Below are 115,343 nucleotides of genomic sequence, written 5' to 3' on the forward strand. Positions count from 1 at the left end.
TGTGTCGACATCAACGCCATGACCCTCATCAAGCGGGCGGGCTCCAGCGAGAAGGTGGAGGCGCTCGCCAACTGGCGCGAAAGCCCCTTGTTCGACGAGCGGGAGCGGGCCGTGCTCGACTACACCGAGGCGATGACGGGCCTCGATGGGGTCAGCGATGAGCAGGCCGCCCGCCTCAAGCCCTGGTTCGATGACGACGCCATGGTGGAGCTCACCGGCCTCATCGCCTTCCAGAACATGTCGGCCAAGTTCAACGCCGCCCTCGATATCGCCCCGCAGGGCTTCTGCCAGCTGCCGGTGCAGCCAGTGCGTCCGGCCCAACCGGATAACAAGGACGCCTGATGAGCGGCTCCCGCCTGCTGCTGGTGCTGGTGATGGGTTGCCTCATCGGCGCCTTTTTCGCCTTTGACCTTGGTCACTACCTGAGCCTGCCCCAGCTGCAGGCCCGTCAGGCCGAGCTGGCCGCCCTGGTCGACCGCCATTTCGTCAGCGCAGCCCTGCTGTTCGTCGCCGTCTACGTGGTGAGCACCGCTCTCTCTCTGCCCGGTGCCAGCCTGCTCACCCTGGCAGGCAGCGCCGTATTCGGCGTCGTCTGGGGACTGCTGCTGATCTCGTTTGCCAGCAGCATTGGCGCAACGCTGGCCTTTCTCAGCGCCCGCTTTCTGCTGCGCGACTGGGTCGAGCGGCGCTTTGGCGACAAGCTGGCCAGCTTGCAGGCCGGCATGAAAAAGGAAGGGGCGCTTTATCTGCTGAGCCTGCGCCTCATCCCCATCTTCCCCTTCTTTCTGGTCAACCTGCTGATGGGGCTCACCCCTATCAAAGTCAGCACCTACTACTGGGTGAGCCAGCTTGGCATGCTGCCCGGCACCTTCGTCTACGTGCTGGCGGGCAGCGAGCTCGCCAACCTCACCAGCACCGGCAATATCCTCTCCCCCGGCCTGATGGTGGCGCTGACCCTGCTCGGGCTGATGCCGATGTTGCTCAAGGGTCTGCAGCGGCGCCTCGCCCAGCATCGACTGCACGCCCCCTACCGCAAACCGACCCGCTATGACTACAACCTGCTGGTGATTGGCGCCGGGGCCGGCGGCCTCGTGACCAGCTATATCGCCGCGGCGGTGAAGGCCAAAGTGGCGCTCATCGAGAAGCACAAGATGGGGGGCGATTGCCTCAACAGCGGCTGCGTCCCCTCCAAGGCGCTGATCCGCAGCGCCCGCTTTGCCGCCGAACAGCGCCGGGCCAGTGAACTGGGCTTTGCCCCAAGCCAAGCCAGCGCCGATTTCGCCGCCGTGATGGAGCGGGTCGCCCGCGTCATCAAGGAGGTCGAACCCCACGACTCCATCGAGCGCTATCAGGGACTGGGGGTGGAGTGTATCGAAGGGGAGGCTCGGCTGGTCTCTCCTTGGGAGGTGGAGGTTAACGGCCAGCGCCTTGCCAGCCGTCATATCGTTATCGCCACCGGCGCCCGGCCGCTGGCGCCCAAGCTGCCGGGCCTTGAGCAGGTGCCTTGGCTCACCTCCGACACCCTCTGGCAACTGCGCACTGCGCCGCGCCAGTTGCTGGTGCTGGGCGGCGGCCCCATCGGCTGCGAGCTGGCCCAGAGTTTTGCCCTGCTAGGGGTGCCCGTGACCTTGGTAGAGATCTCGGATCAGCTGCTGCCCCGCGAAGAGCGGGAGGTGGCCGAGCTGCTGGCGGAACAGCTGGCCCATGACGGCGTGCGGGTGCTCACCGGCTGGCACGCCGAGCGAGCCGACTATCTGCCTGCGGCTGAGGGAGATCTCCCCATCCGGCTGCAACTGCGTCGGGGCGACGAGACACAGGTGGTGGAAGGGGAGCAACTGCTGCTGGCACTGGGTCGGGTCGCCAACGTCAGCGGCTTCGGGCTCGAAGCGCTGGGGGTGGAGCTGACGCCGCGCGGCACGGTGGCGGTTGATGGCTTTCTTGCCACCAACTACCCCAGCATTCTGGCGGCGGGGGACGTAGCTGGCCCTTACCAGCTCACCCATGCCGCTGCCCATCAGGGCTGGTATGCCGCGGTCAATGCCCTGTTCAGCCCGTTCAAGCGCTTTCGGGCCGACTATCGGGTCATGCCGGCCGCCATCTACACCACGCCAGAAATCGCCCGGGTCGGCCTCAACCAGAAAGAGGCCAGGGCGCAGGGCATCCCCTTCGAGCTGACCCGGTTCGAGCTGGCCGAGCTGGACAGAGCCATCGCCGACGGCGAGCGTCAGGGCTTTATCGAGGTGCTCACCGTACCCGGCAAGGATCAGATCCTGGGTGCCACCATAGTGGGCACTCACGCCGGCGAGCGGATCGCCGAGTTCGTACTCGCCATGCGCCACCGCCTCGGCCTTGGCAAGATCCTCGCCACCATTCACGCCTACCCCACCCTGATGGAGGGGAACAAGTATCTGGCGGGCGAGTGGCGACGGGCCCGTCAGCCCGCCACCCTGCTGGCGCTGCTGACCCGTTATCACCGCTGGCGCCGCGGCGCCAGACCCAACTCCAGGTAACCCGGATGCGACACTCATTGCCCTCGTTCAAACAGCTGTTGTGCGCCCTGCCCCTGCTGGCAGGCACTCTTCTCGTCACTCAGGCCAACGCCGCCGGCAACCCGCAGTGGCAACAGACCCTTGATGAGGCCAAAGGGCAGACCGTCTACTTCAATGCCTGGGGCGGCAGCCCGGAGATCAATGCCTATCTGGTGTGGGCCGGGCAGGAGCTGGCGCGCGACTATCAGGTCAAGCTGGTACAGGTTAAGGTGGATGACATCGCCCAGAGCGTCAGCCAGCTGCTGGCCAACAAGCAGGCGGGCAAGCACAGTGGCGGCCCCATCGATCTGCTCTGGGTCAACGGCGAGAACTTCAAGGCGCTCAAGGAGCAGGGGCTGCTCGGCGGCCCCTTTACCCGTGAGCTGCCCAACATGGCGCTGGTCGACGGCAGCCTGCCGGTGAGTGAGGACTTCACCTTGCCGGTGGAAGGGCTGGAAGCCCCCTGGGGCATCGGCCAGCTCAATCTGATGGTCGACACCGAAGAGGTCACCAGCCCCCCCACCTCGGCTGCCGCCCTGCTTGCGTGGGCCAAGGCCCACCCCGGCCGCTTCACCTATCCCAAGCCGCCCCAGTTTCACGGCTCCAGCTTTCTCAAGCAGATCTTGCTGGAGCTGACGCCGGATCCCGCCCCTCTCTATCGGGAGGCGACCGATGCCGAGTTCATCAGGATCACAGCCCCGCTCTGGGCCTGGCTCGATGAGCTGCACCCGGCACTCTGGCGCAAGGGCAAGCTGTTTCCGGCCAGCGCCGCAGAAACCCGCCAGCTGCTCGATGATGGCGAGCTGGCGATGGCCATCAGCTTCAACCCGCAGGAGGCGCAGAGCGCAGCCCAGATTGGCGCCCTGCCCCCCAGCGTCGAGGCGGTCGCCATGGCAAAGGGGGCGCTCACCAACAGCCATTTTCTCGCCATTCCCTTCAACGCCAACGCCCGCGCGGGGGCCAAGGTGGTCGCCAACTTCCTGCTAAGCCCTGCCGCTCAAGCGCGCAAGGCTGATCCCGCGTATTGGGGTGATCCCAGCGTACTGCGCAGCGATGCCCTGCCGGACTCCGCCAAGGGACAACCGGCACTGCGCTTCAAGGCCGTGGCAGAGCCCCACCCCAGCTGGCAGCTCAGGCTCGAAGCCGCCTGGGCCGAGCGCTACGGCCACTGATGAGCCGGTTTGGCTACGCTCCCCTCGGTTGGCGCCCCCTGTTCACCGCCGGGTGTGCTCTGGTTTTTGGCCTTCCGCTGCTGGCGGGGGGCTGGCTGCTGCTGGCTGAGGGGCTGACCCAAGCCCATCTGCAATTGCTGCTGGCCCAACCGGGCCTGTGGCACTCGGCGCTGCTGAGTCTGTGGATTGGCGCCGCCTCGACCCTGACCAGCCTGCTGCTGACCGCCCTGCTGCTGGCCCACAGTGACAGCCGGGCCTTCTGCTGGCTGCGTCGGTTACTCTCGCCCTTGCTGGCGCTGCCCCATGTCGCCTTTGCCATCGGCTTTGCCTTTCTGCTCGCCCCCTCCGGCTGGTTGCTGCGCCTGCTCTCGCCGACCCTCACTGGATTTGAACTGCCCCCCGACTGGCAGACCCTGCGCGATCCCGCCGGGCTCGGGCTCATTCTCGCCTTGACCCTCAAGGAGACCCCCTTCCTGCTGCTGATGGCGCTCGGTGCGCAAGACCCCGCCAGGGTGACGCGCCAGCAGTGGCTGGGGGCGAGCCTCGGCTTCAGCGCCCCCCAGATCTGGTGGCGCCTGCTGCTGCCGGCGCTCTGGCCCGCCCTGCGCCTGCCCCTCTATGCAGTCGCCGCCTACGGGGTGGCGGTAGTGGATCTGGCCCAGTTGCTCGGGCCCGATGCCCCCGCTCCGCTGGCTGTGCGCCTGTGGCTCTGGTATCAGGACCCGGATCTGGTCTGGCGCGGCGCCACCGCCAGCGGCGCCCTGCTGCTGCTCGCCATCACGGCGTTGCTGCTGGCCCTGCTGCGGCTGCTGGAGCTGGCCCATCGAACCCTTGGCAAACCCGGCTGGCTCGATGGCAGACGAGCAAACCCAAGCGCTCTTGGCCGCCCCCTTGCCACGCTTAGCGTGGTGACCCTCAGCGCCATCAATCTGGCGGTATTGGGGGCGCTGCTGATCTGGTCGCTGGCCCGGCGCTGGCCCTTTCCCGCCCTCTGGCCGAGCCAGTGGAGCGGTCACTACTGGCTGGATCTGCTGCCAACCCTGCTGCCACTGCTGGTAACCAGCGCACTGCTGGCGCTGGTGAGCGGCTTGTTGGCACTGGTGATGGCGGTGTGCAGTCTGGAGGCGCAAGCCGGGCGCCGTCCCTGGCCGCTCTGGCTCATCTGCCTGCCGCTGCTGCTGCCGCAGGCCAGCCTGCTGTTCGGCATCCGTCTCGGGGTGGACTGGTTCAGTCTCGGATGGGGGGGCGATGGCATCGGCTGGGGCTGGGTGCTCTGGAGCCAGCTGCTGTTTGTCTCTCCCTATGTTTATTTGTGCCTGCACGGCCCCTATCGCCAGTTCGACCCGCGGATCACCCAGAGTGCCCTGCTGCTGGGGGCAACACCATGGCGAGCCTGGTGGCAGGTCAAAGCGCCGCTGCTGGCCCGTCCGCTACTGTTTGCCTTTGCGGTAGGGGCTGCGGTGAGCCTGGCCCAATACCTGCCGACCCTGCTGTTTGGCGCAGGCCGGGTCGCCACCATCACCACCGAGGCGGTGGCTATTGGCAGCGGCCTCAACCGGCGACTGGCGGGTCTCTACGGCCTGCTGCAACTGCTGCTGCCGCTCGTTATCTATCTGCTGGCGCTCTGGCTGCCGGCCCGACTCAACCCGGCGCTCAAAGGGAACGGCTCACGATGAACTCTCATGATGGAAATAGCCATATGCTGAGCACCACGCCTCTTCGCCTCTATCTGGAGGAAAACCTGCTGTTTTCGCTGCCCGCCCTGCAGGTGGCGCCGGGTGAGGTGCTGACCCTGATGGGCCCCAGCGGCTGTGGCAAGAGCTCGCTCTTGGCGGCGCTGGCGGGGGTACTGCCAGCAAGCGGCCCGATCCGGCTGGAGGGGGACGTGATCCTTGGCGAGCGCCGGCTCACCCAGCTGCCGCTCCAGACGCGGCGCATCGGCATGCTGTTTCAGGATGATCTGCTGTTCGACCATCTGACGGTGGCCGAGAACCTGATGTTCGGCATGCCGGCCAGCGTGAAAGGGCACAGGGCGAGGCGAGAAAAGGCGGTGGCTACGCTGGCGCAGGTGGATCTGACAAGTCAGGCAGACAAGCTGCCGGGAGCGCTCTCCGGCGGCCAGAAGGCTCGCGTCAGCCTGTTGCGGGCCCTGCTGGCCGAGCCCGAGGCCCTGCTGCTGGACGAGCCCTTCTCCCGCCTCGACAAGCCGCTGCGGGCCGCCTTTCGCGAACTGGTGTTCGCGCAGATCAAGGCGCTGGCCATCCCCGCCATTCTGGTGACCCACGACGAAGAGGACGCGCCGGGCACCATACTTCAGCTCACCGAATCCCGTTTTTGACCGAGGAGTTCACCTTGTTTGACCGCCACCTGATCCCCGTTATCCGCAGCCCCCTCAACCGGCTCGCCAAACCGCTCTGCCGCGCCGGGGTCAGCGCCAACCAGATCAGCCTCACCGGCTTTGCCATCGGTATGCTGGCGCTGCCGCTGCTGGCCTTTGGCTGCTATCAGTGGGCGCTGGCGGCCATCCTGTTCAACCGGCTGCTGGACGGGCTCGACGGCGCCGTGGCACGGGAAACCGGCATCACCGACTGCGGCGGCTTTCTCGACATCACGCTGGATTTCATCTTCTACGCCGCCGTGGTGCTGGGCTTTGCCCTCGCCGCCCCCGCCAATGCGCTGCCCGCCGCCACCCTGCTGTTTGCCTTCATGGGCACAGGGTCGAGCTTTCTGGCGTTTGCCATCATGGCGGGCAAGCGGGGCATCGACAATCCGGTCTACCACCACAAGTCTCTCTACTATCTGGGCGGTCTCACCGAGGGGAGCGAGACCATCGCCCTGTTCGTGCTGATGTGCCTGTGGCCAGCCGCCTTCGCCCCGCTCGCCTACGGCTTTGCCCTGCTCTGCGTCATCACCACCCTGACCCGGCTCTGGAGCGGCTACCACACGCTACGTCCCCCCCGGCGCTAACCAGTGCAGCCCTCACCGGAGGGTGAATCCATCACGCGATGAATTGGCGATGGGTGCGGCGCACGGAACACTTGCGCCCGGATGACAATGTTTTACCATGGCGGCACTTTTATCAGTCTCCTTGAGAACCCTATGCGTCGCCTTGCCTCTCTTCTCACTCTGTCGTTGTTTCCTCTGCTCGGTGGCTGCAGCAGCACGCCGGCTGCCAAGCCAGTGGTCGTCCCCCAACCCAAGAGCGCCTTCATCAACCAGACGCCGTCGCGCAGCCCCGTTTACAGCCAGGGGGTGAGCAAAGGGGACTTCGCCAATCGCACCAACGTGGACAGATTCGTCCAGAAGATGGTCGAGAAGCACGGTTTTGACAGCGCCCAGCTCCATCAGGTGCTGGCGCAGGCAGAGCGCTACGACTGGATCATCCGTCTGATGGATGCCCAGGCGCCAACCACCAGCAAACCGACCGGCCCGACCGGCGCCTGGAACCGCTACCGCGCCAAGTTCATCACCCCGGACAACGTACAGAACGGCGTCAACTTCTGGCGCGAATACGCGAACGAGCTCAATCGGGCGGAGCAGATCTACGGAGTGCCGCCCGAGATCATCGTCGGCATTATCGGGGTCGAGACCCGCTGGGGCCGGGTGATGGGCAAGACCCGCATTCTGGATGCGCTGGCCACCCTGGCGTTTGATTACCCGCGCCGCGCCGAGTTCTTCACCAGCGAACTGGAAGCCTTCCTGGTGATGACCCGCGACGAGGGGATGGACCCCACCGAACCCAAGGGCTCCTACGCCGGCGCCATGGGCTACGGCCAGTTCATGCCCTCCAGTTTCCAGCGCTACGCGGTGGATTTTGACGGCAACGGCCACACCAACCTGTGGGATCCGGTGGATGCCATCGGCAGCGTAGCCAACTACTTCAAGGCCCACGGCTGGGAGAAGGGGCAACCGGTGGCGGTGCGTGGTCAGGGCCAGCTGCCCGGCTATGAGCACGGCTTCCAGACCCGCTACCCGGTGGCCTCCCTGCGTCGCGCCGGGCTGACCCCCACCAGCAGCCTTGGCAACCACAGCGAGGCGAGCCTGCTGCGCCTCGATGTCGGCACCGGCTACCAATACTGGTACGGTCTGCCCAACTTCTACGCCATCACCCGCTACAACCACAGCACCCACTACGCCATGGCGGTGTGGCAGCTGGGGCTGGCGGTGAAGGCGGCGCGCTGACAGACCGTGATCAGCAGATAAAAAAAGGAGCCTTAACGGCTCCTTTTTTATACCAATTACTTTATTTATTCACGGCAGATTGACCCGAAATCAGACCCCGGCCTTGGCCAGTGCCGCGGAGACGATCTGCTGGGCCTCCTGCTGGATGAGGTCGAGGTGCGCGTCGCCCTTGAAACTCTCCATGTAGATCTTGTAAATGGACTCGGTGCCAGAGGGGCGCGCCGCGAACCAGCCGTTCTCGGTCACCACCTTGAGGCCGCCGATGGCGGCATCGTTGCCCGGCGCCTTGGTCAGCTTGGCGATGATGGGCTCACCGGCCAGAGTGGAGGCTTCCACCAGCGCCGGATCCAGCTTGGAGAGCACCGCTTTCTGGGCACTATTGGCCGGGGCGTCGATGCGGCGGTAGCTGGAACGGCCAAATTTGGCTTCCAGTGCGTCGTAATGAGCCTGCGGATCCTTGCCGGTGACCGCCAGAATTTCTGCCGCCAGCAGCGCCAGAATGAAGCCATCCTTGTCGGTGGTCCAGACGGTGCCATCTTTACGCAGGAAGGAGGCGCCTGCGCTCTCCTCGCCACCAAAGCCGAACTCGCCGCTGTAGAGGCCATCCACGAACCACTTGAAGCCGACCGGCACCTCTTTGAGGGTGCGGCCAATCTCGCCGGCCACCCGGTCGATCATGGAGGAAGAGACCAGCGTCTTGCCGACGGCTGCATCGGCAGACCAGCCGGTACGATGGGTAAAGAGGTACTGGATTGCCACCGCCAGATAGTGGTTCGGGTTCATCAGGCCGGACTTGGTGACAATGCCGTGACGGTCGTAGTCAGGGTCGTTGCCAAGGGCGATGTCGAACTTGTCCTTGAGGGCGATCAGGCTCGCCATGGCGAACGGGCTGGAGCAATCCATCCGGATCTTGCCGTCTTTATCCAGGGTCATGAAGGAGAAGGTCGGGTCGACCTTGTAGTTCACCACCTCGATGTTCAGACCATAGGTCTTGGCGATGACGTCCCAGTAGGCGACGCCGGAGCCACCCAGCGGATCGACACCGATCTTGATGCCAGCGTTCTTGATGGCATCCATGTCCAGCACGTTCTTCAGATCATCCACATAGGGGGTGACATAGTCGTGCTCGACCACGAACGGGCTCTTGAGCGCCTCGGCGAACGGCATCCGTTTCACGCCGGCTAGACCCGCTTCCAGAATCGCGTTGGCACGGTCCTCGACCCACTTGGTGATCTCCCCTTCGGCGGGGCCACCATGGGGCGGGTTGTACTTGAAGCCACCATCTTCCGGCGGGTTGTGAGACGGGGTGATCACCACGCCGTCAGCACGGGCAGCCGGTTTACCTGCATTGTGGCGCAGGATGGCGTGAGAGATGACCGGGGTCGGGGTAAAGCCGAGGCCAGCCTGAATGCGGGTTTCAACGCCGTTGGCGGCCAGCACTTCGACGGCGCTGGCAAAGGCGGATTCGGACAGGGCGTGAGTATCCATACCGACAAACAGCGGGCCAGTGATACCGGCCTGCTGGCGATACTCCACCAGGGCCTGGGTCACCGCCAGAATATGGGATTCGGTAAAGGCACTGTGCAGAGCGCTGCCACGGTGGCCGGAGGTACCAAAGGCCACCCGCTGCTCGGGGCGGCTCATGTCCGGCTTGTTGAGGTAGTAGGCGCTGACCAGACGGGGGATGTTGGTCAGGTCGCTTAAACGGGCCGGTTGACCGGCGTGGGAATGCTGAGCCATGGCGTTTTCCTTGCGTAATGGCGGCCTTGCCGGGCAAGGCCTGAGTCTTGAAGAATCGTTAAATTGCGCCACACACCTGCGCGATCACCTCTTCGCCATAGCCCATGCTGGCCATCAGCTGGGCCACCATGTTCTGCTTGCGGCTGGTGTTGGTGTTGGTGATCACCCAGAACGGGGTCTCCGGTACCGGCTTGGGCTTGGTGGTGCTGCCACTGGCACGTAGAGCCTCGGGATCCTGCGAGAAATAGACGCGCTTGCGCCCCTTGATTTCGGTGGCCTGGGTAAAGCCTTCCGGGTTATCCCGGTAGAGGGTACTCAGCACCAGCATAAAGCGGTTGATGGACTTCTCTTCTTTTTGCAGCTCACCGGAATCGAGCAGGGCTTGCAGCCCTTGTTGGGTGGCTACCGTACTGGGCTGCGCGACGGCAACGGGCTCGGCAACCGGCACACCTTGGTGAGCAGGCTGTTCCAGCAGACGGCGCAGGATATCGGAGGCACTTTCACCAATGTGCCGGGTCTGGCTGGCGATATAGAAGTAGAGATCGTCATCAAGCTCGATGGTTTTCATAGGGATGCGCTGGACTCGTCGAAATTCGGATGCGGCGATTATACATAGGCAAACCCGACAGCCCAAGCAAGGGGCTGGCAGATGTACATGAATCTCATCGAGAATACGGCATAATAGCGGGCCAAGTGTGTGATCAGCCGCACTGATAGCCGATCCGGACGGGATTTTTTAGAAAAAAAACCACATTTATTCCCCATCCGTTGGACGAAATCCTTTTCTTTCCAGTGCGTTAAATAAAACAGCGATACGCACCCACGACCGACAAGGTGTCATTTTGCAACAAAACAGCATATTGAACTTCAAGGAGCAGGGTCAGGGCCCGGCCGTTATTCTGATCCACGGCCTGTTTGGCAGCCTCGACAACCTCGGCCTGCTGGCCCGTGCCCTCTACGAGCACTATCGGGTCATCAGCGTCGATCTGCGCAACCACGGTGCCTCCTTTCACTCGGACGAGATGAGCTACCCGGCGCAAGCGGCCGACATTCTCGCGCTGATGGATCACCTTGAGCTTGATCAGGCGGCGATAGTAGGCCACTCGATGGGGGGCAAGGTAGGGATGCAGGTCGCCAAGCTGGCGCCCGCGCGGGTCAGCCGGCTGGTGGTAGCCGACATGGCGCCGGTCGCCTATCCCCACTCCCGCCACCAGAATGTGTTCGCCGGGCTCAACGCCACACTGCGCACGCCGCCGCAAAGCCGCAGTGAAGCGGAAGCCATGCTGGCACAGCACATCGAGATCGCCGGGGTGCGCCAGTTCCTGCTCAAATCCTTCGCCAGAGGCGAGCATGGCTGGGGTTGGCGCTTCAATGTGCCCGCCCTTGAGCAAAACTACGCCAACATCATGGGCTGGCCAGAGGATGAGCATCGCTTCGAGGGGCCTGTGCTCTTTATCAAAGGGGGGGATTCTGACTATATGCAGCCCCAATACAGCGAGACGGCACTGGCCCAATTCCCGGCGGCAAAGGTGCGTGTCATCGCGGGTACCGGCCACTGGCTGCATGCGGAAAAACCGGCTCTGTTCAACAAATTGGTTGTGGATTTCCTGTCGACAGGCGGTTAACAGTTTCAAATCCTTTGTGATATAGTGCGCCGGTCATAAGGAGTGTGCGCAATCCATGCTAAGTGAACATATCGACCTGATCGAAAGTTTGGGCCTCAAGTTATTCTTTGTGGCCATTTTCATATTGATTGGCCTGGCCATTCAGGACGTGCTCAAGCGCGGCAACGTGCCCCGTTTCGGTCGTTTTATCGTCTGGTTGGTACTGTTTCTGGGTTGTGCGGGTTTTGTCGCCAAGGGGCTGATCGAACTGGGCTGGGAAGGCTCAGGACTCGGCTAACTTACTTTCATCTGTGATGTATGGCCAAACAGCAAACTGATCGAACAACACTGGATCTGTTCGCAAATGAGAAGCGCCCCGGCAGGCCAAAGACCAATCCACTCCCCCGCGAGACCCAGCTCAAGATCAACAAGCGTAACCAGCTTAAGCGCGATCGGGAAAATGGGCTGAAGCGGGTAGAGTTAAAGGTGGAGGCCGAGTTGCTGGAGCGCCTGAACCAACTTGCGTTACAACAGAACATCAGCCGAGCCGAGCTGATCCAATCTATCCTGAAACAACAGATTGAGTCCGCCTTTGCGGTGGACATTGCAGTCTGAGCGTTGAGCATTAACACCAAATACGGGTAACTAAACACTATGGCAAGTGTAGGTCTGTTTTTTGGCAGCGATACCGGTAACACCGAAGCTGTCGCCAAGATGATCCAGAAAGAGCTGGGCAAAAACCTGATTGAAGTCCGTGACATCGCCAAGAGCAGCAAGGCCGACATCGAGAGCTTTGATCTGCTGATGTTCGGCATCCCGACTTGGTACTACGGCGAAGCCCAGGCCGACTGGGACGACTTCTTCCCCGATCTGGGCGAAATCGACTTCACCAACAAGCTGGTCGCCATCTTCGGTTGCGGTGATCAGGAAGACTATTCCGAGTACTTCCTCGACGCTATGGGCACCCTGCGTGACATCGTCGAAGCCAAAGGCGCCATCATCATCGGTCACTGGCCGACTGCAGGCTACGAGTTTGAAGCCTCAAAGGCACTGGTCGATGACAAGCACTTTGTCGGTCTGGGTATCGATGAAGATCGCCAGCCGGAGCTGACTGCCGAGCGCGTCAAGGGCTGGTGCAAGCAGCTGCACGAAGAGATGTGCCTGGGCGAGCTGGAGTAATCCACCTCACCCTCATACCTCTGACAACAAGGGCCCCGACGGGGCCCTTGTTGTATCTGCTTGTTGCGATGCCTGCCTTTATTCTTCCCTGTTATTCACCTCTGTGCTCCGGTTTGGCCCGCACATAGAGGGTGCGCTTGACCTGCGCCACCAGCTCGCCGCTCTTGTCTTGTACCGTCACCTCGAATTCGGGGAAGTGCTTGTTGCCACCTTCGGTCGCCGCCACGATTTCGGCCAGCTTGCCCTCGGTCAGGTTAAACTCGGCCACCAGCTTGCCCTTGCCCGGCTTGATGTAGTTGATGCTGCCCGCCTTGTCCCAGACGTAGTAGCGATTCTTGAAGTAGCCCATCAGCATCAGCGGATAAATGGGGTCAGTCATGGCAAACATGCTGCCACCAAACTGGGTGCGGTTGGCGTTCTTGTTCCACCAGCGGGATTTGAGGGTCACCCGACAGTAGCGAAAGTCATCGCTCAGGGTCTCTATCTTGATACCAGCGCCCCAGAACGGGGGCCAAGCGTTGAGTGCGCGGCGCACCCAGGCCGCATTGTCAAAAAGCCAATCCATGGATCTCATCCGACCAGAATATGAAAGTTACATCTTATCAACATCTGCCATGCCAGCAAGTCGGACGACACGATTGATTATTTCAATCCAACCGGCCATTTATGGCTAAACCCCTTGAATTGCTGGGTTTATTTTTAGGGAGGCTACGACCTATAATGACAGGCCAAGCGAGTTCAAGGTTGCCATTCCTGCGGCAGTCCATCAGAATAACCCCACCTTCGAGAATGCGAATAAGTAGAATATGGCAGACAACAACCAAGCGTTAAAAAAGGCCGGGCTCAAGATCACCTTGCCCCGGGTCAAAATCCTGGAAATCCTGCAACAGCCGGACTGCCAGCACACCAGCGCCGAAGATCTCTATAAACGACTGATCGACCTGGGTGAAGAGATTGGTCTCGCTACCGTCTATCGCGTTCTCAACCAGTTTGATGATGCCGGTATCGTTACCCGTCACCACTTCGAAGGTGGCAAGTCGGTATTCGAGCTGGCCACTCAGGAGCACCACGACCACCTGGTTTGCCTCGACTGCGGCAAGGTGATCGAGTTCTCCGACGAAGTGATCGAACAACGTCAGCGCGAGATCGCCAAAAAATTCAATATCCGTCTCACCAACCACAGCCTCTACCTCTACGGTCACTGTGCTACCGGTGAGTGCAAGCACGACGAATAAGTCGGCCGCGACTTGCAGATAACGGACAATAAAAAAGCCAGCTGATGCTGGCTTTTTTATTGTCCGGCGCAGGCCGCTGGCAGCACACAGGGCAGGGTCTCCCCTGCCCCATCGGCTTAGCCTTCTACCTTGCCCCAGGAGTCGCGCAGGGCAACGGTGCGGTTAAACACCAGATGCTCCGGGCTGGAGAGCTTGTTGTCGGCGCAGAAGTAACCTTCACGCTCGAACTGGTAAGCCTGCTCCGGCTTGGCGTTTTTGAGCGACGCCTCGACACGGGCACCCTCGATGATCACCAGGGATTCCGGGTTCAGGGCGGCTTCGAAGTCATCCTCGGCGCCCGGGTTCGGCACCTTGAACAGACGATCGTAGAGACGCACTTCGGCTGGCAGGGAGTGAGTGGCGCTGACCCAGTGGATCACCCCTTTCACCTTGCGGCCATCGGCCGGATCCTTGCCCAGAGTCTCGGGGTCGTAGGAGCAGTAGATGCAGGTGACCTTGCCATCGGCATCTTTCTCGATGCGCTCGGCCTTGATCACATAGGCATTGCGCAGACGCACTTCCTTGCCCAGCACCAGACGCTTGAACTGCTTGTTCGCCTCTTCTTTGAAGTCCGCTTCATCGATGAAGATCTCGCGGGTGAAGTTCAACTCGCGGGTACCCATCTCGGCATTGCTCGGGTGAGCCGGGGCAGTCAGCACTTCGTCGGCAGCCAGATTCTCGATGACCACTTTCACCGGATGCAGCACGGCCATGGCGCGCGGCGCATGCTCGTTGAGGTCTTCACGGATGCAGGCTTCCAGCATACTCATCTCGACGATGTTGTCCTGCTTGGTGACGCCGATGCGCTTGCAGAACTCGCGGATGGAGGCCGGGGTGTAACCACGACGACGCAGACCGGAGACGGTCAGCATGCGCGGGTCGTCCCAACCATCGACGTGCTTCTCGGTCACCAGCAGGTTCAGCTTGCGCTTGGACATGACAGTGTATTCGAGGTTCAGACGAGAGAACTCGTACTGACGGGGGTGGCAGTCGATGGTGATGTTGTCCAGCACCCAGTCGTACAGACGACGGTTGTCCTGGAACTCCAGGGTGCAGATGGAGTGGGTGATCCCTTCCAGCGCGTCCGAGATGCAGTGGGTGAAGTCATACATCGGGTAGATGCACCACTTGTCACCGGTCTGGTGGTGGTGGGCAAACTTGATACGGTAAATAACCGGATCACGCATCACCATGAAGGGAGATGCCATGTCGATCTTGGCGCGCAGGCAGGCGGTGCCTTCGGCGAACTCGCCGTTCTTCATCTTGGCAAACAGCGCCAGGTTTTCTTCCACACTGCGATCGCGGAACGGGCTGTTCTTGCCAGCTTCAGTCAGGGTGCCACGGTACTCGCGCATCTGCTCGGGCGTCAGCTCGTCCACATAGGCCAGACCCTTTTCAATCAGCTCGATGGCGTAGCCGTGCAGCTTGTCGAAATAGTCGGAGGAGTAGCAGATCTCGCCGTTCCACTGGAAGCCGAGCCACTGTACGTCCTGCTTGATGGACTCTACGTACTCGATATCTTCCTTCACCGGGTTGGTGTCATCGAAACGCAGGTTACACTGGCCCTGATAGTCGCGGGCGATGCCGAAGTTCAGGCAGATGGACTTGGCGTGGCCGATATGGAGATAACCGTTCGGCTCGGGCGGAAAACGGGTATGCACGCTGCTGTGCTTACCGCTGGCCAGATCTTCATCAATGATCTGACGAATAAAGTTAGTTGGGCTGTTCGCCTGACTCATGGCTCACCTCAAAAAAGCGTCACTGGCGGAAGTTGTGCCGGCTGGCACCCTCATCCCCCCGCCGTCAAGCCGGGTATGATCCCTTATTACGGGCGCTGTCTCAACCTGAATTTGGCACTTCCGGGCCATTTCCCGGCCATTGCACCGCTAAAAACGGCGTGGCTTGGCACATTGCACACCAAATGCATAAAAAAGCCCCGCACTGGGCGGGGCTGAAAGTGATGAAAAACACAAAACAGACAATTACACACAACAAAGGCTCACACGCACAGTCAACCTTTCCCAAATCCGATGCGCCATCGCCCTTGGGAAAGGCGGGTCTTGCGACCCACCTCATGTTAACGGTTGACTGCTATCAGTTCAGTTCGGTGACGCGGCTGGTGCGCTTGCCATCGAAGCTGGTGGTACGCAGGTAGACCTTGCCATTCACGCTCGGCTTGGCCGCGGCGTCATAGGCACTCCAGTTGGTGCCGTCCAGGCTGTACTGGATGGGCAGACCCGGCAGATCCACGTTCGCTTCCAGCACACCGTTCACTACCTTGGCACCCGGTACTGAGAGGCGGTATTCAACACCGGCCTGATCCAGTTTCGGCAGCACGCGCTGACCCAGTACGTTGGCAAACTGGTTCCACTCTTTGTTGAGGGTGGCCTTGTTAACGAACTTGGTCTCGCCGGAGAACTCGCGACCCTTCACATAGTTCAGCTCGAAGCCACCTTTGTGCCAGGCACGCTCGGCCACGGAGAAGATACGCGGGTAGACCATGTACTCGTACTGAGCATCGGTACGCACGGTTTCACTCCACTGCTGACCGGAGATCCCCTTGAACTTGACCGGATCCTGGTCACCCTTGGCCACGAAGGCGTTGCCGTCGCGGTCAACCGAGGTCTCGGCGTTCTGCGGCAGGTTTTCCGGGGCGAAGGCAAACACCTTGCGGGTGTCGTTGAAACGGGTTGCCCAGTAGTAGCCACGCTCGGCCGGGTGTACTTCGTTCGGGAAGTCGAAGTAGAGGTAATCCGGGTTGGACAGCACTACTTGGTAACCCTTGTGCGCCCACTTCATCGCTTCGTTGAAGCCACCCCAGTAGAGGGTTTCCCAGAAGTTGACACGGGTGTTGTCGGTGGCGAAATCCTTGGCACCGCTGGCGTACTTCAGACCATCTTCCCACGCCTGCAGGGTAGAGAAACCGCGGTCTTTGACCATCTGGCCCACTTCCTTGGCGAAGTAAACCGGCAGCTCGCCCACTTCCTTGATCTTGCCTTCGTCGATCATCTTCTGGCACATTGGAGACTTGCCAAACGGCTTGTCCTGCTTGCTGGAGTCGACGTTGCCTTTCCAGGCGACCAGCTCTTCTTTCTTGGTGACGGCCGGATCCTGATAGCCACCGCCCTGCATGATGTTCTTCGCCTCATCACCACCGTAGTGCCATGCGGTCAGCGGCTGACCAGCGGCCTGGTGCATCTGGGCAACTTCATCCATTACCTTGGCCACGAAGGTGGCAGCACCCGGCTGGCAAGGGTTGATGAAGGACATCTTGTCGTAGAACTGGACCGAGGTGACGTTGGAGGTGTCAGCCGGATCAGTCAGACGGAACTGGTTGGCTTCCGCTTCTTTGCCTTCCGCCATCAGACGCTTGTAGCGCGCTTCCATGGAGACCACGGCAGCACGAGCGTGGGCCGGCATGTTGATCTCGGGGATCACGGTCACACCGCGGGCCTTGGCATAACGCACCAGGTCCACGTAGTCAGACTTGCTGTAGAAACCGGAACCCTGGTTGTCGCTGGTCGGGCCGGAACCCAGTTGCGGCATCAGGCACTTGGTTTCGGACTCGTCGTGGCAACGCTGGCTACCGACCTGGGTCAGCTCCGGCAGACCCGGGATCTCCAGACGCCAGCCTTCATCGTTGGTCAGGCCAAGGTGCAGCACGTTGAGCTTCATGGCAGACATCTGGTCAACCAGCTTCTTCATGGTATCCAGACTGCGGAAGTGGCGGGCCACGTCGGTCTGCATGCCACGGTATTCAAAGCGCGGCGCATCCTCGACGGTCATCGGGCTCACCAGCTTGTCATCAACACCCAGCAGGGAGATCAGGGATTGTGCACCCCAGAATGCCCCGTCGATGTCGCGACCCTGGATCACTGTGCCCTTCTGACCGATGGTCATGTCATAGCCTTCAGCCTGCTTGAGCTTGCTGCCGAGCTTGATGGTCACCGGGTAGCCGGTGTCGGAGAGGGTAACACCCAGCTTGGTCAGTTGAGCCTTCAGGGCCTCGGCGCGATCGCTCGGCAAGTCCAGGGCATTGAGTTTGATGGTAGAGAAGTCAACCTGCGGGCCAGCTTTGACTACCTGCTTCATCGGGGTCGGCAGGATCTGGTTGTCAATCTTGACAGCCGGCAGCAGGGTGCTGGTCTGGTTGGCCGCGAAACGGGTCTCGCTGTTCATCAGGATGTTCTTGTCATCCTTGGTGCGCTTCCAGCCATCAGCCGGCATCGGCTTCTCGTAGGTGCTGGCATCATTGATGTTGCTCATGCTGGCCAGTACTTTCGGCTCGGCACCTTCGCTGGCGACATACCAGTTCGGCATGATGTCAGATTCGAACAGTACCCAGTATTCCACCACCAACGGCACTTCGACCGTGGCATCCTTGGCAAAGCCCTGGAACTTCTCGGTTGGCGTCAAACGATAGAGATCGCCGGTCAGGTGAGTGATGGTGAACTGGTCGTTATCCACACGCTGGATACGACGGATGGAGGAGACGTAGATGCTCCAGTCTTTGGAGGTCACGTCCGCACCGGTATTGGTCAGGTGCAGCTTGGCAACGCCACAGCTCGCCCACTCGGAACCCAGCGCCTGGCAATCGAGGCCGGCACCGGCACCGTCGTTGGTGACCACTTCATACTTGACCACCAGGTTGTTGGCGAGGGAGTCGACCACGGCCTGCTTGGCGGCATCGGCTGCCTGGACCTGGCTGACAAAAACGGTAGACATGGCAATGGCTAACAGAGAATGTTTCAAGTTCATAACTGCTGCTCTCATTTGAAGTAAAGGTTGGATTTTCTTGGCTTTTTTATATGGGGCCCCTGAGCGGGGCCCTTAGTTATGTCAACAATGGACTTAGACTTGAGGTGAGCGAGTCGCTCGATTAACGCAGGGCTTTCATCTCACCGGCGATGATTTCGGCCAATGGGCCCAGAATCACCTGCAGGTTCTGCTCACCGAGTTTGACCACACCGGCCGCACCCAGGGCTTTTAGCTTGCGCTCATCGACGATGCTGCGGTCTTTCAGAGTCAGACGCAGACGGGTGATGCAGGCATCGATGGTGACCAGGTTCTCTTGACCACCCAGCACTTCCAGGTATTGCTTGGCCAGCTCGGTACGGTTGGTAGATTGAGCGGCAGCCGGAGCAGTATCTTCTTCATCTTCACGACCCGGGGTTTTCAGGTTCAGCTTGGCAATCACTACGCGGAACACGGTGTAGTAGAGGCCGAAGAAGACCAGACCCTGAGGGATCAGCATGTACCAGTTGGTCGCCAGCGGGTTACGGCTGGAGAGCACCATATCCACCAGACCGGCACTGAAACCGAAACCGGCCATCCACTGCATGGAGGCAGCGATGAACACGGAGATACCGGTCAGTACGGCGTGGATGACATACAGTACCGGCGCCACGAACATGAAGGAGAACTCGAGCGGCTCGGTTACACCGGTGAAGAAGGAGGCAAAGGCAGCTGCGATCATGATGGAAGCAACTTTCTCTTTGTTCTCTTTCTTGGCGGAGTGGTAGATGGCCAGAGCGGCACCCGGCAGACCGAACATCATGATGGGGAAAAAGCCAGCCTGGTACATACCGACCACGCCTTTCACCTGATCCAGGCTCTTGCCAGCGGCCAGAGCAGCATCGATGGTAGCCTGACCACCCAGGAAGTTCGGGATGTCGTTGATACCGGCCACGTTGAACCAGAACACGGAGTTCAGGGCGTGGTGCAGACCGATCGGGATCAGCAGACGGTTGAAGAAGGCGTAGATACCGGCACCGGTAGAGCCCAGGCTCACGATGGACTCACCGAAGGAGACCAGACCACCGTAGATTGCCGGCCATACGGCCATCAGGATGAAAGATACGACGATCATCACCACGGAGGTTACGATCGGTACCAGACGACGACCGGAGAAGAAGGAGAGTGCCTTGTGCAGCTCGACGCTGCTGAAGCGGTTGTACAGCTCAGCGGCGATAACACCACACAGGATACCCACGAACTGGTTGCTGATCTTGGCAAACGCGGCAGGAACCTGCTCCACCGGGATGCTCTTGATCTGGGCCACAGCGCCTGGGCTCAGCAGGGTGGTAACGACCAGGAAGCCGACCAGACCTGCCAGCGCAGCAGAACCGTCTTTATCCTTGGACATACCGTAAGCGACACCGACTGCGAACAGTACGGACATGTTATCGATAATGGCTGCGCCCGCTTTAATCAGGAAGGCAGCCAGCGCACTGTCACCACCCCAACCATTCGGGTCAATCCAGTAGCCAACCCCCATCAGGATCGCTGCGGCAGGCAATACCGCTACCGGCACCATCAGGGCACGGCCGATCTTTTGCAAATAACCGAGAATGTTCACGGTTCCTCTCCTTAGTTAATGTTTTTCTAGAAATTAAGTGCTTATCACGTTTGACGCATAAGCCATCAAGGCTTGATTGGCAGTCTAGGGCTTTTATTTCGCTGCGCAAATTAATAAACCGATAATCGTGATCGTTATCACCCAAACAAGATAAAGGTGGTGGATAGATGTGGCTTAGTTCGCAATCTTTATTTACGCTATAAAACAACTTGAATCCGTCTTAGCCAATTGCCACCGCCAAACCGGTCGCAACCCGACACAGAGGTATCCCATATGCGCCTGATCCCGTTGAAATCTGCCAGCCAAGTAGGCCTGTGGTCTGCTCGTTACATCGTTGACCGCATCAACGCGTTCAAGCCGACCAGCGATCGCCCTTTTGTACTGGGCCTGCCCACCGGTGGCACCCCGCTCAACACCTACAAGCGCCTGATCGAGTTGCACAAAGCCGGTGAAGTGAGCTTCCAGAACGTGGTCACCTTCAACATGGACGAGTATGTCGGCCTGCCGGAAGACCACCCGGAGAGCTACCACAGCTTCATGCACAACAACTTCTTCAGCCACATCGACATTCGTCCCGAGAACATCAACATCCTCAACGGCAATGCCGAGGATCTGGTGGCCGAGTGCAAGCGCTACGAAGACAAAATCAAGTCCTACGGCAAGATCCACCTGTTCATGGGTGGCGTGGGTAACGACGGCCACATCGCATTCAACGAGCCGGCCTCTTCCCTCTCCTCCCGCACCCGGGTCAAGACCCTGACCGAAGACACCCGTATTGCCAACTCCCGCTTCTTCGGTGGCGACATGGAGCAGGTGCCCAAACTGGCCCTGACCGTGGGTGTCGGCACCCTGATGGATGCGGAAGAGATCATGATCCTGGTCACCGGTCACGGCAAGGCACTGGCCCTGCAGGCCGCCGTGGAAGGCAGCGTCAACCACATGTGGACCATCTCCACCCTGCAACTGCATCCGAAGGGAATGATGGTGTGCGACGAGCCCTCCACCATGGAGCTCAAGGTCAAGACCGTTCGCTACTTCCAGCAGCTGGAAGCCGCCAACATCGGCCGTCTGTAAGGAGTCGTCATGTACGCATTGACCAACTGCACCCTCTACACCGGCAGCTGCGTGCTGACCGGCTACGGGGTGCTTATCGAGGGCGACAAGATTGTCGCCATCTCTCACCTGGCCGAATTGCCTGCGGGCATCGAGCAGATTGATCTCAAAGGCGCCAACCTGACCGCCGGTTTTATCGACGTGCAGCTCAACGGCTGTGGCGGTGTGATGTTCAACACAGACATCACGGTCGAGACCCTGGCAACCATGCAGGCGGCCAACCTCAAATCCGGTACCACCAGCTTCCTGCCGACCCTGATCACCAGTCCGGATGCGGATATGAAGCAGGCCGTTGCGGTGACCCGTGACTACATGGCGGCACACCCCAACGAGGTGCTGGGCGTCCATCTGGAAGGGCCTTATACCAACCTCAAGCGCAAGGGGATCCACCCTGCCGCGCAAATTCGCCAGCCAGCGGACGAGATGATCGACTTCTTCTGCGCCAACGCAGATGCCATCACCAAAATCACCCTGGCACCGGAGCGCAACGAGCCGGCCCATATCCGCCGTCTGGTGGAAGCGGGCATTCTGGTCTCGGCCGGTCACACTGCCGCCAGTTACGATCAGGCGATGGCCGGGTTCGATAACGGTATTCGCTTTGCGACCCACCTCTACAACGCCATGACCCCGACCCTCAACGGTCGCGAGCCGGGCGTCGTGGGGGCCATTTACGATCGCAAGGATGTCTATGCGGGCATCATCGTCGATGGACACCATGTGCACTGGGCCAACGTGCGTCTGGCTCACAAGGCGCTGGGGGAGCGACTGGTGCTGGTCACCGATGCCACCGCGGCAGCCGGAGCGCCGGAAGGCTTTGAGAAATTTGATTTTTGTGGCACCACCGTCTTTTTACGCGATGGTCAGTGTGTCGATGAGAATGGTACACTCGGCGGTTCCTCCCTCACCATGATTGAGGGGGTGGAAAATCTGGTCAAGCAGGTCGGATTACCGCTCGATGAAGCACTGAGAATGGCCAGCCTCTACCCCGCTCGCGCCATTGGATGGGACTCACGTCTCGGTAGTATCCAGGTCGGTAAAGTAGCCAACCTCACTGTCTTCGATCAGGACTTCACGGTCCGTGGGACCGTGGTTAACGGACACTACACACAACAGTGACATCATGACTGGCGGACAAATAGCAAACGTAGATCTTATCAAGCAGGTCAACAGTGCAGCCGTGTATCGGCTCATCGACCTGCAAGGCCCCATCTCCCGGGTCAAGATTGCCGAGTTGAGTCAGCTGGCCCCGGCCAGCGTGACCAAAATAACCCGGCAACTGATCGAGCATGGCCTGATCAAGGAGACCTCTCCGCAAGCCTCAACCGGCGGGCGGCGTGCCATCTCCCTGACCACCATCAAACATCGCTTTCAGTTTGTCTCTGCCAAGCTGGGCCGCGGCTACCTGCAACTGAGTCTCTATGACCTAGATGGCAAGGAGCTCGACCAGCACGTCATTCAGGTGACCGAGATCGACCAGCAACCCGTGGTCGACATGCTGCTGCGGGAGATTGGCGCCTTTATCGATGCCAACCGCGAACGCTGTCGCAATCTCATCAGCATCGCGCTGACCATGCCGGGTCTGGTCAACCCGGAATCCGGTATGGTCATCTACACCCCCAAGTACCAGATCCGCAATCTGGGACTGGCGAAGCTGCTTGAGAACCACTTCAACCTCCCCTGCTACGTGGGCAACGACACCCGCTCGCTGGCACTGGCCGAACACTTCTTCGGCGAGTCCCGCGACTGCATGGACTCCATTCTGGTGAGCGTCCACCAAGGGACGGGCTCCGGGATCATCACCAAGGGTCAGGTGTTCCTCGGTCAGAACCGCAACGTCGGCGAGATCGGCCATATTCAGGTCGAGCCGCTCGGCAAGCGCTGCCACTGTGGCAACTTCGGCTGCCTCGAAACCATCGCCTCCAACGAAGCGATCATCGACAAGGTGAAGGAGCTCATCAGCCGCGGCCACCAGAGCGCGCTGCAGGAGAAGCACATCACCATTCAGGAGGTGTGCAAGGCGGCGCTGGCGGGGGACGAACTGGCCCGCAGCGTGATCGAGAACGTGGGTGAGCATCTGGGACGAGCCGTGGCCATCACGGTCAACCTGTTCAACCCGCAGAAGGTGCTGATCGCCGGCGAAATCACCGCCGCCGAAGAGATCCTCTTCCCGGCCATCCGTCGCTGTGTCGAGCATCAATCCCTGCCGAGCTTCCACCGTGGCCTGCCCATCGTGAAAGCCCGCTTCCAGAACCAGCCGACCTATGGCGGCTTTGCACTGGTCAAGCGCGCCCTGCTGGAGGGAGATCTGCTGCAGATCATCATGGAGCAGAAGTAAGACACTGATCTTGCGAGATAACAAAACGGCAGCCAGTGGCTGCCGTTTTCTATTGTGTGCTTGCTGGCGGTTTAACCTGCCCGACATGGCTTGAACAGATCCAGCTTGTTGTCGTAAACACGGGTCTGCACATCCATGATCCCCAGCATGGAGTGGAACAGGTTATCGTGGGAGAAGCGCTGACTGCTCGCCTCCGCTGCCAGGCAACCCATATCCAGCTGGCGGTCAGCCTGTAACTGAGGCGAGAACCAGGTCAGCAGCGGCACCCGGGTCTGATCATCCGGCGCAAACTTGTAGGGCGTGCCGTGCAGATAGAGCCCCATGGCCCCGAGGGATTCGCCGTGATCGGAGAGATAGACCAGTCCCACATCGTACTGGCTCTCCAACGACTTGAGCTTGTCTATCAGCAGCCCCACCACCTTGTCGGTGTAGCGGATGGTGTTGTCATAGGTATTGACCAGCTCTTCGTTACTGCAGTTTTCAATGTCGCTGCGCGGGCAGTCCGGCATAAAGACGCGCTCGCTGGCAGGGTAACGACGGAAATAGGTCGGGCCATGGCTGCCCATCAGGTGAAAAGCCACCAGCTTGTTGCCCTTCATGCCTGCAATCTGCTGATCCAGTCCCTCCAGCAGCACCTCGTCATAGCAAGACTCCCCCTGACAGAGCGCAGGATAGGATTTGGGGAGGATCTCGATGGTCGGCACATTGCGGCACACCCCTTTGCAACCGCCATCGTTCTCTTTCCACAACACCGAGACTCCGGCATGTTGCAGCACATCGAGCAGGCCGTCACGGGAGCTGGCGAGCTGGTCATCGTAGCCACGGCGCGTGAGGTTGGAGAACATGCAGGGCACCGAGACCGCAGTAGCCGTACCGCAGGAGCGCACATTCCTGAACGACACCACTCCCTGCTCTTTGGCCGTAAAGCTGTTGGTCGCCTTGCCATACCCGTTAAGGGAGTAGTTCTGGCTGCGCGCCGTCTCCCCCACCACCAGGAACATCAAAGTCGGCTTGCTTCCCCGGGCCACCACCCTGGCATCGGTCCCCAAGTGTTGGTAGGGGATCGGCGTAGCAAACAGCACATCCCGCCCATATTTGTAGAGGCCGTGCACATAGTTGGCAGGCACAATCTCTTTGGCCAGCGACTTGTTGTTGCGCCCGACCGAGGCGTAATCCTGATAGTAAAGTGACGCGACGCCCCCGATAAACAGCAGAGAGATAGCCAGTGCACCAGCCCGCAACGCCAACCCCTGATACCAGCGAGCCGGATAGCGGATCCGCAGTGACCAGAGCACCAGAACAGGCAGCAGCCCGGTCAGCAGAAACCAGAGCGCAACCGAGCCATTCAGATAGGCCCCCGCCTCACCACTGTTGGTCTCCACTATGTTCTGGATCATGCCTGCATCAAAGATGACGCCGTATTTGAGCATGGCGTAGCTGACGATGGAGCCAGTCAGAATGAGCACGGTAAAAAAGGGCTTGAGCACAAACCGGAACGTGAAGGGAATAAACACGGCATTGAGCGCCGCGATCAGCACCAGCGGGATCGAGATGGCAAATCCGGCTTTGACATGGGTCAGGGCACTTAGCACCGTATAGAAATGCAAAAAGATTGGCCAGTTCAGTACCAGAGCGAAAAAGAGCACCAGCAACAGATTGGTCTGCAGTACACCGAGAGTTACACGCATAAACAACTCCTACATACCGGCCTGCAGCGCAGCGGGCCGGCCAAGCCAACAAAAACGACGGGGCCAGCGTAGGAAGTAAAACTTAAGCGCGAATTAAGAGGAGAAGCACGGCGCTCGTGCGCCCCATCACAGCACGGGGCGCTCCGTGGCCCCGAAATGGATTTTTAGTTGTCTATCCATCGGATTTTGCTAGCTTGTTGAGTAGGCATTCACGAAATGCAGGTTAACCGATGGCACTGATCCAAGCCTCGATAGAGCAATTGAGAGTAGGCCACTATATCCATCTCCCCACGGGATGGACCAACCACCCGTTTATGTTCAATACCTTCAAGATCAAGGATCAGCAGCAACTCGACATTCTCCGCCATCTTGATCTCACCCTGCTGATGGTCGACCCCGACAAGAGCGATCTGCCCATCGAGCCGCTGCTGCGCGGCGATATCCCGGATGCCGGGCCTGACCTTGACGAGCTGGAAGAGCTGATTGCCTCGGGCCCGCCCCCCTTTGACGAAAAGGCCTTTCGCCGCTCCATGCGCGCCGCCGACAAAGCCTTTGGCCAATCCATGAGCGAGCTGCGCGATGCACTCGGGGCACTCAACCTCAAACCGGATGAAGGGCTGGCCAATACAGCCCAGATTGTCCGCAATGCCGCCTTCACCCTCAGTCAGCATGAAGGGCCTCTCGGGCTCCACCTTATTCGCAGCCCCCACACCGATATCCTGCTGCAACACAGCCTCAATGTGGCTTTTATTGCCATGCTGATGGCCCGCGAACTCGGCATGAACCCCATCGAGATTGAGGAGACGGGACTTGCGGGACTTATCCACGATATCGGCGAACTGAAAATCCCGAGCCAGATCACCCAAAAACGGGGGGATCTCAACAAGGCCGAGCAGAACTTCCTCAATATGCATCCCCAGTACGGGCTGGAGATGCTGACCCAGCTCAACGCCTTTGAACCGAAAATCCGTCAGGTCGCCCATCTGCACCACGAGCGGCTCGACGGCAGCGGTTATCCGCTCGGGATCAAGGGCGGGGAGATCCCGCCGCTGGCGCGATTGATCGGACTGGTCGACTTCTACGACGAGCTGCTCCATCCCCGCAACAGCGGCAACCCGGCGGCGCCGAGTCAGGCCATCAGCCAGCTCTACAAGTTATCCCAGAAAAAGTTCGACCAGAATCTGGTCAAGTTGCTGGTCAAGGTGCTGGGGGTCTATCCGCCGGGTTCACTGGTGAAACTCTCCGACGAGAGCATCGCGCTGGTGCTCTCTACCGAACCCACCATGCCCCTCAAGCCGAAGATCCTGCCCTATATCAAGGCCCAGCGGCCGGAAGCCGTCGCCATGATCGATCTGCGGGAAGATGAACGCACCATCACTGCTTTTATCAAACAGGAAGAGCTGGATGAGGGACAACGGCAGTTCTTCAACCTGACCCGCCGCTTCTGCTACTACTTTGCATTCTGAGTTATCCCCAGAAGCTGGGGATAACTCATTGGACAAACCGGAATAATTGCTCAAACCCCCATCAGAAGGTTGCCAACTGACCATGTATAAAAAACGCCCAGCCAAGGGGCCGGGCGGAGCATGCCACCTCCGTGTGGCGTATCCAGTGGATACATTCATGCTCCATCCATCAATATCAACCCGCTGCCGCTTACACAAATATCAATTTAACATGCTGATTTAATATGGTTTTATCAACTTGTTCTGGCAAACTGGCGGCCCGTTGCGCCCAGCTGGGCCAACAGAACAAGATCCTGATCACACTTATTCACGGGCTGAACATTTTTTCAGCTGGCTTATGAGGAGCGTTTTTTATGCAGTTGGTCCTCTCCTTGCTACAACAGATGAGCGTCAGCCTGGTGATAGCCTATCTCTTCTCGAAAAGCCCGCTGCTGCGCCCGCTTGCCAACTATTCCGTGAGACTACCTCACAAGATACTGATATACATCATCTTTTCTAGCTTTTGTATCCTCGGCACCTATGTGGGCCTCGATATCGATGATGCCATCGCCAACACCCGGGCGGTCGGCGCCGTCTTGGGGGGATTATTGGGGGGGCCGCTGGTAGGCTTTCTGGTGGGGCTGACCGGCGGCCTGCACCGCTATACGCTGGGGGGATTTACCGATCTCGCCTGCGCCATCTCCACCACCTGCGAGGGGTTGCTCGGGGGCATAGTGCACTGGCGACTGATGCGCTCGGGGCGAACGGATGCCCTGTTTGAACCACGCATCGCCTTCTTTACCACTCTCTATGCCGAGATCATGCAGATGGTCATCATCCTGCTGGTGGCGACCCCGTTCGACAAATCCCTGCTGCTGGTGCGCACCATCGCCACCCCGATGATTCTGGCCAACTCCTGCGGCGCGGCGCTCTTTATCAGCATGATCCGCGACCAGCAGCGGATGTATGAGAAGTTCTCCCGGGTCTTCTCCGCCAAGGCGCTCAATATCGCCAACCGCACAGTGGGGATCATGAGTCAGGGCTTTACGCCGGAGGCGAGCAACAAGATTGCCCGCATCATTAAGGAGGAGACAGGCGTAGGGGCAGTCGCCATCACGGACACCGAGCAGATCCTCGCCTTTATCGGCACCGGCGAAGATCACCATCTGCCGGGTACCCCCATTGCGTCAGCCATCACCATGCAGGCCATCGCCCAGAACAAGGTGCTGTTTGCCGATGGCAACAGTCAACCCTATCGCTGCAGCCTCTCCTCCGCATGCCAGCTGGGTTCGGTGCTGGTGATCCCGCTGCAGGGGGATAAAGGAGTGATCGGCACCATCAAGCTCTACGAGCCGAAGAAGCGGCTGTTTCTCAAGATCAACCACACCCTGGGGGAAGGGATTGCCAACCTGCTGTCACAGCAGTTGCTGGCCGGTCGGCTGGAGCAGCATCAGCGGCTGCTGGTGCAGTCCGAGTTGAAACTTATCCAGGCCCAGATCAACCCCCACTTTCTGTTCAACACCCTCAACACCATCAGTGCCATCACCCGGCGCGATCCGGACAAGGCGCGGGATCTGCTGCTGCATCTTTCGCTGTTCTTTCGCAAGAACCTCAAGCGCCAGAGCGGCCTTGCGACCCTGCAGGAGGAGCAGGAGCACTGCCAATCCTATCTGGAGATCGAGCTGGCCCGCTTTGGCGATCGGCTGACGGTGATAAACGAGATCCCGCCCCATCTGGCCACACTGCGACTGCCCAGCTTCACCCTGCAACCGTTGATCGAGAATGCCATCAAGCACGGCATCTCGACCCTGCTGGAGCAAGGGCGCATTCGCCTTTATACCGATGAGCATCCCACCAGCGTCACCATCCATGTGGAAGATAATGCAGGCACCTGGCAAGCGCACCCCGCTGGCGACGGCCTGGGCATGACCATTGTCGATCGGCGACTGAAAAGCGCCTTTGGCGAGCGCTATGGCGTGACTATTGCCTGCGAGCCTGAGCAGTGGACCCGGGTCTCGTTCACCATCCCCAAGGAGCAACCATGATCCGCACCCTGATAGTCGATGACGAACACTACGCCCGCGAAGAGCTGAGGCAGCAGCTGGCCTGCGATCCTGCCATCGAGATCGTGGGGGAAGCGGCCAACGCCATCGAGGCGCTGCCGCTTATTCAGCGCCTCAAGCCTGATGTGGTGTTCCTCGATATCCAGATGCCCAAGCTGAGCGGCATGGAGCTGGTCGCCATGCTCGACCCCCTGCCCCGCATCGTCTTTGTCACCGCTTTTGACGAATATGCCATCCAGGCATTTGAAGAGAATGCCTTCGACTACCTGCTCAAACCGGTGGAGCCCGCCCGGCTCGCCAAGACCCTCGCTCGCCTCAAGCAGGATATCTCCCCGCAGCCCATCGAGCGGCTGGCCCCCACCATCGAACATATTCCGGGCTATCTGCACAATCGGGTCAGGCTGCTGCCCATCGCGCAGGTGGAGTATGCCTTCTCCGATCTGGGCGGGGTCCATGTGGCCTGTCAGGGCGAGCTGTTCCACACCCAGCTCACCCTCAAATCGCTGGAAGAAAAGAGCCCGCTGCTGCGCTGCCACCGCCAGTATCTGGTCTCCCCCAACGCCATCTTCGAGATCCGGCTGCTGGATAACCAGCTGGCAGAGATTGTCACCCCGAGCGGCGCCCGGGTGCCGGTCAGTCGTCGCTATCTCAAGGAGCTTAAAGATCAGCTGGGGCTGGACTGAGCCGCGGAGTGTGCGCCTGATCACAGCCGCCGACCGCTCGGCGCGCCAAAGCGCCGTTCGGGGAGTTTCACCTGCCAGTCAGGCGCAACCGTTTTAGACTCGCTCTGCACACTAAAAAATAACAATGCAGGAGCGTAGCAATGATCTGGTTCTTCCTCTGTGTCGGCTTACTTGTGGCCGGCTACTTCATATACGGCAAATTCATCGAACGGATATTCAGCCCGAAACCCGAGCTAAAAACCCCCGCCATCACCATGGCTGACGGGGTGGACTATGTCCCGATGTCGGACAAGAAAGTCTATCTGGTTCAACTGCTCAACATCGCAGGCGTTGGCCCCATCTTCGGCCCCATTCTGGGTGCCCTCTATGGCCCGGTCGCCATGCTGTGGATCGTCTTTGGCTGCATCTTCGCCGGTGCGGTACATGACTACTTCTCCGGCATGCTGTCGGTACGCGCCAAGGGGGCCTCGGTGCCAACCGTGGTCGGTGAGCATCTAGGCACCGCCGCCAAGCACTTCATGAACCTGTTTGCTGTGGTACTGCTGATGCTGGTGGGCGTGGTATTCGTGCTGAGCCCGGCAGGGCTGCTCGCCAACCTCACCTCCACCGATCTGGTCTACTGGATCGTGGCAATTTTTGCCTACTACATCCTCGCGACCATAGTCCCCATCGACAAGATCATCGGCCGCTTCTACCCCATCTTCGGGGCCCTGCTGGTCTTCATGTCGGTCGGCCTCATCGTTGGCCTGATCGCCTCCGGCAAAGGCTTCTACAACACCGGGATGGACTTCTCCAACCTGCACCCGACCGAACTGCCGCTCTGGCCGCTGCTCTTCATCACCATCGCCTGTGGCGCGGTATCGGGCTTCCACGCCACCCAGTCACCGCTGATGGCGCGCTGCATGCAGAACGAAAAATCCGGCCGCTTCATCTTCTACGGTGCAATGATCGGTGAAGGGATCATCGCCCTTATCTGGTGCACCCTGGGTCTCTCCTTCTACGACAGCACCGAAGCGCTCAACGCCACCATGGCCAACGGCGGCCCGGCAGCCGTGGTACACGAAGTCTCCACCAGCCTGCTCGGCACAGTCGGCGGCATTCTGGCCATCCTCGGCGTGGTGATCCTGCCCATCACCTCCGGTGACACCGCGTTTCGCAGTGCTCGCCTGATCGTGGCGGACTTCCTGAAGATGACCCAGAAACCGCTGGCCAAGCGTCTGCTGATCGCCATCCCCATGTTTATCCTTGGTTTCATCATCTCCAAGGCTGAGTTCGGGGTGATCTGGCGCTACTTCGGCTGGGCCAACCAGACCACCGCCGTCATCATGCTGTGGGCTGCTGCCGCCTACCTCATTAAAGAGGGCAAGCTGCACTGGATCTGCACCATTCCCGCCATGTTCATGACTGCTGTCGTGATTACCTATCTGGCCAACGCCCCCATCGGGTTCGGGCTGGAGATGGGGACCTCCACCATCATCGGCTTGACTGCAACGGCTGCCATTACCGTGGCCTTCCTGATGAAGTTCCGCCAGCCGCTGGTCAGCAGTACCAGCGAAGGGTAAAAACAGCAAAAAATGCAGCGAAAGCAGCACAAAAAAGGCGCCTGATGGCGCCTTTTTTAATGACAAAAAGACTAATAATGCAACTGTTGAACGGCTTCAGCTTCAATACAGCGAATAGCTTTAAGATTCCGGGCGAACTGACGATAAATGTGTGATTCTTAATTGCTTTAGTGCTTGTTGGAACCAATGATTAAGCTGTGCGTCATGCCAGTGGAGGTTATAAATGGCCCTTGATTATTTTGCACTTGGTCTGCTCGTCTTTGTCGGGCTGGTCATTTTTTATGGAGTCATCGTTATCCACGATATTCCTTACGAGATTGCCAAACATCGGAATCACCCTCATCAAGATGCCATTCACGTGGCAGGCTGGGTCAGCCTGTTTACCCTGCATGTGCTGTGGCCCTTCCTCTGGATCTGGGCAACCATCTATCGCCCCGATCGCGGCTGGGGCTTTAGCCAGCGGCTGCAAAAAGATGAAGAAGAGCTGGCGGCCCTCAAGCAGGAGTTGGCGGATCTGAAGAGCCGTATCAACACTATCGAACAGAGTGAGCAACAGGGATAAACCATGGACCTGCTACTGATCCTGACCTACACGGCGCTGTGTGTCGCCATATTCAAAATCTTCCGCATCCCGCTCAACAAGTGGACCGTCCCCACCGCAGCACTGGGTGGCGTGCTGCTCATCGGCACCCTGATCATGCTGATGAACTACAACCACCCCTACTCCGAGATGGCGCGCAACTACTACGTCTCCACCCCCATAGTGCCGCTGGTCAAGGGCCGGGTCGTCGAGGTGCCGGTACAAGCCAACCAGCCGGTGAAAAAAGGCGACGTGCTGTTTCGCCTCGATGACGAGCCGTTTCGCCTGAAAGTGGATAGCCTCACCGCACGGGTCGAATCCAACCGCGAGCACCTCAAGTCCATCGAGGCAAGACTGCGCTCCGCCAGGCTGGATCGGGATCGCGCCAGCGACCTGATGCGCCGTGGCGTGGGCAAGCAGCGTGACCTCGACGTCACCCAGGCCAACGTGGACGATATCGTGGCCCAGATTGACCAGCAGAAAGCCACCCTGAACGATCTGCAAGCCCAGCTGATGGAAGCCAAGTACCAGCAGTCACAAACCGTGGTCTATGCCCCGAGCGATGGTCATGTGGTGCAATTGGCCCTGCGCCCCGGCATGATCGCCACCCCCTTCATGTATCGTCCGGTGATGACCTTCATCCACAAGGATGACACCGCCTACGTCGGCTGGTTCTGGCAGAACAGCATGCAGCGACTGGCGGTGGGCGATGAGGCCGAAGTGGTGATCGATGGCGTACCCGGCAAGATCTTCAAAGGCAAGGTAACCGCCGTGGTTCCGGCCATTGCCGCCGGTAACGTGCAGGCCAACGCCGGTCTGCTGGATCAGACCACGGCGGTGCGCCCGGGTCGTCTGCCGGTGGTTATCTCCATCACCGACCCCGAGTGGGCCAAGTATCAGGTAATAGCAGGCTCCAGCGGGCAGGCTGCCATCTATACCCACTACTTCCACCATGTATCTGTGATGCGCAAAGTACTGCTGCGCATGGCAAGCTGGATGAACTACATCTTCCCGTTCCATTGATCAGCACCCAAGCACCCTGCGGGCCGGCATCATGCCGGCCCGCTGTTTTTGTGACGGCAAGCACCCTATAATGGCGCCATCCTGCACCACCCCACATCGACACACCCAAGCCTGCATGTTCGTTCTCAGACCCTATCAGACCGACGCCGTCAACGCCGTGATCAGCCACTTTCGCAAACACCCTGATCCCGCCGTGGTGGTGCTGCCCACCGGGGCCGGCAAGAGTCTGGTGATTGCCGAGCTGGCCCGCAAGGCGCGCGGTCGGGTGCTGGTGCTGGCCCACGTCAAGGAGCTGGTGGAGCAGAACCACGCCAAGTACGAGGCGTGGGGGCTCAAGGCCGACATATTCGCTGCCGGCCTGGATCGCAAGGAGGCAAGCGCCCAGGTGGTGTTCGGCTCGGTGCAGTCGGTCGCCCGCAATCTGGCGGCCTTCGACGGGGCGTTCTCGCTGCTTATCATCGATGAGTGCCATCGGGTCTCGCTCGATGATGACAGCCAGTACCATCAGGTGATCGACCACCTCAAGGCCGCCAATCCGGCCCTCAAGATCCTCGGTCTCACCGCCACCCCTTATCGACTCGGGCTGGGCTGGATCTACCGGCGCCACTACCACGGCATGGTCAAGAGCCACGGCGAGCGGCTGTTTGGCGACTGCGTGTTCGAGCTGCCCTTGCGTTTTATGGTGAAAAACGGCTACCTGACGCCGCCGCGCATGGTGGATGCCCCCATCGTCCACTACGACTTCAGCAAGCTGGTGGCACGGGAGAACGGCCTCTTTAGCGCGGCAGATCTCAACGGCGAGCTCAAGCGCCAGCAGCGGGTCACTCCCCATATCCTGAGTCAGGTGCTGGAGTATGCCGCCGACCGGCAGGGGGTGATGATCTTCGCCGCCACCGTCGAGCATGCACGGGAAATTCACGGCCTGCTTGGCGCCCGAGGCCAGCAGGCAGCTCTTATCACCGGCGAGACGCCGGGGCCGGAGCGCGATGCCCTTATCAGCGCCTTCAAGGCGCGGGAGCTCAAGTTTCTGGTCAACGTGGCGGTGCTCACCACCGGCTTCGATGCCCCCCATGTCGATCTTATCGTGATGCTGCGCCCCACCGAGTCGGTCTCCCTCTATCAGCAGATCGTGGGGCGGGGCCTGCGCCTCTCGCCGGGCAAGAAGGATTGTCTGGTGCTCGACTATGCGGGCAACAACTTCAACCTGTTCGCCCCCGAAGTGGGGGAGCCTCGCCCCCACGCCGGTACCGAGCCGGTACAGGTGCCCTGCCCCGCCTGCGGTTTTGCCAACACCTTCTGGGGCAAGACCGACGAGGATGGCAAGGTGATCGAGCACTACGGCCGCCGCTGTCAGGGGCTGTTTGAAGATGACGAGGGCAACCGTGAAGAGTGTGACTACCGCTTTCGCGCCAAGATCTGCCCTGGCTGCGGTGCGGAGAATGACATCGCCGCCCGCCGCTGCCAGAGCTGCGATCAGCTGCTGGTGGACCCTGACGACAAGCTTAAAGAGGCGCTCAATCTCAAGGATTGCATGGTGATCCGCTGTGCGGGGCTAACCCTCACAGCAGGGCGCGGCAAACAAGGAGAGCGGCTGGAGGTGACCTACCACGATGAGGATGGGCTGACCCTCAGTGAATACTTCGGATTTCACTCCCCGGGCGCACGGCGCTTGTTTCAACAGCACTTTGTGCGTCATCATTGGCCCGCCCCGGGGCTGGAGCCCGAATTTGCCACCCTGGCGAGCGTGCTGGCTGCGCAAAGCCAGTTCCGTCATCCGGATTTTGTCATCGCCCGCAAATCGGGTCGCTTCTGGCAGATAAAAGAGAAAATTTTTGATTATGAGGGCCGCTATCGTACCGCCAACTCGATGGCATGATGGCGACCGGCATACATGGCATGAATTGCGTTATCCCGTCGATCCCGCATCGGCGGGTTGAATTATCAGGGTCGGCACCACTGCCGGGCCCTTCGTCACGTTAGAGGATGTTATGCAGCGGCTGTTGATTGGTTTTTGTGCTCTCTTTTCTTCTCTGGCGGCTCATGCCGCCCCGCTGACGCCCCCTCAGGGTGGCCAGTACGCCATCATGGTGCAGGGCAATAACGGCGTCGAGTTCGCCCGCCACGCCGATCAGATGATCGCCCCCGCCTCCACCATGAAGGTGCTCACCGCGCTGGCGGCCCGCCTCGAGCTGGGTGCCGATTTCCGCTTCGCCACCGATATTCAGGCCCAGCCCGGTGCCAAACAGGGTGACACCATCAACGGCGATATCTGGATCAACTTCGTCGGCGACCCCACCCTCTCCCGCATGGATCTGCTGGCCCTGTTCAAACAGCTCGGCGTCACCAGCATCAAGGGGAATGTCTACGTCAACACCGGCGCCTACAACGGCTACGAGCGCGGCAACGGCTGGTCGTGGGGGGATCAGACCCTCTGCTTCGCCGCTCCTGTCTCCTCGGTCATCATCGACAAGAACTGCGCCTACGGCACCATCACTGCCACCCAGATTGGCAAACCGGCGGTCGGCAACGTGGCCACCGGCGTCCCCATCGGCATCGGTGCCGACAACGTGGAGGTGATGAGCTATGGCGACATGGCGCGCCAGTTCTGCGCACTGGAAGTGGACATGGCCAAGGGCAACTTCTACGAGCTCAAGGGCTGCATTACTCCGAACAAGGAGCCGCAGGGGCTGCGTTTCGCCATCCACGACGTGGAAGCCTGGGGCTGGGACAACATCCGCTGGGCGATGAACCGGGCCGGTATCGAGCATGATGGCCTGCTGCGGGTCACCCACAAGGCCCCTGAAGGGGCAGAGACCCTCGGCACCCACTACTCGGTCTCCCTGCCGGTGATGCTCGCCAAGATGCTGAAGAAATCGGACAACCTCTATGCCGATACCTTCCTCAAAACCGTGGGCCGTCACTACTACAACAAGCCGGGCAGCTATCGCAGCGGCACCATGGCGGTGCGCGCCATTCTGACCAAGAACGGTATCGATCTGGGCAATGCCACTCTGGCTGACGGCTCCGGTCTCTCCGCTCACAATCTCATCAGCGCCCGTCAGATGATGTCGGTGCTGAACTTCATCCAGAAAAATGATGCCGAACTTGGCCTGATCAAGCTGCTACCAAGCTCGCAGGTGGATGGCACCCTGGCGTGGCGCCGCAGCGTCACCGCCCCCATGATGAAGAACAAGGTCCATGCCAAGACAGGGACCATCACCGGCACCTCCAATCTGGTGGGCTTCATCGACACGGCAGGCGGCCAGCGCAAGGCGTTCGTGATGTTCCAGCGTGGCCTGTCCCAAGATCCGGCCACCCATGAGCGCTATCGTGCCAGCAAGGCGCCGTGGCCCTGGACCGTATTCGAGAAGGGGGTGCTGGAGAGCATCTATCAGCAGCAGCCGATCCAGATCGCCGATGAGAGCTGAGCCAATAGGCCCACTCGAATCACGGTATCGATAATTTCGGCTTCAAGTCGCCACGAGGCAGGGCTATGCTGTTGCCTGCCTCATATCAACGGCCATACATAAACGGCTTAAAAAACGGAGAGAAAATATGTTTGCAGTGATTTTTGGTCGCCCGGGTTGCCCCTACTGTGTCCGTGCCGTACAGATCGCCGAGCAGTTGACCGAACAGCGCGATGACTTCAAATTCCGCTACGTGGATATCCATGCCGAAGGCATCACCAAAGAAGATCTGGCCAAGAGCGCCGGCAAGCCGGTCAATACCGTGCCGCAGATCTTCCTGGACGAGCAGCACATCGGTGGCTGCACCGATTTCGAAGCCTACGCCAAAGCGAATCTGGGTCTCTACCAGTAATGCCTGCGGGTCATCCCGAGCGGGTTGACCGCCAGAGCGTATAAAAAAATCCGGCGCCATCAGGCGCCGGATTTTTTTATGGGCAACACGCACACATCATCCCCGATCAGGGAGTCACAGACTGGGCGGCAAAGCGCGCAATGATGGGGTTGTGATCCGAACTGTCGGTCGCCGGTGAACTCACCTCAACCAAATCCAGATTGCGGTAGTAGAGGTGATCCAGCGGGCGACCAAAGGCGGTGCGGCGCAAGTCAGGCACCGGCACGGCCTCTTGCAGACCCAGCTCGTCCACCAATTTGCTTAACCAGAACTGGCGCTTGTCACTCCAGGTGTTGAAATCACCGGCCAGGATCACCGGCCCCTGATGGCGGCGCACCAAGGCAGTCAAATCGTTAAGCTGCTCGCGAAAGGTAGCCATCCCCAGCTCGAAATTGACCGCATGGATATTGATCACCATGACGCCGTCAGGATCGCCCTGCAGCGGATAGAGGCTCACCAGCCCGGATTTGGGGATGCGCAGCAAGGGCTCGGGAGAGCGCACGCCACAGACGAACGCCTGCGGAGTCTTGGCCACCGTCATCACCCCGAACGACACGCCGCCCTGGGTGAAGGCTTGCAGCTGTTGCCACTGGAAATCACCGGCGCGCAGCCAGTCGAGCATCTCGGGACGAGTGGCCGACTCTTGCAGCAGCACCAGATCCTGCCCCTTGGCATAACTGTCCATCCCTTCACGCCAGTTCTTACGCTGGCCCTTGTAGAGATTCCACACCGTCACCCCGAATTCACGGGGCAGCGCCGTGGTCGCCAACGCTACCAGCGGCGGACGCTGGCAGTCGAGTCCCGGCACAATCCCTTGAGCTGTGACCAGATGGTTCTGATCCGGCACCTCAAAACAGCCTACCAACCCCAGGGTCAGCAGGGAGGTGCCAAGAATGCGATAACTATTTTTCATTGGCTAACAACCGCCCGCCTTTGCTTTTTGTTGCGACCATCACAAACGTCATCCACGCCGACTAAGCTGATAGTCCCTGTTCCACCCAACCAGAAGGACCTTGTCTCATGGCGAAAGAACTTCGGTACAACGTGACGTTTTATGATCAACAAGGAAATTGTCATCAAGTGGAGCTGGCCACCGTCTATCAGATAAGACGGGACCCTCAATGCGATCTCTGCCTGTTTGACACCCTGCAATATGTGGGCTCGGAAGAGATGCTGGAACGCATGATACGGCAAAAAACCGGGCTTGAGCAGGAAATATCCATCATCAATGCCCGGCTGATTTAATCAGGCACTCACCGGAACCGGGCGGGATTTGCCCTGCTCGTCGATGGCGACATAGGTGAAGATCCCCTCGGTCACACAGTAGCGCTGGGCGTCATTTTCCCGCAGTACCGGCTTGACCCACACCTCCAGCTTGAGCTTCATGGAGCTGCGGCCGATCTTCATGCAGCGGCCGTAGCAGCAGACCACATCACCCACCTTGACCGGACTGTGAAAGGTCATGCCTTCGACGGATACGGTACAAATACGTCCTTTTGCCAGCTCCTTGGCCATAATGCCCCCACCTATATCCATCTGGGACATGATCCAGCCACCAAAGATGTCGCCATTGGGGTTGGTATCGGCTGGCATTGCCAGGGTTCTCAGCAACAACTCCCCATCGGGGTGACGTTTTGTATCTACCATCATTACCGCCTCTCTCTCATGGATGGCGGCATGATAGGGGGCGATCACCCCCTTGGCAAACCTCAATTGCCCGAGGCGGCGAGCTCGGCAAACCAGTGGGCCGGATCGGGCCAGCGATAGTTGAATCCCATCTGCTGGCAAATCAGCTGGCCGTCGATGGGCTGAAATTCACCGGCAGGCTCGATAAAGACCGGCGCAGGCAGCCCCTGCTGACGCGCTGCAAAGGGGTAGAACTGCTCGCGGCGAGGATGCACCGGCGCGCTCAGGTTGAAGACATCCCCGTCCTTGCCCCGCTCCAGCAGCAACATACACGCTGCCACCACATCATCCAGATGGACCAGATTGACCGACTGGGCGCCGCCATCCAGCGTCTTGCCCGCAAGGAAACGGCCGGGATGGCGATCCGGGCCATAAAGGCCGGAGGGGCGCACTATCATCACCGTTTCGAAACCGGCCGCCAGCACCGCCTGCTCCGCCGCCAGCATCCGCTCGCCACGGGCATGGCGGGGTTGGGGTTCTTCCCCCTCCTGCTGCCCCGCCCCCCATACCGAGGTGGCGCTGACAAACAGCACCCGCCGGGTGCCACTCGCTTTGGCAAGCGCGCAGGCTTTTGCCACCGCCTGCGGATAGTCATCGGTCTTGCTGGGCGGTACGCAGATAACCAGCGATTCGCAGGGGATAGGCCACGCATCCGACATATGGGCAGAAATCGTCAGCGGATGGGCGTTGATCCCCGCCCCCTGCAAACGGGCCGCTTTTTCGGCGCTGCTGACCGTCACCGCCACCTGCTTGCCAGCCGCCAGCAGGGCTCGCGCCAGCGGCAGCCCCAGCCAACCCGCCCCCAGAATGCCGATCGTCCCGGCGATATGTTGTTCTGTCATGGTCCCTTCTCCTGCTTGACGCTATTTGCCCCGCAGCTTACCTGCCTTGGTAGGAAAAGGAAGCCTGATGCTGTAGATGGGAGGATTATGCCAAAGTGGCGGTATATTGTGTCGTGCTTTGGAGGCATTCCTTGTCTAACGTTCCTTCTTATCTACACATTTTTCTAATACCGACCACCCAATATATTTTTCACCCAAAAAACATTATTTCTACATAGTCCGTTCTATTTTGGGTGAACAAAAAAGCCTGCGTATTTTCGTCTATATCTCAAATCTAAAAACTTTTGAGTGTTTAACACTCTGACTTTTAACTTGGAGAACTCGTCAAACATACTAGCTTGCTTACTCTTATCAACGTTGTAATACCAATATACTTGGCTTTGAAGTGCCCCCGCGACAACAAAAGCATTAGATACTTCTTTCAATATGCTCTCATGGTTTTTTTCGAATTCCGGAACTAGGCTTACCCCCCAAAAGCTCAACTCTGATTTTGTCCTTGCCAACTTATTAGCCTTTGCCATCAGTTTATGACGAGCTTCGTTACTACCAGCTAGCAATGAATCACTCTGCTCACGATTAATTGGTATGCAGCCAGCTTGTGGGACACATTGTTCAAAAGGGGACATTAGTTCATAAAGCGACTCTGATATGTCCACCAAACAGGATATATAATCCTTTGAAGTCTGATAGGCATCTTCTCTTTTCTTTGAGTCTAGCCATCTTGAATAAGTCCTATATACGATAATTGTCGCCACAACGGTGGCGAACGTAGTAATAACATCAGTCCATTTTACTTCCTTTATTAAAAATTGATAATCAGGAGCATCTATGATTACTCCTAATAAAAACACCATCGTGTAACTTAAAAATCTCAAACTGCCTCCAAAATAAAGCAAAGCGGACTATTCAATATACGAAAACTGTTCATATATCACATAATATGTCATATATCCTGTCCAGCTTATCCTAACATATCAACACATCACTTTGGTTTTCATGATATCACCACGGCTACGCCTGTAGTTGCTATCAGATAGTGAGTAGTGACATCCAATTGTCGCCTGGTATAAAAAGCGGGCCAGTGGCCCGCTTGGTTATATTTCACTCACTTCACCATCACACCGGCGGATGGAAATGGCTGGCCTCGCGGGTGGCCATCTCCTCGTAGGTGGCCCACTTCTGCCACGCCACTTTTTGCGCCACCTGCATCAGCCGCTCGGCCTCCTCCGGATGGCTCTGGGCCAATACCCGATAACGGGTCTCCTCCTGCCGGTATTCAGAGAGGGGAATGGAGGGACGCAGGCTGTCGAGGCTGAAGGGGTTCTGCCCCGCACTACGCAGTACCGGGTTGTAGCGCATCAGCGGCCAGTGACCGGAAGCCACAGCGCGTTTTTGCTGGGTCAGGCCAAACTCCATATCGATGCCGTGGGCGATACAGTGGCTGTAGGCGATGATCAGCGACGGGCCCGGATAGGCTTCGGCTTCACGCAAGGCCTGCAGCGCCTGCTGCGGGTTGGCCCCGAAGGCGATGCGGGCAACATAGACGTTGCCGTAGGAGATGGCCTGCAACGCCACATCCTTCTTGGCCAGCGTCTTGCCCCCTGCCGCGAACTTGACGACGGCACCGAGCGGGGTCGATTTCGACATCTGGCCGCCGGTGTTGGAGTAGACCTCGGTATCCATCACCAACACGTTCACATCGCGCCCAGAGGCGAGCACATGGTCGAGCCCCGATGAGCCGATGTCATAAGCCCAGCCATCCCCGCCGATGATCCAGACCGAACGGCGTACCAGCTGATCGATGAGTGACAGCAGCTCGCGGGCCTTGCCGGATTTCACCTCTTCCAGCCGCTCCCGCACTTGCGCCACCCGGGTGCGCTGGGCGCGGATCTCCGACTCCAGCCGCTGCGGGGCGCTAATCAAGGTATCGACCAGCTCGGCGCCCAGCTCCCCCTTCATCGCTTCGAGGGCCGCCACCGCCTGACCGTGATGCTGATCGGCGGTGAGACGGAAGCCAAAGCCAAACTCGGCGTTGTCCTCAAACAGGGAGTTCGACCAGGCCGGCCCCTTCCCTTCGCCGTTCTTGGCCCACGGCGTAGTCGGCAGGTTGCCGCCGTAGATGGAGGAGCAACCGGTGGCGTTGGCCACCAACATGCGGTCGCCAAACAGCTGGGTCAGCAGCTTGAGATAGGGGGTCTCGCCACAGCCGGCGCAGGCACCGGAGAACTCGAACAGGGGTTCGAGGAACTGGGCACCGCGCACCGTGGAGAAGTCCACCCGCTCGCGGGCAGGCCAGGGCAGACTCTCGAACCAGCGCAGCGCCTGCTTCTGGCCCGCCAGATGGGGCGCCTTATCCATCATGGTGATGGCGCGCTCGCCCTCGTGTTCCTCATCAGCCCCGGCCCGCACCGGACAAGCTTGCACGCACTGACCGCAGCCGGTGCAATCTTCCGGATAGAGCTGCAAGGTGTAGCGGCTATCGGGGAAGCCCTTGGCGGTGACGGGCACCGACTGCGCTGCCTCGGGGGCGGTTGCGAGCCAGTCCTGATGGTAGAACTTGGCCCGCAGCGCCGCGTGGGGGCAGACAAAGACACAGTTGCCGCACTGGATGCAGATATCGGAGTGCCAGATCGGGATCTCGCGGGCGATATCCCGCTTCTCGAAGCGGCTGGTGGCGGTGGGGTAAGTGCCATCCACCGGCAGCATGGAGACAGGGATCAGATCGCCGCGCCCTGCCAGCATCTCGCCGGTCACCCGCTGGACAAACTCGCTGCCACCCGGCGCCAATGGCAGCGGATAGTCGCTGATCTGCTCCTCACCGGCCGGGATGGTCACCTGATGGAGGTGGGCCAGGGTGTCGTCCACCGCCGCGAAGTTGCGCGCCACCACCTCGGGCCCCTTACGGGCATAGCTCTTCTCGATGCTCTCCTTGATCAGCGCAATCGCCTCATCCCGCGGCAAGATGCCAGCCAACGCGAAGAAGCAGGTCTGCATGATGGTGTTAATGCGATTACCCATGCCGTTGCGCTCGGCCACCCGATCGCCGTCGATGCAGTAGAGGCGGATATCGAGGGCTCGGATGCGGGCGCGCAGCCGCTCGGGCAGCTCGGCCCAGACCCGCTCAGGCTCATAGGGAGCATTTAGCAGCAGGGTCGCCCCTTCGGCGGCATGCTCCAGCAGATCGACCGACTCGACAAAGCCCCACTGGTGGCAACCGATAAAGCTCGCCTGCTCGATAAGCCAGGGGGCGTCGATGGGCTCGGGGCCAAAGCGCAGGTGGGAGACGGTGCGCGAGCCCGACTTCTTGGAGTCGTAGACAAAGTAGCCCTGCGCGTGGACCCCCTCCAGCTCGCCGATGATCTTGATGCTGTTCTTGTTGGCGCCAACCGTGCCGTCGGCACCGAGGCCAAAGAAGAGCGCCCGCACCCGGCTGGCGGGCTCCAGATCGCCGATGGGGTGCCATGCCAGACTGAGGCCCGACACATCATCGACAATCCCCACGGTGAAACGCGGGCGCGGTGCATCGGATGCCAGCTCCTCGAATACCGCCGCACACATGGCGGGGGTGAACTCTTTGGAAGAGAGGCCGTAGCGACCGCCACTGAGCCAGGGCAGCCGCTTGAAAAGGCCGCGCTGCAAGCCATCGATAAGGGCGCTCTGCACATCCAGCAGCAGCGGCTCGCCGCCCGCCCCCGGCTCCTTGGTGCGATCCAGCACCGCCATGCGCCGCACGCTCGCGGGCAGCGCGTCGAGCAGCGCCTGTACCGGGAAGGGACGATAGAGGCGAATGACCAGCACCCCGGTCTTGCGATCCTGTTGGTTGAGCCAATCCACTGTGGTGCGGGCGGTAGCCGCCCCCGAGCCCATCAGCACGATGACGTCGGTGGCATCGGGCGCGCCGTGGTACTCAACCAACCGGTAGTGGCGGCCGGTCAGCTCGCCGAGATTGTCCATGCACTGCTGCACCCGCGCCGGTACCGCCTCGTAGAAGGGGTTGACGCTCTCGCGGGACTGGAAATAGGTATCCGGGTTCTGGGCTGTGCCACGCATCACCGGATGATCCGGGTTGAGGGCCCGCGCACGGTGGGCCCGTACCCAGTCGTTGTCGATCAGCGCCCGGATCTCATCCCGATGCAGGGCAGTGATCTTGTTCACCTCGTGGGAGGTGCGAAAGCCGTCGAAGAAGTGGATGAAGGGCACCCGGCACTGCAGGGTGACGCTATGAGCGACCAAGGCCAGGTCCTGCGCCTCCTGCACCGAGCCGGAGGCAAGCATGGCAAAGCCGGTGCTGCGCGCCGCCATCACGTCCTGATGGTCGCCAAAAATCGACAGTCCCTGCGCCGCCAGCGAGCGGGCCGCCACATGGAACACCGCCGAGGTCAGCTCACCGGCAATCTTGTACATGTTGGGCAGCATCAGCATCAGCCCCTGACTGGCGGTGAAGGTGGTGGCGAGCGCCCCCGCCTGCAGGGCGCCGTGTACCGTGCCGGCCGCCCCCCCTTCACTCTGCATCTCCACCACTGTGGGGATGTTGCCCCACAGGTTGGTCTGCCCCTCCGCCGCCCAGGCATCGGCCAGTTCGGCCATGGTCGAGCTCGGGGTAATGGGGTAGATGGCACACACTTCGCTCAGCTGGTACGCCACCCGGGCCGCGGCTTCATTGCCGTCGACCATGATCAGTTCATGTTTCATTGGGACTCCTCCGGTTGGCGCAGCTCGATGGCGTGACAAGGGCACTGGTCATGGCAGGCACCGCAGCCGGTGCAGCGCTCGGCATCCACCTGATACCCCTTGCCCGGCCCCAGCTTGGCGATGGCCTGCTCGGGACAACTGCCGTAGCAGCCGTCGCACTCGAAGCAGTTGCCGCAGGAGTAGCAGCGCGCCGCCTCGTAGCGGGCGGCCACCTCATCCAGCCCGCCGATGATCTCGCCAAAGTCGTCCCGTGCCCACGCCGGTTTGACCGGCTGACTGCTGGCCGGGGCGTGGGTCTGGAACCAGAGCTGCAACTGCTCCGGCCCCACCAGCGGGTAGGAGAGCGGTTTGTGGTAGTGGCGACCGCGCAGCCAGGCATCCATATGGCGTGCCGCCTTCTTGCCGTGGCCGGTGGCGATGGTGACGGTGCGCTCGGAGGGCACCATGTCGCCGCCCGCAAACAGACCCGGCACATCCGTCATCAGGTTACCCGCCACCTGCACCACTCCCTCCTTGTTGACCCGCACGCCGGGAATACTCTCCAGCACCGAGAGATCGACCTCCTGACCGAGCGCCAGAATAAGGGAGTCCGCTTCGAGGGTTTCAAACTTGCCGGTGGGTACCGGTTTGCCCTCGGCATCCAGCGCCATAACCTCCACCTCGATAGTGGTGTTGTCGAGCTGGCGAATGCTGCGCAACCAGTTGATCTTGATCCCCTCCTCCTCGGCCTCGTCGGCTTCAAAGGCGTGGGCCGGCATATGGTTGCGGTCGCGGCGATAGATGATCATCGCCTCTTCAACGCCCAAACGACGGGCGGTACGGGCCGCGTCCATGGCGGTGTTGCCACCCCCATAAATCGCTACCCGCCGCCCCAGTTTGGGTGGCGGCAAGCCCTGCTCTTCGGCAAGACTGGCCTGCTCGAGGAAACTCACCGCATCGAGGATCTTGCCCGCTTCCCGGGCCGGAATATCGACCCGCTTGGCCAGATGGGCGCCGATGGCCATAAAAACGGCGTCAAAGCCCCCCTCGTCGCGCTCGCGCAGCACATCCTCCACCTTGTGGTTAAGAGTGAGCGTCACCCCGGCCGCCACGATGCGGGCCACCTCCCGATCCAGCACGTCGCGGGGCAGACGGTAGGCGGGAATGCCAAAGCGCAGCATGCCGCCCGCCAGTGGCCCCGCTTCGCGGATCTCCACCTGATGGCCGAGCCGGTTGAGGTGCCAGGCGCAGGAGAGGCCGGAGGGACCAGCGCCTATGACCAGCACCTTCTTGCCGCTGGCAGGGGCAGGTGGCGCAGGCTGCCAACCACGGGCCAGCGCCTCGTCGCCGAGGAAACGCTCGATGGCGTGGATGGAGACGGATTCATCCACCTGACTGCGGTTGCAGGCGCTCTCGCAGGGGTGATAGCAGACCCGGCCATGAATGGCGGGCAAAGGGTTCTCTTCGATCAGGGTCTGCCAGGCCGCCTCAAAACGGCCGGCCTGCGCCAAAGAGAGCCAGGCCTGGATATTTTCTCCGGCCGGGCAGGCGTGATTGCAGGGTGGCAGGGCCGGCCGCCAGACGGGTAGCCGGGTACGCACCGGGCCTGTTCCCGTTTTCAGGGAGAGATCCGGCAATGGGGTCATGTCCAGTTGTTTGCTCATACATTGCTTTCTTCTTTTTGTGTGACAGGCCCCACCCGATGGCGCTTGATACCGTGTAGCCGAGGCGGACGGTGGCCGGATGGGGAAGAAGCGAAAGCGTTAGAAACTGGGAACTGAGTCGATAATGGCCGCTTTTTTGTACTGATTAGCGAATCAGGATCAAAAAATGTTGCACTTTATGGTTCATAGAGACCAGAACGTGACTCAAGTAACATCTTCTCCAGCTGACCGCTGGCTTTCAGTTTGGCGAGCCCCCGATTGAAGGTTTTGATCAGCTCGTCAGCGTTGGCACGCTTGCGGCTGATCAACAGGTGACCTTCGACCTTCATCACGGGTTTTGAATGGGTTGCAAAGAGATCGACCGTGCTGGCTGGGTAGAACTGACGCAGGGAGTAGTAGCCGACATCTATGTTCTCCAGGGTCAGGTCGGCGCGGCCGGAGAGCAGCAGATCGAAACTCTGGCGCAGCCGGGTGACGAACTGCACCTGCAGCGGCACCTGCGCGATGGCTGCAAAAAAATCTGCATTGTAGGTATAGCCACTGACCGCAGCCAGCTTGCGATCCGCCAGATCCTGATAGCTGCGCCATTCCAGCGGATCGGACTTGAGATAGAACCAGACATAGGTTTCGCTCAGGATGGGATCGCTGTAGAGATGGGTTTTGCGCCGCTCGCTCGACTCATACCAGTGGACAGTGCCATCCACCACCCCCTCCTCCGACAAGCGAAAGGCCCGCTTCCAGGGCAGAAACTGAAACTTGACGCTCACCCCTTCACTCTTGAATGCCTCGCTCACCACATGAGGGATTAGCCCCTGATATTTCAGCGTCTCGGAGCAGTAAGGGGGATACTCTCCCGTGGTCAGGGTCAGCTCCTGCGCCCAGAGCCCGTGGCAAAAAAGGCCCCCCGCCAACAACCAGCTTATTTTCATCCCGATGCCCTCTTGTTCTGTTTTCCCAACTATAGACCGCCCCCTTGAAAGGATTGCCGGATCGCCGGGGAACCGTTATGTTCCCCTTTTTCCAGGCGATCGCGCCGCGTCACAAGGATATGAAGATGCCCAGGCTAGACAGCATTCACCTCTACCCCATCAAATCGACTGCAGGCATGCCGCTGGCTCGCGCCCGGGTGACCGAAGAGGGACTCGCCGGGGATCGCCGCTACATGGTGGTCAAACCGGACGGCACCTTTATCACCGCCCGTACCCATCCCCAGCTGCAACAGGTCGTGGCCACCCCCATCGAAGGAGGCTTGCAACTGCGCTATCCGGGCTTTGAACCGCTCACCCTGCAAGAGGTCGACTTCAGCCGCGCCCCGCAAGCTACCGGAGTCTGGAGCGACCGTTTCACCGCCCTGCACACCGACCCCAAAGCCGATGGGTGGCTAAGCCGGGTGGCAGGGGAGACGGTGCAACTGCTCTGGCTGGGTGAAACCTCTGATCGCTTTCGCGAGAAGACCGGCACCCGGGTCAGCTTTGCCGACGGTTATCCGCTGCTGCTGATAAGCCAAGCCTCCCTTGAGGATCTCAATCTGCGCTCCGATGCGCTGCACCAGATGAGCCAGTTCCGCACCAATCTGGTGGCAAGCAATACCCAGCCCTTCGAGGAGGACAGCTGGGTGCGTATCCGCATCGGCGAAGTGGAATTTAAAGTGGTCAAGCCCTGCAGCCGCTGCATCATGACCACGGTGGAAGCGGGCACCGATCGCTTCAACGCCCTGAAAGAGCCGCTGGCCACCCTTACCCGCTACCGCCGTGGCGAGGATGGCGAGGTCTACTTCGGCCAGAACCTGATCGCCCTGAACGAGGGGTGGATGAGGCTGGCAGCGAGATCGAGGTGCTGGAGCGCACCCGTCCGGTGGTCTATCCCGCCGCCGCGCCGAAGAAGCGGGAGCTGGTCTGCGTGGCCCGTGAACCGCTGGCGCGGGATCTGGAGACCTTCTGGTTCGAAGCCACCGATGGCGAGCCCCTGCCCGACTACCTGCCGGGCCAGCATCTGCCCATCAGCCTCGATATCAAAAATGAGCGGGTTCAGCGCCGCTATACCCTGAGCTCTACGCCAGATCATCCGGAGCGTTACAGCATCAGCGTCAAGAAGGTGGAGGGTGGCCGCATCTCCCACTGGCTGCACCAGCAGTTGCAGGTGGGTGATCGGCTGCTGGCCGCCAACCCTGCTGGTGAGTTTCACTTAGGGTCCGAGCGCAACCTCCTGTTGCTCTCCGCAGGCTCCGGCGTCACCCCCATGCTGGCGATAGCCCGCACCCTGGCGCTACGCGAGGAGCTGGAAGAGGTTCACTTTATGCACCTGTGCCGTAGCGAAGCGGACATTCCCGCCGCCAGCGAACTGCACGCCATGGCGCAGCAGGGGATGACCCTCACCATTATCCTAAGCCAGCCGGACAATCACTGGCAGGGGCTGCAAGGGCGACTCAATGATGAGAATCTGCAACTGATCAAAGGGCTGGCCGAAAAAGAGGTCTTTATCTGTGGCCCCCACGGCTTTATGGCCGATGCTGCCGCCAAAGTTGCAGCACTCGGCGTTCCGGCCGCACGGATCAAACAGGAGAGTTTTGGCGGTGCCATTCTCTCGGTGGCCCGCCCCCATCAGGCGGTGCAACTGCGTATCGGCGCCCAAGCCTTTACCGGCAACAATCAGGGCACTGTGCTGGATCAGGCCAACAAGCAAGGCGTAGAGCTGCCGTGGAGCTGCCGCGCCGGCATCTGCGGCAGTTGCAAACAGACGCTGATCTCGGGCGAGGTGGATCACCCCGACGCCCCCGCCATCACCGCCGCCGAGCGGGCGGAGGGCAAGATCCTTGCCTGCTGCGCCGTGCCACTCACCGACCTTGAAATCCTATGATCGGGTGATCGGGCCGCATTAACTCACGCCACCCCAGATGACCGGGGAATTGACCCCGGTCATCTTTATCCACACTTGTTAACCTGATCCGCCCTTAATTTGTCCCCACGGCCTTCATCAGTGAGTTTCCCTTCCTATACTCTCAGAGCAAAAAGCCTTGCCAGCCATTGACTTGGCGATGCTCCATACGACACTCAGCCATAGGGAAAGGACGCCCATACCATGGAACAGAACAAGCCCGCCTTTCAGCTCAACCTGCTGCTATCCGTCATCACCCTGATCCTGCTGTCACTGGTGTTTTTCGCCTACAGCTGGGCGGGTAAACAACTGGAAGAGAGTTATCGACAACAATATGTCTCCTACCTGCTGGCCGATGAGCTGCGCCAATCCTCCGATGATCTGACCCGACTCGGGCGCACCTATGTCATCACCAAGGATCCAGCCTACGAGCAGCAGTACATGCGGATCCTGGCCATTCGCAACGGCGAACAGCCGAGGCCGGATGGCTACAACCGTATCTACTGGGACTTTGTCGCCGCCAACGGCCAGAATCCCCGCCCCGACAGCAATGTTCGCCGTGGCCTGATCGACCTGATGAAGGATGCCGGTTTCACCGAAGGTGAACTCGCCAAACTGAACGAGGCCAAAAACAACTCGGATGCGCTGGTCAACACCGAGGTCGCCGCCTTCAAGCTGGTGCAGCAGAGCGATGGCGATCCGGTTGCCAACCAGCAAAAAGCCATCGCCATGATGCATGACAAGGCCTATCACCAGAACAAGGGGCGCATCATGTCCCCCATCGATGACTTCTACGTGATGATGGAGCAGCGCAACCATGAGGCAGTCGAGAGCGCCATCGCCAATACCGATATGCTGCGCTATCTCTTTATCGCCCTCGGTCTGGTGTTGATGTTCTTCCTCTGGCGCACCTATCGCTCCCTGCTCGATCTGGTGGGCACCTCGGTCGAGCAGCTCAAGACGGATCTCCATATGATGGCGGAAGGGGACTTCTCACGCCCCATCAAGGTGCCGCCAGGATCGAAAGAGAGCCTGATCGGCCTGCTCGGCGGTATGCAGACCACCCTCAAGGGGATCATCGCCAAGGTCTCTCACTCCACCGAGGAGCTGTCACACTCTGCTGACAGCATTGCCCAAATCGCCGAGCAGACTGCCCAGTTTGCCACCGATCAGCAAACCAGCACCCAAACCATGGCCGCCGCCATTGAGGAGCTGGTAGTGAGCATCAGCCACCTCTCCGACAACGCCACCCATGCCGATGAGCTGAGCAAGGTCTCCGCCAATACCCTGGAGGAGGGGTCGGGGGTCATTAAAGAGACGCTTGGCAGCATCGAGAATATCTCCACCACTGTGGGGGATGCGGCCAGCACCATCTCCGAGCTCAACGGCCATACCCAGCAGATTTCGGAGATCATCGGGGTGATCCGCGGCATCGCCGATCAGACCAACCTGCTGGCTCTCAACGCGGCCATCGAGGCAGCGCGGGCCGGTGAACAGGGTCGCGGCTTTGCGGTGGTGGCCGACGAGGTGCGCAATCTGGCCAGTCGCTCGGCGGCCTCAACCCAGCAGATCACCGGGATGATTAGCAAAATCCAGAGCGGGGCGGATGCCTCCATCCGCAGCATGGAGAACACGGTCAACAACGTCTCTCGCGGGGTCACGCTGGCCAACCAGACCGGCGAGGCGATCGCCAGCATCCAGAGCCACGCCTCCAACCTCACCGGCCTGATGGGGGAGATCAGCCACACCCTGCGCGAGCAGTCCACCGCCGCCAACGAGGTAGTCTCTACCGTCGGCAACATCACCTCCCTCTCCGAGCAATCGGGGGATGCCGCCCGTCACGTGTCCCAAGAGGCGGCCAAGCTCAAGCAGCTGTCACGGGTACTGCGCCAGGAGATGGGACACTTCAAGCTTTAAAGAACGCTGAAAAGCAAAACGGCTGCCCGAAGGCAGCCGTTTTTTATTCGGGGTATCCCCGTCATTCAGTATCTATCAACCACGCAGGGCGGCGATGCGCTGCTCGATAGGCGGGTGGCTCATGAACAGCTCGCTCATGGAGCGCTTGCCGTTGATGCCAAAAGCCATCATGGAGCCTTCCAGCTGCGGCTCGGCACCGCGAGAGAGGCGCTCAAGGGCGGCAATCATCTTGTCGCGACCTGCCAGCTTGGCGGCACCGGCATCGGCACGGAACTCGCGCTGACGGCTGAACCACATGACGATGATGGAGGCCAGAATACCGAACAGCATCTCCAGCACGAACACGGTGATCATGTAGGCAAAACCGCCGGTGCTGCTGCTCTCTTCCTCGTTGTTGGAGCTGAAGAAGTTGCTGATCACGCCAGCCACGATCCGGGCGAAGAACATCACGAAGGTGTTCACCACCCCCTGGATCAGGGTCAGGGTCACCATGTCGCCGTTGGCCACGTGGCTCACCTCGTGGGCCAGTACCGCTTCCGCCTCGTCACGGCTCATGCTGTAGAGCAGGCCGGAGGAGACCGCCACCAGCGAATCATCGCGGCGGGCGCCGGTGGCAAAGGCGTTCATCTCGGGAGAGTCGTAGATCCCCACTTCCGGCATCTTGATACCCGCTTCGCGGGCCTGACGGGCCACAGTACTCACCAGCCAGTGCTCGGTCTCGTTACGGGGTTGCTCGATGACCTGGACGCCATAGCTGCGCTTGGCCATCCACTTGGACATCAGCAAGGAGATAAAGGAACCCCCAAAACCGAACACGGCACAGAACACCAACAGCCCGGAAATGCTGGACTTGTTGATCCCCAGAACCGAGAACAGGATATTGAGTACCACCCCCAGCACCAGCATGACGGCCAGGTTGGTCACCAGGAATAGCATAATTCGCTTCATATAGACTCCTTGTGAAGATAAGGGACATGACCGGGGATCACTCGGGATCCCCACCTGATCATGTTAATGTCGACATTCTAGGGAGATTCGATGAATGTTCGCTGAATATGCCGTCAAAGTAGCGGCGAGATATCGAGACGCCCCTGCAAATCGGCTTCAAGCGGATTGTTTATAAACGGAATTTCGCCGAGGAAGGGGGCTGGCAGCAAGCCCCTCAGGGTGTCCAGATTTTCCTGATAATGGCTCATGGAACCATGGAGCCGATTAATTACCCACCCCGCTACCGGCAACTGATCATTGCGAATGGCGGCAAAGGTGAGCAGCGCATGGTTGAGGCAACCCAACTTGGCCCCCACCACCATGATCACCGCCATGTTCTCCTGCTTGACCCAGTCCGACAGCAGATGCTTGCGATCGAGCGGCAGATACCAGCCCCCCGCCCCTTCCACTACCGCCAGCTCGGCCCCGACCTGTTCAATCTTGCGTAGCCCCTCGCTCAACCCCTGCATGGTGATAGGCTGGCGCGCCTCGCTGGCGGCGATGTGGGGCGCAATCGGCGGCTCATAGGCGAACGGATTGACCACCTCATAGGGCAGCGGCAGACTCGCCGCCTCCTGCAACAGAACGGCATCCAGGTTGCGCAGCCCGTCCGGAGTGCGAGCACATCCGGCCGAGACCGGCTTGTAACCCGCGCACTTGATTCCCTGTGCGCTGAATTCGCGCAGCAGGGTGCGCGCCACCAGCGTCTTGCCCACATCGGTATCGGTGCCGGTGATAAAGAATGATTTCATACGGTTCTCTCCTTGGCAGGGCCCGTTGACTACCCTGCACACAATGCGATTCCCGGCGCTCAGCGAGGCTTGCTGAGGCGGCCGAGGCACACCCGATAACTGGCGACCAGCCTGCCATCGGGCTGGCGAAACACCTCATACGCCTGCGCCAGCTGCTGCAATCTGGCGCGACCGCTCAGACCGGCCGGGGCGGCACTCCCCTGATTGTCATTGACCTGATTGGCCCCAATCCCCTTGAGATCGCGCAACAACTGCGGCAATTCAAGATAGGCTAGATCCCAGGTGATACAACGCAGCTCGGGAGCAGATACCCCGGCGCTCGCCAGCGCCTGCTCCAATTGTGGCAGGCTGAGGAAGCGATTGACATGGGCGCGACCATCAAGCTGCTGCCAGGCGGCTCGCAACTGCCAGAGCGACTCATCGAGCAGGGTCGAGAAAAAGATCTGGCCGCCCGGTTTGACCACCCGCAGCAGCTCGCCAAAAGCCTGGGCCGGACGCTCGCACCACTGCAACGCCAGACTGGAGAAAACCCAGTCGAATGTGTTATCGGCGAAAGGAAGCTGCTCCGCATCACCGCAGAGCAGGCGGGCGCCGCTGCCACGCAAGGCGGCCTGCGCCAGCATGCCGGGGGCAAGATCCAGCCCCACCAGCTGGTGACAACGGTTCGCCAGTTGGGGCAAGAAAAAACCGGTGCCGCAGCCCAGATCCAGCCCGCTCACCGTCAGATCAGTGCCAACCGGCCTGCTCGGCATCCATTCCAGCAACGCCTGACCCACCTCCTGTTGAAAGCGGGCATGGGCATCGTAGTGACGAGCGGCGGCGCCAAAACGGCGAGCAAGCTGCGCCTTGTCGACCGTTTGAAAACGCTCAACCATGGCAAACCTCCCTAACCGTTGTCGCTGCAAGGCAGACCCCCAAGGCATCGAGCAGGCGATCCAGATCCTGCTCGCGGTGAGCCGCGCTCAGGGTAATGCGCAGCCGGGCCGTACCGACCGGCACCGTGGGCGGGCGAATGGCGCTCACCCAGACGCCGCGTTCCCGCAGCCGTTCTGCCAGTTGCAGGGCAACACTGCTCTCCCCCACCAGCAACGGCTGGATCGGGGTATCGCTCGCGCCAAGCTGCCAACCCTGTTCCTTTGCCCCTTGCCGGAAGCGAGCGATGAGCTTACCAAGATGGGCGCGGGACTCATCAGCCGCGCGCACCAGTTCGATGCTCTTGCTGACCGCGCAAGCCTGCGCGGCGGGCATATGGGTGCTGTAGACATAGTGGCGAGCGAAGTTGACCAGATACTCCACCAGCTCGCGGCTGCCGCCGATAAAGGCGCCAGCGACGCCAAGCGCCTTGCCAAAAGTGCCCATCTGGATGTGTACGCTGGCAGGAGGAACCCCTTGCGCCGCCAGAGTGCCGCGCCCCTCGGCTCCCAGCACACCAAGACCGTGGGCATCGTCGATCATCAACCAGTTGCCGCTCCGGGCGGCCAGGGTTGTGAGCTCAGCCCAGGGGCCTTGATCCCCGTCCATACTGAACACCCCTTCCGAGACAATCAGTCCGCGATTTGGCTCAAGCTGCCGTTCAAGAGCCGCCATATCGTTGTGGGCAAAACGCTTCATCTTGCAAGGGAGCTGGCTGCCCATCTCCTGCAAAGAGGCGTGGTTGAGTTTGTCCTGCCACAGCAGATGCTCCTTGCCGAGCAGCGCTTTGAGCACCGCCTGATTGGCCGAAAAACCGCAGTTGAACAGCAGCACCGCCTCCACCCCGAGCCACTCGGCCAAGGTCTTCTCAAGCTGTTGGTGGGCACGGCTGTAACCAGTCACCAGCGGCGAGGCGCCGGAGCCCGCGCCATAGCGTTCAATCCCCGCGTTGAAGGCGGTCTTGATGGCGGGATGATCTGCCAGCCCCAGATAGTCGTTGGCGGAAAAATTGAGGTATTCGCGCCCTGCAACCCTGAGCCGCCCGCCACTCGCCCCGTCGGTCGCGATGCGGTTGCGCAGCAGACCCGCCTGCTCGCGCTCGGCCAGCGCCGTGCCCAACCCAAAGGGGCCCGTTACTGCAGGGCCAGTCATGACCGCGCAGCCCCGGCACGGGGGCGGGTGGCGTCATAAAACATCTCGGTGGGCTCGCTCTGGCGGCTCACCTCGGCCAGCAGCTCCTCTTCTTGAACCTGATCCGGCTTCTGGGCCCGCTGGGCGGGACGAATACCGAGTCGCTTGAACAGCTGCATATCGCTGTTCTCGTCCGGGTTGGGGGTGGTCAGCAACTTGCAGCCGTAGAAGATGGAGTTGGCCCCCGCCATAAAGCACATCGCCTGCATCTGCTCGTTCATCTTCTCCCGCCCGGCAGAGAGGCGCACATGGGAGGCAGGCATCATGATCCGTGCCACGGCGATGGTGCGGATAAATTCGAACGGATCGAGGTTCTCCTCGTTCTCCAGCGGCGTTCCCTTCACCTTGACCAGCATGTTGATGGGCACACTCTCCGGGTGGCGCGGCAGATTGGCGAGCGCCATCAAGAGGCCCGCCCGATCTTTCGCCTGCTCGCCCATGCCGACGATACCACCGGAGCAGACCTTCATGCCGGCGCTGCGCACATGCTCCAGGGTATCGAGCCGATCCTGATAGGTGCGGGTGGAGATGATCTCGCCGTAAAACTCCGGCGATGTATCGAGGTTGTGGTTGTAGTAATCAAGCCCCGCGGCCCCGAGACGCGCCGCCTGATCGGCGGTGAGCATCCCTAGCGTCATGCAGGTCTCCATACCGAGCCCGCGCACCTCCTCGATCATCCGGATGATGTAGGGCATGTCTTTCTCTTTGGGGTTGCGCCAGGCAGCCCCCATGCAGAACCGGGACGAGCCGTTGGCCTTGGCTTCGCGGGCCCGCTCCAGCACCTTCTCCACCTCCATCAGCCGCTCGGCTTCGAGGCCGGTGTGATAACGGGCACTCTGGGGACAGTATTTGCAATCTTCCGGGCAGGCGCCGGTCTTGATGGAAAGCAAAGTGCTCACCTGCACTTCGTTCGGGTCAAAGTGGGCGCGGTGGACGGTCTGGGCCTGAAACAGCAGATCGTTGAATGGCAGGGCAAACAGGGCCTGAACCTCGGCGAGGGTCCAGTCATGACGAAGGGCGTGACCGCCCACGGTGAGAGCATTCATACATGGCTTCCGGTTGTTATTAGTGGGATCCTGCGCCCGCCATCTTGGGATGGACGGCCACAAAACCCGCCGCCGGGCCTGCGCGCTCAGGGTGATGCGCAGTGCCAAGTGGCTGAAATTGTTGGCTAGTGTAGAGAGCACGCGTAGACTGTCAACACCGACCAGATCAAACCAATTGACAACAGAACAACAAATGACCAACCAAGAATTCGACCTGCACCACATCTGGCACCCCTATACCTCCCTCACTCACCCCCTACCCTGCTATGAAGTGGCCAGCGCCAAAGGGGTGACCATCACCCTCAGCGATGGCCGCAAACTGGTGGATGGCATGAGCTCCTGGTGGGCTTGCGTGCACGGGTATCAGGTGCCGGAGCTGGATGCTGCCGCCACCGCCCAGCTCGGCAAGATGTCCCACGTGATGTTTGGCGGCCTCACCCACGCCCCGGCGGTCGAGCTCTGCCGCAAGCTGGTGGAGATCACTCCGAAGGGGCTTGATCGGGTATTTCTGGCCGATTCCGGCTCGGTGGCAGTGGAAGTGGCGCTCAAGATGGCCCAGCAGTACTGGCACGCCAGGGGGACGCCCAGAGCCAAATTTGTCGCCCTGCGCAGCGGCTATCACGGCGACACCTTTGGCGCCATGAGCGTCTGCGATCCCGATGGCGGCATGCATGAGCTCTACAAGGGGTTTCTGCCGGAACACTATTTTGTCGATGCGCCCAGCTGCCGCTTCCACGCCGAATGGGACGAGCAGTGCGTGGTGGAGCTGGCGACACTCATGGCGGATCATCACGAAGAGATCGCCGCCATCGTGCTTGAGCCCATAGTGCAAGGGGCTGGCGGCATGCGCTTCTACCACCCCCGCTACCTGCAGTGGGTGCGTGCCCTGTGCGACGAGTTCGGCGTGCTGCTGATTGCTGACGAGATTGCCACCGGCTTTGGCCGCACCGGCCAGCTGTTTGCCTGCGACTGGGCGGGGATCAGCCCCGACATCATGTGTCTGGGCAAGGCGCTTACCGGCGGCTACCTCACCCTCTCGGCGACCCTGACCACCGAGCATGTCTCCCATACCATCTGTGACGGCAAGGCGGGGGTCTTTATGCACGGCCCCACCTTTATGGGCAATCCCCTCGCCTGCGCGGTGGCCAACGCCTCCATCGATCTGCTGCTGGCCTCACCTTGGCAAGAGCGGGTGCGCGCCATCGAGCATCAGCTGCGTACCGAGCTGGTAGAGCTGACCCTGCACCCGGCGGTCGCCGATGTGCGGGTGCTCGGTGCCATCGGGGTGGTGGAGATGAAGGAACGGGTGGATGTGGCGCGCATCCAGCGCAAGTTTGTCGAACTGGGCGCCTGGATCCGCCCCTTTGGCAAGTTGGTCTACCTGATGCCCCCGTTCGTCATCCCCCCTGAAGAGTTGAGGGTATTGACCGGCGCCATCCGTCAGGCCATCACCGAGGGCGAGTTTTAATGCATGCAGCGGGCGGCCATCGCAGCCGCCCGTTTGACTACCGGCATTTGATATATAAAGAGGGCAACTTTATCCACTTCAGTGCAGTTTCACTTGCCGTAATGTGAGCAAAACACCAGACCTGAGGCCCCAAGAGGGGTAAACTGCTGCGGTTTTACCATCAAGAAAGACTGCTCATGCGCCTCTCCATTGCTGCCAAAATCAACTTTTTCCTGCTCTTCATCTTCTCCATGGTACTGGTCTTCTCCGCAGCCTATCAGGCGGTGCGCGAGCGCGATCTCATCCTGACCCTCATCAAGGAGCAGAGCCGCGAGCAGACCGAAGCCTATTTCGACGGCCTCAACATGCTGATGCTGACCGGCAAGATGGATGCCCGCGATACCCTGCGCGGCAAATTTCTCGACCACGCCCATGTGGAGGATGCCCGCATCGTACGTGGCGACGCGGTGAGCAAACAGTTCGGGCCAGGACGGGAGACAGAACAGGTAAAAGATGAGTTTGATGAGCTGGCTCTGGCGGGCAAAGGGAGTCTGGAGGTGGTGCACAACGGCATGCACAGCCGTCTGGTGGTCACCCGACCACTACTGGCCAAGAAGGATTTTCGCGGCACCGACTGCACCAGCTGTCATCTGGTGCCGGAGAACACTGTGTTAGGGGCCGTGCGCTTTGACTACTCCCTCGATTCGCTGTTTACCCGGGTCGAGCAGAATATTCTCACCTCGGCGCTCATTCTCACCGGCATCTTCGGGATGGGACTGCTGCTGACCCTCTGGGTCATCCGCACCTGGATCGTGCGCCCTCTCAACCAGTTGACCCGCTCCATGGAAGAGGCCACCGACCTGCACGACTTCGGTCACCGGCTGGAGGGGGATGACGGCGACGAGATTGGCCGGGTGGCGGTGGCCTACAACCAGATGCTCGACAGCGTGGAGCGCCAACTCGGCAAGCGCACCAAGGCCAGCAGGCAGGAGCCGGATCAGCCCCGCTGAGGCGGGCGCTTAACCGACGTAGTAGAAAAGCAGACTGGCGATCAGCACCAATAGCAGAATGGCCAGATTGACATGCCGGGAGTCATCCTGACGGCGGCTGCGCTTGCGCTCCAGCAGCAACACCGCCAGCGTCAGGGCGCAACAGCTCCAGAGCCCGTAGACCAACCAGGGGGTAAGGGCCGGGTCCCAATAATCGCGCACCTCGATCCCGCCATAGACCAGAAAACCGTAGGCAATTTCGGGCCGGGCATAGTGGTAAAGGGAGAGCAGCACGATAAAGCCGCCCCAGCAGAGCATCACCAGCCCCTGCAACACCCGTGTCAGCCAATCTGGCCCATGCCGCCGATCTTTCACCCACCTCTCCTGCGCCCGTGACACTCTTGTTGAGTGAACCATGCCGAAAACCCCACCAGAGTCCGACATTTTTGCTTGTTTATCAAACCCGCGCGGGTAAGATTGACGGCTTAGTCTGCCATGGTGGGCCATCTGTGCCCGGGCCAGACTCCCTAGTGTTGCAAATAGCGCTGCAAGAACAAGCTGGAGACAATATTTCGATGACGCACGCATCCGTAGTAGATGTGCTGGCCGGTAAGTATCCGGTCGGCACCACCCAAACTGTCAAAGGGTGGATCCGGACTCGCCGTGATTCCAAGGCGGGGATCTCATTTTTGGCCATTTCCGATGGCTCCTGTTTCCATCCGGTACAGGCAGTTGTCCCCAATACCCTGGCCAATTACGAGAATGAAGTGCTGCGTCTGACCACTGCCTGCTCCGTGGAAGTGACCGGCGTGGTTGCCGCCTCTCAGGGCAGCGGCCAGGCTTTCGAACTGCAGGCGACCGAGGTGAAGGTAGTCGGCTGGGTCGAAGATCCGGACACCTACCCGATGGCCGCCAAGCGCCACAGCATCGAATACCTGCGTGAACAGGCCCACCTGCGCCCGCGCACCAACATCGTTGGCGCAGTGACCCGCGTTCGTCACTGCCTGGCGCAAGCCATCCACCGCTTCTTCCACGAAGAGGGTTTCCTCTGGGTTGCAACCCCGCTCATCACCGCCTCTGACACCGAAGGTGCCGGCGAGATGTTCCGCGTCTCCACTCTGGACATGGAAAACCTGCCGCGCACCGACGCCGGCAAGGTGGACTACAACGAAGATTTCTTCGGCAAAGAGGCTTTCCTGACCGTATCCGGCCAGCTGAACGCCGAAACCTATGCCTGCGCCCTCTCCAAGGTCTACACCTTCGGCCCGACCTTCCGCGCTGAAAACTCCAACACCAGCCGCCACCTGGCCGAGTTCTGGATGGTTGAGCCGGAAGTGGCTTTCAACGATCTGGAAGATAACGCCGCACTGGCCGAAGCCATGCTGAAGTATGTCTTCAACGCCGTACTGACCGAGCGTCGCGACGATCTGGAGTTCTTCGCCCAGCACGTGGACAAGGATGCCATCGGCCGTCTGGAGCGTTTCGTCTCCTCCGACTTCGCCCAGATCGACTACACCGACGCCATCGAAGTGCTGAAAAATTGCGGCAAGAAGTTCGAGTTCCCGGTCTCCTGGGGTATCGATCTCTCCTCCGAGCACGAGCGCTATCTGGCCGAGGAGCACTTCAAGTCTCCGGTGGTGGTGAAGAACTACCCGAAAGATATCAAAGCCTTCTACATGCGCCTCAACGACGACGGCAAGACCGTTGCCGCGATGGACGTACTGGCACCGGGCATCGGCGAGATCATCGGTGGTTCCCAGCGTGAAGAGCGTCTGGACGTGCTGGATGCCCGTCTGGCCGAGATGGGCCTGAACAAGGAAGATTACTGGTGGTACCGCGACCTGCGTCGCTTCGGTACCGTGCCGCACTCCGGCTTCGGTCTGGGCTTCGAGCGTCTGGTAGTCTACGTGACCGGCATGGGCAACGTCCGCGACGTGATCCCGTTCCCGCGTACTCCGCGTACCGCCGAGTTCTGATCAGCGGCATCTTGCCACTGCATTGCAAAAGCCGACCTGTGGGTCGGCTTTTTTATTGTCACCGTTATGGGTGATACTCAGGATCAACCGGCACAAGGAACTCGTCGCCTATGGGATATCGCCTGCTGCTCTCGCTATTGCTGTCCTGCATGCCTGTTCAACTGTGGGCCGAGCCCGTTCGTCTGACCACCCTGGAGTGGCCCCCCTACACCAGCCAGAGCCTGCCCGATGGCGGCCTCACCGGTCATATCGTCAAACGCGCCTTTGCCGAAGCGGGGCTGGAAGTGACGTTCGACTTCTATCCCTGGCAGCGGGCGGTGCGGCTGGCGGCCGACCCGACCCAGCCTTATAGCGGCTATTTTCCCGAGTACCTCTCCGACACCCTGCCGACCCTGTGGCGCAACTCCCCCAGCGTGGGCGACAGCGTGCTGGGCATGGCGCAGCGCTCAGGCCCCCCCATCCCCTGGCAACAGCTCACGGATCTCGCCCCCTACCGGATCGGCGTGGTGGAGGGATACGTCAACACCCGTGAATTCGATGCCCTGATGGCCAGCAAGCGCCTCAACACTGCCGCCGTCGATTCCGACCTGCTCAACCTGCGCAAATTGCAGCGCGACCGGCTCGATCTGGCGGTTATCGACCGGGATGTCTTTCACTGGCTCATCAACCATGATCGCAAGCTGAGCAGCGCCGGATTGCAATTTCACCCGAAGATCCTCGAACACAAGAGCCTGCACATCATGTTTCGCCCCGATCAGCTGGCGTTGCAGCAACGGGTGGCGAAGGCCATTGCCAGATTGGATATTGCCAAGCTGAGCGAGGATTATCAGCGCCGCTATCTGCAGCAAGCCCCTGCGGCCAAGTGAGCCAACCCGCCGAAGTCAGCCCTTGCTGGCAAAAATAGCCTGAGCGCTGGTTTTTTCACCCTCTTCTGCCGCCATCGAGCCCTTTTTATGCCCCTCCTCTGCAGCCCTGTTGCCGCTCTGTGCTGCCGCCATGACCACCCGATGGCTTGGCCCCGAGTGATACCACTTGGTGACAAAAATAATGTTTTTGTTAGTACGTGGTTTTTAAGTGGTTTAATCAAAAATTCATCGAGTTATTGAAGTAACTCAATTTTTTCACTTTTTCAGGGGAGCAGAATAGCAACTAACCCTTTTGGGCTAAATAAAACAGACAATGACAATTCATGGTTCAGGCTACCCGCGGCAATATGGGTTGAATCACACGAGGTAACGGAATGATCTTGATGGAATTTTTAGTGGTACTCGGCTGCTTGCTGCTGGGTACCCGCTTTGGGGGCATGGGACTCGGTCTCATCAGTGGTATCGGTCTCTTCCTGCTGACCTTCGTCTTCGGCCTGGTGCCAGGCGAACCGCCTGTTCAGGTAATGCTGACCATTCTGGCGGTGATCGGCTGTGCCGCCACCCTGCAGACTGCCGGTGGCCTCAACCTGATGATGCAAGTGGCCGAGCGTCTGCTGCGCCGTCACCCGCAATACATCACTATCCTGGCGCCGCTCACGACCTGGACCCTCACCTTCCTGTGCGGTACTGGCCACGTGGTCTACACCATGTTCCCCATCATCGCTGACATCGCGCTGCAGAAGAACATCCGTCCCGAGCGCCCGATGGCTGTCGCCTCCGTTGCCTCCCAGATGGCCATCTGCGCCTCCCCGGTCTCCGTTGCCGTGGTCTCTATGGTCTCCATTCTGGCAGCCGGTCACGGTATCGGTCAGGCTTACGGCCTGCTCGACATCCTGATGATCGCCATCCCCTCCTCCCTTACCGGTGTCATCGTGGCAGCCCTGTGGAGCCTGCGTCGCGGCAAGGATCTGGACAAGGATGAAGAGTTCCAGGCCAAGATCAAAGACCCGGAGCAGCGCGCCTTCATCTACGGTGGTGGCGAGACCCTGCTTAACACCAAGTTCCCGAAAGAGGCCTACTGGTCTACCTGGATCTTCTTCGCCGCCATCGCTGCCGTGGTATTGCTCGGTGCCAACGAAGGTCTGCGTCCGGTGTTCACCATCAAGGACAAAACTGGCCCGCTCTCCATGAACCTGGTGATCCAGATGATGATGCTGATCGCCGGTGCCATCATCCTGATGCGCTGCAAGGTCAAGCCGGGCGAGATCGCCAACGGTGCCGTCTTCAAGGCAGGCATGGTCGCCATCTTCTCCGTATTCGGGGTTGCCTGGATGAGTGAGACCTTCTTCCAGGCTCACATGCCGCTGCTCAAAGAGACTCTGGCCCATGTGGTACAAGCCCAGCCCTGGACCTACGCCCTGGTGCTCTTCCTCATCTCCAAGCTGGTAAACAGCCAAGCCGCCGCCCTCACCGCCATCGCCCCCATGGGTCTGGCGCTGGGTGTCGAACCCAAGCTGCTGATCGCCTTCCTGCCGGCGAGCTACGGCTACTTCGTGCTGCCGACCTACCCGAGCGATCTGGCCTGTATCGGTTTCGACCGCTCCGGCACCACTCGCATCGGCAAGTTCATCATCAACCACAGCTTCATCATTCCGGGGCTGATCGGGGTGGTGACCTCCTGCTCGCTGGGCTTTATCCTCACCAGCATCCTGCTCTAATCGCAGCGGCGTTTACCACGCTATTGCAATACAGGCCCCCGCTTCGGGGGCCTGCTTTTTCCCGCTCTGTGACCCCAACCATTTCCCCGCCGCCATTTCCGGACACTATGCCTTTACCTCTGCCCCCGCCGCTGGGTAGCATGCCCCCTCGTTCACCATTGGAATCTCATCCATGTCTCGCGTCATCCTGCTCTGGAGCGGTGGCAAAGATGCCATGCTGGCCCTCTGTAATGCCCGCCAAGCGGGCCATCAGGTGGTGGCACTGGCCACCTTTGCGCCGCCAGAACCCCGATTTCTCGCTCACCCCTTGCCGCTGGTGCACCGTCAGGCGGAAGCCCTCGGGCTGCCCCATCTACTGGTCACCATAGAAGCGCCGTTCGATCTCGGTTATGAGCGGGCACTGGCACGGCTCAAGGAGGAGTGGCAACTCGATGGCGTAGTCACCGGCGATATCGACAGCGTGGGCGGCGCACCAAACTGGATCCGCGAACGCTGCCAGCCGCTGGATCTCACCGTCCATACCCCGCTCTGGCAACAATCTCGTCAAGCCTTGCTGGCGGATATGCTGGCCCGCGGCATCGTCGCCCACCTCTCCTGCGTCGATACCCGGGTACTGGCCCCCGAGTGGACTGGGCGCACCCTCGATGCCGCCACCCTCAGCGATCTGCAGCAACTGGCCGAGCGCGAGGGCTTCGATGCCTGCGGCGAGCAGGGGGAATACCACACCATGGTGACCGACGGCCCGGGCTTTGCCGCCCCGCTGCACCTCGATGGCTGGCAGGTGGCGCGGCAGGATCATCTGGCCTATCTGGCCGAGCCACAGGGATAACGGCCTCAGGCCATCTGGCTCGCTCGTTCAGGGACACGCGAAAAATCGAGATAAAAAAACGGAAGGCAACAGCCTCCCGTTTGGGTTTGATCGGGCCAGTTTTGAGCGGGCCATGACGACCCGAACAAGGAATAAACCGGCTTATTTCGCCAGCTTGCCCAGCACCAGCTGCAGCAGGCGGATGCGTGGCTCGATGCTGTCGAGCAACAGGAACTCCGCCTCCGAGTGGAAACCGCCCCCCATGGGGCCGAAACCATCGAGGGACGGCACACCCGCGGCGGCGGTGAAGTTGGCATCCGAGCCGCCACCGGCCTCCAGCCAGTTGAAGGGGATCCCCTCCTCCTTGGCTGCCGCCTCCACCAGCGCCATCAACGCCTCGGTGTCACCGCTCGGGCGCATCGCCGGCTTGAAGGTCTGGCGATCCACCTCGACCCGACAACCCGCGAGGAAGGGGTTGTTGGCCATAAAGGTGAGCCGGTCGTGTACCGCAGCGGCCTCTTCGTTGCTCCAGAAGCGCAGATCGACGATCGCCTCGGCAAAGTCCGGCACCACGTTGACGCCGGTGCCGCCCTGTACCACGCCGACGTTCATGGTGGTGCCCGTGGTCATGTTGACCTGCTCGTTGATGGCCAGCACCCAATGCGCCAGCTCGGTGATAGCAGAGACACCTTCGGTGAGGGCCGAACCGGCATGGGACGCCTTGCCGTGGAAGGTGATGCGATATTTGGCATTGCCCTTGCGGGCGCTGATGAGATCCCCGTTGGGACGAGCCGCCTCGGCCACCAGCACGCAGCCGCTCTGTTTGGCCTTCTCCACCAGCCAATCTTTCGACCAAGGGGAGCCAATCTCTTCGTCGCAGTTGTAGCAGACCAGCACCTTGAGCTTGGCAAGCAATGCCGGATCCATCTCCTTGAGGGCATACCAGATAGAGAGCAGGCCGCTCTTCATGTCCGACACGCTGGGGCCAAAGGCTTGATTGCCTTCGATTTTCAGCGGGCGCTTGGCCGCCGTCCCCTCGGGGAAGACGGTATCCATGTGGCCGCACAGCATCACGTCGTAGTGATCGGCACCCGGCGCATTGGTGATCTCGAGGCAGGGGCCGCACTCGGCAGCGAACTGGTGGCGAGTCACCTGCCAGCCGATGGCCTCATATTTCTCGGTCATGATGTCGGCCACTGTCGCTACCCCGGCCGGGGTGCGAGTACCGCAATCGAGGTTGATGAGCGGGGCCAGATCGGCCAGATAGCTATCAAGGGAAAACGGGCTCTTTACAACTGTCATTATCTTCTCCATGCAACAATCAGCGTTGATGGCCGATCGTCTATTGCAACAAAGCGACACAGTGAGAAAAAGGCGGGCAGCCATGCCACCCACCCGACCGGTAAATTCCAAACACCACTACATAACCCGCATCACTACATGAACAGCAGATAGTTGAGGGTCAGCGCCGTCACCAGCGCCCCCGCCATCGGCACGCTGGTGCGCTTGACCACGGTAAAGGGCGATACCTTGGCAATCCCCGCACAGGCGATCAGCACAGCCGCGATGGGAGAGACGGTACGGCCGATACTGGAAGCGAGCTGCATCGGCAGCAGCATGGTCACCGCAGGTACGCCAAACTTGGCCGCCACCGCCGGTGCCAGGGTCGAGAAGCTGAGGAACGCCGCATTGCCGGATCCCATGATGACCGCCGCCACCATGATCAGCGCCACCATCACCAGCGTCATCAGACCGCTGCCGATACCGGCATTGCTGGCAGAGTGCAGCAGGGTATCGATGGCGCCGATGGCCTTGAGGGATTCGGCAAACAGCTCGGCACAAACGATGAGCGCCACTACGGGGCCAAACACCTTGCCCATGCCATCGAGGAAGCTCGACAGCCCGGCAAAAGCGGTACGCACCGAGCGGCTACGCAGCAGCTCGCACAGCATGCCGATAAAGACCGACAGCAGCATGGCCACCTCCACGCTCATCTTGATGTTGCTCACCAGCAGCTTGGAGAAGGTCATCATCAGCACGAAGGGGATGATCGGCAGCAGGGCATACCAGGTGGGCGCCTGCACGCTCTCGGTGCCCTGCTCGTCCAGCTCGGCGTGATCGCCGCGATGGAGCGCCGGATCCCAGCCATCCTTGCGATCGCAGTGACGCTGCCAGAAGAAGTGCAGCACCATGGTCACCAGCAGCATGGGAGCCACCAGCCAGATCTGGTAGTCAACGAAATAGCTGGTCGGATCCATGCCGGATTGGCCGGCGGAGAAGATGGCGTTGGTCTGGGTCGGGCCAATTTCAAACGCCTGTGAGGTGGCGATGACACCACAGGCGGAGGCCGGGCTGATGCCGAGGTTGCGCATCACCGGATACATGGTGACCATCAACAGCAGGCCAAGGCCGGTGGCGGAGGTGACGAACAGGGAGACGAATACCGCCACCAGATAGCAGATGGAGAGCATCAGATAGCTGGACTGGATGCCCGCCACCGGTTTGACCGCCACCCGCACCAGCGCCTGGGAGGCCCCGATATGGGACATGTAGGTGGCAAAACCCGCCACCGCCATGATGGTTAGGCCGAGGCCCGCCGCGCGGTAGGAGAAGATCCCCTTGAACACTTCGAACAGGTCGAACAGGGCGAAACCGGTGCTCTTGTCAGCGGGGAGAATGGGGTGCAGCCCCAGCCAGTAAGCCACTGCAAAAATGGCCATGCCCGCCAGCGCCAGCACCGCCTGCGGGTTGTAATCCTTGATGATGCCGTAGACCACGGCGACCAGAACGAGCAAGACGAATAAAAGTTCCAATATTCACTCCTGATAAATTTATCGAAGAGCGAAATCTAGTGATCTGACCACTGTTTGCCTTTGATCCCTATCAATAAAGGTGCCGTCACCGTGATTCATTAGCATAATATGTCGTCCATGTAACAATTTTTCGTTATTTCAACTACCGAAAAACCTTTATCACCCCATATCCGGGAATTGTGTGACGCGACTCCCCTCTTTTTTGCGTTGGATCAACATATGACGGCGCCGAACTGGCGAAGATGCGCTTCGACATATAGCGACCATTTCGCGCCGGAGAGAGTTATGACAAGCCAAGCCACCGCAGGTGCTTCGACCTGCGACTACAAGCTGTGGGACATCCTCGTCGAGTCTGCAAAGGAACGCACTACCATTCGTTACTCCAAACTGGCCAAGCAGGCCGGGCTTGAGCAGTGCCAGGATGAACTGCGCACCCTGCTGCAACGCATCCGCATGTACTGCACCGAAAACAACCTGCCGATCCTCTCCGCCATCGTGGTGGACGACGTGGGCAAATACACTGGCCTCTCTTCCAGCCTGCCTGATGCACCCTGGGAACGGGCCCGGGTCTTTGACCATGAGTGGACCACCCTGCACTGATTGAGGTGCTTGATGATGCCGACCAAAACGCGCCCGCTGGCGCGTTTTGGCTATCTGGCGTTTGCCCCCTTCTCTTTTTCTCCTGCAATAGTCGATCTTCTCCCGCAATACCCAACCCCATCGGGCACGCCAGCCCCACTGCTTCTGACCTTGTGCTCAAAATCGCCGTTCAGGTGTGACCAGTTCCGGTAAAACCCGCGAGCCGGACCATCGGCGTTGCCATGGGATTGCCACAATGCCAGAATCGGGCCCTTGCACTCTGTTGATTCGGATTTTCGGGCACGGCCACGGCCAGCGCCCACAAGAGAAGGACTCCCCATGGCCATCACCCTCTATGGCATCAAGAATTGCGACACCATCAAGAAAGCCCGCAAGTGGCTGGATGAGGCCGGTATCGACTACCGCTTTCACGACCACCGCGCCGACGGCCTGAACCCGGACAATCTGGACAGCTGGCTGGCAAAACTCGGCTGGGAAGCCCTGCTCAACAGTCGCGGTACCACCTTCCGCGCCCTGCCGGATGAGGCCAAACAGGGGCTCGACACCGCCAAGGCGCGCGCCCTGCTGCTGGAACATCCGGCCATGATCAAGCGTCCGCTGCTCGACCGTGACGGCGAACTGACTCTGGGTTTCAAGGCTGATCACTACCAATCCCTCTTTTCCCGTTAAGGACAACTAAGGACAACTGATGTCGGATGTCATCGCACTGGCCAAGGATCTGATCCGCCGCCCCTCCGTTACCCCCCTCGATGAAGGGTGCCAGACCCTGATGGCGGAGCGCCTCGCCAGGATCGGGTTCGTTATCGAACCCATGGTGTTTGAGGACACCACCAACCTCTGGGCCCGCCGTGGCAGCAAGGGGCCGCTGTTCTGCTTCGCCGGTCACACCGACGTGGTGCCTGCCGGGCCGCTGGACAAATGGCACACCCCGCCGTTCGAGCCGACCATCAAGGATGGCGTGCTCTACGGCCGTGGCGCCGCCGACATGAAAGGCTCGCTGGCTTCCATGGTGGTGGCGGTCGAGCGCTTCGTGGCCGAGCATCCGGATCACACCGGGTCCATCGCCTTTCTCATCACCTCCGATGAAGAGGGGCCCTTTATCAATGGCACCACCCGGGTGATCGATACCCTGGAGGCCCGCAACGAGAAGATCCGCTGGTGCATCGTCGGCGAGCCCTCCTCCACCGCAGTGGTCGGGGATGTGGTGAAAAATGGCCGCCGCGGCTCCATCACCGGCGATCTGCTGGTACGCGGGGTGCAGGGCCATGTCGCCTATCCCCATCTGGCTGACAACCCCATTCACAAAGCCGCGCCAGCGCTGGCGGAACTCGCTGCCACCGTGTGGGATGAGGGCAACGCCTACTTCCCCCCCACCAGCTTCCAAATTGCCAACATCTCGGCCGGCACCGGCGCCTCCAACGTCATTCCGGGCGAGCTGCAGGTGCAGTTCAACTTCCGCTTCAGCACCCAACTGACCGACCTGGATATCCGTGAGCGGGTCGAGGCGCTGCTGGATAAACATGGCCTCGATTATCAGCTGAGCTGGACCCTCTCCGGCCAGCCGTTCCTCACCGACACCGGCAAACTGCTGACGGCGGCAGTCTCTGCCATCGAGGCGGTCAATGGCCAGCAGCCAGCCCTGCTCACCACCGGCGGCACCTCCGACGGGCGCTTTATCGCCCCCACTGGCGCCGAGGTGATTGAGCTCGGGCCGGTCAACGCCACTATTCACAAGGTGAACGAGTGCGTGAAGGCGGACGATCTGGATCTGCTGGCGGACATGTACCAAGGGGTGCTCGAGAGATTGCTGGCATGACGCAGGAACAACTGCTGGGGCTCGACGAGAGCCACCTTATTCTGGTGGGACGCGGCCCCCATCGTCTGACTGCCGCCACCGCGGCGGCCTTCAACGACATGCAGGTTGCGGCCGCCTATGAGGGGTTCAACCTGCAGGCGGCCTCCAGCTGGCGCAGCTTCGAGCGCCAGCTCGCCATCTGGAATGGCAAGTGGCGCGGCGAACGGCCACTGCTCGATGCCAACAGCCAGCCCATCGATGCCCTGCAACTAAGCGAGGTAGAGCGGCTGCACGCCATCCTGCGCTGGAGTGCCCTGCCCGGCACCAGCCGTCACCACTGGGGGACCGATCTCGACATCTACGACCCGGACTGCCTGCCCGCCGATACCAAACTGGCGCTGGAGCCGTGGGAGTATGAAGCCGGGGGCTGGTTTGCAGATCTCAGCGAGTGGCTCACCGACCATATGGGGGATTTCGGTTTCTTCCTGCCCTATGCCAAGCCGGTCGGGGCGGGGAGCGGGGTCGCCTACGAGCCCTGGCATATCAGCTTCTCGCTGGAGTCCGACGAGCTGCGGCTCGATCCAGCGGCACTGGCGCTTTGCCTGCAACAGGTGGATATTGAAGGCAAGTCGACCATATTGGCCAACCTTGATGAAATTTTGGCCCGTTATGTCACCACCTGTCCTGACGAAAGGAAAATCCCATGAATCTCTGGCTGTGGATAGGGTTGCCGCTGCTGTTCCTGCTCGGGCTGTTTCTCAATGCCATCAAAGACATGAAACGGCTGGAAAAGCAGTTGCCCAACTACAAGGACAAGATCCGCGAAGTGAAGGATGACGAGGACGACTGAATCCTGCCCCATCCCGTGGGGAGCGCCCTTGTGCTCCCCTCTCCCTCTGCTGTGCCGTTTCGCTTTTCCCCGCCCTATCCTCCCTGCGCATCCTGATATCGACGCTCCTTTGACTCCGCTTTCGTTAACCCCGTCACAGTCAGAATATGGCGCGGCCATGCTGAAAAAAGGGATGAAAAATGTAAGAAAGTGCAAATTGATGCACAAATAAGCCACACAAGGGGGGCCTAACTGCATATAATGTGCCTACTTTGCACATTACCAGGAAGGAGTTCGCCCTTGGATGCCGCTACCATCAACAGTTTCTTTTTTGTCGCTGCCCTGTTGGTGGGAGCCAGCGTACTGTTGAGCGCCCTCTCTTCCCGCCTCGGTATTCCCATTCTGGTTATCTTCCTCGCCGTCGGCATGCTGGCCGGTGAGGATGGCCCAGGTGGCATCCACTTCGCTGACTACTCCATCGCCTATCTGGTGGGCAACCTGGCGCTTGCCATCATTCTGCTCGACGGCGGCATGCGTACCCGGGTCTCCTCGTTCCGGGTGGCGCTCTGGCCTGCCCTGTCGCTGGCGACGATCGGTGTGGCCATCACCACCGGCCTGACGGGGCTCGCCGCCGCCTGGCTGTTTGGCCTCAACCTGATGCAGGGGATGCTGATCGGCGCCATTGTCGGCTCCACCGATGCGGCGGCGGTCTTCTCCCTGCTCGGCGGGCGCAGTCTCAACGAGCGGGTGAGCGCCACTCTGGAGATAGAGTCAGGCAGCAACGACCCCATGGCGGTGTTTCTCACTGTCACCCTAATCGAGGTGCTCGCCACCGCCCAGCAAGGACTGGATTCGGGCTTCCTGCTGCTGCAACTGGTCAAGCAGTTTGGTCTTGGCGCCGGGATTGGCCTTGGCGGCGGCTGGCTGCTATGGCGTCTTATCAACACAGCCCGCTTGGCGCCGGGGCTCTATCCGCTGCTCACCGTCAGCGGCGGTCTGCTCATCTTCGCCCTCACCACGGCGGTCGGTGGCAGCGGCATTCTAGCCATCTATCTCACCGGTCTGTTGCTCGGTAACCTCGCCCTGCGCAGCCGCAGCACCACATTGTCGGTGCTGGACGGTCTGACCTGGCTCAGCCAAATCGGCATGTTTCTGGTGCTGGGGCTGCTCGCCTCCCCCCACAAGCTGCTGCCCATCGCCCTGCCCGCGCTGGCACTGGCGATGTGGATGATCCTGTTTGCCCGCCCGGTGTCGGTCTGGATTGGGCTGCTGCCGTTCAAGAACTTCGCCCCCCGCGAGCGCTGGTTTATCTCCTGGGTCGGCCTGCGCGGCGCCGTGCCCATCATTCTGGCGGTCTTCCCCATGATGGCGGGGCTGCCCAACGCCCAGCTCTACTTCAACGTCGCCTTCTTCGTGGTGCTGGTTTCGCTGATTTTGCAGGGCAGCTCGCTACCGCTGGCATCAAAACTGGCGCGGGTGGAGGTACCGGCACCGCCGTCGCCCATCAACCGCTCCGGGCTCGAGATCGATCTCGACAGCCAGTGGGAGACCTTCGTCTACCAGCTGGGGGAGGAGAAGTGGTGCATCGGCTCGCCACTGCGGGATCTGCAGATGCCCACCGGCACCCGGATCTGCGCCCTGTTTCGCGGCCGCGAGCTGCTCCACCCCTCGGGCAGTACCTGTCTGCAGGCCGATGACATCCTCTGCGTCATCGGTCACGAACGTGACCTCCCTGCCCTCGGCCAGCTCTTTAGCCAGGCGCCGGAGCAGGATCTCGGCCCCCGCTTCTTCGGTGACTTCCTGCTGGAAGCAGCGGCACGGCTGGTGGATCTCGCCCCTCTCTACGGGCTGGATGTGAGCGAGGTGGCGGATCAGACACTGGGCGATTTTATTGCCAGTCAGTTGGGCGATAATCTGGTGGTCGGTGACAACATCGAATGGCAGGGCCTGATCTGGACCGTGGCCGAAATGGACGAGAGCGTGCCGAGCAAGATCGGGGTGCGCTTTCAGGAAGAGGACCCGGTCTGACCGACCGTCCCGTATCAAGTCCCCAGCAAGAAGGGAGAGTGTTATGCCATATCAAAGTTTGCTGTCCGGCCCCCTGCCCCCCGCTGCCAATCTGGGGGTCATTGAAGGCTTTTTTGGCAAGGGATGGAGCTGGCAGGCCCGCGCCCGCTACGCCCAGTGGCTGCCACGCCACGGCTACGGCTTCTATATCTATGCACCGAAAGAGGATGGCTATCTGCGCAAGCACTGGGCCCTCCCCTGGCCCGAGCAGCAGCTGGCCGATCTCGCCGAGCTGGCGCGCCAGTGCCGCGCCAACGGACTCGCCTTCGGGGTGGGCTTGAGCCCCATGGGGGCTCATCACGACTACGATCGCAAACGCTCGGCGCTGCTTGAGAAAGTGCGCCTCATCGACGAGATGCTGCAGCCTGACATTCTGGCTGTGCTGTTTGACGATATGAAGGGGGATGCCCCGGATCTGGCCCGTCACCAGCTCACCATCGCCCACGATATCGCGGCCCACAGCAAGGCAAGCAGCCTTATATTCTGCCCCAGCTACTACTCGACCGATCCGGTGCTGGAGAAGGTGTTTGGCGCCATGCCTCCCCGCTATCTGGAGGAGCTTGGCGAGCAGCTCGATCGCCGTTTCGAGATCTTCTGGACCGGCCCCAAGGTCTGCTCCAGCGAATATCCAGCCAGTCACCTCAAGCAGGTGACCGAACTGCTCGGCCGCAAGCCCTTCCTGTGGGACAACTACCCGGTTAACGATGGCAGCAAGGCGAGCAGCTACCTGCATCTGCGCGCCTTCGAGAATCGCCCTGCCGAGCTGGCAGAGCTGGTCTCTGGCCACGCGGTCAACCCGATGAAACAGGCAGCACTCTCCGCCCTGCCCCTCGCTACCCTGCCGATGAGCTACCGGCTCGGCAAGCAGTACGACCCCGACAAGGCGCTGCATGCCGCCCTCAACGCCACCTGCGGCCCGCAGATTTCGGCGATGATCGAGGCCGACCTGCCGCTGTTTCAGGATCTGGGGCTGGCACAGCTCACCCCTGAGCAGATTGCCGCCCTCAAGGCGCGCTATCTGCCGTTTCGTGACCAATCCTGCGTCGACGAAATCGTGCGCTGGCTGGACGGGGAGTATGTGTTTGATCCCGACTGCCTGACCGATTAAACCACCCCTGCGGGGGCAGAAAGGAGGTTGTATGGATGCACACCTGCTTTACCAGAATCTGGCGGTGATCGCCGCCTTCTTGCTGGTCTACAGCCTGATCGCGGGGCGCTTCGAGTCAAAACTGGTCAACGGCCCCCTGCTCTTTCTGCTGACCGGCTGGCTACTGGGACCCGGTGGGCTGGAGCTGCTCTCCCTCTCTATCGACAGCGCCGGCATCAAGCTGCTGGCCGAGCTGACTCTGGTGATTGTGCTGTTCAACGATGCCGCCAACACCAACTGGCAGGTATTGCTGGCCAACCGCCAACTCCCCATCCGGCTTTTGCTGATTGGCCTGCCCCTCACCCTGCTTTGTGGCGCCCTGTTTGGCCACTGGATCTTCCCCGACCTGCCACTGCTGGAGATGGCCATCCTCTCGACCATTCTCGCCCCCACCGATGCGGCGCTCGGCAAGGCGGTGGTAAGCAACCCCGCGGTGCCGGCACCGGTGCGTGAAGGGCTCAATCAGGAGAGCGGCCTCAACGACGGCATCTGCGTGCCGGTGCTGCTTCTGCTGCTGGCTCTTATCGCCCCCACAGAGCAGCACGCAGGCACCGCCACCTTGGCCATAACCCTGATGCTGGAGGAGATCGGTATTGGCCTGCTGGTCGCTTTTGTGTTGACCAGCCTCACCATCTGGCTACTGAAAATCTCCTATCTCAACGGCTGGCAACTGCCGCTCTGGCGCCAGCTCACCATGCCGGGGCTGGCCCTGCTCTGCTTTGCACTGGCCCAGACTCTCGGTGGCAGCGGCTTTATCGCCGCCTTCGTCGGTGGTTTGCTGATGGGACGGCGCCTTGGCGAGCACAAGCACGCCTATATGGACAGCTGCGAAGGCTACGGCGACCTGCTCTCCGTGGTGATCTGGATGGTGTTTGGCGCAACCCTGATGCCCATCCTGCCCGAGCTGCTGCACTGGCAATACTGGATCTATGCCATTGCCAGCCTCACCCTGCTACGGATGCTACCGGTCTGGCTGAGCCTCATCGGCACCGACCTCAAGCCGGAGCTCAAGCTCTTTATCGGCTGGTTCGGCCCGCGGGGCCTTGCCAGTATCGTCTTTGCGGTGATGGTGCTGCAAAACGAGCCTGCCCTGATTGGCCAGCGTCCCATCATCGCCACCGTGCTCTGCACCATCATATTGAGCGTCATCCTGCACGGCCTCACCGCCAACCCCTGGGTCGAGCGTTTCAAGCCTCGCTGAGCCACCCTGCGCCCATAAAAAATGCCACCGACCGGTGGCATTTTTCTTGTCTGGTGCGGGTCACTGACAGCGCTCAACCAAGCGCCAACCAGACTCCCACCCCCAGCATCAGAGTACCGGCGATGCGGTTCATCAGGGTGACGTTGCCGCTCTTGGCGAGGAAGTGGCGCAGGGTGCGGCCACCGCTGGCGTAGAGCAGCAGGCAGGAGAACTCGATGACCAGGATCAGCGCCACCAGCGCGCTGATCTGCGGCGCCATCGGCTTGTCGGCAGAGATAAAGGGGGGCAGCAGGGAGATCATGAAGGCCCACCCTTTGGGGTTGGCGATGGCGGTGACGAAACCCTGCAGCGCCAGCCCCATGGCGCTGGTCTGTTGACCGGCCGAGAGATCCGCCGGAATGGCCATCTTCCCCTTGGCCTGCCACATCTGGATGCCGAGCCACACCAGATAGGCGCCCCCCACATATTTGAAGGCGGCGAAGATCCCCGGATAGTTGAGCATGATGGCTGCCACCCCGATCACCGACAACACCGAGACCAGCCCGACGCCGATCAGCTCCCCCCACATCATGTGCAGGGTGCGGCGCACCCCCAGGCTCATCCCCAGAGTCATCGACAGGGTCATGCACATGCCCGGGGTCACCGAGACAAAGAAAAAGGTCGGGATAAACAGAGCCAGAATGGCCGGATCGATCCAGCTGGACACAACACACCTCCATATGACGAGAGCGGGAAATCACGAAAACGGGACAGGATTGACACAACCCAGCAAGTTGTACCACATATTCAGGGGATAAAGCGCTCAATCATGCCTAAACGGCTCCTTTCTCACAAGAAAAAACCTTTTCTTCAGCACATTTCAGCAATAAAAGCCTGTGACAGCTCCTGACGTGCATGTGTAAGATGTCTGCTCCTCCAATTCCGGATTAGAGCCATTTATGTCATTGAATAATCTATCAATACGTGTCCAGGTCTTGATACCTTTGCTGCTGGCCAGCCTGCTGATGATGGTGATGATCGCCATCAGCAAACAGGGTCTGGATGAAGCCATCAATGACATAGATGAGACGACCCAGAGCGTGGTGCGCAACAAGGACGATATTGCCAAACTGATCCACGCCACCTACCGGCTGCGCACCAGCGCCATCTATGGCCTCTACGATGCCAAGCTGTTTGCCGCACTGCCCGCAAACCTCAACAGCGCCGAGCAGGAGATCAACGCCATCCTCGGCCGTCTGGTGCTTCCCGGTGCCGAGCAGGATAACCGTCAGGTCGCTGCCGCTCTGCAGGCCTACCTCAACCATACCCGCAGCAACATGCTGCCGCTGCTGGCGCAAAAACATCAGGGTGGCGGCGATCCGGTCGCCTACGAGGCGGCTCGCCTCCATTTCCGCGAGCTGGGTGAACAGCTGATCAAGCAGATAGACAGCATGTCCGCCCACATCAACCAGCTGATCCAGCAAGAGCTGGCCGAAGAGCAGGCCCACTACGACGCCACCCTGCTGCGTACCCTGCTGCTCACCGCCGGTACCCTGCTAGCAGCGCTGATCTGTGGCTGGGTCCTCTCCGGGCGTATCGTCAGCCCCATCGGTCAGTTGCAAGAAGTGATGCACGCCGTGGCGCAAGGGCGCTTCAACGTGCGCGCCAAAGCGGAGGGCAACAACGAGCTGACCCGTCTGGCCAAAGATATCAACCTCACCCTTACCCAGCTCGGCAACACCATCGAGAACCTGACCGGGATCAGCAACAGCGTCGCCTCCGCCGCCACCGAGCTGGCCGCCGTGATGACCCAGTCCGAGGCCAATGCAAAGCAGCAGCACAGCGAGATCGAACAGGTCGCCTCCGCCGTGACCGAACTCTCCAGCACCGCTGACAACGTCAACCACAACGCAGCCATCGCCGATGAGCTGGCGCGGGATGCCAATGGCCGGGTCGAACAGGGGCTCGCCCTCTTTACCGAAAGCATCGCCGCCAACAGCCGGATGGCGGGCAGTCTGGAAGATGCCGCCTCCATCGTGGCTCAGCTCAAATCCCAGTCCGAGCAGATCGGCAAGGTAATTGAAGTGATTCAGGGGATCTCCGAGCAGACCAACCTGCTGGCGCTCAATGCCGCCATCGAAGCGGCCCGTGCCGGTGAAACGGGTCGTGGTTTTGCGGTGGTGGCCGACGAAGTGAGAATGCTGGCGGCCCGTACCCAGGACTCCACCAAGGAGATCCAGTCCATCATCGAGCGGCTGCAGAGCCAGTCCCAATCCGCCAACAACGGCGTACAGGAGACTCTGGAGATCCTCAGCCATAACCAGCGGTTGTCCGCTCAGGTGCAGGATCTGCTAAGCGGCATTACCGGTGCAGTGCGCCAGATCAACGACGCCAACGCCCAGGTCGCCACCGCCGCCGAGGAGCAGTCCTGCGTTACCGCCGATATCAACCGCAACATCACCAATATTCACGAGATCGTGAGCCAGAGTTCCGCCGGCATCAGCCAGAGCGCCAGTGCCAGCAACGAACTCTCCCAGCTCGCCGAGCAGCAACGCAAGCAGCTGGCCCAATTCCAGCTGTAAGCGCACAAAGTGAACCAGACAAAAAGGCCCGCAAGGGCCTTTCTTGTTGATGGAGCAATGGCTTTGTCTCTGTTTTAAACGCCATTTTTTGGCCGTTGGTGCCATAAGGGGCTGGGCTGAGGGGGCAAATGTGAGTATGGTAGAGGCACGTTACTCCCCCTCACGTGAGCACACCATGAGCCTGAGATTCAAGAAACCCGCTTTTATCGCCTTGGGGCTCATCGCCCTCATTTCCGCCGCCTGGCTCGACTACTACCTGCCGGAGCACACCATCGCTACCATCACCGGGGTCGAGGTGAAGCGCACCGACAAGGATGGCCCCATCAGCCAGAAGAACCCGGCTGACGGCCCCACCACCGATGTCTACTACATCTACACCGAGCGCCCCGGCGAGAAGATCCGGGTGTTTCGCAATGAAGATACCGAGTGGGGCTGGCCCTTCTACTTCAAATTCAACGCCGCCGACGTCCAGGCCAAGGCCAAGTCGATGGAGTTCGAGAAACGCCTGGCCATCATCACCTCCTACGGCTGGCGCGTGAACATGTTCTCCATGTTCCCCAACGTCACCAAGATCGAGAGCACAGAGCCTGACGCCTCCACCTGGAGCTTCTTCCGCTGGTTCTGGTTCGGCCTCTGGGCGCTGGTGATGGGCAAGGCAGCCATTGCGACCTGGCGCTACTTCGATCGTCTTGAGGACGAGCTATGAGTGAGCCGAGCAAGACCCGCACCAGCTTCTACCGGCGGCTCTACGTGGCCTGGCTGATCAGTCAGGGCACAGATACGGTGCCTGCCATCATGGAGGCAACCGGCATGCCGCGCCGCACCGCGCAGGATACCCTGACGGCGCTGGCCGAACTCGATATCAGCTGCGCCTTCGAGCAGACCGAGGGGGCTCGCCACCTGCAGGGGCACTACCGCATCAGCGACTGGGGGCCCATCAATCCGGCGTGGATCAAGGCTCAACTGCCGCTTATCAAAGAGACGTTGAGCTATCCCTGAAATGATGTCGAGTCAGGCCTGCGACTGGGGAACCTATTGCAATCCGGCATGGATCAAGGCTCAACTGCCGCTTATCAAGAAGACGCTGAGCTATCCCTGATCAGGGCGCTAAGCAACAATAAAAAAGAGGGGCCAGCCGGCAAGGCTGGCCCCTCTTTTTTCAGGCCGATGGCGTGACAGGTGGCCCTACTCGGGCATGGCCGAATCCTCAAGCTCCCCGTCAGACTCGCCGCGGGTGCAGTCGATGATGGAGCGCTTGGGGTTGTTGGGATCGCGCAAAAGCAGAGGGGCTGAGCCCTCGTCATGCTTCTGCTCGTCGCCAAACTCGCTGCCGTAGGCGTTGTGGGTCAACCGGCGGGCATTGGCGATGGGGGTATCGACAAAGAGAGCATGCACTTCGAAGCTGGAAGCGGGCACGATAAAGCCGACCACCGGCAAGCCGTGTAGCTCCTCGTGCAACTTGTACCAGGCAAAGCCGTCGCTCACCTTGTAGGGGGTGTAGTTGGCCAGTTGTAGATTGGCGGCCCTGCCCGTCTCATCCACATAGAGATCGGTAAATTCACAGGTCGCCAGCCCCTGCCACATCCGCTCGAATGGCGTCGCACAGCCTGTCAGTTGCAACCCGGCCAGCAGCACCAAGCCTCTCTTCCACATTCCCCGCCCCTTCTTGCAAAAATGAACCGGCGCTCAGTCAAACGCCCGCAGCCGCGTCACCAGCAGATCGATAAAGCCCGGACGATCCAGCCCCAACAATACCAGCGCATTGGCTGGCTTGCCGGTCAGACCATAACGATCCACCACCGTCATCCCCACGGAATGCACCCCGCTGGTCTCGATATCGACCCGGCACTCAACCCCGTGGAACAGCTCGGGAGCCAGCAACCAGGCAATGGTACAGGGGTCGTGGAGCGGTGCACCAGCAAATCCCCACTTGGGATCCCGATGGTAGATCATGAAAAAGTCGAGCAGCCCGGCCACGCACTGGGCCACCGGATTGGTGATGGCGCGCACCCGCTCGATATCCTCGTCCATCACCTGCGCCTCATGAGTCACATCGAGGCCACACATGGTAATTGGGATGCCCGACTTGAACACCATATCGGCCGCTTCCGGATCGACATAAATATTGAATTCCGCCGCCGGCGTCCAGTTGCCAGCCCCTGCGGCGCCCCCCATCAATACGATGCGGGCAATCCTGGGTTTTAGCTCGGGGTGGGCAGCCAACAGCAGGGCGATATTGGTCAGCGGCCCGGTCGGCACCAGAGTCACGGGCTCCGCGCTCTCGCGCAGACATTTGGCCATCAGCTCGATCCCCGTCATCCCCTGCGGTGCAAAGGCGGGATCCGGCAGTTTGGGGCCATCGAGACCCGATTCGCCGTGAACGTTGTCGGCGATGATCAGCTCGCGGGCCAGCGGTTTCGGTGCCCCGGCCGCCACCGGAATATCGTCGCGCCCCAGCAAGGTGAGGATGCGCAGGGCATTGTTGAGGGTCTTGTCCGGCGTCTGGTTGCCCGCACTGGTGGTGACCGCCAGCACCTTAAGTTCAGGGCTGGCCAGCGCCAGAATGAGGGCAATGGCGTCGTCGTGGCCGGGATCACAATCGAGAATAACGGGCAGTGCCATGGAAAGGGTCCTTACAACATAACAGGGAGCCATACCTTAACAAGCAAGCTTCGGATGAACTCGGGAAGGAGTCACAAAACGGGGCCTTATTGCTAACCTGGGCGGTTTGCACGGCACGCCACCTCGCTCAACACGGCTCACTATCAAAAGTTTGCATGGCGTCATGCCGTTCATTTTCCGAGGCTGCGCACCACCCATTCGCCCGGCCGCGCCGGTTCGGGTATGATCGCCCCCCGTTTCCAGCCTGTGCCACCTATGTCCGTTATCGTCGACACCTTTATTGCCCCGCCCTGCAAGGCCGCCATCGAGATCCTGTTCGAAGATGAGCACCTGCTGCTCATCAACAAGCCGAGCGGCCTGCTGAGTCTGTCGGGCAAGAACCCGCAGAACCTCGACTCGGTTCACTATCGACTGGTGCAGGATTTCCCCGGCTGCACCCTGGTGCATCGCCTAGATTTTGGCACCTCAGGCATCATGGTGGTGGCCAGAAACAAGGCCATCAATGCCCTGCTCTGCCAGCAGTTCAGTCAGCGGGCGGTAAGCAAAGCCTACAGCGCCCTGTTGTGCGGCCATCTGGCTGACGACGAAGGGCTTATCGATGCCCCCATCGCCAAGGATCCGGCCCTCTTTCCGCTGATGAAGATCTGCGCCGCCAGCGGCAAACCCGCCCGCTCCCGCTATCAGGTGATTGAGCGGCTGGCGCAGCAGATACAGGGGCAGAACGTGCCTTTGACCCGGGTACGACTGGTGCCGGAGACCGGCCGCACCCATCAGCTGCGCATCCACAGTCAGTTGCTGGGCCACCCCATCCTAGGTTGCGATCTCTATGGTGGCCTGCTTCCCCCCGGCTGCGAACAGGCGCCGCGGCTGATGCTGCATGCCAGCGAGCTGGATTTTGCTCATCCGGTGAGCGGCGAGCCGATGCAAGTACGCTGTGCTGCGCCTTTTTAAGTGCAACAAGTAGGAACAATAAGCGCGAGTGCGACGGGATCAGTGAAAGGCGTGACGGGAGAGGAAAGGCGGTAAACGGCGGATAAAGATAGGGGCCGCGCTTTCGCAACGGCCCCCACCCCCCACTCTTTGTGGTGCTATCAGATCAGCTTGCGGGCAGCGCCCAGTACGATCTTGATGGCATCAGATTCGGTCTTCGCCATGGTCTCGGCGTTCGGGATCTCTTGCTGGGTACGGTTGACGATAACGCCAGCCACCATACCGGCACGCAGGCCCTGGCTGGAGCACATGGTCAGCAGGGTTGCGGACTCCATCTCATAGTTCAACACGCCCATGGCTTGCCACTCTTTCATGGACCCCTGGAAACGGCTCACTACGCGGCCGGATACGGTGTCGTAACGCTCCTGACCCGGGTAGAAGGTGTCAGAGGAGGCAGTCACACCGATGTGCAGCTTGGAGCCCATCTCTTTGGCGGTGTTCACCAGCGCAGTGGTGCAGTCGAAGTCGGCAACAGCCGGGAACTCCATCGGTGCGAAGTGCAGGCTGGCACCGTCGAGGCGCACGGAACCGGTGGTCACGATCACGTCACCCACGTTCAAGTGCGGCTGGATGGCGCCAGTGGTGCCGATACGCAGGAAGGTGCGGATGCCCAGCTGGGCCAGCTCTTCTACCGCGATGGATGTGGACGGGCCACCGATACCGGTAGAGCAGATGATCACGGCCTTGCCGTCCATCTCGCCGCGCCAGGTAGTGAATTCACGATGGCTGGCCAGGTGCACCGGGTTATCCAACAGCTCTGCGATACGCTTCACGCGCTCGGGGTCACCGGGGACGATCGCCAGGGTGGCGCCTTGCAGATCCGCTTTCTTCAAACCCAAGTGAAATACATCAGACATATTGGACTCCTGGTTGCCCCCTGCCAGCATGGTCAGGGCACAAGTTAAGATGATTCTTTATGATACTTTCAAGCCTTTACCCCCCTCTTCGGGGAGGCGCCAACTATGGTCGAAAGCGCTTTCCAATTCCTTGAAGCGCCTCACACTTCCACGCATTGACAGTGACAAACATTGCGCAAAACGTTTGCTAACTCAATGAAATAATTGACAAACGTTTTTCTGTCAATCGAGTCAGATGCAGGAAAGTCAAGCCTGGTTCAGCGCTTAATTAACGACTCGTGATCGACCCCGTAAAGTTGTAAACAAGATGCTTTTGTATCCCTTTCTAGATGGTAGCCTAGCTCTTAACTACCACTTAATGGCTAACTATAGGAAGTCCATCATGGCTACATTCAAATTCTATATTCCCGCAATCAACCTGATGGGTGCCGGCTGTCTGCAAGAGGCTGCCGCCGATATCAAGGGTTACGGCTATCGCAAGGCGTTGATCGTCACCGACAAAATTCTCAACCAGATCGGCGTGGTCGCCAAGCTCACCACCCTGCTGGCTGAACATGGTATTGAAAGCGCTGTTTTCGATGAGACCAAACCCAACCCCACTACCAGCAACGTCGAAGCGGGTCTGGCGATGATCAAGGCCAACGGCTGCGATTGTGTCATCTCGCTGGGTGGCGGCTCGCCCCACGACTGCGCCAAGGGCATCGCGCTGGTCGCCGCCAACGGTGGCAGCATCAAGGATTACGAAGGGGTGGATCGCTCCGCCAAACCGCAACTGCCGCTTATCGCCATCAACACCACAGCCGGTACCGCCTCCGAGATGACCCGCTTCTGCATCATCACCGACGAAGCGCGCCACGTGAAAATGGCCATCATCGACAAGCACGTTACCCCGCTGATGTCGGTCAACGACCCCGAGCTGATGCTGGCCAAGCCGGCTGGTCTCACCGCCGCCACCGGTATGGATGCCCTGACCCACGCCATCGAGGCCTATGTCTCCACCATCGCCACCCCGGTGACCGATGCCAGCGCCGTGATGGCCATCGAGCTGATTGCCAAGCACCTGCGCACCGCCGTTCACCACGGCGATGATCTGCACGCCCGCGAGCAGATGGCCTACGCCCAGTTCCTGGCCGGCATGGCCTTCAACAACGCAAGCCTGGGCTATGTGCACGCCATGGCCCACCAGCTGGGCGGTTTCTATGACCTGCCCCACGGTGTCTGCAACGCCGTGCTGCTGCCCCACGTTCAGGCGTTCAACGCCCAGGTGAGCGCGGCTCGTCTGAAGGATGTGGCCCGCTACATGGGGGTGGATGTGAGCGCCATGAACGACGAGCAGGGCGCCGCCGCTGCCATTGCCGCCATCAAGCAGCTGGCGCTGGATGTGAAGATCCCGGCCGGTCTGGAGCAGCTCGGCGTCAAGGCCGATGACTTCGATACCCTGGCCAGCAACGCCCTGAAAGATGCCTGCGGCTTCACCAACCCGAAACAGGCGAGCCACGAAGAGATCGTTGCCATCTTCCGCGCGGCGATGTGACCCTGTTAACACCTTGAATAGCGAGGGGCCGATCAGGCCCCTCTTTGCATTATTTCGTCAACACGACATCGTTGATGGAGCTCGCCAACCGGGTCAGCACAGTACGAATATTGCTTTTGGTTGCTTTGAAGGCCAGGGAGCGATCACTGGCACACTGGGCCACGAAACGGGTATCCCCTTCGAATGCCACCGTATAGATCTGGATCCCCTTGCGTTTCATCTCCCGGCATAACAGCAACTGCTTGCGATCCCGCAATGCCGCTTCGGTCATGTGTTCCCCATCGGAAAACAGCACCATGATCTTGCGGTTATCCTGTAACCCATATGGGCGCGGCAAAGCTGCCGCCCCCTGCCGCCAGCGTCCCTGCCACTCTGGTGAAAGCAGCCGCCAACCCCACATCACCCCCTCTGCCGTGTTGGTATTGAATGCGGCATAGAGGGTATCAAGCGCCTGACGATAGTCGGCACGGGTCGCCAGATGCGCCTGAATGGGGCTCACCCCGCAATCCGGACCATCGAAGATGCCGAGCTTGTCACGGCGGTTCTCCAGATAGCGATCCAGCGGATTTTCTTTTGGCGCAAAGGCCAGCAAGGGCGTCCCATCGCCATAACGGGCAATGGGGGGGGGCTTGGTGCTGTAAAAAAGATGGGGCCTCAGTTCATCCCGCGGGGCCTGCTCCAGTTTGCGGATCCAGCCGGGCGTGACCTCTGCCACCCGATCGATACCATCAACATGTTCTGGCAATCTGGCACAGAATGCCTTGCGTTGACGCCCAGGCACCTCTCGCGACAACAGATTGAGCCAACCACGCTCCTCTGCCAGCGTCCGCAACCCGAAGGGAATTTCGATGCTTTCAGGATGAAACAGCTCGGGATGATCGCCGATATTGACCAGCCCGGTGGCGGGAATGATGCTGACCACCCGATCCTGATTGCGCCGCTCGCGACCAAACAGCACCTCGCCAAACTCGACAAGGCCCTGCTTGATCGCCTTCATGGGTGCACCTGACATGGAATCGGAAATATCCAGCACCAGCGCGACTTCGATCCGGCTTCGTGCACTGTTGGCACGCGCAGCCGCCGCAATCGGCATCCCCTCCTCCCCTTCCTCTATCGCCGAGAGATCCATCAGAGCGGGAACTTTTCCCTGCAAGATCACCTGCGCCCCCTGCTCTCCCTGGTTCAGGCGGGGAGTAGCCACCTGCATGTTACGCCCGCTCAGATTGGCCTGCATCAGCGCCTGGGCATCTTGCAAGGCTGTGTCGCTATCTGCCGCAGAGTAGATGACTGCATCGGCAGCGGCGCTGAGCAGACTCTGGCCGTTGTAACCGCGCACCAGCTCGATGGCGACCCCGGTCAGCGCCAATACCCCGACCAGCATCAATGCGAATGCCGGAGATAAGCCGCCACGCTGTTCAGACAATAGTGGCATCAGTGAACCTCCTGAATAAAGTGGGTGGTCAACGCACGATCGCCCCACAGGCGGCGAAACATGCCCCCCCCGTCCAAATCCGGGCGATAGCAGAGGGTCACCCGCATCAAGGTGCCAACCCGCAGCGGCGGCCAATTGCCCTGCCCAGCACAGCCACTTCCCTGCAACAGCGGCAACAGTTCACCACTGGCGCTGTTGTACTGCTCTATGGTCAACGCCGCTTGCCCACCATGTAGAGCCGCCAGTTGCTGCTGCACAAATCCTTGATAAAACGCCAGCTGGGAAACTGCCGCCGCATCCTGCGTGACCCCTTGCTGGGTCACGATCTGCGTCACGTTATAGGCCACATTGTGCAACCGCTGTTCAAGGCGCAGCAGTTGCAATGCCTCGTTGCCAAAACTGAGCAGGGCCAGCAGCGCGGGGATAAACAGCATCGCCTCGATGCTGATGCTCCCTCTGTTTTGTGCGGGTCGAGAGATGGTTCTGCTCATCCTGCACCACCTGCCGGCAACCGGTCAGTCAGCAACAACAAGGTGCTCTGATAACCCAGCTGGCGATCGGCCACCAGCCAGCTCGGGGTCAGCAGCAAACGGGGGCGAAGTCTGGCAGTCACCTCCAGCACGGGATCGGCAGGCGCACGGGTGTCACTGCCAGGATCCAGTCCCCCCTCTTGTTGTCCCAACATGGCTGCAAGTGACACATGATGCCTGACAGTCACCTCCACCCCGGCCAATTCACCGTGCCCTTGCTTGAGTAACCGCTCCCGAATTGCGCCAGCCAAGGGGATACGCCCTGCGGCCGACTCGGCCTGCAGCTCCCGCAATGCAGCGCGCAGGCCATACTCCAGGGTGCTGTATTGCAGCTGTATCCGCAGCACATCCACCACCAGCAACAACAACGCCAGCAGCAGTGGCAAGATGATCACCAGTTCGATGCTGGCCACGCCACGCTGATGATTCACACAGACTGCCCTCTGAGTTGCGCCTTGAGCAGCCGGATATCGTGTTCCAGCTGGCTGGCACTGAGAAAGCGCGACAGGATGAGGCGAGCCTGAGGTTCATTGCCCTCGGCCAGCAGCAGCAGGGCGTAGTTCATCTCCACCTGGGGTGGCAGGCTCTGATAATGCAACAGCGGCTCGAAGGCCTGACGAGCAGCGATCCGGTTCCCCTCCATCAGCCAGCCCAATGCCAGATTGCCCCGATAGTCAGGCTCATCCGGAGCAGCGGCAACCGCCGCCTCAAACAGCGCACGCCCTTTGGCAAACGCCCCCTGCCGCAGACTGGCGACCCCCAGCCCGTTGCTGAGCCGGGCCCGTGCCAACGGTGTCAGCTCCGGCAAAGCGAGTCCTTGACGATAAGCGGTTGCGGCCTGCTCCGTGCGCCCATCATCGAGCAGGAACTTGCCCAGATAATTGGCCGCCTCCGGTGCCTGCTTGCCAGCGCGGTCGAGCAGCTGTTGCAGGCCATCGCGTGCGGCCTGCTTTTTATCTTGCTGATAACGGGTTCGCGCCAGCATCAGCTGCGCCTCTTCCAGCGAGGCATCACTGCTCAAGAGCGCCAGATAGAGGCGTTCAGCCTTCTCATACTGGGCAGAATCAAAAGCGGCCTTGGCCACCGCCATGCCATTGCTTTGACTCTGCGCCGATGCATCACCATGGCTGCTGCATCCCGCCAGCAGAAGCAGCGAGATAAAAATGAGGTAATAGCTTGATTTCATATCCGATTCCATCACCTGCTCAACGCAGGCTGTTGATCAACAAATTGAGGGTGGGGGTAATGATCAGCACCAGCATGGGCAACATGATGAGCGCCATCTGGATGAGGGTGATCTTGCCCGGCAGGGAGCCAGCCTGCTCCTCCAGTGCCAGTCTCCGCATCTGGCGCGCCTCCTGACTGATGGTGCGCATGGTCTCGGCCAATGGCGACCCGTACTGCTGAGCCATTTGCAAGGTGTTGGCGAGACGATCCAGCTCGGGCAAGCCGGTCCGCCAGGCAAGCCGTGCCAGACAGCAGGCCTGATCGCCGCGCATCTGGATCTCGGCATGAGTACGCAAGAATTGCCGGGCAAGCCCCGGCTCCAACGCCTCCAGATAGTGACCCACTCGCAGCAACGCCCGATCCAGCGCAAGCCCCGCCTCGACACTGATCACCAGCAGGTCGATGGCATCAGGCACCACCTTCTGCTGAGCCGCCTTGACCTTGCGGGCCCGCCACTGCAGCCAGCGCTCCGGCAAACCGGCCCCTACCACATAGGCCATCAGTACCCACATCAGGGTGAATCCATCGGCCGGGGCAACCAGCAGGCGCCATGTCAGCACCATGATGGCCAACCCCAGCCCCCCCAGCAGCTTGGCACCCCGTAACCGATCAAAACCCTGGCTGGCAAAGATCCCGGCTTGCGCCAGTAACTGCTGCAAACGTGCCTGCTCGCGGCCGCCCACCGGATAACCGCGGCCGCACCACGCCAGCCACTCACGCCCCGGCACCTTTGCCGCGGCAAGAGTGGCATAACGGCGACACTGTTGTTGCCACTGTTGTTGTTGCCGGTAACCGTACCAGCCCGTCACAGCGGCAAGCGCAAGCGACAGCAGTGCCAATGCGAATAGTTGGGTAACAGCCATGACCTACCCCTGCAGACGCGTGAGCCGGCGGATAAGCCAGAGCCCCACCGCCACGCTGATTGAGACATACCCCATCACCCACTGGCCGCTGGCCGTGGTCATCAGATAGGTAAAGTGCTCCCGCCCGGTACTGAACAGCACCAGCAGGATGATGACAGGCAGAGCGGCCAATACCTTGGCAGAGTTGCGACTCTCGGCGGTGATGGTCTGGATGCTGGCCGCCAGGGTCTGACGGGCACGCAGGGTTTCGACCAGTTGTGCCAACACGTCGGAGAGGCGACCACCGGTCTCTTGCTGCAGGCTGAGCACTATGGTCAGAAACTGGAACTCGGCCACCGTGACCCTGTTTGCAGCCTGTCGCATCACCTGCGCTACCGGTTGCCCCACCTGCAACTCGTCGTGCATCTGGGCAAACAGCCGTGACATCAAGCCGCGCTGCTGCCGTGCCACTTGCTGGAAAATATCGGCCAGCGGCGCCCCCACCCGCAGCGCCCGGATCATCCCGTCAATCACCTCGGGCAGGCCGGTGCGAAACTGCTCCAGCGCACGCTGTTGCAGCTGTTGATAGAGCAGCAGACCAAGCAGCAGTGCCCCGCCAACCGCCAGCAACAACGCCAGCCAAAGCGGCATGCCATTGGCGACCAGCAAGATGCAGGCAAGTGCGGCGCCTGCCGGCCCCTGCCAGCACCAGCGTGTCAGTTGTTCCTGACCCACCATGGTCACCATCTGCTGATACCACTGGGGCAAGGGACGCGCCGCCTCCCGGGACTCCGGTTGCCCGCCATAACGCTGGCTCTGTTGCAGCCAGGCTTCACGCCGATTCTGCCACTGCCAGAGCAGCAGACAAGCCGCCCCCCAGCCAAGGCAGACGGATAACAGCATACTCATGCGTCCTCCTCCCCATCTTCATCCATGCACGCCTGCAACTCGGCTAGCAGGCCCGCCTGACGGGCCTTTTCTTGTACCCCGGCCGAGAGCGGATGGGCCATGAAGCGCCCCTGCAACTTGCCGTGCAGCTCGGACTCCAGCACGAAACGAAACACCGGTTGCATCCTGATCTGGCTTCCCTCCAGCGCCGTGATTTCACTGATGGCAGTGATGCGGCGCTGACCATCGCGCATTCGCTCCAGTTGCACCACCAGATCCACCGCGCTGGCGATCTGGGCCTGAATGATCTGCTCGGAGAGGCGCTCCGCCCCCATCTGCAACATGTTGGTCAGGCGCAGCAGCGCATCTTCCGGGGTGTTGGCGTGCAGGGTGCAGAGTGAACCGTCATGGCCGGTGTTCATCGCCTGCAGCATGTCGAACGCCTCGGCGCCGCGCACTTCCCCCAAGATGATCCGATCCGGCCGCATCCGCAGCGCATTGCGCACCAGCGCCCGCACACTCACCTCCCCCTTGCCTTCGGCACTCTCGTTGCGCGTTTCCAGCGGTACCCAGTGCGGCTGCTCAAGAGAGAGCTCGGCAGCATCTTCAATGGTGATGATCCGCTCGTCGTCGTTGATGTGCTTGCTCAGGGCGTTGAGCAGGGTGGTCTTGCCCGACCCCGTCCCCCCCGAGATCAACACGTTGAAACGACTGCGAGCAGCCAGACCGAGAAAGCGGGCCATGGCGTCCGACAATGCCCCTTTCTCCACCAGATGAGCCAACGTCAGGCGGCTACTCGGGAATTTGCGAATGGAGATGGAGGTGCCGCACAGGGCGATCGGCGGTGCAATGACGTTGACCCGGCTGCCATCGGCCAGACGGGCATCCACCATGGGGGTGGACTCATCCACCCGCCGTCCCACCGCATTGACGATCCGCTGCGCCACATTGAACACATGCTGACGGTCGCGAAAGCGCACCCCCGATAACACCAGCTTGCCGTGCCGCTCCACATAGACCTTGTCCGGACCATTGACCAGAATGTCCGACACCTCGGGATCATCGAGCAGGGGTTGCAGCGGCCCGACCCCCACCATCTCGTCCACCAGTTGCCGCCCCAGCAGGAGCAACTCCTGACGGTTATAAGGGAGCATGCGGCGGCTCGAGAGCTGATCGAGAGCATTTGCGACCCGCTCAAGCAATGCATCACGGGGCAAGGTGGCGGCCACCGAGGGCTCCACCAGCTCGTAAAACGCCTCGCGCGCGGCCTCAGACATGGTCAGCAGCGCCCCTTGTACCGGCGGCTGCCGATTGCTGGCTTGTCCGAACATCAGCGCAATCCTCCCCGGCGGCGTCCCGCAGGTTGAGTGCCAACCAGCTCGGCTGCCAGCCACTTGATTGCTCGGGCCAGTTTGCTTTTTTGCTTGATAAGCGCCATACCGGCCCGCTCGGCTCGCACAAAGGCGCCGTGGTCATAAGGCAATACGGCGGCATGAGGTTGACCACAGACCCGCTCCAGCTCCGTGGCGGGCACTCGCCCCTCCTTGCCGCGGCAATGGTTGCCTACCAGCAGGTGACGTTGAGCCTGCCCCCCTTTGGGCAAGTTCCCCAACAGTCGCAATGCCCCCAGACTGAAATCGTGCAACCAGATCACCACATCTGCCTCTTGCAGCAAGGCGCGTAACCCATGGCTGCGCTGGTCCGGCACATCGATAATGAGGGTGCTGTAGTGCTCCGCCATCACATTGACCGCGGCCACCAACTGCTCGGCGCCGAGCACCAGCTCAGCGCCCTCGTCATAGAAAAGGAACAACCGTGGCCCGAGTTGATGAGCGGTGTGGGCCAGCAGGGTGCCATCTAACCGATCGGTCGCCTGCCACCACTGCTCGCCGGGCGGGGCATAGTCGCTGCCCAGCAAAATGGGGTGACGGCTGTGATAAAGATTGAGATCCAGCAGGGCCACCTGACGGTGATGCTGCTCTGCCAGCTCCAGTGCCAGATTGGCGCAGACAGTACTGGTGCCCACGCCACCCGCGGCACCCACGACACAGATCACTCTCCCTTTGCGCAAGGAGGTCACCAGCGGCACCCCCAGCAGACGCAACAGACCTGCACGAAGCGCATCAGGATCCAGTGGCGCCGGGTAGTAATCATCCACCCCCACCGAGATCAACCAGCGAAACAGGGCGACATCTCCCCGCTCCCCCAGCAGCACCAGTCGCATCTGAGGTGGACAACATTCGGCAAGCGCCGCCAGATCAGCCGCCAGCGTCTGCTGATTTTCCACTTCCACCAGCAGGATATCGGGCGCACCGTGAGCCAGACAGTGCGATCTGGCCTCCGCCAGAGAGCCCGTCAGTTGCAGGTGCTCCACATCGCTCAATCCGGCTATCACCCGCTCGACCCCGGCACTCAAGGCAGGCTGGCGCGTCACGGCCACCAGCCGTTTGGCTTGTTCACTCATGACTTACTCCCCGGTCGTCTGCTGTTTCTTGGCCGATTTGGCCTTGCCCTGATAGAGGCGCTGTACCGCGCCGGCATCGAGGGCGCTACCACTGCCGTCATAACGGGCACCACGAGCCCAGTGCTCGCCATGGCTTTGGGCACGATATTGATTGCGCAGCACCAGACAGGCGCTGACAGGGGCTGACGCCCCGCCTCTGGTATAACGGCAGCTATCCGGCTGCAAGGTGGCATCGAGTTGCACCTGATAGTCACCTTGCCCGGTCGGGGTGAAGATGAGCCGGGTATCGAGCGCCAGCCACTGAGCCAGCTGCTGGCGCAGCGCCTCCAGCGTTGGCGCATGGCTTGCTGGCTGCGGCCCGCTGATCTGCAGCGTGACGGAGCCCGCCTCCAGCCGATTGGCCAAAGGGGCCAGTTGCCATTGCAACTGCTGTTGCAACTGCGACGGGGCAACCCGGAATTGCAACTGATCCTTGAGAGGGGAAGCCGGAGGTGGAGTGGTACAAGCCAGTAGCGGCAACGTCATGGCCAGCAACAGCGTCTCTTTCAACATGGTCATCCTCCTCAGTAGCTGTAGCCATAGTTGCCGAACAGGCGGGTTGTCTGCGCCGCCAGCAATTGGGTTGACCCCATGTCGGTGAAGAACAGTCGCTCGAAGCGACTCGGAGCCCGGTAGTGATCCAGCGGCGTCGACAGGGAGAGGGGATCGCTGGTGGGCTGCACCAGACGGGCGGTGGCGATGATCACCAGCTCGCTCTCCTGATTTTTGAAGCTGTTGCTGCCAAAGAAGGGGGCCAGCCCGGGGATCTCTCCCAGGAAGGGCAGCGCTTCGTTATTCTGGTTGCGATGGCTGCGCACCAAACCTGCCAGCGCAAAGCTCTGGCCGTCAGCCAGCTCGATGGTGGTGGTGGTACGACGCGTCTCGATGCCCGGTACCACGACCCCGGCAATGGTGACGCTGTTCTCCCGGCTCAGGGTCGATACTTCCGGGGAGACCGTCAGGCTGATGCGATTGTTGTCCAGCAGGGTCGGCGTCAGCTCCAGCGAGATGCCGAACTTCTTGAACTCGATCTCGGGCCCGTTATCGCCGTTGCCAACCGGAAAGGGGAACTCACCGCCGGACATAAAGGTCGCCGCCTCTCCCGATTTGGCCGTCAGGTTGGGCTCGGCCAGTACATTGACCAGGCTGTTTTCCACCAGCGCATCGATGATGGCGTTGATGTAAACCACATCTTTCTTGCCGGTCCAGCTGCCTCGCTCCAGCGGCTTAGGGAAACGGTTACCCGGCGAGACACCCAACTGCAGATACTCACCCATCGCGCTCCAGCGCAGTCCCAACTGTTCACTGGTAGTACGCTGCATCTCGACGATGCGCACCGATATGTTGATTTGATCCGATCCGGCCAGTCGCAGCTGGTTGATGACATTGGCGTACTGACCGCTGCCCCCACCGGCGACAGCTGCACCTTCATCCTGATTACCCGCCGGAGGCGAAGGGGCCATCACCGTACTCTGGGCGACGGATTGTGGTTGCAGTCCCTTGGCAAAGCCTTCCACCATGCTGAGGATTTCGTGCGCCTGCAGCGGGCTGGTCACCTCTCCTGCCACTACGATGGCACCGCCCGACTCGCTAAAGGTGAGCTGACTCTGGGGGAAATGCTGACGGGCCAGCTGTTCAAGCGGTGCGAGGTCAGCGACGACGGTTACCCGATAGTGACCCAGGGTTCGGCCATCGAGGGCGGTCACCACCAGATCGGTGTGGCCCACCTTGCGGCCATAGATCAGCAACTGCTGATCAGAGGGGCTGTGCACTCTGACCAACTCCGAATTGGCAACAAAGGCATCCAGCACAGGTTCATCAAAATTAAGCAGGGTGGATTGCTCGGGAGTGAGCGTCAGGCTCTCGGCGGCTGCGGCCCAGAGCGGCAGCATGGCGAGCAATATGACAAATGTTCGCAACATCATTTCCTTTCTGTGTTGATTAGGGTTGACGGGTTCGGTCGTTACCGTCGCCATAACTGATCTTGACCCCATGACCTGGAATGGCTCTCGGGTTCTGGCCGCGAGCGACCTGTTCAGCCCATATCAGACTCCCCTCCGGCAGCGCCATCGCAGGGCTGCCCGCCGGTGCGCTCTGTGCCGAACGCAGTACCAGAGCCAGCTCTCCCAAGCGATGTGCCAGCAACAAGCGTGCTGCCGCCCGAGGGGGCAACTCGAAGGTCACGGCGACCTGGTCGAAGTTATCCTGTGCCGCAGGATTGCCGTTGAGCGCGGCGATATCGGTCACCTGGGCATCGATGGCCAGCAGTTTGATATCGGTCAGAATGATCTCGGCCGACTGATTGCTGGTTACCTCTGCCCCTTGGGCATTGTGCTGACGCGCATGCTTGCTGGTGAGGATCACATCCACCCGGTTACCGGGCCGGATCAGGCCGTGGCTGGCCGCCTCCCTCCCCAACGCCAGCGTCACCGCTCGCATGCCCGGCGCCATCATGGCGGAGAGATAGTGACTCTGCTCGGGACGAACCAGATCATCGGCAGAGACTATCTGGCCCGCCTCCAGCGTGCGGGTCACCAGACTCCCTTTGAGGGCCTTGGTATCGGTAAAACCAAACAGAAAGAGACCCGGCAGGTTCCTCTCTTCGGCTTCGGGAAGGGCTTGCCAGCCTAGATCTTCGGGATGGATGAAAGAGCCGGCCTGTACCCGATGGGCGGCAACCAGCACTTGGGCCACCCGATCCGGCGCCAACGATTCTGCTGGCGGATCCCGTGGGGATGCACCGCTCTGCGGCGCAGGTTCAGCTGGCCACAAGGTAGCCAGCATCGCCGCCAGCACCAGCAGTGCAGCGATAAGCAAAAAGAGTTTCTTCATAAGGTGTGACTACATAAATAGAGGTGTGGTCAGAGCTGCCGCCCAGAGGATGGCAAACCCATAAGGCACAGTAGTTGGATTGGGTGAAGGGCGCAGGCGGCTATGGATCAAACACACCAGGCTGAGCAGGCCACCGGAGAAAGCCATCAACAGCAATAATTCGGGCCATTGCTCGCCTGCCCCATAGAGGCAGACCGCCAGCAATTTACTGTCCCCGGCGCCACACCAGCCTCGGTGATAGGCAACCAGCCCCAACAGCAAGGTCAGTATGGCCAACACCAGTGACAGCGGATTGAACGGCAACAACCAGCCAACCCAGAGAGCCAGTACCAGCACCGCAAGATTGGGGATCCGCCGTTCGAATAGATCACTGACCAGACACCAGCAGGCCATCAATGTGGCGAGCCATTGCCCCCACGCCATCACTTGCCAGCCGCGTCCATATTCAACCCGGCAACAATGGCGGTGAACTTCTCTTTCAACGCCGTGATGAAGATCCCGTCCGAGCCAAATATGGCCAGGATCCCGGCCGCCAACCCGGCAGCCAGGATGCCGTACTCAATGGCCGTGGCACCGCTTTCATCCTTCAGGTAGTCACGAAGGTAATCCCAAACTCGCATCGTCATTTTTTGTCCCTGTTTTTTTATGCCTGAAATTAAACAACGACAAGATGATATTGAGATCACAAACGAGAATCAATATCATTATCACCAAATGAAATAATTCGCAGAGTGAATTTGCAAATCTAACTAAGTTAACAGCAAAAGCATCTGCAATGGGTTTCATTTACGCGCTAAAAACCGGACTTGGCAGATTAATAATCTAAACAACAATAACGGAGTCGAACGTGTTCAGGACAACGAAACCACTGCTATTGCTCCTTTGCTGCGCCACATTGCTGGCATGCAAGGCAGAGCTGGGCAGCCCCGAGCAGGCGGGAAATAACGCAAGCAACAGCGGAGGAAGCGGTAGCAACCAGCAACCCACCACACCGGATAGCGGAAGTGGCAACAACCCGGGCACAGCTGGAGGTACTGCCAGCGGAGGAAGCACCAGCAGTAGCAGCGGAGGGAGCTCAGGTAGCGGCTCGGGAACAACTGCACCAGACCAATCGGGCCAACCAACAACGGAGACGACACAGCCCACCCCACCCACCTCGCTGGATCTGGCCGGCGCACTGCCGTTGACTCACGACCAGGGTGGGCAATTTGATCTTCAGCTTTGTGCCGACAAGGTCTGCGTCACCCAGAGCGCTCAGGCTGATGGCAGTTTCGGCTTCAAACTGAAATTGAGCCAATGGCCGCAAGACAAGGCGCTGCACCTTGTCGCCAGCCACCGTCAGAACAGCGGGCTATCCCTCAGCAGTGAATTGCCTGCGCTGACACAACTGCTCAAACAGGATCAAAACGGGGATGGCATCATCACCGAGCAAGAGAGCCCTCGCCTGCACCTCTCCCCCATGCCGCTGGCATATCAGAGCATCATGGCGGCGCTGCAAAAACAGGAGGGAAAACAGGATGTCTCTGGCCAGCTCTTCAGTAACCCTCATCTCAATCACCGTTTTGCCCGAGATTTGACCGCCTTGCTGCAGTTGACCCTGAACGGCGATATGCCGCTGCCGGCCCAGCAACTCAGTGCACTGGCAACTGCACTGGTCAGCCAGCAACAGTCAAACCCGACATCCACCCTGCTTGAACACCTGACGACACTGGCCACCAGCCAAGGCACAACATTACCTGACGACGCCGAAGCCCGGCTGAACGATGCCCTCGCTGCCATGGAGAAACTGGATACCCGTACAGCGACCTACCAGCTGCTCACCACCTTCTACCCACAGCGCAAACTGACCTTGCTGGGACAATTCCCCTCTCGTCTGAGCGAAGCATCGGTATCGGTAGAGATCGGTGCCAAACCCAACCACGATGGGCTCAATGCCCACTATTTCAAACCCCAGCGCCCCATTCGGCCACAGCGGCTTGCGGTAATGGCCCAGAGTGGTCAGATGCAAGAGTCTCTTCCTATCAAGCAGGGCAACCAGTACAGCATCACTCTCACGCTCGCTGACCTCAACAACAGCTTCGCCAGTTGCAAACCGGGCAGCAGCGAGACCAGTGATGATCTGATGGAAGACACCCTGACCCTGGTGGTACAGGATGCCAAGAGTGAGGTGGAACTGCGCTCGGTGCTCGGCTCTTTCTGCGAGCTGGTCAAGCGCGATGAAAATCGCGATGGCATGCTCGGCGCCAACGAATACCCGCGCCTCAATGTGGGCTATACCACCACGGCGCAGTGGGCTCTGCTGCTAAAAAGCACCCTCAACCCAGGTATGGGCTCTGCTATGACCGGCTGGCAAGCATGGACCCTTGATGAGTTGACCCAAAAATTCAATACCCTACCGAGGCATCAGCTGGAGATGCTGGCCGCCATGATTGCCCTGCAAGCAGAGGGGGAACTTTGGAACCAGCCCGTCAACCTCATCGAGGGCAGTGCCTTTCATCTGCAACTGCTCAGCTGGCTGGAGATGAATATGACCAACGAATATGCCCTCTATGGGCGTAATAACGTCATCCCGGATATCTTCAAGCTGCAGAGTGCCATCGGCGACAATAGCGGTCTTGGCCCGCTGTTCAATACCAGTACAGACAAGAACATCTCTCATCTGCTCAAGGATGCCGCGGCGTTTATTCGCAACTCCGAAACAGATGCCCCGCTCTACCCGGGCAACAGCACGCCGGGCAGCTGGATCACTCTCTACCCGAATAGCCCAATCGCCCCGGTTTGCCAGCAGGAGGTGTTATCAGATCAGGTGATCGGGCTGGCAATTCTCGGCCAGGGGAAAGAGCGTAATGGCAATCACTGGGTGACGCTGGGCTGGTTGCCCCAAGCGGGCGTTTCCCGCTATCAGATCGGTTGGGGAGAGACGCCGTTTACCCGGATGGATCAGGCCGGGCAGTTGCGTAGCAGTGAACAGACCCGCATTACCTTGAGCGGACTGCAACCCTATCGAAATTATCAGATCCGGGTCATGAGCGAGGGTGGCACCATCAGTGCCCCACTGACCTACCGAGCCGGGCAGTTGCATGTGGCCGATACCCGTATCACCCACAGCATGGGGCTGGATGATGGCAAGCGTGGCCGGGACCTGGATAGCCGCTGCGATCCCTTGAGTGGACAAGCGGTCAACAGCAATCTGGATGGAGTGCTCGGCGCTCGCTACATCAAGCTGGACAACCGGGGAGAACCCCTGCCACGCCAGGATCTCTCCTACAAACAGATGCCGTTTGCCTGCGTGGCCGACGCCCTGAGTGGGCTGGTGTGGGAGACCAAGGTACAACACAAGGATGGCGAATCTTCCCTGCACGATGACAAAAGCCTGTTTGCCTATGACGATATCCAGAGCAACAACGCCTTCAACGGCAACTGCTATGACCCGCAAAGTGGTGCTCTGGCTAGTGACCGCAGCCGCTGCAACCTGAAACGCCAGATAAGCCAGGTCAACCAGAGCAAGCTATGCGGCCTCTCCAACTGGCGCGCCCCCAGCCAGCAGGAATTCTACGGCATCATGACCCTGACCCGGGATAACCCCATTGCCCTCGACACCCGCTACTTCCCATTCAATTCAGGACTATCTGTCACTTATGGTCAGTGGAACGCGGTAGAGACGATCTTCTACGGCATCTGGACCTCGGATGTGATGCCGGTCAGTCGCCCCATCGGCACCTGGGAGAAAGATGACGGCGGACCAGATGCTTACCAGGTTCGCCCAACTACCCAGCTACGTGGCAGCATTGCCCGTCAGTATCAACCCCATCACGTCATGCTGGTGAGCGATGGCTTCAAGGTCACAGGAGAATAAAATGTACCACACTCTCTTCCCTCTGTTACTAACTGCCGCACTGTTGCCAGTAGCAAGCCAGGCCCGTGTATGTCTGCCTGGCTATCAGGACGATGATACCCGTTTCGTTAGCGAACTGATCGACACGGCCGAAGGCAAGCTGCAGGTGGTCAACGACAGAGCCACCGGTCTGCAGTGGTTCTACTGCCCCTACGGCCAACAAGTCAGTGATAATGGCTCTGGCTGTGAAGGCATGCCTGAGGTGATCAACAGCAGAGCAAACCCGAGTGACAACCCCTTGATGACCATCATCATGCAGGCCAACGACCGGCTGAACACCCCTGCACACCCTTGGCGGGCCCCAGACATCAAGGAGCTGTTTACCCTCTACAACCCTCAGTGCCAACCTGCTACCTACAGCGCAGTGGGCTTTCCAGACCCTCAGCTGGCCGCAGATACTGAAACCCTCAAACAGCGTGCGTGTGAAGCCAGATATGATCCGGTGACCCATAAGTATATTAAGCCGACCGAAGAGCAGACACAGGCTTGCAACAAGCTCACCGAGCAAAGCAATGCCTTAACCATGCTCCAGTTTATTTCAGACAGTTCCTCCGGAGATGGATACAACTACCTTCAGTTCGAACCATCACATGAAGTGTTTCATGAAGGCGGTTACAGTGCACCTATGCTTAGGCTCGTCAGGCCAATCCCGAACCACAGTGAATGACGCTGTGCTGGCCAAAGGGAGGTAACTCCCTTTGGCAATTTTTGCCTTGGCTTTTTACTTCCGCCAAGGGAGTAGGTATGATTCGGCCAGCGTAAAAAGACTTGAATGGATGATCTGAACTCGATATGCGGATGAAACACCTGATTGCCGCGGCTTTGACCGCCCTCACCCTCTCCGGTTGCAGCCTGGTCTATCGTATCGATATTCCCCAGGGCAACTATGTGGAACAAAAACAGGTCGACAAACTGCGCCAGGGGATGACCCGCGAGCAGGTCAGCTATGTGCTGGGGACCCCCATGCTGCGTGACGGCTTTGATCCCAACACCTGGTACTACCTCTATGAATTCCAGCCGGGCCACGGCGACAAGGAGCGCAAAGAGCTCACCGTCACCTTCGCCAACGACAGGCTGACCACAGTGACGGGTGACTTCCCACTGCCAGCAGCCTTCAATACCCCGCTCTGATATCCCACAAAACCGGCCTCGCGCCGGTTTTGTTTTATCCAGCCCCGCGTAATTCATCCTGCCCGACAACACTGAGTCATTCCTCCCCATTGCAGCTGCTCGCAAATTGCCTGATGCTGATGAGCAGCCACCATGGCATCAACACCATCGAATGACACAGGGAGAATCCCCATGAGCCGGATCCTGATTGCCGGAGCCAGCGGCCTGATAGGTCGCGAACTGGTGCAGCAACTGCCTGCCGAACATGAACTGACCCTGCTCTGTCGCAAGCCGGGCAAGGAGGCGCACCACTGGCTACCGGTCAATTTTGATGATCTGGCCAGCGTCACCCTCTCCCGCCCGGTGGATATCGCCTTCTGTGCCCTCGGTACCACCCGCAAGGAGGCGGGCTCTGCCGAGGCGTTTCGCCGGGTCGATCTCGACTATGTGATCGCCTTTGCCGAGCTGGCCCGCCGCCACGGCTGTCAACGCCTCATAGTGGTCTCGAGCATGGGGGCCAGCGCATCGTCCCCGGCTCTCTATCCGCGTACCAAGGGAGAGATGGAGCAGGCCCTGCTGGCCCAATCCTGGCCACGGCTCGCCATCGTGCGGCCCGCCATGCTGCTCGGGGATCGCCAGCCACCGCGCCTCTCCGAGCAGATTTTTCAGACCATCTACCCGCTGTTTCGGCCGCTGCTGGTGGGCAAGCTCGCCCGCTGGCGCGCCATCGAGGCCCGTCAGGTGGCCCGCGCCATGATCGCCCTCTCGAAACTGCCCGCCGGGTGCGAGATTGTCGAGAACGAGCAACTGCTGGCCCTCTGAGCCCGGCCTTTTCCACCGCTTTCGCATACCGTCGTGAAAACAGAAGGGCAAGCCAACCGGCTTGCCCTTTGTCTATCTGTTGGCGTGATACACCCCAACCATCTCTTGCCACCATTGACCGCGCTCGGCAATCAGGGCAACCGCCCTCAACCGCGAATATGGTCGATAAAGGCGTCGATCTGCTCACGGGTGCAGGCGGGGTTCATAAATACAGCCTTCTCCCCGGCGATATAGGAGTACTTGCCGCGAGCGTCATAGTCGGAGTGGGCCACCGCCTCCACCCAGTTGGTATAGAGCCCCACCTTGCCGCGCCCCTTGAACAGGCTGCGGTGGTAATCGGTATTGCGCTGCAGCCGCGCCTTGTAGGCAGGATCGCTGGAGCGGGCCAGCTCGAAGGCGAATTCGGCTTCCGGATCGCTCACCCACTCGGGATTGTAGATCTTGAAGCCGACGCTCGGCCCCTGATTCTCCTGCGCCACCAGCTTGACGTTGCCAAGCTGACTCAGGCGATAGCGGAAGTAGTTGGCATTTTGCAGGCAGTGGGCCAACACGATGCGATACCCCTCGACCCCCATATAATTGAGCGCCGCATAGGCACCGAACAGGCCACTCGCGCCGCGGGAGCACTCGATGGTCGATTGCAGGTGGGTCTGGCCCTGAATGTCCCGTTCGAAGTAGGAGAAGTTCTCCGGGTCATTCTCCATCGCCTTGAGGTCATCCTGCTCCTTGATCATCACCAGACTGGAGGTGTAGGGCACATAGCCCCACTTCTGGAAGTCGACGGTAAAGGAGTCGGCATATTTCAGCTCGGCAAAGCGCGCCACGTTGCGCTCGATCCCCGCCAGGGTGGCGCTGTTGATGGCGAGCGGGTTGGCGGCAAAGTCGTACCCCAGGAAGAAGATCATCGACCAGCCGATGGCGGCATCGACGTGGATATGGGGCTTGACCGCCACCTCGAACTGCTCGCAGAGGCGATTGCGCAGCTCGAACACGGGTTTCACCTGATCCACCCCGAAGGTGTCGGTGGTGCCCATGGTGAGCATGATGGTGGGCACCACATGTTTCAGGGCAAAACAGGCGGTCAGGGTGCGCTCGAGGTGGTCGAGATCGATGTCGTTGTTCTCGCCGACCTGAATGCGGATGGTCTTGTTCTCGATATCGACCCCGAGCAGGGAGAGGTTGGTGATGTTGGAGTAGTGACCGCCCTGGGAGTTGATGATGCGGTAATCCTGATAGTGGCCGAGCCCCTTGTGCTTGGCCTCCGGCAAGGTTTTGCGAATGCCGAGCAGGTAGCCGTAGAGGTTACAGAAGGTCCCCCCCTGGGTGAAGATGCCGGTGGCCCGCTCCGGGTCATAGCCTGCCAGCAGCGCAATCTGGCGCACCACCTTCTTCTCCAACTCCTCGGCCACTCCGGCGTATTCGGAGTAGACCAGATTGGGGTTGGCCAGAATGCCCAACTGGGCGCCGTAGATAGCGGGGTCCGCCGACATGGTGATGACGTTCTCGACGCTGGAGGGGTTCTCCCAATCCTTCGATAGAGCGGCGGCAAACAGCAGCTCGGCCATCGGCTCGCCCGGGGTGCGCATGGTGGCGGGCACCAGCATGGTCTCGCAGAGATCGGCCAGGCGGGCACGGCCATCAGGCCAGGCATTCAAACGGGCATCCGGCGCCAGACCACGGGCCCGAAATTCGTTGAGGGTGGCAAATCCGGGTTCGCGAAAAACAGGCCAGAGATCGGGATTGCGCGAGAAAAAGTTGGCTTTGACGGTGGCGAAACGGGCGGAAAAATCGGGGTGGACGGCATTGACGCTTTCGTCTTGAAGATAAACTAAGTCACTCATTTTTATACCATTAGCACAGCAAATGTGCGGCCGTTATACCCCTGTGCCAGCGGGGTAGACAGCGACAATATCTAATGCCCTACCCTACTTTTTGTCATGTATTAGCCATCACGAGGGCTGGCAAAAAGGCGCCTTTGAGGCGCCTCTTTATATTTCGTGATCTTGCTCCCATCCTGGCTGACAGCGCCCTCACTACCGGACCGCCATCAGCGCAGCCCTCAACGCAGGGAGGCCAACAGCCACCGGGCAAACTCCGCCAGCTCGCTCTGCTGATGCGGGAAGGCCGCCAACCAGGGCTGCAGGCACGCGGTGACAGCGTCCAGTCGATAGCCGCAACCCGCCAGTTCGGCCGCCAGCAGATCAAACGGGGCCGGCTCCAGAGTATCGCTGAAGATCTGCGCCCGGGTGATGACCCCTTTCTCCACATCAAAGTGCAGCTCCATCCCGCCCCAGCTGAACCGCTCCTCCAGCAGATGACTGAACGCCGGGGCATGGCCGTAGTTCCACTCCCAGCAGCGCTGGCGGGCGAAAGTCTCTGCAAAGCCCGGCAGATCCGGCATCTGCTCCGGGGAGATATGCTCGGGCTCAACTCGCGCGCCGTAATGGTGGAAAAAGGCCTCCTGCAGCGCCTCGCTCACCTGTTGATGGTCGATCCCCGGCAGCAGTTCGCACAGATTGGCCACCCGGCTGCGCACCGAGGTGATCCCCTTGGCCGCCAGCTTCTTGGGGTCGGGGTTGAGATAGTTGGCAAGGCGGCCGAGATCGGCATCCAGCAGCAGGGTGCCGTGGTGAAAACCGCGATCCAGAGTCTCCCGATAGGCCGACCCCGATACCTTGCGCTCCCCGTCCGGGGTGGCCACCAGCAGATCGTTGCGACCAGAGGCAAACGCCTCGATCCCCAATCGCTTGAGCCCGTCCAGCACGATGGCGGTGGAGACGCTCTTGTCATACTCCGGCTTGCCCGCCATGAAGGTGAAGCAGCTGTTGCCAAGATCGTGGAACACGGCGCCACCGCCACTGCTGCGGCGCGCCAGGGTAACCCCATCCTCCTCCATCCGGCGGGTATTGCACTCCTTCCACGGGTTCTGGGCCCGGCCGATCACCACGGTATTGGCGTTGCGCCAGAGGAACAGCACCCGCTGGCCGGGGTCCATCTGGCGGAAGATGCACTCCTCAACGGCCAGATTGAACAGGGGATCGTGAGAGTCGGAGAGAAGCAGACGCAAGCGGGACATAAAAAGACCTTATCCGGAACTGGGGGCAGCATGATAACACTGACGGGGTACCGTCACTGAGCTGTCGCACATTAACCGGTGCGCAGCAGCCGCGATACATTTGCGTCACACCTGACTGCCCTGTAAAAGTATCTATTGATATAACGACACAGCTTGACGTGCAACCACGGAAAAAATGCAGTTTAGCCACAATGATAACGATAAAGACGGGAAAAAGTGGCTAGAATGCGACCACCTCGATAGGCCATATGACTCTCTTATTGGTCACATAACTTGCAAAAAAGCGGCATGTATCCATCCCGTGTGATGAACGACACAAAAATGACTTTCCACCCCCCCTATACCCCATTGCAAACGCCTTTTCTCCCCTTGCAGGTGACACAAAATTGCTTGAATCTAGCCTAGACACCGCTCCCGAGAGAAACGTTGTATGACGGAGAACGCAGCCCCCCGCCAGCCCCTCAGCTGGTTTCTGCCAATGCTGGTCGGTATGGTCATCGCGACCCTGACCTCTTCCCCCGTGCGAGCCGGCGAGCAGGTCATCGTCCAGTTGCCGTGGCAACACCAGTTCCAGTTTGCCGGTTACTACGCGGCCATCGCCAAAGGGTTTTATCGGGAGGCCGGTCTGCATGTCACCCTGCGCGAAGCGGACTCCCGCACCGATGTGGTCAGCGAGGTGATCTCGGGAAAGGCCCATTTTGGCATCAGCGGCAGTGATCTGCTGCTGGATCGGGCTGCCGGTCGTCCGGTGGTGGTGCTCGCCGCCCTGCTGCAGCACTCGCCGCTGGTTTTGCTCACGCTGGATCGGCCAGATATTCGCAACCCGGCCGATCTGGCCAACAAGCGACTGATGCTGGAGCCTGGCTCCAACGAGCTGCTGACCTACCTTTCTCACCAGACCCGCAGCCGCGACTGGGTCACCCTCCCCTACAAACAGGGAATACAGGCACTGCTGGCGGGCAAGGTGGATGCCATCAGCGCCTACAGCACTACCGAGCCCTTCTATCTGCAGCAAAGAGGCATCCCCTATCGGGTCTTCAGCCCGCGCACCATCGACTTTGACTTCTACGGCGACAACCTGTTTACCTCCGAGCGGGAGCTGATCACCCGACAAGATCGGGTCTACGCCTTCCAGCAGGCCAGCCTCAAGGGGTGGCGCTATGCGATGGACCACCCCGAAGAGATGATCAACCTGATCATGGAGCAGTACCCGACCGGGGCTGGCCGTGAACAGCTGGAGTTCGAAGCTCGCGAAACCAGAGCGCTGATGCAGCCAGATCTGATCGAACCCGGCTACATGCAGCAGGAGCGCTGGCTGCAGATCGCCAAAACCTATCTGGAGGCGGGCATGCTCACGGTATTGCCCAACCTCGACCGCTTTATCTACGACCCGGCGCAGGAGCGGCTGCGCCAGCAACGGCTGCTGCTCGACAAGAGCGTGGCGGTGGCCATGCTCATCACCTTTACCCTGATGACCCTGCTCGGCATCTTCTTGCACCTCTATCTGCGCCTGCGCGAGGAGGCGCGGGATCGCCAGCGGCTGACCCGTGAACTGGCCCAGAGCGAACAGCACTATCGCTTCGTGGCGGAGAACAGTGCCGATGTGATCTGGACCATGGATGCCGCCAGCTTGCGCTTTCGCTACGTCAGCCCGGCTATCGCCCCCCTGAGCGGCTACGAGGCCCCAGAGCTGTTTGCCCTGCCCCTCAAACAGCTGCTGCCGGATGCCTCAAGGCAACTGCTGCGCGAGGAGATCTCCGCCACCCTGGAGGCCTGGCAGCGGGGGGAACATGACCAGACTCGCCGGGTCATTCGCACCCAGCTGCGCCACAAGGATGGCCATCTGGTGGCGACCGAGACCATCACCACCCTCCATGGCAACCACAATGCCCAGCCGGAGGCGATCCTCGGGGTCACCCGGGATATCACCGAGCGGGCAGCGCGAGAGGAGATGATGCGCCGCCTCGCCTTCTACGACCCCCTCACCGGGCTGCCCAATCGCCGCTTGCTGCAGCAACGGCTCAAGGAGCTGATGGAGCAGGAGGTGCCCCGTCCGCTGGCATTGATGTTTATCGATCTCGATCACTTCAAGCCGATCAACGACACCTTCGGCCATGAGACCGGGGATATTCTGCTCAATATGGTGGCCGAGCGGATGAGCCACTGCGTGCGCAAACAGGATCTGGTGGCACGGCTGGGGGGCGACGAGTTCGTTATCTTGCTGCCGGAGAGTGGCGACGAAGTGCTGGCGGTGGCCGACAAGCTGCATCAGCAACTGCGCCATCCGTTCCAGCTGGAGGGGCAGGAGCTGCTTATCTCCAGCAGTATCGGGCTGGCGCTCTATCCCGAGCACGGGGAGGATGCCAAGACCCTGATGCACCACGCCGATCAGGCCATGTATCAGGCGAAGAATCGCGGCCGCGGCCGGGTCTGCCTCTATACCGAAGGCCTTGATCCCGAGCAGGGCGCCCTGCTGTGGCAACCCGGCCACGAGTGCGGTCACCCGCGCATCGATGCCGAGCATCGCCAGCTCTTCGTATTGACCAACCGGCTGCTGGAGCGGATGAAAGATCAGCACGAGGATCCGGCCCCGTTTCTGGAGAGTCTGGAGAGCCTGTTCGACATGGCCCGCCACCACTTCGCCTTTGAAGAGCAGATGCTGGCGGAGATCGACTATCGGGAGCTCGCCAGCCACCGTCAGGATCACCAGCGCCTGCTCAACAAGGCGAGCCAGCTGCTGCACGCCGCCAAAGCGGGGACGCTGGGCAACGACGAGTTGCTCAACTTCATCATTCAGGAGCTGGTAGTCGGCCACATGAGTCAGGCGGATCGCCGCTACTTCCCTCTGTTCAGATCTGAGCGCAGCCTGTCGGTTGCGGAGGTGGTCACCTAGTCCCCCCTGTTCAGCCCCGAGCGTAACGCGCCTCTTGCGAAAGGGGCGACCTAGTCACCGCGCAGGGCAACTACTGGGTCGAGACGCACTGCCCGCAGCGCAGGAGCGACCCCGGCCAATAGACCAACCAGAGCGCTGCAACCGAGCGCCAGCAGTAGATAGAGAGGATGGAGGGTGAGCGGCAAGCCGGCCGCCAGCAGAGTGAGCAGCAGCTTGAGCCCGCCGAGCAAGGTCAGTCCCATGGCTCCGCCCAGCAGCGCCAGCACCACGGCTTCGAGCAGGAACAGCAATAGAATGCGGCGCCGCGGGCAGCCCAGCGCCATCAGCAAGCCCACTTCGGGGATCCGCTCCTGCTGGGCGATGCTCATGATGCTGAAGATGCCGACCGCCCCGATCAGCAGCGAGATAATACCGAGCCCGCCAACCGCCAGCTTGATGATGGAGAGGATCTTGTCGAGGCTGGTCAGCATGTCCTGCTGGGAGGTGAGGGTGAAATCCTCGGCGCCATGGCGGGCGATCAGCACCCGCCGGATCTGGGCTGTGATGTCGGCCTCCGTCTGCCCGGCGCGATAGATGACGTCGATCTCCTGCAGCCCCTCCTTGTTGAACAGCGCCTGGGCGTGGGCGGCGGGCAGATAGATCATGTCGTCCAGATCAAAGCCGAGAAATTGCCCCTTGGGGGCCAGCACTCCGGCCACCCGAAAACGGCGATCACCGGCCCGCAGCAGACTGCCCGGCGCATCGCCGCCGGGAAACAACTCAGCCGCCACCTTGGCCCCCAGCACCGCATAGGCGCGGGGCATGGCACTGTCGTCCGCGGGCAGAAAACGTCCCTGCACCAGGGTGAGTCGCCAACCGGAGAGCGCCGCCGGGCCAGTGCCCAGAATGGCAGTGCTGCGAGTCAATCCGCGGCTGCGCACCTCCCCCTGCCCCTGCACCACAGGGAGCGCCGCCTCTACCCCTGCCAATCTGGCGAGGGCATCGGCATCCTCCAGCAGCAGGGGACGGCTGCTGGAGAGGATGCCGGGCGGGCCGCCTGCGGTTTCGGTCTTGCCCGGGGTCACGGCGATCAACCGGGTGCCAAATTGGGAGAAGCTGTCGAGCAGATAGAGCCTGAGCCCCTCGCCGATGCCGGTGAGCAGGGTCACCGAGGCGATCCCGATGGCAATGCCGAGCGCCGACAGCAGGCTACGACTGCGCCCAGCCAGCAAGGCGCGCCAGAGCCAGAACAGCAGATCGGCGGCGCGCATCAGGCACCGCTCCACTGCCCGCTGCGCAGGCTGCTGACCGGATCTTGCCGTGCCGCCCGGGAGGCGGGCAGCCAGCTAAAAAACAGCCCGGTCAGCAGGGCCGCCGGTATGGTGCAGAAAGTAGCGAGCAGAGGGACCGCCGCCGGAAATCCGGGCCAAATCACTCCGGCGAGGCCAACCAGGGCATAGCCCAAGACCGTGCCAAACAGCGCGCCACTGCCGCTCAGCAGCAGCGCCTCCCACAAAAACAGCTGGCGGATCTGGCGACTGTCGGCCCCCAGCGCCTTGAGCAGGCCGATCTCGCCGGTGCGCTGGCGGGTGCTGATCAGCGCCAGATTCATCATCATGATGCCGGAGACCAGCAGGCTGATGGCGCCGATGCCGGCAACTGCCAGGGTGAGAGTCGAGAGAATGGTGGAGAAGGTAGCCAGCATGGCGTCGCGGCGCACCACGGTCACATCGAGCACCCCGTGGCGCCCCTGCATCAGCTGCTCCAGTCGCCTGACTAGCGGGGGCACCGCTTGCCCCGCCAGCGGCTGGATCAGCAAGCGAAACAGCCCCTCGGTGTTGAACAGCCGCATGGAGCTACCGACCGGGATCAGCGCGGCCTCGGCCATGTCCATCCCCAGATTGCTGCTCTGGCTGGTGAAGACCCCCACCACCCGAAAGCGGCGATTGTCAAAACGCAGCCACTGGCCGACCGGATCGGCCTGACCGAACAGTTCACGGGCCACCTTGGCCCCGAGCAGGACAGCCGGTCGATCCTCTGCAGCATCCCCCGGCAGCCAGCGGCCGGAGAGCAGTTCCAGCCCGTGGGTATCGCGCAGCCCGTTGCTGCTGCCAAGCAGCATGGTCTGGCGCAGCCGCGCCCCCTGTTTGGCCTCGGCAAAGCCCATCACCAGCGGCACCAGCCGCACGTTTGGCTGATGCTGGCCAAGGTAGTGCATGTCATCGAGGGTGATCTGCCGCAGACTGTTACCGGTGACCGGCGGCAGCCCGCCTGTGGTCTCCTTGCGGCCGGGGAACATCACCAACAGATCCTTGCCAAGGGAGCTGAACTGGTCGGCCACATAGCGCCTCGCCCCCTCCCCCAGCGCGGTGAGCAGCAGCACCGAGGTGACGCTCAGACTCACCGCCAGGATCAAGACCAGCGCCCGTGAACGCTGACGCAATAACGCCACGGCGGCAAAGCGGATCACATCGGGGCGCCGCATTCAGCCACCGCCGCTATCAATGTTGATGCGGCCATCGTTCATCAGGATCCGCCTGCCCGCCCGATCACCGAGGCGCGGGTCGTGGGTTACCACCACCAGCGTGATCCCCTGCTCCCGGTTGAGCCCCTCCAGCAGGGTAATCACCTCCTCCCCGGAGCGGGAGTCGAGATTGCCGGTGGGCTCGTCGGCCAGGATCAGCCGCGGCGCCATTGCCATGGCCCGTGCGATGGCTACCCGCTGACGCTGACCGCCGGAGAGCTCGGCAGGGCGGTGTCCGGCACGATTATCCAGCCCCAGCTCCCCCAGCAACTGCTGGCTGCGGCGATGGCGCTCGGCGGGGGCAATCCCGCACAACATCAGCGGCAGCTCGACGTTTTCACGGGCGGTGAGGCGGGAGATGAGGTGAAACGACTGGAACACGAAACCGATACGATGGCCGCGCAGCTGGGCCAGCGCAGGTTCTGACAGGGTGGCGGTATCCTCGCCCCCCAGCCAGTAGCGCCCCTCGTCGGGCCGATCCAGCAACCCCAGCACATTGAGCAGGGTCGACTTGCCGGATCCCGAGGGGCCCATCACTGCCAGATACTCCCCCTCGGCAACTCGCAGAGAGACGCGATCGAGGGCGGCCACCTCGCTGCCGCCCAGAGTAAAGCGACGACTGACGGCATCAAGGCGAATGATATCACTCATCCGTCTGCTCCGTGGCGGCGCTGAAAGGGCCCTCCCCGACAATCTGTCCGGGCTGGGCTGCCAGCCGATCACCGGCGGCGAGCCCCTCGGCCACCTCAATCCAGTTCCAGTTCTCCACGCCCCAACGGGGCACCACCCGCACCAGCTTATCCCCTTCCAGCCGCAGCACGCTGCCATCGTCGGCCCGGCTGCTGGCCGCTACCCGCAGCACATCGGTGGCGCGGGTCACCTCGACCTCAAGGTCAGCGCTGTAGCCAATAAGCAGGGGCACATCGGTGGGCAGGGCAGTGAGCGCCGCCTCCACCTCCACGGTGCGGGCCTGCTTCTCCAGCTCCTTCACATAGGGGGCGATGCGGGTGACGGTGGCGGCATAATCGCGCCCGGGCATGGCGTCGAGCAGTACCCGGGCAGAGTGGCCCACCTTGAGGCGGGCAGCATCCACCTCATCAATGGGGGCTGAGACATACAGACAGCGATCGTCGATAAGATCGATCACCGGGGGCATGGCCACTCCGGGCGGTGAGGGGGTCATGTATTCGCCCAGCTTGCTGTTGACCTCCGCCACCACCCCGGCAAACGGCGCCAGCAGGCGACGCTCGCTCAAGCGGGCCTCCACCTGGGCGACCTGCGCCTCGTCAACCCGCTCCTGCTGACGGGATGCCTGACAGACATAGCGGCGGGTATCGGCCAGATTCTGGGCCTGCTCGGCAAGGGTGCGGGAGGTGAGGTTTTTGGCCAGCAAGGTGGCCAGCCGGTTGGCCTCCCGCTCGTAGTAGGCCGCCTCGCTGCAACGCTCCTCGCGCTGGGTCTTGCCGAGCGCCTGCTGGGCACGGGCACGGGCAAGATCGGCGTGAATATCGTCACTCCAGAGGGTCAGCAGCAGATCTCCCCGGGCTACCCGCTCCCCGGCCTTGACGGCGATCTGCTCCACCACGCCGCCACCGGGCAGACTGAGTCCGGCTCGCTGACACGACTTGATGGTGCCGGCCCGGGTGTTGACCACAGTGACCAGCACATCCCCCCGCCCGACCTCAGCCAGCCTGATCGGCGTCGGCTGCGGTCGCCACCACCATGCCACAGCAGCCACCGCTACCACGGCGCCACTTCCCCACCACAACCAACCTCTCTTCATCGCGCATCCTTTCGCTAGTGACTCCCGTCATGAGCGTCGGGAGAGCAGGGCATAATAGAGCAAGGGTATCACCACCAGGGTGAGCAAAGTGGAGACCAGGATCCCGAAAATCAGGCTGATGGCCAATCCGTTGAAGATGGGATCATCGAGGATAAACAGGGCTCCGATCATCGCCGCCAGTGCCGTCAGCATGATGGGTTTGGCCCGCACCTGCGCCGCTTCGATCACTGCCTGCTCGAACGCCACTCCGGCGCTGCGCTGCTGCTCGATAAAGTCCACCAGCAGGATGCTATTGCGTACGATGATCCCGGCCAGGGCGATCATCCCTATCATCGAGGTGGCGGTAAACTGGGCCCCCAGCAGGGCGTGGCCCGGCATCACCCCTATGATGGTGAGCGGAATGGGAGCCATGATGATGAGCGGCACCAGATAGGAGCGGAACTGGGCCACCACCAGCAGATAGATGAGGATCATCCCCACTCCGTAGGCTAGCCCCATGTCGCGGAAGGTCTCGTAGGTAATCTTCCACTCTCCGTCCCACAACAGCGCCACCTCCCCCAGTTTGTCGGGCTGCTGCACGTAATATTGGGGCAGGTCGATATCGGCGCCGGCGGCAAACATGCCGTAGAGCGGGCTGTCGGTATTGCCACCCATGTCGGCCACCACCATCACCATGGGCTGCATGTTCTTATGCATGATATAGCTGGGGGCCACCTCATCACGGCGACTTACCAGCTCGGAGACCCGCACCAACTGGCCGCTCTGGCTGCGCACCTTGAGGGCCAGTACGCCCGCCAGATCCCGTTTGTCACCGGGAGCCAGTTCGATGCGGATCGGCACCGGATACTTGGCGCCGTGCCCCTGCAGCCAGCTGGCATCCTGATAACCCACCCCGCCATTGAGGGTGTTCACCAGATCCCCGAGATCGACCCCGAGCAGGGCCGCCTTGCTGCGATCCACCACCAGCCGCCACTTGGGCTGCGGGTCGGTCAGATAGATATCCACATCCACCAGATCCGCCGTAGCCACAAAATGGGCCTGTACGGCGCGCGCCGCCGCTTCGCGGGCGGCCTGGGTCGGGCCATAGATCTCGGCAACGATGGGGGACCAGACCGGCGGGCCGGGCGGCACCTCAACGACTTTCAGGTTGCCCCCTGCCGCACTGGCGATAGCCTGCAGCGGCTCCCGAACCGACTGGGCAATCTGGTGACTGCTGCGATCCCGCTCATGCTTGTCCACCAGATTGACCTGAATATCCCCCACGTTGGCGCCGCTGCGGATAAAGTAGTGACGAACCAGGCCGTTGAAATTGATGGGGGCGGCGGTGCCGGCATAGATCTGGTAATCCTTCACCTCCTCCACCTTGGCAAGCTCTCGTCCGACCGCCAGCAGGGTGCGCTCGGTCTGCTCCAGGGTCGCCCCCTCCGGCATATCGAGCACCAGCTGAAATTCCGACTTGTTGTCAAAGGGAAGCATCTTGAGCACCACCCACTGCACCACCGGCATGGCGGTAGCCGCCCCGACCAGCAGCAACACCACCAGCCAGAGTTTGCGTCTGGCGCGCTTGGCGCCATCACCAATCAGGAAAGGGGTCATCAGCCGGTAAAAAAGACCAGCCTTTGCCTCGCCGTGGGCACCGTGCGCCTCCCCCTTGAGCAAATGGCTCGCCAGCCAGGGGGAGAAGATAAAGGCTACCAGCAGGGAGATAAGCATCCCCATGCTGGCATTGATGGGGATGGGGCTCATGTAAGGGCCCATCAGCCCGCTGACAAAGGCCATCGGCAGCAGGGCCGCGATCACGGTCAGGGTCGCCAGTATGGTCGGCCCCCCCACCTCATCCACCGCCCCCGGAATCAGATCCTTGAGCGCCCCCTTGCCCAAACCGCGATGGCGGTGGATGTTCTCCACCACGACTATGGCGTCATCCACCAGAATGCCGATGGAGAAGATCAGCGCAAACAACGACACCCGGTTGAGGGTAAAGCCCCAGGCCCAGCTGGCAAACAGGGTCAGTGCCAGGGTGATGACGATGGCAACCCCCACCACCAGCGCCTCACGCCAGCCCATGCTCACCAGCACCAGCAGCACCACCGCCGTGGTGGCAAAAATGAGCTTGCCGATCAGGGTGTTGGATTTGGTCTCGGCGGTGACGCCGTAGTCACGGGTCACCGTCACCTCGACTCCTGCCGGGATAAGCCGGTTCTGCAAACTCTCGACCCGCGCCTCCACACGCTTGGCCACATCGACCGCGTTCTGGCCCGGCTGCTTGCCGATGGCCAGGGTCACCGCCGGATAACTGGCCTGCCCCAGCCCCATCCAGCTGCGTTTGGTCGGAGTCTCCTGACCCAGAGAGACCTTGGCCACATCCCCCAGATAGACCGGCTTGCCGTCGTGCAGCCCCACCACCAGCTCGCGGGCCTCCTGCTCGTTTTGCAGGAACTGCCCCACCTGCACCTTAATCTCACTGTTGTTCTGCTCGATAGCCTGTGTGGTGCCTACCTGATTGACGGCCGCCAGTCGCTGGCTCAGTTCGCCCCAGCTGATGCCGTGGGCGCTGAGGGCCGCCGGATCCGGCATCACCCGCAACACGGCGCTCTGGCTGCCCAGCGTGTAGATATCGCGGGTACCGGGAATGCGCTTGAGTTCGGTCTCCAGCTCATGGGCGACCCGGGTCAGCTCGGGAGCCCCCAGTTGCTTGCCCCCCTCTTTGCTCCATAAGGTCAAACTGACGATGGGGACATCGTCGATCCCCCGGGGTTTTACCAGCGGCTGGCCGACCCCGATCCCCTGTGGCAACCAGTCACGGTGGGAGTCGAGCTGGTTGTTGAGATCGACGATGGCCTGCTCGCGGCTTACCCCTACCTTGAACACCACCACCAGCAGGGCGCCATCGGGTTGAGAAAAAGAGTAGAGGGTATCAATTCCCTTTATCTGGGAGACCACCTGCTCGGCAGGGGTAGTGACGAGAGACTCCACCTCTGCAGGAGTGGCTCCCGGGAAAGGGATATAGACATCGGCGAAGGTGACATCAATCTGCGGCTCCTCCTCCTTGGGGGTCACCAGCACAGCAAACAGGCCGAGCAACAGCCCCACCAGTGCCAGCAGCGGGGTGATGGCCGAGCCCTGAAACAGCGCAGCCAGCCGACCGGCAGGCCCCATCCTCTCCTTGTTGCCGTTCAGCTCGCTACTCATGGGCCACCTCCTGCTGCTGCGCCCAGCCATCGGGGGCCAGCTTGTCACCGGCTTGCAGCCCGGCCAGGATCTCGCACAGCCCTTCAAAGCAATGGCCTACCCGCACCGGCGTCAGGGCCCAGCCAGCGGGCTGCTGCAGATAGACGCCGTTGAACTCCCCTTGCCGCAGCAGAGCGCGATCCGGCACCAGCAGCACCTGACGCTCACCCTGCTTGAGCTGCACCTTGAGCCACATGCCGGGCAATACCCCGGTGGTTTGCGGCGGCAAGTCGAGGCGCAACCTGAAGGCATGGCTCTGGCTGTCGGCATAGTTGAAGCGGGTCAATTTGATCGGGGTAACGGCCCTGCCATCCGGCAGCAGCACCTGCACATCCGCAGGCTCACGAGCAAGCGTCAGGGCTGATTGGGGCAACTCCACCTCCACCCGCAAGGTGTCGAGAGAGAAGCCGGAGAGCAACGGGGTACCTGGGGCGACAGTCTCCCCCAGCTCCACCAACCGCTTGGTCACCACCCCGGCGTAGGGGGCCAGAATGCGGGTATAACCGTAAGCCTCGCGGGCCTGAGTGAGGGCCGCATCGGCAGCGTTCACCTCGGCACGGGCGGCGCGATCAGTCGCCTGGGCACTGTCGAGCTGGGCGCGGGTGATCACCCCTTTGGCAATCAGCGCCTGAAAGCGGGCAAGCTGGCGCTCTGCCTCCACCTGCTGGGCCTTGGCTCTGGCAAGCCGCGCCTCAGCACCGGAAACGGCGGCAAACTGCTCCTTGCCACTGATCTCGAGCAGCGGTTGCCCCGCCTGCACCTGATCGTTCACGTCCACCAGCATGCGGGAGACCCGGCCGCTGGTCTGGGCCGCCACCGTCCCCTGATTGATGGCACTGACAGTCCCATCCAGCGTCAGCCAGTCGGTCACCGGCTGTGGCGCCACTGTCAACGGGGGCTCTGGCTCCCCTTCAGCGGCAAGGGCCCGGGGGGATGTCATGGCCTGCGATGTCATCACCAACAAGGTGATCCCCAGCAACCGGATCTTTTCCATCATTACTCTCCTTCCCTGGCGTAATCTGTCACTTCACGGGATCAGGCGGTATGGGACTGGCGCACCTTATCCACTCCCCGAGCTGGCGCCTTGGTCAGCACCCTGGCCAGCCCTCTGTCAAACAGCAAGATCCCGGCCACCATGGCCGCTATAAACAACATTATCATGGGCTGCCCGCTGGAAATGAGACTCAGAGCAGGCCCCGGGCAGATACCCACCAATCCCCAGCCGATGCCAAACAGCGCGGCCCCGCCGATCAGCCTGCGCTCCAGCCGAGGGGCTGGTACGGCGGCGATGGGCTCCCCCAGCACACTCTGGCGACGGGGTTTCACCAGCAGAAAATAACCCGGCATAAAGACCAGCAGGGCCCCTCCCATCACGAAGGCGAGGCTGGGATCCCAGGCCCCGGCCAGATCGAGAAAACCAGTGACCCGGGCGGGATCCATCATGCCGGAGATGGCCATCCCCAGTCCGAACAACACACCCGCAAACAAACTTGTCAGCAACTTCATGGCGATCAGCCCCTTACAGCAGATGATGAGTGACGAAGACGGTGATAAAGCCAGCCGCCATAAAGGTCAGGGTGGCGACGATGGAGCGCAGGGAGAGCCGCCCCATGCCACAGATGCCGTGGCCGCTGGTGCAGCCATTGCCAAGACGGGTACCGATGCCGACCAGCAGACCGGCCAGCAGCACTACAGGCCAGCCGGGCAAGGTGGTGAATGCGGGCATGGTGGCCCAACCCAGAGTCAGCGCCAACCAGGCGCCCGCCCCCAGCCCCAGCAGAAACAGCACCCGCCAAGGCGCACTGTGTTGCAGCGCACCGGCCAAAATGCCGCTGATCCCGGCCACCCGGCCGTTGAACAACATCAGGATCAGGGCCGACAGCCCCGCCAGCATGCCACCGCCCAAAGAGAGCAGCCATTGGCTTTCCATCATCAAGATTCCTTATTTTCCGAGTGACAAAAATGGGTTTGCAACGCTCCCAGTACATCGGCCGCCGCCTCGCTCACCAGCGAGTAGTAGATCTGCTGGGAGACCTTGCGCGAACGGATCAGGCCGTAGCGCTTGAGCACCGACAACTGCTGGGAAAACGCCGACTGCCCGAGTTGGCTATGGGCCAGCAGCTCCCCGACCCCCTTCTCCCCCTCCACCAGCTGGCAGAGCACCATCAGGCGTTCGGGATGAGCCAACGCCTTGAGCAGGGAGGCGGCGGCTGTCGCATGTCTGTTCATCTCGTCGAATTGGCTCATAAGAGTAAATTAGCAATTGCTGATATTTGTTCTATTGTATAAAACAACACTAAATTAGCAACATCTAAAGTAGATAAGGAGAAAGACCATGACAGTAGATAACGGAGTCAGAATCGTCGCGGGTTGCATGTTGCTGCTCTCGCTGATCCTTACCACCTGGGTTCATCCGGGCTTTGTCTGGTTGAGTGCCTTTGTCGGGGTCAACCTGATCCAGAGCGCATTCACCGGTTTCTGCCCGGCAGCGATGATCCTCAAACGGATAGGATTTAAATAACAGGGTCGGATGACCTAGGCTCATATGAGCGTGTAATAAACGCAGGAGGCTGAACATGGCAACGGTAATCGTCATCGGCGCGGGTCTCGGGGGCATGTCTGCCGCCTACGAACTCAAGGCCGAACTGGGCAAGCAGCATGAGGTGATCCTCATCAATGACAAGCCGGACTTTGAATTTACCCCCTCCAACCCCTGGATTGCCGTCCAGTGGCGGGAGCGCAAGGAGACCTCGATCCCCATCGAACCCCATGTGAAGAAAAAGGGGATCCGCTTTATCCATGCCGCCCTGACCGAGCTGCAACCGGCGGCGCAGCAGCTCACCCTCTCCGATGGCCAGACCCTGCGTTACGACTTTCTGGCGATCTGCACCGGTCCGGCCCTCGCCTTTGACGAGGTGACGGGGGCTGGCCCCGAATCCGGTGGCACCACCAGCGTCTGTACCCTCTCCCACGCCGAAGAGTGCCGCCACAGTGTCAGCGCACTGGTCGATGAGCCCGGCCCTGTGATTGTCGGCGCCATGCCGGGCGCCTCCTGCTTCGGCCCCGCCTACGAGTATGCGTTCATCCTCGATCGCCACCTGCGCGACAAGAAGGTGAGAAAGAATGTACCCATGACCTTTGTCACCAGCGAGCCCTACATCGGCCATCTGGGTCTCAACGGCGTGGGTGACTCCAAGGGGATGCTGGAGAGCGAACTGCGGATGCGCGACGTGCAGTGGATCTGCAATGCCCGCACCGTGGCGGCGCAAGATGGCCAGATGACGGTGGAGGAGCTGGACGATGAGGGCAACCTCAAGCGCACCCACACCCTGCCCTACAAACACGCCATGATGCTGCCCGCCTTTGTCGGCATTGCGCCGCTGCGGGGCATCGAGGGGCTGGTCAATCCCCGCGGTTTTGTCATCGTCGACGAACACCAGCGCAACCCCGCCTTCCCGCAGATTTACGCCGCCGGGGTCTGCATCGCCATTGCACCGCCGCACAAGACGCCGGTACCGACCGGGGTGCCCAAGACCGGCTACATGATTGAGGCGATGGTGCGCACCCTAAGCCACAACATCAAGGCGGAGCTCAGCGGCCAGCCGCCGGTGACCAAGGCAGTGTGGAATGCCATCTGTCTGGCAGACATGGGGGACACAGGTGCCGCCTTCGTCGCCATGCCGCAGATCCCGCCGCGCAACGTCGCCTGGTTCAAGAAAGGAAAGTGGGTCCATCTGGCCAAGATCGCCTTTGAGAAGTACTTCCTGCACAAGATGCAGGTGGGGGATACCGAGCCCATCTACGAAAAACTGATGCTCAAATACCTCGGCATCGACAAGACCGAATGACCCCGCAGACCCGGCCCTCGCCGGGTCTGCTTTTGGCGGCCCTGCGCGGCAAAACGGGGCTTTCGATTATGTTTCAAGATGTTGCTGCGGGCGGCGCGGGGTTTACCCTGCCTGCCACCTCGGCTATCATTCGAGCCTCTTATCAATAGCGGAGACCATCAGTGGGCAACTCATCAAGT

General features: G+C 60.8%; 102 protein-coding genes and 1 pseudogene (1 of these 103 cut by a window edge). 53 read left to right on the forward strand and 50 right to left on the reverse strand.

Annotation, left to right across the window (positions count from 1 at the left end; genetic code table 11):
* The 7 genes from ACTG20_RS15555 to mltB form a co-directional block, all read left to right on the forward strand.
* On the forward strand, positions 1–342 hold the 3' portion of the coding sequence (locus ACTG20_RS15555; RefSeq protein WP_101614179.1) for a carboxymuconolactone decarboxylase family protein. 240 nt of this gene lie to the left of the window's left edge; only the last 342 of its 582 coding nucleotides appear in the window; its start codon lies off the left edge, out of view; its stop codon occupies positions 340–342.
* Entirely contained in the window at positions 342–2,510 is a 2,169-nt protein-coding gene (locus ACTG20_RS15560; RefSeq protein ID WP_194495961.1) for an FAD-dependent oxidoreductase, read from the forward strand. Before ACTG20_RS15555 ends, ACTG20_RS15560 begins: the two co-directional genes overlap by 1 nt.
* Before the next feature lie 5 nt (positions 2,511–2,515).
* Entirely contained in the window at positions 2,516–3,700 is a 1,185-nt protein-coding gene (locus ACTG20_RS15565; RefSeq protein WP_194495960.1) for an ABC transporter substrate-binding protein, read from the forward strand.
* Positions 3,700–5,376, forward strand: a complete 1,677-nt coding sequence (locus ACTG20_RS15570) for an ABC transporter permease (RefSeq protein WP_440008040.1) — start codon at positions 3,700–3,702, stop codon at positions 5,374–5,376. The genes ACTG20_RS15565 and ACTG20_RS15570 overlap by 1 nt, the downstream gene beginning before the upstream one ends.
* Positions 5,377–5,399: 23 nt before the next feature.
* The gene (locus tag ACTG20_RS15575) at positions 5,400–6,038 is read left to right on the forward strand and encodes an ATP-binding cassette domain-containing protein (protein WP_194495959.1); all 639 of its coding nucleotides are present in this window, start codon (positions 5,400–5,402) and stop codon (positions 6,036–6,038) included.
* Between the two features lie 14 nt (positions 6,039–6,052).
* The gene (locus ACTG20_RS15580; RefSeq protein ID WP_194495958.1) at positions 6,053–6,667 is read left to right on the forward strand and encodes a CDP-alcohol phosphatidyltransferase family protein; all 615 of its coding nucleotides are present in this window, start codon (positions 6,053–6,055) and stop codon (positions 6,665–6,667) included.
* Positions 6,668–6,799: 132 nt separating this feature from the next.
* On the forward strand, positions 6,800–7,882 hold the full coding sequence (gene mltB, locus ACTG20_RS15585) for a lytic murein transglycosylase B (protein WP_194495957.1): 1,083 nt from the start codon (positions 6,800–6,802) through the stop codon (positions 7,880–7,882).
* Between the two features lie 90 nt (positions 7,883–7,972).
* Here the strand turns inward: mltB and pgm are convergent, their stop codons facing one another.
* Both pgm and seqA read right to left on the reverse strand, forming a co-directional pair.
* Positions 7,973–9,622 carry a phosphoglucomutase (alpha-D-glucose-1,6-bisphosphate-dependent) gene (pgm, locus tag ACTG20_RS15590; RefSeq protein ID WP_021231101.1) on the reverse strand — a complete coding sequence of 550 codons (1,650 nt, stop codon included), beginning with the start codon at positions 9,620–9,622 and terminating at the stop codon, positions 7,973–7,975.
* Positions 9,623–9,680: 58 nt separating this feature from the next.
* Positions 9,681–10,190, reverse strand: coding sequence for a replication initiation negative regulator SeqA (gene seqA / locus ACTG20_RS15595; RefSeq protein ID WP_075115494.1), 510 nt, complete (start codon positions 10,188–10,190; stop codon positions 9,681–9,683).
* Positions 10,191–10,482: 292 nt separating this feature from the next.
* Between seqA and ACTG20_RS15600 the strand changes: the two genes are divergently transcribed.
* Genes ACTG20_RS15600 through fldA form a run of 4 tightly spaced genes read left to right on the forward strand, consistent with a single transcriptional unit; the run spans position 10,483 to position 12,405 of the window.
* Positions 10,483–11,247 carry an alpha/beta fold hydrolase gene (locus ACTG20_RS15600; protein WP_439987900.1) on the forward strand — a complete coding sequence of 255 codons (765 nt, stop codon included), beginning with the start codon at positions 10,483–10,485 and terminating at the stop codon, positions 11,245–11,247.
* 55 nt (positions 11,248–11,302) lie between these two features.
* The gene (locus tag ACTG20_RS15605; protein ID WP_005334296.1) at positions 11,303–11,524 is read left to right on the forward strand and encodes a DUF2788 domain-containing protein; all 222 of its coding nucleotides are present in this window, start codon (positions 11,303–11,305) and stop codon (positions 11,522–11,524) included.
* Between the two features lie 20 nt (positions 11,525–11,544).
* Entirely contained in the window at positions 11,545–11,841 is a 297-nt protein-coding gene (gene ybfE / locus ACTG20_RS15610) for a LexA regulated protein (protein ID WP_005334297.1), read from the forward strand.
* 39 nt (positions 11,842–11,880) lie between these two features.
* Positions 11,881–12,405, forward strand: a complete 525-nt coding sequence (gene fldA, locus ACTG20_RS15615; protein ID WP_005334298.1) for a flavodoxin FldA — start codon at positions 11,881–11,883, stop codon at positions 12,403–12,405.
* Between the two features lie 91 nt (positions 12,406–12,496).
* On the opposite strand, the gene ACTG20_RS15620 is transcribed toward fldA, so the two are convergent.
* Complete coding sequence (locus ACTG20_RS15620) at positions 12,497–12,970, reverse strand: DUF4442 domain-containing protein (protein ID WP_005334300.1); 474 nt, start codon at positions 12,968–12,970, stop codon at positions 12,497–12,499.
* 241 nt (positions 12,971–13,211) lie between these two features.
* On the opposite strand from ACTG20_RS15620, the gene fur reads away from it, so the two are divergent.
* Positions 13,212–13,640 (forward strand): ferric iron uptake transcriptional regulator, encoded by a 429-nt coding sequence (fur, locus tag ACTG20_RS15625; RefSeq protein WP_005334301.1) that lies wholly within the window; start codon positions 13,212–13,214, stop codon positions 13,638–13,640.
* Positions 13,641–13,756: 116 nt separating this feature from the next.
* Here the strand turns inward: fur and glnS are convergent, their stop codons facing one another.
* The 3 genes from glnS to nagE all read right to left on the reverse strand — a co-directional run bounded on the left by glnS (position 13,757) and on the right by nagE (position 20,037).
* Positions 13,757–15,418, reverse strand: a complete 1,662-nt coding sequence (gene glnS, locus ACTG20_RS15630; RefSeq protein WP_005334302.1) for a glutamine--tRNA ligase — start codon at positions 15,416–15,418, stop codon at positions 13,757–13,759.
* Between the two features lie 355 nt (positions 15,419–15,773).
* Entirely contained in the window at positions 15,774–18,437 is a 2,664-nt protein-coding gene (locus ACTG20_RS15635; RefSeq protein ID WP_194495956.1) for a beta-N-acetylhexosaminidase, read from the reverse strand.
* A 121-nt stretch (positions 18,438–18,558) separates the two neighbouring features.
* Positions 18,559–20,037 (reverse strand): N-acetylglucosamine-specific PTS transporter subunit IIBC, encoded by a 1,479-nt coding sequence (gene nagE / locus ACTG20_RS15640; protein WP_194495955.1) that lies wholly within the window; start codon positions 20,035–20,037, stop codon positions 18,559–18,561.
* Between the two features lie 273 nt (positions 20,038–20,310).
* Between nagE and nagB the strand changes: the two genes are divergently transcribed.
* The 3 genes from nagB to nagC are packed head-to-tail and all read left to right on the forward strand — an operon-like array spanning position 20,311 to position 23,485.
* Entirely contained in the window at positions 20,311–21,111 is an 801-nt protein-coding gene (nagB, locus tag ACTG20_RS15645) for a glucosamine-6-phosphate deaminase (RefSeq protein WP_005334308.1), read from the forward strand.
* Between the two features lie 9 nt (positions 21,112–21,120).
* Positions 21,121–22,266 carry an N-acetylglucosamine-6-phosphate deacetylase gene (nagA, locus tag ACTG20_RS15650; protein WP_021231107.1) on the forward strand — a complete coding sequence of 382 codons (1,146 nt, stop codon included), beginning with the start codon at positions 21,121–21,123 and terminating at the stop codon, positions 22,264–22,266.
* A gap of 4 nt (positions 22,267–22,270) precedes the next feature.
* Positions 22,271–23,485, forward strand: coding sequence for a DNA-binding transcriptional regulator NagC (gene nagC, locus ACTG20_RS15655; protein ID WP_005334312.1), 1,215 nt, complete (start codon positions 22,271–22,273; stop codon positions 23,483–23,485).
* Between the two features lie 71 nt (positions 23,486–23,556).
* On the opposite strand, the gene ACTG20_RS15660 is transcribed toward nagC, so the two are convergent.
* On the reverse strand, positions 23,557–25,173 hold the full coding sequence (locus ACTG20_RS15660; RefSeq protein ID WP_439987787.1) for a phosphoethanolamine transferase: 1,617 nt from the start codon (positions 25,171–25,173) through the stop codon (positions 23,557–23,559).
* Between the two features lie 230 nt (positions 25,174–25,403).
* Between ACTG20_RS15660 and ACTG20_RS15665 the strand changes: the two genes are divergently transcribed.
* The 9 genes from ACTG20_RS15665 to ACTG20_RS15705 all read left to right on the forward strand — a co-directional run bounded on the left by ACTG20_RS15665 (position 25,404) and on the right by ACTG20_RS15705 (position 36,348).
* Positions 25,404–26,639, forward strand: coding sequence for an HD-GYP domain-containing protein (locus ACTG20_RS15665; protein WP_040066103.1), 1,236 nt, complete (start codon positions 25,404–25,406; stop codon positions 26,637–26,639).
* Positions 26,640–26,992: 353 nt separating this feature from the next.
* On the forward strand, positions 26,993–28,663 hold the full coding sequence (locus tag ACTG20_RS15670) for a sensor histidine kinase (protein ID WP_064341515.1): 1,671 nt from the start codon (positions 26,993–26,995) through the stop codon (positions 28,661–28,663).
* Positions 28,660–29,364 (forward strand): two-component system response regulator BtsR, encoded by a 705-nt coding sequence (gene btsR, locus ACTG20_RS15675; protein ID WP_005350523.1) that lies wholly within the window; start codon positions 28,660–28,662, stop codon positions 29,362–29,364. Before ACTG20_RS15670 ends, btsR begins: the two co-directional genes overlap by 4 nt.
* A gap of 140 nt (positions 29,365–29,504) precedes the next feature.
* On the forward strand, positions 29,505–30,926 hold the full coding sequence (locus ACTG20_RS15680; protein WP_005350521.1) for a carbon starvation CstA family protein: 1,422 nt from the start codon (positions 29,505–29,507) through the stop codon (positions 30,924–30,926).
* A gap of 223 nt (positions 30,927–31,149) precedes the next feature.
* Complete coding sequence (locus ACTG20_RS15685; RefSeq protein ID WP_005337862.1) at positions 31,150–31,488, forward strand: DUF3302 domain-containing protein; 339 nt, start codon at positions 31,150–31,152, stop codon at positions 31,486–31,488.
* A 3-nt stretch (positions 31,489–31,491) separates the two neighbouring features.
* Positions 31,492–32,529: an HlyD family secretion protein gene (locus ACTG20_RS15690; RefSeq protein WP_064336863.1), complete on the forward strand. Its 1,038-nt coding sequence runs from the start codon at positions 31,492–31,494 to the stop codon at positions 32,527–32,529.
* A gap of 115 nt (positions 32,530–32,644) precedes the next feature.
* Positions 32,645–34,405, forward strand: a complete 1,761-nt coding sequence (locus tag ACTG20_RS15695; RefSeq protein WP_194495953.1) for a DEAD/DEAH box helicase — start codon at positions 32,645–32,647, stop codon at positions 34,403–34,405.
* Positions 34,406–34,517: 112 nt separating this feature from the next.
* The gene (gene dacB / locus ACTG20_RS15700; RefSeq protein ID WP_042080253.1) at positions 34,518–35,957 is read left to right on the forward strand and encodes a D-alanyl-D-alanine carboxypeptidase/D-alanyl-D-alanine endopeptidase; all 1,440 of its coding nucleotides are present in this window, start codon (positions 34,518–34,520) and stop codon (positions 35,955–35,957) included.
* Between the two features lie 94 nt (positions 35,958–36,051).
* Complete coding sequence (locus ACTG20_RS15705; RefSeq protein WP_223849348.1) at positions 36,052–36,348, forward strand: GrxA family glutaredoxin; 297 nt, start codon at positions 36,052–36,054, stop codon at positions 36,346–36,348.
* A gap of 106 nt (positions 36,349–36,454) precedes the next feature.
* On the opposite strand, the gene ACTG20_RS15710 is transcribed toward ACTG20_RS15705, so the two are convergent.
* A complete protein-coding gene (locus ACTG20_RS15710; RefSeq protein WP_019445438.1) occupies positions 36,455–37,300 on the reverse strand; it encodes an endonuclease/exonuclease/phosphatase family protein in 846 nt (281 codons plus the stop codon).
* 107 nt (positions 37,301–37,407) lie between these two features.
* On the opposite strand from ACTG20_RS15710, the gene ACTG20_RS15715 reads away from it, so the two are divergent.
* Positions 37,408–37,632 (forward strand): hypothetical protein, encoded by a 225-nt coding sequence (locus ACTG20_RS15715; protein WP_005337874.1) that lies wholly within the window; start codon positions 37,408–37,410, stop codon positions 37,630–37,632.
* Here the strand turns inward: ACTG20_RS15715 and yciA are convergent, their stop codons facing one another.
* The 6 genes from yciA to ACTG20_RS15745 all read right to left on the reverse strand — a co-directional run bounded on the left by yciA (position 37,633) and on the right by ACTG20_RS15745 (position 46,179).
* Positions 37,633–38,037: an acyl-CoA thioester hydrolase YciA gene (gene yciA / locus ACTG20_RS15720; protein WP_005337875.1), complete on the reverse strand. Its 405-nt coding sequence runs from the start codon at positions 38,035–38,037 to the stop codon at positions 37,633–37,635.
* 59 nt (positions 38,038–38,096) lie between these two features.
* The gene (locus ACTG20_RS15725; RefSeq protein WP_421305360.1) at positions 38,097–38,915 is read right to left on the reverse strand and encodes an NAD-dependent epimerase/dehydratase family protein; all 819 of its coding nucleotides are present in this window, start codon (positions 38,913–38,915) and stop codon (positions 38,097–38,099) included.
* A gap of 224 nt (positions 38,916–39,139) precedes the next feature.
* The gene (locus ACTG20_RS15730) at positions 39,140–39,790 is read right to left on the reverse strand and encodes a hypothetical protein (protein ID WP_219263535.1); all 651 of its coding nucleotides are present in this window, start codon (positions 39,788–39,790) and stop codon (positions 39,140–39,142) included.
* A 241-nt stretch (positions 39,791–40,031) separates the two neighbouring features.
* Entirely contained in the window at positions 40,032–43,607 is a 3,576-nt protein-coding gene (gene nifJ, locus ACTG20_RS15735) for a pyruvate:ferredoxin (flavodoxin) oxidoreductase (protein ID WP_440008044.1), read from the reverse strand.
* Positions 43,604–45,250: an NAD(P)-binding protein gene (locus ACTG20_RS15740; RefSeq protein ID WP_439987790.1), complete on the reverse strand. Its 1,647-nt coding sequence runs from the start codon at positions 45,248–45,250 to the stop codon at positions 43,604–43,606. The genes nifJ and ACTG20_RS15740 overlap by 4 nt, the downstream gene beginning before the upstream one ends.
* Positions 45,251–45,426: 176 nt before the next feature.
* On the reverse strand, positions 45,427–46,179 hold the full coding sequence (locus ACTG20_RS15745; protein WP_194495949.1) for a substrate-binding periplasmic protein: 753 nt from the start codon (positions 46,177–46,179) through the stop codon (positions 45,427–45,429).
* Between the two features lie 77 nt (positions 46,180–46,256).
* Here ACTG20_RS15745 and ACTG20_RS15750 point away from each other — a divergent pair.
* Together ACTG20_RS15750 and ACTG20_RS15755 are read left to right on the forward strand one after the other, a co-directional pair.
* Positions 46,257–48,106 (forward strand): annotated as a pseudogene (locus tag ACTG20_RS15750) (MOSC N-terminal beta barrel domain-containing protein).
* A gap of 222 nt (positions 48,107–48,328) precedes the next feature.
* On the forward strand, positions 48,329–50,041 hold the full coding sequence (locus tag ACTG20_RS15755) for a methyl-accepting chemotaxis protein (RefSeq protein ID WP_194495947.1): 1,713 nt from the start codon (positions 48,329–48,331) through the stop codon (positions 50,039–50,041).
* Between the two features lie 75 nt (positions 50,042–50,116).
* Here the strand turns inward: ACTG20_RS15755 and htpX are convergent, their stop codons facing one another.
* From htpX to bioB, 5 genes are all read right to left on the reverse strand, one after another.
* Complete coding sequence (gene htpX, locus ACTG20_RS15760) at positions 50,117–50,989, reverse strand: protease HtpX (RefSeq protein WP_005337890.1); 873 nt, start codon at positions 50,987–50,989, stop codon at positions 50,117–50,119.
* A 113-nt stretch (positions 50,990–51,102) separates the two neighbouring features.
* Positions 51,103–51,780: a dethiobiotin synthase gene (gene bioD / locus ACTG20_RS15765; protein WP_108542270.1), complete on the reverse strand. Its 678-nt coding sequence runs from the start codon at positions 51,778–51,780 to the stop codon at positions 51,103–51,105.
* A 59-nt stretch (positions 51,781–51,839) separates the two neighbouring features.
* The gene (gene bioC, locus ACTG20_RS15770) at positions 51,840–52,655 is read right to left on the reverse strand and encodes a malonyl-ACP O-methyltransferase BioC (protein ID WP_194495946.1); all 816 of its coding nucleotides are present in this window, start codon (positions 52,653–52,655) and stop codon (positions 51,840–51,842) included.
* Positions 52,648–53,844 (reverse strand): 8-amino-7-oxononanoate synthase, encoded by a 1,197-nt coding sequence (gene bioF, locus ACTG20_RS15775; protein ID WP_194495945.1) that lies wholly within the window; start codon positions 53,842–53,844, stop codon positions 52,648–52,650. Before bioF ends, bioC begins: the two co-directional genes overlap by 8 nt.
* Positions 53,841–54,929, reverse strand: a complete 1,089-nt coding sequence (gene bioB, locus ACTG20_RS15780) for a biotin synthase BioB (RefSeq protein WP_194495944.1) — start codon at positions 54,927–54,929, stop codon at positions 53,841–53,843. The genes bioF and bioB overlap by 4 nt, the downstream gene beginning before the upstream one ends.
* Positions 54,930–55,122: 193 nt before the next feature.
* Between bioB and bioA the strand changes: the two genes are divergently transcribed.
* Together bioA and ACTG20_RS15790 are read left to right on the forward strand one after the other, a co-directional pair.
* Positions 55,123–56,397 (forward strand): adenosylmethionine--8-amino-7-oxononanoate transaminase, encoded by a 1,275-nt coding sequence (gene bioA, locus ACTG20_RS15785; RefSeq protein ID WP_194495943.1) that lies wholly within the window; start codon positions 55,123–55,125, stop codon positions 56,395–56,397.
* Between the two features lie 176 nt (positions 56,398–56,573).
* On the forward strand, positions 56,574–57,386 hold the full coding sequence (locus ACTG20_RS15790; protein WP_005350472.1) for a HAMP domain-containing protein: 813 nt from the start codon (positions 56,574–56,576) through the stop codon (positions 57,384–57,386).
* A 9-nt stretch (positions 57,387–57,395) separates the two neighbouring features.
* Here the strand turns inward: ACTG20_RS15790 and ACTG20_RS15795 are convergent, their stop codons facing one another.
* Positions 57,396–57,740: a hypothetical protein gene (locus tag ACTG20_RS15795; protein ID WP_005359354.1), complete on the reverse strand. Its 345-nt coding sequence runs from the start codon at positions 57,738–57,740 to the stop codon at positions 57,396–57,398.
* Between the two features lie 200 nt (positions 57,741–57,940).
* Between ACTG20_RS15795 and asnS the strand changes: the two genes are divergently transcribed.
* The 4 genes from asnS (at position 57,941) to ACTG20_RS15815 (ending at position 62,754) form a co-directional block, all read left to right on the forward strand.
* The gene (asnS, locus tag ACTG20_RS15800) at positions 57,941–59,341 is read left to right on the forward strand and encodes an asparagine--tRNA ligase (RefSeq protein WP_043818544.1); all 1,401 of its coding nucleotides are present in this window, start codon (positions 57,941–57,943) and stop codon (positions 59,339–59,341) included.
* Between the two features lie 110 nt (positions 59,342–59,451).
* Positions 59,452–60,207 (forward strand): substrate-binding periplasmic protein, encoded by a 756-nt coding sequence (locus tag ACTG20_RS15805; RefSeq protein ID WP_421300290.1) that lies wholly within the window; start codon positions 59,452–59,454, stop codon positions 60,205–60,207.
* A 374-nt stretch (positions 60,208–60,581) separates the two neighbouring features.
* A complete protein-coding gene (locus ACTG20_RS15810) occupies positions 60,582–61,925 on the forward strand; it encodes an anaerobic C4-dicarboxylate transporter (protein ID WP_005337916.1) in 1,344 nt (447 codons plus the stop codon).
* A gap of 172 nt (positions 61,926–62,097) precedes the next feature.
* A complete protein-coding gene (locus ACTG20_RS15815; RefSeq protein ID WP_439987791.1) occupies positions 62,098–62,754 on the forward strand; it encodes a hypothetical protein in 657 nt (218 codons plus the stop codon).
* A 141-nt stretch (positions 62,755–62,895) separates the two neighbouring features.
* On the opposite strand, the gene ACTG20_RS15820 is transcribed toward ACTG20_RS15815, so the two are convergent.
* Both ACTG20_RS15820 and dcuC read right to left on the reverse strand, forming a co-directional pair.
* Positions 62,896–64,035, reverse strand: coding sequence for a M20 family metallopeptidase (locus tag ACTG20_RS15820; protein ID WP_439987792.1), 1,140 nt, complete (start codon positions 64,033–64,035; stop codon positions 62,896–62,898).
* A gap of 134 nt (positions 64,036–64,169) precedes the next feature.
* Positions 64,170–65,546: a C4-dicarboxylate transporter DcuC gene (dcuC, locus tag ACTG20_RS15825; protein WP_064338340.1), complete on the reverse strand. Its 1,377-nt coding sequence runs from the start codon at positions 65,544–65,546 to the stop codon at positions 64,170–64,172.
* Positions 65,547–65,831: 285 nt separating this feature from the next.
* Here dcuC and ACTG20_RS15830 point away from each other — a divergent pair, with 285 nt between their 5' ends.
* The 8 genes from ACTG20_RS15830 to ACTG20_RS15865 all read left to right on the forward strand — a co-directional run bounded on the left by ACTG20_RS15830 (position 65,832) and on the right by ACTG20_RS15865 (position 73,185).
* Positions 65,832–66,146: a hypothetical protein gene (locus ACTG20_RS15830; RefSeq protein WP_005337929.1), complete on the forward strand. Its 315-nt coding sequence runs from the start codon at positions 65,832–65,834 to the stop codon at positions 66,144–66,146.
* Positions 66,147–66,464: 318 nt separating this feature from the next.
* Positions 66,465–66,815 (forward strand): ArsC family reductase, encoded by a 351-nt coding sequence (locus ACTG20_RS15835; RefSeq protein ID WP_439987793.1) that lies wholly within the window; start codon positions 66,465–66,467, stop codon positions 66,813–66,815.
* A gap of 19 nt (positions 66,816–66,834) precedes the next feature.
* Complete coding sequence (dapE, locus tag ACTG20_RS15840; protein ID WP_439987794.1) at positions 66,835–67,962, forward strand: succinyl-diaminopimelate desuccinylase; 1,128 nt, start codon at positions 66,835–66,837, stop codon at positions 67,960–67,962.
* Positions 67,959–68,648: a M15 family metallopeptidase gene (locus ACTG20_RS15845; protein ID WP_194495937.1), complete on the forward strand. Its 690-nt coding sequence runs from the start codon at positions 67,959–67,961 to the stop codon at positions 68,646–68,648. Before dapE ends, ACTG20_RS15845 begins: the two co-directional genes overlap by 4 nt.
* A complete protein-coding gene (locus ACTG20_RS15850; protein ID WP_005337933.1) occupies positions 68,645–68,791 on the forward strand; it encodes a hypothetical protein in 147 nt (48 codons plus the stop codon). The genes ACTG20_RS15845 and ACTG20_RS15850 overlap by 4 nt, the downstream gene beginning before the upstream one ends.
* A 279-nt stretch (positions 68,792–69,070) precedes the next feature.
* Positions 69,071–70,798, forward strand: coding sequence for a potassium/proton antiporter (locus tag ACTG20_RS15855; protein ID WP_439987796.1), 1,728 nt, complete (start codon positions 69,071–69,073; stop codon positions 70,796–70,798).
* A 43-nt stretch (positions 70,799–70,841) separates the two neighbouring features.
* Positions 70,842–71,945 (forward strand): beta-N-acetylglucosaminidase domain-containing protein, encoded by a 1,104-nt coding sequence (locus ACTG20_RS15860; RefSeq protein ID WP_439987797.1) that lies wholly within the window; start codon positions 70,842–70,844, stop codon positions 71,943–71,945.
* Positions 71,946–71,976: 31 nt separating this feature from the next.
* Complete coding sequence (locus ACTG20_RS15865) at positions 71,977–73,185, forward strand: cation:proton antiporter (RefSeq protein WP_439987798.1); 1,209 nt, start codon at positions 71,977–71,979, stop codon at positions 73,183–73,185.
* Between the two features lie 73 nt (positions 73,186–73,258).
* Here ACTG20_RS15865 and ACTG20_RS15870 read toward each other — a convergent pair whose 3' ends face one another.
* On the reverse strand, positions 73,259–73,891 hold the full coding sequence (locus ACTG20_RS15870) for a LysE family translocator (protein WP_005344345.1): 633 nt from the start codon (positions 73,889–73,891) through the stop codon (positions 73,259–73,261).
* Between the two features lie 232 nt (positions 73,892–74,123).
* Here ACTG20_RS15870 and ACTG20_RS15875 point away from each other — a divergent pair, with 232 nt between their 5' ends.
* The 3 genes from ACTG20_RS15875 (at position 74,124) to ACTG20_RS15885 (ending at position 76,745) form a co-directional block, all read left to right on the forward strand.
* Entirely contained in the window at positions 74,124–75,746 is a 1,623-nt protein-coding gene (locus ACTG20_RS15875; RefSeq protein ID WP_194495933.1) for a methyl-accepting chemotaxis protein, read from the forward strand.
* 175 nt (positions 75,747–75,921) lie between these two features.
* Entirely contained in the window at positions 75,922–76,452 is a 531-nt protein-coding gene (locus ACTG20_RS15880; protein WP_005350438.1) for a DUF1523 family protein, read from the forward strand.
* Positions 76,449–76,745, forward strand: coding sequence for a winged helix-turn-helix domain-containing protein (locus tag ACTG20_RS15885; protein ID WP_005337957.1), 297 nt, complete (start codon positions 76,449–76,451; stop codon positions 76,743–76,745). Before ACTG20_RS15880 ends, ACTG20_RS15885 begins: the two co-directional genes overlap by 4 nt.
* A 186-nt stretch (positions 76,746–76,931) precedes the next feature.
* Here the strand turns inward: ACTG20_RS15885 and ACTG20_RS15890 are convergent, their stop codons facing one another.
* Together ACTG20_RS15890 and rihA are read right to left on the reverse strand one after the other, a co-directional pair.
* Positions 76,932–77,399 carry a hypothetical protein gene (locus ACTG20_RS15890; RefSeq protein ID WP_194495932.1) on the reverse strand — a complete coding sequence of 156 codons (468 nt, stop codon included), beginning with the start codon at positions 77,397–77,399 and terminating at the stop codon, positions 76,932–76,934.
* A 33-nt stretch (positions 77,400–77,432) separates the two neighbouring features.
* Positions 77,433–78,368 carry a pyrimidine-specific ribonucleoside hydrolase RihA gene (rihA, locus tag ACTG20_RS15895; protein ID WP_194495931.1) on the reverse strand — a complete coding sequence of 312 codons (936 nt, stop codon included), beginning with the start codon at positions 78,366–78,368 and terminating at the stop codon, positions 77,433–77,435.
* 222 nt (positions 78,369–78,590) lie between these two features.
* Between rihA and ACTG20_RS15900 the strand changes: the two genes are divergently transcribed.
* On the forward strand, positions 78,591–79,319 hold the full coding sequence (locus tag ACTG20_RS15900; protein ID WP_194495930.1) for an RluA family pseudouridine synthase: 729 nt from the start codon (positions 78,591–78,593) through the stop codon (positions 79,317–79,319).
* A gap of 140 nt (positions 79,320–79,459) precedes the next feature.
* Here ACTG20_RS15900 and udp read toward each other — a convergent pair whose 3' ends face one another.
* Positions 79,460–80,215: a uridine phosphorylase gene (gene udp / locus ACTG20_RS15905; protein WP_005337975.1), complete on the reverse strand. Its 756-nt coding sequence runs from the start codon at positions 80,213–80,215 to the stop codon at positions 79,460–79,462.
* Between the two features lie 382 nt (positions 80,216–80,597).
* On the opposite strand from udp, the gene yiaY reads away from it, so the two are divergent.
* Positions 80,598–81,749, forward strand: coding sequence for an L-threonine dehydrogenase (yiaY, locus tag ACTG20_RS15910; RefSeq protein ID WP_005337978.1), 1,152 nt, complete (start codon positions 80,598–80,600; stop codon positions 81,747–81,749).
* A gap of 49 nt (positions 81,750–81,798) precedes the next feature.
* Here the strand turns inward: yiaY and ACTG20_RS15915 are convergent, their stop codons facing one another.
* The 13 genes from ACTG20_RS15915 to ACTG20_RS15975 are packed head-to-tail and all read right to left on the reverse strand — an operon-like array spanning position 81,799 to position 92,629.
* Positions 81,799–83,181 (reverse strand): vWA domain-containing protein, encoded by a 1,383-nt coding sequence (locus ACTG20_RS15915; protein ID WP_194495929.1) that lies wholly within the window; start codon positions 83,179–83,181, stop codon positions 81,799–81,801.
* On the reverse strand, positions 83,181–83,672 hold the full coding sequence (locus ACTG20_RS15920; protein WP_194495928.1) for a pilus assembly protein FlpK: 492 nt from the start codon (positions 83,670–83,672) through the stop codon (positions 83,181–83,183). Before ACTG20_RS15920 ends, ACTG20_RS15915 begins: the two co-directional genes overlap by 1 nt.
* Entirely contained in the window at positions 83,669–84,142 is a 474-nt protein-coding gene (locus ACTG20_RS15925; protein ID WP_005359316.1) for a TadE/TadG family type IV pilus assembly protein, read from the reverse strand. The genes ACTG20_RS15920 and ACTG20_RS15925 overlap by 4 nt, the downstream gene beginning before the upstream one ends.
* Positions 84,139–84,909: a tetratricopeptide repeat protein gene (locus tag ACTG20_RS15930; protein ID WP_167570200.1), complete on the reverse strand. Its 771-nt coding sequence runs from the start codon at positions 84,907–84,909 to the stop codon at positions 84,139–84,141. The genes ACTG20_RS15925 and ACTG20_RS15930 overlap by 4 nt, the downstream gene beginning before the upstream one ends.
* Before the next feature lie 7 nt (positions 84,910–84,916).
* Positions 84,917–85,801: a type II secretion system F family protein gene (locus ACTG20_RS15935; RefSeq protein ID WP_194495926.1), complete on the reverse strand. Its 885-nt coding sequence runs from the start codon at positions 85,799–85,801 to the stop codon at positions 84,917–84,919.
* Positions 85,802–85,804: 3 nt separating this feature from the next.
* Positions 85,805–86,689 carry a type II secretion system F family protein gene (locus ACTG20_RS15940; RefSeq protein ID WP_194495925.1) on the reverse strand — a complete coding sequence of 295 codons (885 nt, stop codon included), beginning with the start codon at positions 86,687–86,689 and terminating at the stop codon, positions 85,805–85,807.
* Positions 86,686–87,999, reverse strand: coding sequence for a CpaF family protein (locus ACTG20_RS15945; protein WP_194495924.1), 1,314 nt, complete (start codon positions 87,997–87,999; stop codon positions 86,686–86,688). Before ACTG20_RS15945 ends, ACTG20_RS15940 begins: the two co-directional genes overlap by 4 nt.
* Complete coding sequence (locus ACTG20_RS15950; RefSeq protein ID WP_194495923.1) at positions 87,999–89,132, reverse strand: AAA family ATPase; 1,134 nt, start codon at positions 89,130–89,132, stop codon at positions 87,999–88,001. The genes ACTG20_RS15945 and ACTG20_RS15950 overlap by 1 nt, the downstream gene beginning before the upstream one ends.
* Positions 89,133–89,135: 3 nt before the next feature.
* Positions 89,136–89,684, reverse strand: coding sequence for a pilus assembly protein FlpD (locus ACTG20_RS15955; protein WP_194495922.1), 549 nt, complete (start codon positions 89,682–89,684; stop codon positions 89,136–89,138).
* 11 nt (positions 89,685–89,695) lie between these two features.
* Entirely contained in the window at positions 89,696–91,093 is a 1,398-nt protein-coding gene (locus ACTG20_RS15960; protein ID WP_194496054.1) for a type II and III secretion system protein family protein, read from the reverse strand.
* 19 nt (positions 91,094–91,112) lie between these two features.
* The gene (cpaB, locus tag ACTG20_RS15965; RefSeq protein WP_040066030.1) at positions 91,113–92,003 is read right to left on the reverse strand and encodes a Flp pilus assembly protein CpaB; all 891 of its coding nucleotides are present in this window, start codon (positions 92,001–92,003) and stop codon (positions 91,113–91,115) included.
* A gap of 9 nt (positions 92,004–92,012) precedes the next feature.
* Positions 92,013–92,426: a prepilin peptidase gene (locus ACTG20_RS15970; protein WP_185716067.1), complete on the reverse strand. Its 414-nt coding sequence runs from the start codon at positions 92,424–92,426 to the stop codon at positions 92,013–92,015.
* Positions 92,426–92,629, reverse strand: a complete 204-nt coding sequence (locus ACTG20_RS15975; RefSeq protein ID WP_005350403.1) for a Flp family type IVb pilin — start codon at positions 92,627–92,629, stop codon at positions 92,426–92,428. Before ACTG20_RS15975 ends, ACTG20_RS15970 begins: the two co-directional genes overlap by 1 nt.
* Before the next feature lie 221 nt (positions 92,630–92,850).
* Between ACTG20_RS15975 and ACTG20_RS15980 the strand changes: the two genes are divergently transcribed.
* The 4 genes from ACTG20_RS15980 (at position 92,851) to ACTG20_RS15995 (ending at position 97,830) form a co-directional block, all read left to right on the forward strand.
* Positions 92,851–95,859, forward strand: coding sequence for a fibronectin type III domain-containing protein (locus ACTG20_RS15980; RefSeq protein ID WP_194495920.1), 3,009 nt, complete (start codon positions 92,851–92,853; stop codon positions 95,857–95,859).
* A 1-nt stretch (position 95,860) separates the two neighbouring features.
* Positions 95,861–96,565 carry a hypothetical protein gene (locus ACTG20_RS15985; RefSeq protein WP_194495919.1) on the forward strand — a complete coding sequence of 235 codons (705 nt, stop codon included), beginning with the start codon at positions 95,861–95,863 and terminating at the stop codon, positions 96,563–96,565.
* Between the two features lie 125 nt (positions 96,566–96,690).
* Positions 96,691–97,029 carry an outer membrane protein assembly factor BamE gene (bamE, locus tag ACTG20_RS15990; RefSeq protein ID WP_005337980.1) on the forward strand — a complete coding sequence of 113 codons (339 nt, stop codon included), beginning with the start codon at positions 96,691–96,693 and terminating at the stop codon, positions 97,027–97,029.
* Positions 97,030–97,200: 171 nt separating this feature from the next.
* Positions 97,201–97,830: an NAD(P)H-binding protein gene (locus ACTG20_RS15995; RefSeq protein WP_047439169.1), complete on the forward strand. Its 630-nt coding sequence runs from the start codon at positions 97,201–97,203 to the stop codon at positions 97,828–97,830.
* A 146-nt stretch (positions 97,831–97,976) separates the two neighbouring features.
* On the opposite strand, the gene ACTG20_RS16000 is transcribed toward ACTG20_RS15995, so the two are convergent.
* Together ACTG20_RS16000 and ACTG20_RS16005 are read right to left on the reverse strand one after the other, a co-directional pair.
* Positions 97,977–99,671: a pyridoxal phosphate-dependent decarboxylase family protein gene (locus ACTG20_RS16000; protein WP_194495918.1), complete on the reverse strand. Its 1,695-nt coding sequence runs from the start codon at positions 99,669–99,671 to the stop codon at positions 97,977–97,979.
* Positions 99,672–99,889: 218 nt separating this feature from the next.
* A complete protein-coding gene (locus tag ACTG20_RS16005) occupies positions 99,890–100,906 on the reverse strand; it encodes a lipoate--protein ligase A (protein ID WP_194495917.1) in 1,017 nt (338 codons plus the stop codon).
* Positions 100,907–101,336: 430 nt separating this feature from the next.
* Between ACTG20_RS16005 and ACTG20_RS16010 the strand changes: the two genes are divergently transcribed.
* Positions 101,337–103,799 carry a diguanylate cyclase domain-containing protein gene (locus ACTG20_RS16010; RefSeq protein WP_194495916.1) on the forward strand — a complete coding sequence of 821 codons (2,463 nt, stop codon included), beginning with the start codon at positions 101,337–101,339 and terminating at the stop codon, positions 103,797–103,799.
* A 50-nt stretch (positions 103,800–103,849) separates the two neighbouring features.
* On the opposite strand, the gene ACTG20_RS16015 is transcribed toward ACTG20_RS16010, so the two are convergent.
* Genes ACTG20_RS16015 through ACTG20_RS16055 form a run of 9 tightly spaced genes read right to left on the reverse strand, consistent with a single transcriptional unit; the run spans position 103,850 to position 113,563 of the window.
* Positions 103,850–105,049, reverse strand: coding sequence for an ABC transporter permease (locus ACTG20_RS16015; RefSeq protein WP_194495915.1), 1,200 nt, complete (start codon positions 105,047–105,049; stop codon positions 103,850–103,852).
* Positions 105,049–106,263, reverse strand: a complete 1,215-nt coding sequence (locus tag ACTG20_RS16020) for an ABC transporter permease (protein WP_194495914.1) — start codon at positions 106,261–106,263, stop codon at positions 105,049–105,051. Before ACTG20_RS16020 ends, ACTG20_RS16015 begins: the two co-directional genes overlap by 1 nt.
* Positions 106,264–106,953 (reverse strand): ABC transporter ATP-binding protein, encoded by a 690-nt coding sequence (locus ACTG20_RS16025; protein ID WP_194495913.1) that lies wholly within the window; start codon positions 106,951–106,953, stop codon positions 106,264–106,266. It abuts the gene before it with no gap.
* A complete protein-coding gene (locus ACTG20_RS16030) occupies positions 106,946–108,085 on the reverse strand; it encodes an efflux RND transporter periplasmic adaptor subunit (protein ID WP_194495912.1) in 1,140 nt (379 codons plus the stop codon). The genes ACTG20_RS16025 and ACTG20_RS16030 overlap by 8 nt, the downstream gene beginning before the upstream one ends.
* Positions 108,086–108,112: 27 nt before the next feature.
* Complete coding sequence (locus ACTG20_RS16035; RefSeq protein WP_439987801.1) at positions 108,113–111,277, reverse strand: efflux RND transporter permease subunit; 3,165 nt, start codon at positions 111,275–111,277, stop codon at positions 108,113–108,115.
* Entirely contained in the window at positions 111,270–112,310 is a 1,041-nt protein-coding gene (locus ACTG20_RS16040; RefSeq protein ID WP_194496053.1) for an efflux RND transporter periplasmic adaptor subunit, read from the reverse strand. Before ACTG20_RS16040 ends, ACTG20_RS16035 begins: the two co-directional genes overlap by 8 nt.
* 41 nt (positions 112,311–112,351) lie before the next feature.
* On the reverse strand, positions 112,352–112,822 hold the full coding sequence (locus tag ACTG20_RS16045; protein WP_162504423.1) for a YeeE/YedE family protein: 471 nt from the start codon (positions 112,820–112,822) through the stop codon (positions 112,352–112,354).
* Between the two features lie 13 nt (positions 112,823–112,835).
* Positions 112,836–113,249 (reverse strand): YeeE/YedE family protein, encoded by a 414-nt coding sequence (locus tag ACTG20_RS16050; RefSeq protein WP_194495910.1) that lies wholly within the window; start codon positions 113,247–113,249, stop codon positions 112,836–112,838.
* Complete coding sequence (locus ACTG20_RS16055; RefSeq protein WP_005338008.1) at positions 113,249–113,563, reverse strand: ArsR/SmtB family transcription factor; 315 nt, start codon at positions 113,561–113,563, stop codon at positions 113,249–113,251. The genes ACTG20_RS16050 and ACTG20_RS16055 overlap by 1 nt, the downstream gene beginning before the upstream one ends.
* A gap of 88 nt (positions 113,564–113,651) precedes the next feature.
* Here ACTG20_RS16055 and ACTG20_RS16060 point away from each other — a divergent pair, with 88 nt between their 5' ends.
* Positions 113,652–113,837 (forward strand): YgaP family membrane protein, encoded by a 186-nt coding sequence (locus ACTG20_RS16060; RefSeq protein WP_005344304.1) that lies wholly within the window; start codon positions 113,652–113,654, stop codon positions 113,835–113,837.
* A 55-nt stretch (positions 113,838–113,892) separates the two neighbouring features.
* The gene (locus ACTG20_RS16065) at positions 113,893–115,164 is read left to right on the forward strand and encodes an NAD(P)/FAD-dependent oxidoreductase (RefSeq protein ID WP_005359260.1); all 1,272 of its coding nucleotides are present in this window, start codon (positions 113,893–113,895) and stop codon (positions 115,162–115,164) included.
* Positions 115,165–115,343: the final 179 nt, after the last annotated feature.

The organism is Aeromonas sp. 84A (assembly GCF_051919345.1).
GTDB lineage: Bacteria > Pseudomonadota > Gammaproteobacteria > Enterobacterales > Aeromonadaceae > Aeromonas > Aeromonas veronii.

Coding starts and splice junctions, on each gene's coding strand:
- ACTG20_RS15560 (WP_194495961.1), top strand. CDS start 342: ATGAGCGGCTCCCGCCTGCTGCTGGTGCTGGTGATGGGTTGCCTCATC.
- ACTG20_RS15565 (WP_194495960.1), top strand. CDS start 2,516: ATGCGACACTCATTGCCCTCGTTCAAACAGCTGTTGTGCGCCCTGCCC.
- ACTG20_RS15570 (WP_440008040.1), top strand. CDS start 3,700: ATGAGCCGGTTTGGCTACGCTCCCCTCGGTTGGCGCCCCCTGTTCACC.
- ACTG20_RS15575 (WP_194495959.1), top strand. CDS start 5,400: ATGCTGAGCACCACGCCTCTTCGCCTCTATCTGGAGGAAAACCTGCTG.
- mltB (WP_194495957.1), top strand. CDS start 6,800: ATGCGTCGCCTTGCCTCTCTTCTCACTCTGTCGTTGTTTCCTCTGCTC.
- pgm (WP_021231101.1), bottom strand. CDS start 9,622: ATGGCTCAGCATTCCCACGCCGGTCAACCGGCCCGTTTAAGCGACCTG.
- seqA (WP_075115494.1), bottom strand. CDS start 10,190: ATGAAAACCATCGAGCTTGATGACGATCTCTACTTCTATATCGCCAGC.
- ACTG20_RS15605 (WP_005334296.1), top strand. CDS start 11,303: ATGCTAAGTGAACATATCGACCTGATCGAAAGTTTGGGCCTCAAGTTA.
- ybfE (WP_005334297.1), top strand. CDS start 11,545: ATGGCCAAACAGCAAACTGATCGAACAACACTGGATCTGTTCGCAAAT.
- fldA (WP_005334298.1), top strand. CDS start 11,881: ATGGCAAGTGTAGGTCTGTTTTTTGGCAGCGATACCGGTAACACCGAA.
- ACTG20_RS15620 (WP_005334300.1), bottom strand. CDS start 12,970: ATGGATTGGCTTTTTGACAATGCGGCCTGGGTGCGCCGCGCACTCAAC.
- fur (WP_005334301.1), top strand. CDS start 13,212: ATGGCAGACAACAACCAAGCGTTAAAAAAGGCCGGGCTCAAGATCACC.
- glnS (WP_005334302.1), bottom strand. CDS start 15,418: ATGAGTCAGGCGAACAGCCCAACTAACTTTATTCGTCAGATCATTGAT.
- ACTG20_RS15635 (WP_194495956.1), bottom strand. CDS start 18,437: ATGAACTTGAAACATTCTCTGTTAGCCATTGCCATGTCTACCGTTTTT.
- nagB (WP_005334308.1), top strand. CDS start 20,311: ATGCGCCTGATCCCGTTGAAATCTGCCAGCCAAGTAGGCCTGTGGTCT.
- nagA (WP_021231107.1), top strand. CDS start 21,121: ATGTACGCATTGACCAACTGCACCCTCTACACCGGCAGCTGCGTGCTG.
- nagC (WP_005334312.1), top strand. CDS start 22,271: ATGACTGGCGGACAAATAGCAAACGTAGATCTTATCAAGCAGGTCAAC.
- ACTG20_RS15660 (WP_439987787.1), bottom strand. CDS start 25,173: ATGCGTGTAACTCTCGGTGTACTGCAGACCAATCTGTTGCTGGTGCTC.
- ACTG20_RS15665 (WP_040066103.1), top strand. CDS start 25,404: ATGGCACTGATCCAAGCCTCGATAGAGCAATTGAGAGTAGGCCACTAT.
- ACTG20_RS15670 (WP_064341515.1), top strand. CDS start 26,993: ATGCAGTTGGTCCTCTCCTTGCTACAACAGATGAGCGTCAGCCTGGTG.
- btsR (WP_005350523.1), top strand. CDS start 28,660: ATGATCCGCACCCTGATAGTCGATGACGAACACTACGCCCGCGAAGAG.
- ACTG20_RS15680 (WP_005350521.1), top strand. CDS start 29,505: ATGATCTGGTTCTTCCTCTGTGTCGGCTTACTTGTGGCCGGCTACTTC.
- ACTG20_RS15685 (WP_005337862.1), top strand. CDS start 31,150: ATGGCCCTTGATTATTTTGCACTTGGTCTGCTCGTCTTTGTCGGGCTG.
- ACTG20_RS15690 (WP_064336863.1), top strand. CDS start 31,492: ATGGACCTGCTACTGATCCTGACCTACACGGCGCTGTGTGTCGCCATA.
- ACTG20_RS15695 (WP_194495953.1), top strand. CDS start 32,645: ATGTTCGTTCTCAGACCCTATCAGACCGACGCCGTCAACGCCGTGATC.
- dacB (WP_042080253.1), top strand. CDS start 34,518: ATGCAGCGGCTGTTGATTGGTTTTTGTGCTCTCTTTTCTTCTCTGGCG.
- ACTG20_RS15710 (WP_019445438.1), bottom strand. CDS start 37,300: ATGAAAAATAGTTATCGCATTCTTGGCACCTCCCTGCTGACCCTGGGG.
- ACTG20_RS15715 (WP_005337874.1), top strand. CDS start 37,408: ATGGCGAAAGAACTTCGGTACAACGTGACGTTTTATGATCAACAAGGA.
- yciA (WP_005337875.1), bottom strand. CDS start 38,037: ATGATGGTAGATACAAAACGTCACCCCGATGGGGAGTTGTTGCTGAGA.
- ACTG20_RS15725 (WP_421305360.1), bottom strand. CDS start 38,915: ATGACAGAACAACATATCGCCGGGACGATCGGCATTCTGGGGGCGGGT.
- nifJ (WP_440008044.1), bottom strand. CDS start 43,607: ATGAAACATGAACTGATCATGGTCGACGGCAATGAAGCCGCGGCCCGG.
- ACTG20_RS15740 (WP_439987790.1), bottom strand. CDS start 45,250: ATGAGCAAACAACTGGACATGACCCCATTGCCGGATCTCTCCCTGAAA.
- ACTG20_RS15745 (WP_194495949.1), bottom strand. CDS start 46,179: ATGAAAATAAGCTGGTTGTTGGCGGGGGGCCTTTTTTGCCACGGGCTC.
- ACTG20_RS15755 (WP_194495947.1), top strand. CDS start 48,329: ATGGAACAGAACAAGCCCGCCTTTCAGCTCAACCTGCTGCTATCCGTC.
- htpX (WP_005337890.1), bottom strand. CDS start 50,989: ATGAAGCGAATTATGCTATTCCTGGTGACCAACCTGGCCGTCATGCTG.
- bioD (WP_108542270.1), bottom strand. CDS start 51,780: ATGAAATCATTCTTTATCACCGGCACCGATACCGATGTGGGCAAGACG.
- bioC (WP_194495946.1), bottom strand. CDS start 52,655: ATGGTTGAGCGTTTTCAAACGGTCGACAAGGCGCAGCTTGCTCGCCGT.
- bioF (WP_194495945.1), bottom strand. CDS start 53,844: ATGACTGGCCCTGCAGTAACGGGCCCCTTTGGGTTGGGCACGGCGCTG.
- bioB (WP_194495944.1), bottom strand. CDS start 54,929: ATGAATGCTCTCACCGTGGGCGGTCACGCCCTTCGTCATGACTGGACC.
- bioA (WP_194495943.1), top strand. CDS start 55,123: ATGACCAACCAAGAATTCGACCTGCACCACATCTGGCACCCCTATACC.
- ACTG20_RS15790 (WP_005350472.1), top strand. CDS start 56,574: ATGCGCCTCTCCATTGCTGCCAAAATCAACTTTTTCCTGCTCTTCATC.
- asnS (WP_043818544.1), top strand. CDS start 57,941: ATGACGCACGCATCCGTAGTAGATGTGCTGGCCGGTAAGTATCCGGTC.
- ACTG20_RS15805 (WP_421300290.1), top strand. CDS start 59,452: ATGGGATATCGCCTGCTGCTCTCGCTATTGCTGTCCTGCATGCCTGTT.
- ACTG20_RS15810 (WP_005337916.1), top strand. CDS start 60,582: ATGATCTTGATGGAATTTTTAGTGGTACTCGGCTGCTTGCTGCTGGGT.
- ACTG20_RS15815 (WP_439987791.1), top strand. CDS start 62,098: ATGTCTCGCGTCATCCTGCTCTGGAGCGGTGGCAAAGATGCCATGCTG.
- ACTG20_RS15820 (WP_439987792.1), bottom strand. CDS start 64,035: ATGACAGTTGTAAAGAGCCCGTTTTCCCTTGATAGCTATCTGGCCGAT.
- ACTG20_RS15830 (WP_005337929.1), top strand. CDS start 65,832: ATGACAAGCCAAGCCACCGCAGGTGCTTCGACCTGCGACTACAAGCTG.
- ACTG20_RS15835 (WP_439987793.1), top strand. CDS start 66,465: ATGGCCATCACCCTCTATGGCATCAAGAATTGCGACACCATCAAGAAA.
- dapE (WP_439987794.1), top strand. CDS start 66,835: ATGTCGGATGTCATCGCACTGGCCAAGGATCTGATCCGCCGCCCCTCC.
- ACTG20_RS15845 (WP_194495937.1), top strand. CDS start 67,959: ATGACGCAGGAACAACTGCTGGGGCTCGACGAGAGCCACCTTATTCTG.
- ACTG20_RS15850 (WP_005337933.1), top strand. CDS start 68,645: ATGAATCTCTGGCTGTGGATAGGGTTGCCGCTGCTGTTCCTGCTCGGG.
- ACTG20_RS15860 (WP_439987797.1), top strand. CDS start 70,842: ATGCCATATCAAAGTTTGCTGTCCGGCCCCCTGCCCCCCGCTGCCAAT.
- ACTG20_RS15865 (WP_439987798.1), top strand. CDS start 71,977: ATGGATGCACACCTGCTTTACCAGAATCTGGCGGTGATCGCCGCCTTC.
- ACTG20_RS15875 (WP_194495933.1), top strand. CDS start 74,124: ATGTCATTGAATAATCTATCAATACGTGTCCAGGTCTTGATACCTTTG.
- ACTG20_RS15880 (WP_005350438.1), top strand. CDS start 75,922: ATGAGCCTGAGATTCAAGAAACCCGCTTTTATCGCCTTGGGGCTCATC.
- ACTG20_RS15885 (WP_005337957.1), top strand. CDS start 76,449: ATGAGTGAGCCGAGCAAGACCCGCACCAGCTTCTACCGGCGGCTCTAC.
- ACTG20_RS15890 (WP_194495932.1), bottom strand. CDS start 77,399: ATGTGGAAGAGAGGCTTGGTGCTGCTGGCCGGGTTGCAACTGACAGGC.
- rihA (WP_194495931.1), bottom strand. CDS start 78,368: ATGGCACTGCCCGTTATTCTCGATTGTGATCCCGGCCACGACGACGCC.
- ACTG20_RS15900 (WP_194495930.1), top strand. CDS start 78,591: ATGATCGCCCCCCGTTTCCAGCCTGTGCCACCTATGTCCGTTATCGTC.
- udp (WP_005337975.1), bottom strand. CDS start 80,215: ATGTCTGATGTATTTCACTTGGGTTTGAAGAAAGCGGATCTGCAAGGC.
- yiaY (WP_005337978.1), top strand. CDS start 80,598: ATGGCTACATTCAAATTCTATATTCCCGCAATCAACCTGATGGGTGCC.
- ACTG20_RS15915 (WP_194495929.1), bottom strand. CDS start 83,181: ATGCCACTATTGTCTGAACAGCGTGGCGGCTTATCTCCGGCATTCGCA.
- ACTG20_RS15920 (WP_194495928.1), bottom strand. CDS start 83,672: ATGAGCAGAACCATCTCTCGACCCGCACAAAACAGAGGGAGCATCAGC.
- ACTG20_RS15930 (WP_167570200.1), bottom strand. CDS start 84,909: ATGGAATCGGATATGAAATCAAGCTATTACCTCATTTTTATCTCGCTG.
- ACTG20_RS15935 (WP_194495926.1), bottom strand. CDS start 85,801: ATGGCTGTTACCCAACTATTCGCATTGGCACTGCTGTCGCTTGCGCTT.
- ACTG20_RS15940 (WP_194495925.1), bottom strand. CDS start 86,689: ATGAGTATGCTGTTATCCGTCTGCCTTGGCTGGGGGGCGGCTTGTCTG.
- ACTG20_RS15945 (WP_194495924.1), bottom strand. CDS start 87,999: ATGTTCGGACAAGCCAGCAATCGGCAGCCGCCGGTACAAGGGGCGCTG.
- ACTG20_RS15950 (WP_194495923.1), bottom strand. CDS start 89,132: ATGAGTGAACAAGCCAAACGGCTGGTGGCCGTGACGCGCCAGCCTGCC.
- ACTG20_RS15955 (WP_194495922.1), bottom strand. CDS start 89,684: ATGTTGAAAGAGACGCTGTTGCTGGCCATGACGTTGCCGCTACTGGCT.
- ACTG20_RS15960 (WP_194496054.1), bottom strand. CDS start 91,093: ATGTTGCGAACATTTGTCATATTGCTCGCCATGCTGCCGCTCTGGGCC.
- cpaB (WP_040066030.1), bottom strand. CDS start 92,003: ATGAAGAAACTCTTTTTGCTTATCGCTGCACTGCTGGTGCTGGCGGCG.
- ACTG20_RS15970 (WP_185716067.1), bottom strand. CDS start 92,426: ATGGCGTGGGGGCAATGGCTCGCCACATTGATGGCCTGCTGGTGTCTG.
- ACTG20_RS15975 (WP_005350403.1), bottom strand. CDS start 92,629: ATGACGATGCGAGTTTGGGATTACCTTCGTGACTACCTGAAGGATGAA.
- ACTG20_RS15985 (WP_194495919.1), top strand. CDS start 95,861: ATGTACCACACTCTCTTCCCTCTGTTACTAACTGCCGCACTGTTGCCA.
- bamE (WP_005337980.1), top strand. CDS start 96,691: ATGCGGATGAAACACCTGATTGCCGCGGCTTTGACCGCCCTCACCCTC.
- ACTG20_RS15995 (WP_047439169.1), top strand. CDS start 97,201: ATGAGCCGGATCCTGATTGCCGGAGCCAGCGGCCTGATAGGTCGCGAA.
- ACTG20_RS16000 (WP_194495918.1), bottom strand. CDS start 99,671: ATGAGTGACTTAGTTTATCTTCAAGACGAAAGCGTCAATGCCGTCCAC.
- ACTG20_RS16005 (WP_194495917.1), bottom strand. CDS start 100,906: ATGTCCCGCTTGCGTCTGCTTCTCTCCGACTCTCACGATCCCCTGTTC.
- ACTG20_RS16010 (WP_194495916.1), top strand. CDS start 101,337: ATGACGGAGAACGCAGCCCCCCGCCAGCCCCTCAGCTGGTTTCTGCCA.
- ACTG20_RS16015 (WP_194495915.1), bottom strand. CDS start 105,049: ATGCGCGCCGCCGATCTGCTGTTCTGGCTCTGGCGCGCCTTGCTGGCT.
- ACTG20_RS16020 (WP_194495914.1), bottom strand. CDS start 106,263: ATGCGGCGCCCCGATGTGATCCGCTTTGCCGCCGTGGCGTTATTGCGT.
- ACTG20_RS16025 (WP_194495913.1), bottom strand. CDS start 106,953: ATGAGTGATATCATTCGCCTTGATGCCGTCAGTCGTCGCTTTACTCTG.
- ACTG20_RS16030 (WP_194495912.1), bottom strand. CDS start 108,085: ATGAAGAGAGGTTGGTTGTGGTGGGGAAGTGGCGCCGTGGTAGCGGTG.
- ACTG20_RS16035 (WP_439987801.1), bottom strand. CDS start 111,277: ATGAGTAGCGAGCTGAACGGCAACAAGGAGAGGATGGGGCCTGCCGGT.
- ACTG20_RS16040 (WP_194496053.1), bottom strand. CDS start 112,310: ATGGAAAAGATCCGGTTGCTGGGGATCACCTTGTTGGTGATGACATCG.
- ACTG20_RS16045 (WP_162504423.1), bottom strand. CDS start 112,822: ATGAAGTTGCTGACAAGTTTGTTTGCGGGTGTGTTGTTCGGACTGGGG.
- ACTG20_RS16050 (WP_194495910.1), bottom strand. CDS start 113,249: ATGATGGAAAGCCAATGGCTGCTCTCTTTGGGCGGTGGCATGCTGGCG.
- ACTG20_RS16055 (WP_005338008.1), bottom strand. CDS start 113,563: ATGAGCCAATTCGACGAGATGAACAGACATGCGACAGCCGCCGCCTCC.
- ACTG20_RS16060 (WP_005344304.1), top strand. CDS start 113,652: ATGACAGTAGATAACGGAGTCAGAATCGTCGCGGGTTGCATGTTGCTG.
- ACTG20_RS16065 (WP_005359260.1), top strand. CDS start 113,893: ATGGCAACGGTAATCGTCATCGGCGCGGGTCTCGGGGGCATGTCTGCC.